At 68.4% G+C, this 115,343-nt stretch carries 101 protein-coding genes (2 of these 101 running past the window's edge); 39 read left to right on the top strand and 62 right to left on the bottom strand.

Annotated elements, in window-relative coordinates; translation table 11 throughout:
* Positions 1 to 636, top strand: the 3' portion of a protein-coding gene (locus C882_RS08570) for a BMP family ABC transporter substrate-binding protein (protein ID WP_009540184.1). 483 nt of this gene lie to the left of the window's left edge; 636 of the gene's 1,119 nt are visible here — the last part of the coding sequence; its start codon lies beyond the left edge, outside the window; it ends in the stop codon at positions 634 to 636.
* Positions 637 to 715: 79 nt separating this feature from the next.
* Here C882_RS08570 and C882_RS08575 read toward each other — a convergent pair whose 3' ends face one another.
* From C882_RS08575 to C882_RS08655, 17 genes are all read right to left on the bottom strand, one after another.
* Entirely contained in the window at positions 716 to 1,198 is a 483-nt protein-coding gene (locus C882_RS08575) for a GNAT family N-acetyltransferase (RefSeq protein WP_009540185.1), read from the bottom strand.
* Positions 1,198 to 2,232: a substrate-binding domain-containing protein gene (locus C882_RS08580; protein ID WP_009540186.1), complete on the bottom strand. Its 1,035-nt coding sequence runs from the start codon at positions 2,230 to 2,232 to the stop codon at positions 1,198 to 1,200. The genes C882_RS08575 and C882_RS08580 overlap by 1 nt, the downstream gene beginning before the upstream one ends.
* Before the next feature lie 41 nt (positions 2,233 to 2,273).
* On the bottom strand, positions 2,274 to 3,818 hold the full coding sequence (locus C882_RS08585) for an inorganic phosphate transporter (RefSeq protein ID WP_009540187.1): 1,545 nt from the start codon (positions 3,816 to 3,818) through the stop codon (positions 2,274 to 2,276).
* Between the two features lie 157 nt (positions 3,819 to 3,975).
* On the bottom strand, positions 3,976 to 5,043 hold the full coding sequence (gene hypE / locus C882_RS08590) for a hydrogenase expression/formation protein HypE (protein ID WP_009540188.1): 1,068 nt from the start codon (positions 5,041 to 5,043) through the stop codon (positions 3,976 to 3,978).
* A gap of 33 nt (positions 5,044 to 5,076) precedes the next feature.
* Entirely contained in the window at positions 5,077 to 6,192 is a 1,116-nt protein-coding gene (hypD, locus tag C882_RS08595; RefSeq protein WP_009540189.1) for a hydrogenase formation protein HypD, read from the bottom strand.
* Entirely contained in the window at positions 6,189 to 6,437 is a 249-nt protein-coding gene (locus tag C882_RS08600) for a HypC/HybG/HupF family hydrogenase formation chaperone (RefSeq protein WP_009540190.1), read from the bottom strand. Before C882_RS08600 ends, hypD begins: the two co-directional genes overlap by 4 nt.
* Before the next feature lie 18 nt (positions 6,438 to 6,455).
* Positions 6,456 to 7,571, bottom strand: a complete 1,116-nt coding sequence (locus tag C882_RS08605) for a Kae1-like domain-containing protein (RefSeq protein ID WP_009540191.1) — start codon at positions 7,569 to 7,571, stop codon at positions 6,456 to 6,458.
* The gene (gene hypB / locus C882_RS08610; protein ID WP_009540192.1) at positions 7,568 to 8,440 is read right to left on the bottom strand and encodes a hydrogenase nickel incorporation protein HypB; all 873 of its coding nucleotides are present in this window, start codon (positions 8,438 to 8,440) and stop codon (positions 7,568 to 7,570) included. The genes C882_RS08605 and hypB overlap by 4 nt, the downstream gene beginning before the upstream one ends.
* A complete protein-coding gene (gene hypA / locus C882_RS08615; protein WP_009540193.1) occupies positions 8,440 to 8,781 on the bottom strand; it encodes a hydrogenase maturation nickel metallochaperone HypA in 342 nt (113 codons plus the stop codon). Before hypA ends, hypB begins: the two co-directional genes overlap by 1 nt.
* Positions 8,774 to 9,850, bottom strand: coding sequence for a nickel-dependent hydrogenase large subunit (locus C882_RS08620; protein WP_009540194.1), 1,077 nt, complete (start codon positions 9,848 to 9,850; stop codon positions 8,774 to 8,776). The genes hypA and C882_RS08620 overlap by 8 nt, the downstream gene beginning before the upstream one ends.
* Complete coding sequence (gene hybE / locus C882_RS08625) at positions 9,847 to 10,425, bottom strand: [NiFe]-hydrogenase assembly chaperone HybE (RefSeq protein ID WP_009540195.1); 579 nt, start codon at positions 10,423 to 10,425, stop codon at positions 9,847 to 9,849. Before hybE ends, C882_RS08620 begins: the two co-directional genes overlap by 4 nt.
* Complete coding sequence (locus tag C882_RS08630) at positions 10,422 to 11,234, bottom strand: hydrogenase expression/formation protein (RefSeq protein WP_009540196.1); 813 nt, start codon at positions 11,232 to 11,234, stop codon at positions 10,422 to 10,424. The genes hybE and C882_RS08630 overlap by 4 nt, the downstream gene beginning before the upstream one ends.
* 112 nt (positions 11,235 to 11,346) lie before the next feature.
* Entirely contained in the window at positions 11,347 to 11,661 is a 315-nt protein-coding gene (locus C882_RS08635; RefSeq protein ID WP_009540197.1) for a HypC/HybG/HupF family hydrogenase formation chaperone, read from the bottom strand.
* A 24-nt stretch (positions 11,662 to 11,685) separates the two neighbouring features.
* Complete coding sequence (locus C882_RS08640; protein ID WP_009540198.1) at positions 11,686 to 12,300, bottom strand: HyaD/HybD family hydrogenase maturation endopeptidase; 615 nt, start codon at positions 12,298 to 12,300, stop codon at positions 11,686 to 11,688.
* Entirely contained in the window at positions 12,297 to 13,022 is a 726-nt protein-coding gene (cybH, locus tag C882_RS08645; protein WP_009540199.1) for a Ni/Fe-hydrogenase, b-type cytochrome subunit, read from the bottom strand. Before cybH ends, C882_RS08640 begins: the two co-directional genes overlap by 4 nt.
* A gap of 28 nt (positions 13,023 to 13,050) precedes the next feature.
* Positions 13,051 to 14,847, bottom strand: a complete 1,797-nt coding sequence (locus tag C882_RS08650; RefSeq protein WP_009540200.1) for a nickel-dependent hydrogenase large subunit — start codon at positions 14,845 to 14,847, stop codon at positions 13,051 to 13,053.
* A gap of 27 nt (positions 14,848 to 14,874) precedes the next feature.
* Positions 14,875 to 15,987, bottom strand: a complete 1,113-nt coding sequence (locus C882_RS08655; protein ID WP_009540201.1) for a hydrogenase small subunit — start codon at positions 15,985 to 15,987, stop codon at positions 14,875 to 14,877.
* Positions 15,988 to 16,409: 422 nt separating this feature from the next.
* Here C882_RS08655 and C882_RS08660 point away from each other — a divergent pair, with 422 nt between their 5' ends.
* The 4 genes from C882_RS08660 to C882_RS08675 all read left to right on the top strand — a co-directional run bounded on the left by C882_RS08660 (position 16,410) and on the right by C882_RS08675 (position 21,055).
* Positions 16,410 to 16,718: a DUF485 domain-containing protein gene (locus C882_RS08660; protein ID WP_043644456.1), complete on the top strand. Its 309-nt coding sequence runs from the start codon at positions 16,410 to 16,412 to the stop codon at positions 16,716 to 16,718.
* Positions 16,719 to 18,395 carry a cation acetate symporter gene (locus C882_RS08665; RefSeq protein ID WP_009540203.1) on the top strand — a complete coding sequence of 559 codons (1,677 nt, stop codon included), beginning with the start codon at positions 16,719 to 16,721 and terminating at the stop codon, positions 18,393 to 18,395.
* Between the two features lie 189 nt (positions 18,396 to 18,584).
* Positions 18,585 to 20,417: a putative nucleotidyltransferase substrate binding domain-containing protein gene (locus C882_RS08670; RefSeq protein ID WP_009540204.1), complete on the top strand. Its 1,833-nt coding sequence runs from the start codon at positions 18,585 to 18,587 to the stop codon at positions 20,415 to 20,417.
* Entirely contained in the window at positions 20,414 to 21,055 is a 642-nt protein-coding gene (locus tag C882_RS08675) for a 3'-5' exonuclease (RefSeq protein ID WP_009540205.1), read from the top strand. The genes C882_RS08670 and C882_RS08675 overlap by 4 nt, the downstream gene beginning before the upstream one ends.
* Before the next feature lie 21 nt (positions 21,056 to 21,076).
* Here C882_RS08675 and C882_RS23090 read toward each other — a convergent pair whose 3' ends face one another.
* A complete protein-coding gene (locus C882_RS23090) occupies positions 21,077 to 21,619 on the bottom strand; it encodes a TIGR02444 family protein (RefSeq protein ID WP_009540206.1) in 543 nt (180 codons plus the stop codon).
* Positions 21,620 to 21,992: 373 nt separating this feature from the next.
* Between C882_RS23090 and C882_RS08685 the strand changes: the two genes are divergently transcribed.
* From C882_RS08685 to C882_RS08715, 7 genes are all read left to right on the top strand, one after another.
* The gene (locus C882_RS08685; RefSeq protein ID WP_009540207.1) at positions 21,993 to 23,348 is read left to right on the top strand and encodes an OmpP1/FadL family transporter; all 1,356 of its coding nucleotides are present in this window, start codon (positions 21,993 to 21,995) and stop codon (positions 23,346 to 23,348) included.
* Positions 23,349 to 23,484: 136 nt separating this feature from the next.
* Positions 23,485 to 25,221, top strand: a complete 1,737-nt coding sequence (locus tag C882_RS08690) for a long-chain-fatty-acid--CoA ligase (RefSeq protein WP_009540208.1) — start codon at positions 23,485 to 23,487, stop codon at positions 25,219 to 25,221.
* Between the two features lie 173 nt (positions 25,222 to 25,394).
* Entirely contained in the window at positions 25,395 to 25,862 is a 468-nt protein-coding gene (locus tag C882_RS08695) for a MerR family transcriptional regulator (protein WP_009540209.1), read from the top strand.
* Positions 25,863 to 25,935: 73 nt separating this feature from the next.
* Positions 25,936 to 27,075 (top strand): thiolase family protein, encoded by a 1,140-nt coding sequence (locus C882_RS08700; RefSeq protein ID WP_009540210.1) that lies wholly within the window; start codon positions 25,936 to 25,938, stop codon positions 27,073 to 27,075.
* Between the two features lie 2 nt (positions 27,076 to 27,077).
* A complete protein-coding gene (locus tag C882_RS08705; protein WP_043644457.1) occupies positions 27,078 to 29,432 on the top strand; it encodes a 3-hydroxyacyl-CoA dehydrogenase/enoyl-CoA hydratase family protein in 2,355 nt (784 codons plus the stop codon).
* Positions 29,433 to 29,470: 38 nt separating this feature from the next.
* Positions 29,471 to 31,258, top strand: coding sequence for an acyl-CoA dehydrogenase C-terminal domain-containing protein (locus C882_RS08710; RefSeq protein WP_009540212.1), 1,788 nt, complete (start codon positions 29,471 to 29,473; stop codon positions 31,256 to 31,258).
* 95 nt (positions 31,259 to 31,353) lie between these two features.
* Positions 31,354 to 31,887, top strand: coding sequence for a thioesterase family protein (locus tag C882_RS08715; protein WP_009540213.1), 534 nt, complete (start codon positions 31,354 to 31,356; stop codon positions 31,885 to 31,887).
* A 70-nt stretch (positions 31,888 to 31,957) separates the two neighbouring features.
* Here C882_RS08715 and clpB read toward each other — a convergent pair whose 3' ends face one another.
* Complete coding sequence (clpB, locus tag C882_RS08720) at positions 31,958 to 34,564, bottom strand: ATP-dependent chaperone ClpB (protein ID WP_009540214.1); 2,607 nt, start codon at positions 34,562 to 34,564, stop codon at positions 31,958 to 31,960.
* A 230-nt stretch (positions 34,565 to 34,794) separates the two neighbouring features.
* On the opposite strand from clpB, the gene C882_RS08725 reads away from it, so the two are divergent.
* Positions 34,795 to 35,610, top strand: a complete 816-nt coding sequence (locus C882_RS08725; protein ID WP_009540215.1) for an MOSC domain-containing protein — start codon at positions 34,795 to 34,797, stop codon at positions 35,608 to 35,610.
* A 15-nt stretch (positions 35,611 to 35,625) separates the two neighbouring features.
* Here the strand turns inward: C882_RS08725 and C882_RS08730 are convergent, their stop codons facing one another.
* Positions 35,626 to 36,342 carry a response regulator transcription factor gene (locus C882_RS08730; protein ID WP_009540216.1) on the bottom strand — a complete coding sequence of 239 codons (717 nt, stop codon included), beginning with the start codon at positions 36,340 to 36,342 and terminating at the stop codon, positions 35,626 to 35,628.
* A gap of 165 nt (positions 36,343 to 36,507) precedes the next feature.
* Between C882_RS08730 and C882_RS08735 the strand changes: the two genes are divergently transcribed.
* Positions 36,508 to 37,158, top strand: coding sequence for a DUF2155 domain-containing protein (locus C882_RS08735; protein ID WP_043644460.1), 651 nt, complete (start codon positions 36,508 to 36,510; stop codon positions 37,156 to 37,158).
* A gap of 4 nt (positions 37,159 to 37,162) precedes the next feature.
* On the opposite strand, the gene C882_RS08740 is transcribed toward C882_RS08735, so the two are convergent.
* Positions 37,163 to 38,071, bottom strand: coding sequence for an alpha/beta hydrolase (locus C882_RS08740; RefSeq protein ID WP_009540218.1), 909 nt, complete (start codon positions 38,069 to 38,071; stop codon positions 37,163 to 37,165).
* A gap of 112 nt (positions 38,072 to 38,183) precedes the next feature.
* On the opposite strand from C882_RS08740, the gene C882_RS08745 reads away from it, so the two are divergent.
* From C882_RS08745 to C882_RS08770, 6 genes are read left to right on the top strand one after another with little or no spacing between them, the layout of a single operon-like run.
* Positions 38,184 to 39,311 carry a 4Fe-4S dicluster domain-containing protein gene (locus C882_RS08745; protein ID WP_009540219.1) on the top strand — a complete coding sequence of 376 codons (1,128 nt, stop codon included), beginning with the start codon at positions 38,184 to 38,186 and terminating at the stop codon, positions 39,309 to 39,311.
* A 33-nt stretch (positions 39,312 to 39,344) separates the two neighbouring features.
* On the top strand, positions 39,345 to 39,845 hold the full coding sequence (locus C882_RS08750; protein WP_009540220.1) for a cyclic nucleotide-binding domain-containing protein: 501 nt from the start codon (positions 39,345 to 39,347) through the stop codon (positions 39,843 to 39,845).
* Entirely contained in the window at positions 39,842 to 40,744 is a 903-nt protein-coding gene (locus tag C882_RS08755; protein WP_009540221.1) for an FAD/NAD(P)-binding protein, read from the top strand. Before C882_RS08750 ends, C882_RS08755 begins: the two co-directional genes overlap by 4 nt.
* Before the next feature lie 3 nt (positions 40,745 to 40,747).
* Positions 40,748 to 41,533 (top strand): NADH-quinone oxidoreductase subunit B family protein, encoded by a 786-nt coding sequence (locus tag C882_RS08760; RefSeq protein ID WP_009540222.1) that lies wholly within the window; start codon positions 40,748 to 40,750, stop codon positions 41,531 to 41,533.
* Positions 41,523 to 42,812, top strand: coding sequence for a Ni/Fe hydrogenase subunit alpha (locus C882_RS08765; RefSeq protein WP_009540223.1), 1,290 nt, complete (start codon positions 41,523 to 41,525; stop codon positions 42,810 to 42,812). Before C882_RS08760 ends, C882_RS08765 begins: the two co-directional genes overlap by 11 nt.
* The gene (locus tag C882_RS08770) at positions 42,805 to 43,296 is read left to right on the top strand and encodes a hydrogenase maturation protease (RefSeq protein ID WP_009540224.1); all 492 of its coding nucleotides are present in this window, start codon (positions 42,805 to 42,807) and stop codon (positions 43,294 to 43,296) included. Before C882_RS08765 ends, C882_RS08770 begins: the two co-directional genes overlap by 8 nt.
* 243 nt (positions 43,297 to 43,539) lie before the next feature.
* Here C882_RS08770 and C882_RS08775 read toward each other — a convergent pair whose 3' ends face one another.
* The 4 genes from C882_RS08775 to C882_RS23095 form a co-directional block, all read right to left on the bottom strand.
* Positions 43,540 to 43,986 carry a hemerythrin domain-containing protein gene (locus tag C882_RS08775; protein ID WP_009540225.1) on the bottom strand — a complete coding sequence of 149 codons (447 nt, stop codon included), beginning with the start codon at positions 43,984 to 43,986 and terminating at the stop codon, positions 43,540 to 43,542.
* Between the two features lie 117 nt (positions 43,987 to 44,103).
* The gene (locus tag C882_RS08780) at positions 44,104 to 45,429 is read right to left on the bottom strand and encodes an HlyD family type I secretion periplasmic adaptor subunit (RefSeq protein ID WP_009540226.1); all 1,326 of its coding nucleotides are present in this window, start codon (positions 45,427 to 45,429) and stop codon (positions 44,104 to 44,106) included.
* A gap of 1 nt (position 45,430) precedes the next feature.
* A complete protein-coding gene (locus C882_RS08785) occupies positions 45,431 to 47,131 on the bottom strand; it encodes a type I secretion system permease/ATPase (RefSeq protein WP_043644463.1) in 1,701 nt (566 codons plus the stop codon).
* A 95-nt stretch (positions 47,132 to 47,226) separates the two neighbouring features.
* Positions 47,227 to 50,412, bottom strand: coding sequence for a cellulose binding domain-containing protein (locus tag C882_RS23095; protein WP_009540228.1), 3,186 nt, complete (start codon positions 50,410 to 50,412; stop codon positions 47,227 to 47,229).
* Between the two features lie 610 nt (positions 50,413 to 51,022).
* On the opposite strand from C882_RS23095, the gene C882_RS08800 reads away from it, so the two are divergent.
* The 10 genes from C882_RS08800 to C882_RS08845 all read left to right on the top strand — a co-directional run bounded on the left by C882_RS08800 (position 51,023) and on the right by C882_RS08845 (position 65,787).
* On the top strand, positions 51,023 to 52,963 hold the full coding sequence (locus C882_RS08800; protein WP_009540229.1) for a glycosyltransferase: 1,941 nt from the start codon (positions 51,023 to 51,025) through the stop codon (positions 52,961 to 52,963).
* An 85-nt stretch (positions 52,964 to 53,048) separates the two neighbouring features.
* Complete coding sequence (locus tag C882_RS08805) at positions 53,049 to 54,956, top strand: HlyD family efflux transporter periplasmic adaptor subunit (protein ID WP_009540230.1); 1,908 nt, start codon at positions 53,049 to 53,051, stop codon at positions 54,954 to 54,956.
* A gap of 123 nt (positions 54,957 to 55,079) precedes the next feature.
* Entirely contained in the window at positions 55,080 to 56,441 is a 1,362-nt protein-coding gene (locus C882_RS08810) for a UDP-glucose dehydrogenase family protein (protein ID WP_009540231.1), read from the top strand.
* Between the two features lie 20 nt (positions 56,442 to 56,461).
* Positions 56,462 to 57,424: a polysaccharide lyase gene (locus C882_RS08815; protein WP_152415263.1), complete on the top strand. Its 963-nt coding sequence runs from the start codon at positions 56,462 to 56,464 to the stop codon at positions 57,422 to 57,424.
* A gap of 38 nt (positions 57,425 to 57,462) precedes the next feature.
* Positions 57,463 to 58,704 (top strand): alginate lyase family protein, encoded by a 1,242-nt coding sequence (locus C882_RS08820; RefSeq protein ID WP_009540233.1) that lies wholly within the window; start codon positions 57,463 to 57,465, stop codon positions 58,702 to 58,704.
* Positions 58,705 to 58,775: 71 nt separating this feature from the next.
* Positions 58,776 to 61,538 (top strand): tetratricopeptide repeat protein, encoded by a 2,763-nt coding sequence (locus tag C882_RS08825; RefSeq protein WP_009540234.1) that lies wholly within the window; start codon positions 58,776 to 58,778, stop codon positions 61,536 to 61,538.
* Positions 61,539 to 61,613: 75 nt separating this feature from the next.
* Positions 61,614 to 62,183 carry a gamma-glutamylcyclotransferase gene (locus C882_RS08830; protein WP_043644615.1) on the top strand — a complete coding sequence of 190 codons (570 nt, stop codon included), beginning with the start codon at positions 61,614 to 61,616 and terminating at the stop codon, positions 62,181 to 62,183.
* A 96-nt stretch (positions 62,184 to 62,279) separates the two neighbouring features.
* On the top strand, positions 62,280 to 63,209 hold the full coding sequence (locus C882_RS08835; RefSeq protein WP_009540236.1) for an LOG family protein: 930 nt from the start codon (positions 62,280 to 62,282) through the stop codon (positions 63,207 to 63,209).
* 210 nt (positions 63,210 to 63,419) lie between these two features.
* Entirely contained in the window at positions 63,420 to 64,901 is a 1,482-nt protein-coding gene (locus C882_RS08840) for a SulP family inorganic anion transporter (protein WP_009540237.1), read from the top strand.
* Positions 64,902 to 64,920: 19 nt separating this feature from the next.
* A complete protein-coding gene (locus C882_RS08845; protein WP_009540238.1) occupies positions 64,921 to 65,787 on the top strand; it encodes a universal stress protein in 867 nt (288 codons plus the stop codon).
* An 8-nt stretch (positions 65,788 to 65,795) separates the two neighbouring features.
* Here C882_RS08845 and C882_RS08850 read toward each other — a convergent pair whose 3' ends face one another.
* On the bottom strand, positions 65,796 to 66,830 hold the full coding sequence (locus tag C882_RS08850) for a metal-dependent hydrolase (RefSeq protein ID WP_009540239.1): 1,035 nt from the start codon (positions 66,828 to 66,830) through the stop codon (positions 65,796 to 65,798).
* A 294-nt stretch (positions 66,831 to 67,124) separates the two neighbouring features.
* On the opposite strand from C882_RS08850, the gene C882_RS08855 reads away from it, so the two are divergent.
* On the top strand, positions 67,125 to 67,613 hold the full coding sequence (locus C882_RS08855) for an Hsp20 family protein (RefSeq protein ID WP_009540241.1): 489 nt from the start codon (positions 67,125 to 67,127) through the stop codon (positions 67,611 to 67,613).
* Between the two features lie 211 nt (positions 67,614 to 67,824).
* Here the strand turns inward: C882_RS08855 and C882_RS08860 are convergent, their stop codons facing one another.
* From C882_RS08860 to C882_RS08880, 5 genes are all read right to left on the bottom strand, one after another.
* Positions 67,825 to 68,031: a heavy-metal-associated domain-containing protein gene (locus tag C882_RS08860; protein ID WP_043644618.1), complete on the bottom strand. Its 207-nt coding sequence runs from the start codon at positions 68,029 to 68,031 to the stop codon at positions 67,825 to 67,827.
* Between the two features lie 64 nt (positions 68,032 to 68,095).
* A complete protein-coding gene (locus C882_RS08865) occupies positions 68,096 to 69,559 on the bottom strand; it encodes a divergent polysaccharide deacetylase family protein (protein WP_083875748.1) in 1,464 nt (487 codons plus the stop codon).
* Positions 69,560 to 69,702: 143 nt separating this feature from the next.
* The gene (gene cueR / locus C882_RS08870; RefSeq protein WP_009540244.1) at positions 69,703 to 70,149 is read right to left on the bottom strand and encodes a Cu(I)-responsive transcriptional regulator; all 447 of its coding nucleotides are present in this window, start codon (positions 70,147 to 70,149) and stop codon (positions 69,703 to 69,705) included.
* Between the two features lie 19 nt (positions 70,150 to 70,168).
* Entirely contained in the window at positions 70,169 to 72,595 is a 2,427-nt protein-coding gene (locus C882_RS08875; protein WP_009540245.1) for a heavy metal translocating P-type ATPase, read from the bottom strand.
* 111 nt (positions 72,596 to 72,706) lie between these two features.
* The gene (locus C882_RS08880; protein ID WP_009540246.1) at positions 72,707 to 73,273 is read right to left on the bottom strand and encodes a hypothetical protein; all 567 of its coding nucleotides are present in this window, start codon (positions 73,271 to 73,273) and stop codon (positions 72,707 to 72,709) included.
* Between the two features lie 223 nt (positions 73,274 to 73,496).
* Between C882_RS08880 and C882_RS08885 the strand changes: the two genes are divergently transcribed.
* The 5 genes from C882_RS08885 (at position 73,497) to lexA (ending at position 77,368) form a co-directional block, all read left to right on the top strand.
* Positions 73,497 to 74,093, top strand: coding sequence for an anthranilate synthase component II (locus C882_RS08885; protein ID WP_009540247.1), 597 nt, complete (start codon positions 73,497 to 73,499; stop codon positions 74,091 to 74,093).
* Positions 74,093 to 75,151, top strand: coding sequence for an anthranilate phosphoribosyltransferase (gene trpD, locus C882_RS08890; protein ID WP_009540248.1), 1,059 nt, complete (start codon positions 74,093 to 74,095; stop codon positions 75,149 to 75,151). Before C882_RS08885 ends, trpD begins: the two co-directional genes overlap by 1 nt.
* Complete coding sequence (gene trpC / locus C882_RS08895) at positions 75,144 to 75,947, top strand: indole-3-glycerol phosphate synthase TrpC (protein WP_009540249.1); 804 nt, start codon at positions 75,144 to 75,146, stop codon at positions 75,945 to 75,947. Before trpD ends, trpC begins: the two co-directional genes overlap by 8 nt.
* Positions 75,948 to 75,966: 19 nt before the next feature.
* Positions 75,967 to 76,443 carry a cyclic pyranopterin monophosphate synthase MoaC gene (moaC, locus tag C882_RS08900; RefSeq protein WP_009540250.1) on the top strand — a complete coding sequence of 159 codons (477 nt, stop codon included), beginning with the start codon at positions 75,967 to 75,969 and terminating at the stop codon, positions 76,441 to 76,443.
* 163 nt (positions 76,444 to 76,606) lie between these two features.
* Positions 76,607 to 77,368: a transcriptional repressor LexA gene (lexA, locus tag C882_RS08905; RefSeq protein ID WP_009540251.1), complete on the top strand. Its 762-nt coding sequence runs from the start codon at positions 76,607 to 76,609 to the stop codon at positions 77,366 to 77,368.
* 790 nt (positions 77,369 to 78,158) lie between these two features.
* On the opposite strand, the gene C882_RS08910 is transcribed toward lexA, so the two are convergent.
* Positions 78,159 to 80,375: a ComEC/Rec2 family competence protein gene (locus C882_RS08910; protein ID WP_009540252.1), complete on the bottom strand. Its 2,217-nt coding sequence runs from the start codon at positions 80,373 to 80,375 to the stop codon at positions 78,159 to 78,161.
* A gap of 128 nt (positions 80,376 to 80,503) precedes the next feature.
* On the opposite strand from C882_RS08910, the gene gltX reads away from it, so the two are divergent.
* Both gltX and gltA read left to right on the top strand, forming a co-directional pair.
* Positions 80,504 to 81,922: a glutamate--tRNA ligase gene (gene gltX / locus C882_RS08915; RefSeq protein WP_009540254.1), complete on the top strand. Its 1,419-nt coding sequence runs from the start codon at positions 80,504 to 80,506 to the stop codon at positions 81,920 to 81,922.
* A gap of 76 nt (positions 81,923 to 81,998) precedes the next feature.
* Positions 81,999 to 83,309: a citrate synthase gene (gltA, locus tag C882_RS08920; protein WP_009540255.1), complete on the top strand. Its 1,311-nt coding sequence runs from the start codon at positions 81,999 to 82,001 to the stop codon at positions 83,307 to 83,309.
* A 114-nt stretch (positions 83,310 to 83,423) separates the two neighbouring features.
* Here gltA and C882_RS08925 read toward each other — a convergent pair whose 3' ends face one another.
* The 24 genes from C882_RS08925 to C882_RS23100 form a co-directional block, all read right to left on the bottom strand.
* Entirely contained in the window at positions 83,424 to 83,840 is a 417-nt protein-coding gene (locus tag C882_RS08925; protein WP_009540256.1) for a rhodanese-like domain-containing protein, read from the bottom strand.
* Between the two features lie 60 nt (positions 83,841 to 83,900).
* Positions 83,901 to 85,079: a lipid-A-disaccharide synthase gene (gene lpxB, locus C882_RS08930; RefSeq protein ID WP_009540257.1), complete on the bottom strand. Its 1,179-nt coding sequence runs from the start codon at positions 85,077 to 85,079 to the stop codon at positions 83,901 to 83,903.
* Entirely contained in the window at positions 85,076 to 85,906 is an 831-nt protein-coding gene (locus tag C882_RS08935; RefSeq protein WP_009540258.1) for an LpxI family protein, read from the bottom strand. Before C882_RS08935 ends, lpxB begins: the two co-directional genes overlap by 4 nt.
* A complete protein-coding gene (gene lpxA, locus C882_RS08940) occupies positions 85,896 to 86,714 on the bottom strand; it encodes an acyl-ACP--UDP-N-acetylglucosamine O-acyltransferase (protein ID WP_009540259.1) in 819 nt (272 codons plus the stop codon). Before lpxA ends, C882_RS08935 begins: the two co-directional genes overlap by 11 nt.
* Positions 86,714 to 87,196 (bottom strand): 3-hydroxyacyl-ACP dehydratase FabZ, encoded by a 483-nt coding sequence (fabZ, locus tag C882_RS08945; RefSeq protein WP_009540260.1) that lies wholly within the window; start codon positions 87,194 to 87,196, stop codon positions 86,714 to 86,716. The genes lpxA and fabZ overlap by 1 nt, the downstream gene beginning before the upstream one ends.
* 2 nt (positions 87,197 to 87,198) lie before the next feature.
* Positions 87,199 to 88,221, bottom strand: a complete 1,023-nt coding sequence (lpxD, locus tag C882_RS08950; RefSeq protein ID WP_009540261.1) for a UDP-3-O-(3-hydroxymyristoyl)glucosamine N-acyltransferase — start codon at positions 88,219 to 88,221, stop codon at positions 87,199 to 87,201.
* Between the two features lie 3 nt (positions 88,222 to 88,224).
* Positions 88,225 to 88,893 carry an OmpH family outer membrane protein gene (locus C882_RS08955; RefSeq protein ID WP_009540262.1) on the bottom strand — a complete coding sequence of 223 codons (669 nt, stop codon included), beginning with the start codon at positions 88,891 to 88,893 and terminating at the stop codon, positions 88,225 to 88,227.
* Positions 88,893 to 91,202: an outer membrane protein assembly factor BamA gene (gene bamA / locus C882_RS08960; protein ID WP_236262585.1), complete on the bottom strand. Its 2,310-nt coding sequence runs from the start codon at positions 91,200 to 91,202 to the stop codon at positions 88,893 to 88,895. Before bamA ends, C882_RS08955 begins: the two co-directional genes overlap by 1 nt.
* A 68-nt stretch (positions 91,203 to 91,270) precedes the next feature.
* Positions 91,271 to 92,389 (bottom strand): RIP metalloprotease RseP, encoded by a 1,119-nt coding sequence (gene rseP / locus C882_RS08965; protein ID WP_009540264.1) that lies wholly within the window; start codon positions 92,387 to 92,389, stop codon positions 91,271 to 91,273.
* Between the two features lie 58 nt (positions 92,390 to 92,447).
* The gene (locus tag C882_RS08970) at positions 92,448 to 93,698 is read right to left on the bottom strand and encodes a 1-deoxy-D-xylulose-5-phosphate reductoisomerase (protein ID WP_009540265.1); all 1,251 of its coding nucleotides are present in this window, start codon (positions 93,696 to 93,698) and stop codon (positions 92,448 to 92,450) included.
* Positions 93,692 to 94,468, bottom strand: a complete 777-nt coding sequence (locus tag C882_RS08975; RefSeq protein WP_009540266.1) for a phosphatidate cytidylyltransferase — start codon at positions 94,466 to 94,468, stop codon at positions 93,692 to 93,694. Before C882_RS08975 ends, C882_RS08970 begins: the two co-directional genes overlap by 7 nt.
* Positions 94,469 to 94,475: 7 nt before the next feature.
* Positions 94,476 to 95,216, bottom strand: coding sequence for an isoprenyl transferase (locus C882_RS08980; RefSeq protein WP_043644468.1), 741 nt, complete (start codon positions 95,214 to 95,216; stop codon positions 94,476 to 94,478).
* Positions 95,216 to 95,737, bottom strand: a complete 522-nt coding sequence (frr, locus tag C882_RS08985; protein WP_052000110.1) for a ribosome recycling factor — start codon at positions 95,735 to 95,737, stop codon at positions 95,216 to 95,218. Before frr ends, C882_RS08980 begins: the two co-directional genes overlap by 1 nt.
* Positions 95,738 to 95,794: 57 nt before the next feature.
* Complete coding sequence (gene pyrH / locus C882_RS08990; protein ID WP_009540269.1) at positions 95,795 to 96,535, bottom strand: UMP kinase; 741 nt, start codon at positions 96,533 to 96,535, stop codon at positions 95,795 to 95,797.
* 182 nt (positions 96,536 to 96,717) lie between these two features.
* On the bottom strand, positions 96,718 to 97,644 hold the full coding sequence (gene tsf / locus C882_RS08995; protein WP_009540270.1) for a translation elongation factor Ts: 927 nt from the start codon (positions 97,642 to 97,644) through the stop codon (positions 96,718 to 96,720).
* A 102-nt stretch (positions 97,645 to 97,746) separates the two neighbouring features.
* Positions 97,747 to 98,604: a 30S ribosomal protein S2 gene (gene rpsB, locus C882_RS09000; RefSeq protein ID WP_009540271.1), complete on the bottom strand. Its 858-nt coding sequence runs from the start codon at positions 98,602 to 98,604 to the stop codon at positions 97,747 to 97,749.
* A 220-nt stretch (positions 98,605 to 98,824) separates the two neighbouring features.
* Entirely contained in the window at positions 98,825 to 99,895 is a 1,071-nt protein-coding gene (gene ada / locus C882_RS09005) for a bifunctional DNA-binding transcriptional regulator/O6-methylguanine-DNA methyltransferase Ada (protein ID WP_043644473.1), read from the bottom strand.
* A complete protein-coding gene (locus tag C882_RS09010) occupies positions 99,892 to 100,839 on the bottom strand; it encodes a DMT family transporter (RefSeq protein WP_236262587.1) in 948 nt (315 codons plus the stop codon). Before C882_RS09010 ends, ada begins: the two co-directional genes overlap by 4 nt.
* 81 nt (positions 100,840 to 100,920) lie before the next feature.
* Positions 100,921 to 104,403: a DNA polymerase III subunit alpha gene (gene dnaE, locus C882_RS09015; protein WP_009540274.1), complete on the bottom strand. Its 3,483-nt coding sequence runs from the start codon at positions 104,401 to 104,403 to the stop codon at positions 100,921 to 100,923.
* 53 nt (positions 104,404 to 104,456) lie between these two features.
* Positions 104,457 to 104,735 carry a helix-turn-helix transcriptional regulator gene (locus C882_RS09020; RefSeq protein ID WP_009540275.1) on the bottom strand — a complete coding sequence of 93 codons (279 nt, stop codon included), beginning with the start codon at positions 104,733 to 104,735 and terminating at the stop codon, positions 104,457 to 104,459.
* Between the two features lie 67 nt (positions 104,736 to 104,802).
* Positions 104,803 to 105,495, bottom strand: a complete 693-nt coding sequence (locus C882_RS09025) for an ABC transporter ATP-binding protein (protein ID WP_009540276.1) — start codon at positions 105,493 to 105,495, stop codon at positions 104,803 to 104,805.
* Complete coding sequence (locus tag C882_RS09030; RefSeq protein WP_009540277.1) at positions 105,488 to 106,729, bottom strand: lipoprotein-releasing ABC transporter permease subunit; 1,242 nt, start codon at positions 106,727 to 106,729, stop codon at positions 105,488 to 105,490. Before C882_RS09030 ends, C882_RS09025 begins: the two co-directional genes overlap by 8 nt.
* A gap of 218 nt (positions 106,730 to 106,947) precedes the next feature.
* Complete coding sequence (gene proS / locus C882_RS09035; RefSeq protein ID WP_043644477.1) at positions 106,948 to 108,258, bottom strand: proline--tRNA ligase; 1,311 nt, start codon at positions 108,256 to 108,258, stop codon at positions 106,948 to 106,950.
* A gap of 137 nt (positions 108,259 to 108,395) precedes the next feature.
* Entirely contained in the window at positions 108,396 to 108,896 is a 501-nt protein-coding gene (locus C882_RS23100; RefSeq protein ID WP_009540279.1) for a hypothetical protein, read from the bottom strand.
* Positions 108,897 to 109,017: 121 nt separating this feature from the next.
* On the opposite strand from C882_RS23100, the gene C882_RS09045 reads away from it, so the two are divergent.
* The gene (locus C882_RS09045) at positions 109,018 to 110,307 is read left to right on the top strand and encodes an NCS2 family permease (protein WP_009540280.1); all 1,290 of its coding nucleotides are present in this window, start codon (positions 109,018 to 109,020) and stop codon (positions 110,305 to 110,307) included.
* Positions 110,308 to 110,495: 188 nt separating this feature from the next.
* On the opposite strand, the gene C882_RS09050 is transcribed toward C882_RS09045, so the two are convergent.
* From C882_RS09050 to C882_RS09075, 6 genes are all read right to left on the bottom strand, one after another.
* On the bottom strand, positions 110,496 to 111,056 hold the full coding sequence (locus tag C882_RS09050; protein WP_009540281.1) for a DNA-3-methyladenine glycosylase I: 561 nt from the start codon (positions 111,054 to 111,056) through the stop codon (positions 110,496 to 110,498).
* A gap of 73 nt (positions 111,057 to 111,129) precedes the next feature.
* Entirely contained in the window at positions 111,130 to 111,624 is a 495-nt protein-coding gene (locus tag C882_RS23105; protein WP_009540282.1) for an SRPBCC family protein, read from the bottom strand.
* 119 nt (positions 111,625 to 111,743) lie between these two features.
* Positions 111,744 to 112,148 (bottom strand): methylmalonyl-CoA epimerase, encoded by a 405-nt coding sequence (gene mce, locus C882_RS09060; RefSeq protein WP_009540283.1) that lies wholly within the window; start codon positions 112,146 to 112,148, stop codon positions 111,744 to 111,746.
* 44 nt (positions 112,149 to 112,192) lie between these two features.
* On the bottom strand, positions 112,193 to 113,869 hold the full coding sequence (locus C882_RS09065) for a ribonuclease J (RefSeq protein ID WP_009540284.1): 1,677 nt from the start codon (positions 113,867 to 113,869) through the stop codon (positions 112,193 to 112,195).
* 9 nt (positions 113,870 to 113,878) lie between these two features.
* Positions 113,879 to 114,646: a type III pantothenate kinase gene (locus C882_RS09070; protein WP_009540285.1), complete on the bottom strand. Its 768-nt coding sequence runs from the start codon at positions 114,644 to 114,646 to the stop codon at positions 113,879 to 113,881.
* Between the two features lies 1 nt (position 114,647).
* Positions 114,648 to 115,343, bottom strand: partial view of a biotin--[acetyl-CoA-carboxylase] ligase gene (locus C882_RS09075; RefSeq protein ID WP_009540286.1) — the 3' portion only. The gene runs 117 nt beyond the window's last position; only the last 696 of its 813 coding nucleotides appear in the window; its start codon lies off the right edge, out of view — the gene reads right to left on this strand; the stop codon is at positions 114,648 to 114,650.

A 115,343-nucleotide genomic window follows, 5' to 3' on the forward strand; every position in this document is an offset into this window, starting at 1 on the left:
GAATCCGACACCATCGGCTACATCGCGCCGTTCCCCATCCCGGAAGTGGTGCGCGGCATCAACGCCTTCACCAAGGGCCTGCACTCGGTCAACCCGGACGCGAGCGTTAAGATCATCTACGTCAACTCGTGGTATGATCCGGGCAAGGAGCGCGAGGCCGCCGAGACGCTGGTCGCGCAGGGCGCCGACATCCTGGTGCAGCACACCGACTCCGCCGCGCCCATGCAGCTTGCCGAGGAAAAGGGCCTGATCGCCTTCGGCCAGGCGTCCGACATGTCCCAGTTCGGCCCCAACGCCCAGGCGACCGCCATCGTCGACGACTGGTCGGACTACTACATCGACCGCGTCCAGGCCGTCATGGACGGCACCTGGGAAAGCCAGGACACCTGGGGCGGCCTGAACAGCGGCATGGTGCAGCTGTCGGACTTCGGCCCCAAGGTGCCCGAGGACGTCGCCAAGGAAGCCACCCAGATCGTCAAGGACATCGAGTCCGGCGACCTGGTCATTTTCGAGGGCCCCATCAAGGACAACGCCGGCGAAGTGCGCATCGCCGAGGGCGAGGCTGCGTCCGAAGAGGACCTGCTGTCCATGGACTGGTACATCGAAGGCATTGACGCGCAGCTTCCCAAGAACTGAGCGCCGGCCCGATGGCCTGGAAAGCGGAAAGGGGCGCCACAGGGCGCCCCTTTTTCTTGTGTTCGGATCGGCGGCACCCTCACCGCTCCCGGACCACGCGCCTGAGCACGATGTCACCGTCGACCCGCCGGCCGTCGGGCTCGAAACCGTGGCGGGCATAGAGCGCGCGAGCCTCGGCGTTCTCCGGCCGGACACCGATGTAGACCGCCGGGCGCAGCGGATAGGCCCGCGCCAGTTCCGCCACGGCGGCTTCCAGCGCCTCGCCGCCCAGTCCCTTGCCCTGATGGTCTCGGTCGATGAGCAGGCGGTAGATCCACGGCGCCCTGTCGTCGCGGTCCAGCGCGTACATCAACAGGCCCACCACGACCGGCGGCTCGCGGTTCGCAAGGCAGACGGCGCGCAGGTGGACTTCGGGCATGGCGGCCGCCTCGTCGAGCGTCGCCGCCACATCGGGCACGAACCGTGCCTGATGCGGCGCCACCCGCACCGCCAGCAGCGCCGCCCGGCCCACGTCCTCCACCGCACGGAGGCAGACCGGCCCAGGCGTCCCGGCGCCGGGCATCAGCCTTCCGGCAGGTTCAGGGCGCGGGCCTGCATGTCCTCCAGTTCGGTGGGCGCGAGGGGAATCAGGCCCTCCTCCACCAGATACCCCTCGGGGCCAATAGCCGCAGTGGAGACGAAGGACTGGACGTAGTCCTTGAGACCCGAGACGCGGCCGAGGTGGTCGTCCTTCAGATAGAAATACAGCGCCCGGATCAACGGGTAGTCGCCGGTGCGGATGGTCTCGCCCGACGGCAGAGCCCCGTCCATGCTGGCGTACTGCAGCCGCCCGCCCGCGTGCAGGGCCGACTGCAGCCCCAGCACGCCGGCCGACTCGCGGTCGTTGGCGACGCGCTTGATCAGCTCGGCGTCGTCTTCCTTGACGTTGATGTAGGCGCCATCCTCGCGCAGTTGCCCGCAGACGCGCCGTTGATCCGCCTCGGGCAGGCCGGAGACGTAGCTGTCGGCACGGCAGGCGGGTTCCAGGGCCAGTTGCATGAGGCTGTCGCGCGTGCCGGACGTGGGCGGCGGACCGTAGACGCGGATGGGGGTCGACGGCAGGTCCTTGTCCACGTGGGCCCAGAGGGTGTTGGGGTTGGGCATCATGCGCCCGTCCACCGGCACCTCTGCGGCCAGTGCCTGCCAGAGGTCGCGGCGCGACAGCTCCAGCTTCGGCGCATCGGTCGGCTGCACCACCACCAGACCGCCATAGCCGATCTTGAACTCGGTGATCTGGTCCACCGAGTTGTCGTGGCAGGCTGCGATCTCGCTGTCGAGGATGCGGCGGGAGGCAAGCGTGATGTCGGGCGTGTTCATGCCGATGCCGGCGCAGAAGCGCGCCATGCCGCCGCCGGTGCCCGACGACTCGACCACCGGCGTGCGGTGCGGTGTGGCCCGGCCGAAGCGCTCCGCCACGCGCGTGGCGAAGCCGTAGAGCGTCGACGAGCCCGTCACCCGCACCGTGTCCCGCGCCGGCTGCTGCGCCAGCCCGTTTGACGGCACGGCCGTCCAGGCGCCAGCCAGCACGGCCGCCGCCATCATCACCTTCCCGATCATGTCCCGCTTTTCCCGTATCTCGTGACGCGCGCGGCGCCCCTTTAAAGGAACGCCGACCAGGTCCCGAAGATAGCGGCTGACAGAAGGGCTGCAAGGGGAACCGTCACAAGCCAGGCCGCGACGATGGTTAGCAGGTGGCGGCGGCGGACCAGACGGCGCCTGCGGGCCTTCTCGGCCTTGCGGCGGCGTTTTTCCAGGACCTGGGGTTCCACGCCGGTTTCGGCAGCCGCGGATTCGCCGCCCTCGGCCGCCGTCGGCAGGCCGCCGGCGGTGAGCGCGGCGTCGGGGTCCAGCTCGTGCCAGTGCCAGGTGTAGCGGTTGGCGCGGAACTCGCGGTAGAAGCCGACGCCGAAGATGCCGCCGACCGCGATGTGGGTGGAACTGACCGGCAGCCCGAATTCCGACGCCACGATGACGGTGACGGCGGCCGCCAGCGCGACGCAGAAGGCGCGCGCCGGGTCCAGGCGCGTGATCTTCTCGCCGACGGTGCGGATGAGCTTGGGCCCGAACAGCAGCAGGCCCGTCACGATGCCCAGCGCACCGACCAGCAGCACCCAGCCGGGCACCGCCACCTTGGCATCCAGCGCCACGCCCTGAACGGCGGCCACCACGGCGGCCAGGGGACCGACGGCATTGGCGACGTCGTTGGCGCCGTGGGCGAAGGACAGCAGCGCGGCCGAGAAGATCAGCGGCCAGCGGAACAGCTCGCCCACCGATTTGCGGCGGTTCTCAAGCCCCACCGAGCGCCGGTGGACCATCGGCCGGGTCAGCGCCCACGCCCCCAGCGCGGCGACCAGCGCGATCAGCCACGACACGCCGGCGGGCGGCACCCACACCTTCTTGAGGCCCTTCATCACCAGGTAGAGCGAGAAGGCAAAGGTCATGAGCCCGACCAGCGCCGGCACCCAGCGCCGCGCGGCGGCGATCTTGTCCTCGACCTCCAGCACGCGGCTCGTCACGAAGGCCAGCACAAGCGCCGCGATACCGCCGCCCAAAGCGGGAGAGATCACCCAGCTTGCCGCGATGGCCCCCATGGTCGCCCAGTCCACGGCGCCGAAGCCGGCCGCCGCAACGCCCGCGCCCAGGACGCCGCCGACGATGGAATGGGTGGTGGAGACCGGTGCACCGATGATGGTCGCCAGGTTGATCCAAAGCGCGCCCGCCAGCAGGGCCGACATCATGGCGCGGACGAAGACGTCGGTGCTGGGCAGTTGCGTCGGATCGACGATGCCCTTGGAAACGGTGGAGACCACCTCGCCGCCCGCGATGATGGCGCCGGCTGCCTCGAAGATGGCGGCGACCACCAGCGCGCCCACCATGGTCAGCGCCTTGGAGCCGACGGCGGGGCCGACGTTGTTGGCGACGTCGTTGGCGCCGATGTTCAGGGCCATGTAACCGCCGATGACACCGGCGGCGATGACGAAGGAGGCGTATTGCCCCTCGGCCACGGTGACGGTGAAGGCGAAGACCGCCACGAGGAACAGAAGCGCCAGGCCGACGGCGCCGGAGGTGCGGCCGGTGGCCGCCGTCGCCGATTCGAGCCGGCTGATCTTCTTCAGGTCCTTGTCGAGGGTGCTCTTTGCCACGGGAACCGCCTGTCGCCAATGATCGCGCGTGCATGTACGGAAGGCTCCGCGATCAACGACCGACGGAGCCTTCCATTACAATAAAGTTGCGCTTTTATGACAGGCGACCGGCGTCGGGGCAAGGCCCGGTTTTCCATACATGCACCGCGCATAAGCATCAGCAGATACGCGGCAATTGCTCCCCGTTCAGCCACTCCACCACACGGTCACCGCCGAAGCTGGTGCGCAGGCGGACCAGGTTGCGGCCCTGCCCCTCCTCTACGTGGCCGATGATGGCGGACTCCGCTCCCAACGGGTGCGACCGCATGACCTCCAGCAGCCGCTCGGCACGGCCGGCGGGGCAGAAGGCCAGCAGCTTGCCCTCGTTGGCGACGCCCAGCGGGTCGATGCCCAGAAGCTCGCAGGCGCCGCGCACGGCGGGCTTGATGGGCAGGGCGTCCTCGTCCAGCGCCATGCCGACGTCCGACTGGTTGGCCAGTTCGTTCAGCGTCGCCGCCACGCCGCCACGCGTCGGGTCGCGCAGGCAGTGGACTTCCGGCACGGCGGCGACCATGTGCGCCACCAGGTCGTGCAGCGGCGCGCTGTCGCTTTCCAGCGTGGTCTCGAACTCCAGGTTTTCCCGCTTGGACAGGATGGCGATGCCGTGGTCGCCGATGGAGCCGGAGACCAGGATGGCGTCGCCCGGCCGGATGTTGTCGCCGGAGATGTGCAGCCCCTCAGGCAGAACGCCGACGCCCGTGGTGACGATGAACACCCCGTCGCCCTTGCCGCGCTCCACCACCTTGGTGTCGCCGGTGACGATGGGTACGCCGGTGGCGCGCGAGGCGCCGGCCATGAACTCGATGATTCGCTTCAGGTCGGCCAGCGGGAAGCCTTCCTCGATGATGAACCCCGCCGACATGTAAAGCGGCTTGGCGCCGCTCATCGCCACGTCGTTGATGGTGCCGTGGACGGCCAGCGACCCGATGTCGCCGCCGGGGAAGAACAGCGGCGAGATCACATAGCCGTCGGTGGACATCACCAGCCGCCCCGGCGGCGGGGCCATGACCGCCATATCGTTGCCCTGGGCCAGGTATTCGTTTTCGAAGGCCGCGGCGAACATCTCCGAAACCAGTTGCGCCATGGCCCGGCCGCCGGCGCCGTGGGTCATGTCCACGCGGCCGTTCGCCACGTCCAGGGCGTGGGGGAAGAGGCGCCGGTTGCGGGGCTTTTCCATGCCGCTCATGCGGGATGCATCCTTTTCGTCTTGGTCCGCGGACTATTCGGCGGCCGCCGTCCGGCGGTGCCGCCCGTAGAGCCAGTGGGCCGCACACGCCCCCTCGCCCGACACCATGCACGAGCCGATGGGCGCGTCCGGCGTACAGGCGGTCCCGAACAGCTTGCACTCCTCCGGCCGCTTGAGGCCCCGCACGATGTCGGCGCACTCGCAGGACTTGGGGTCCGGCACGGCGCGATACGGCAGCGCGAAGCGACGCTCGGCATCGAAATCGGCATAGGCGTCGGCGATGCGCAGGGCGCTGTCGGGCAGCCGGCCCAGGCCGCGCCACTCGAAGCCCTCGCGCACGGTCATCGTCTCGGCAATGACGGCGCGCGCCTTGGCGTTGCCATCGTCCGGCAGGGCGCGGCCATAGGCGTTTTCCACCCGCGGCGCGGCCTCGTTCACCTGCCGGACCAGCCGGTGCACGGATTGCAGCAGATCCAGCGGCTCGAACCCCGACACCACGATGGCCTGTCCGCGGTCCGCGAATTCCTGGTAGGGCCCGGTGCCGATGACGGTGGAGACGTGCCCCGGCGCGATGATGCCCTGAAGGGGCAGCCCCTCGCCGTCCAGCACCGCACGCATGGCCGGCGGGGTCATCACGTGATTGCAGAAGACGCTGAAATTATTAAGATTTTCGGCTTTCGCCATCTTCAGGGCCATGGCGGAAGGCGGCGTGGTGGTCTCGAACCCGATGCCGAAGAAAACCACCTGGCGGTCCGGCGTCTCGCGGGCGATCTTCAGGGCATCCAGCGTCGACCACACCATGCGCACGTCCGCCCCCGCCGCCTTGGCCTTGAGCAGGCTGTCGCGGTGGGAGCCGGGGACGCGCACCATGTCACCGTAGGTGCAGAGGATCACGCCATGGTCGCGGGCCAGCTCCAACGCGCTGTCGATGCGCCCGACGGGCAGCACGCACACCGGGCAGCCGGGACCGTGCACCAGGCGGATGGCCTCGGGCAGCATCTGCTCAAGGCCGTATCGGGCAATGGTGTGGGTGTGGCCGCCGCAGAACTCCATGAAGGTATAGGCGCACCCGTCCTGGCACTCGGCGGCGATGGCGGCACAGACCTTGCGGGCGAGGGCGCCGTCGCGGAACTCGCTGGCGTATTTCATGCTCCCGCCTCCCCGGCCTCAAGCTCCGCCAGGTCGCCCATTTCCTTGAGCAGGGCAAGCGTGCGGGCCGCTTCCTCGGGATCAATGCGGCTGAGGGCATAGCCGACGTGCAGCAGCACGTAGTCGCCTTCCGCCACGCCGTCCACGAGCGCCAGGCTGACCACCTTCTCCACCCCTTCGATGTTGACGCGGCCCATGTCGTCGGGCAGCAGCTCGACCACCTTCGCCGGGATCGCCAGGCACATGGCCCTAACCTCCTGTTCCTACCGTTGGGCCGCCACCCAGGCCTGGCCCAGGCTGACTGCCGGATCGCCGGGGCCGAGGCGGCCGGAGCGCAGGACCGTCAGTCCCTTCCCCTCAAGCCGCGCCTGAAGATCGGCCGACAGCACATTGTTGTAAAAGCACCCGCCGCAGAAACCGATGGTCGACGCCGGCGCCGGCGCCCGTTCCATCGCCCTGCCGACCCATTCCGCCAGCGCCGCCGCCAGCGTGCCGTGGAACAGGTTCGCACCGCGCGCCGCATCGGCGCAATCGGCAAGGGCGGACAGCAACGGCCGCAGGTCGAGAACGCCGTCGGCGCCGATGTGCCAGCCGTCCGCCAGAACCTCCGGCGCCGTCGCCAGCTTCTCCAGCGCCATCGGCGCCTGGCCCTCGAACTCCGCCACCGGATGCACGTTCAGCAGCCCGCAGGCGGCATCGAACAGGCGCCCGCCAGAGGATGTCTCCGGGCAGTTGACGCCGCGATCCATCATCCGTGCCAGGCGGGCCGCTGCCGGTTGTCCGGGCCAGCGCGCCGCCGTCTCTCCGCCGCGTCCGAGCGCATGCAGCGCGGCCGCTCCCATGCGCCAGGGTTCCCGCGCCGCCACGTCTCCGCCGGGCTGGAGCAGCGGCGCAAGATGGCCCAGGCGCTGGAACCGGGCACCATCCACATACAGACACTCCCCACCCCAGGCCTGGTTTCCCGGCCCCAGGCCGAAACCGTCGAGCGCCAGGCCGAGAAGAGGCCCATCGTGGCCGTGTTCCAGCGCCACGGCCGCGACGTGGGCATGATGGTGCTGCACGGGCACCGCCTCCGCTCCCACTTCATCGGCCAGCACGGCGGCGAAACGGGTCGACGGGAAGTCCGGGTGCAGGTCGTGGGCGACAGCGACGGGCCGGACACCGGCAAGGTCGATCAGCCGCCGCGCCGTCTCCTCCATGGCCGCCACGGCCGCCGGCGTGTCGGTGTGGCCGACATCGCGGGAGACCAGGGCGCGGCGCCCGTCGACGAGCGTCACCGTGTTCTTGAGAAAGGCCCCCATGCCGATCACGGGCGGCACGGCCCGCGGCAGCGGGATTTCCGCCGCCACCAGGTCGCGAGCTTCGGCCACGGCAGTCATCGGGCCGCCCGCGCCGCAAGCAGGGCGTCGCGCCGGTCGTCGATCCAGCCGAGCCACTTGTGCATTCCCTGCCCCGTCGTCGCGGACAGCTGAAGGACCGGCAGGTCCGGCTTGACGCGGTGCGCCAGCTCCAGGCAGCGGTCCACGTCGAAGCGGACATGGGGCAGCAGGTCGATCTTGTTCAGGATCATCAGGTCGGCGGCGGCGAACATATCGGGGTACTTCAACGGTTTGTCCTCGCCCTCCGTCACCGAGAGGATCACCACCTTCGCGGCCTCCCCCAGGTCGAAGCCGGCGGGGCAGACCAGGTTCCCGACGTTCTCGATGAACAGGACGGAGCCCTCGCCCGGTTGCAGGCGGTCGGTGGCGTCGGCGACCATGGCGGCGTCCAGGTGGCAGCCCTTGCCGGTATTGACCTGGATGGCGGGCGCGCCGGTCTCGCGGATGCGGTCGGCGTCGAAGCTGGTCTGCTGGTCGCCCTCGACCACCGCCACGGGGACGCGGCCCGACAGCATGTTGATCGTCTCGCACAACAGCGTCGTCTTGCCCGAACCGGGGCTGGAGACCAGGTTCAACGCGATGATACCCTCGGCGGCGAAGCGGGCGCGGTTGACGGCGGCCAGCCGGTCGTTGTGGCCGAGCACGTCCTGCTCGATCTTGACGATACGCGCCTGATCCAGTCCGGGCACCGACACGCCGGCCACGCCCGCGCCATAGTGAATGTGGCCGTCATCGTGGCTGTGAGGGATGCCGCGTGCATGCATGTCCGCATGGGCCGCGTCGTGGTCGTGGTGATCGTGGTGATGATGGGCGGGGGTGCTGTCCCGCCCCTCGACGGACGCCTGTCCGCAGCCGCAAACGGTGCACATCACTCCACCTCCAATTCCCGCACCCGCAGGTCATCACCTGCGGTCACCGTCAACTTGTAGCCGCCGCACCGAGGGCATGGATCGCCGCGCCGGGATATGGTGACGGCGTCCGAGCACTCCAGGCACCACGCCTGCCCCGGGCTCTCGATGATCTCCAGCCGCGCGTCGGCGGCGATGGTGCCGGGCTTCTGAGCCTCGAATGCAAAACGCATGGCTTCCGGGTCCGCGTGGGACAGGGCGCCGACCTCCAGGAACACCGCCTTCACCGTGCGGAAGTCCTGGGACGTCGCCTGCTCCTCCAGGATGCGCATGACGCCGGCCACCAGCGACATTTCATGCATGGTGCGCCTCCCGCGTCGACACGCAGCAGGCCACGCACGGGTCAAGCGCCGCGACGATCCATCCCGCCGCCTGCTCCGCCTCGGCCGCCGACCGCCCCCGCAGGCCGTCCAGCGCCACCCCCAGGGCGCCGCGCGGATGAAAGTTCCATTCCGTCGGCGCCAGGATGCGGTAGCGTGCGATGCGGCCGTCAGCAATGTCTACAAGGTGCACGAGACGCCCCCGCGCCGCTTCCACGGCACCCAGTCCGCGGCCGCTGCCCAGACCGGCCGAGACGCCATCCCCGAAGGCGTCACTATACGCCGCTTCGTGCGCCAGTTCGACGATTTCCCGCGCCAGGGCGCGCGCTTCCGACAGCCGCGCCGCGAAGCGTCCCGCGACGTCCGCCGCACCCGATACGCGGACGGCGGGGCCGGTTTCGAACACCGTCCCGTCCGGCCCTTCCGGGGCCTTGAGGAACGCAGCATCGTCCATGCGCGCGGCCAGCCACGCCGGGTCCAGGTCCGCCGGGAAAGGCGCCACGGCGGGCGCGGCAAGGCCGGGCACGCGGGCCGCCGTCGCTTCGGCCAGCGGCAGAGCCGCCGTCACCGCGGCGTCAAGGCCCTCGGCGGCACGGGCGAGCGCGCCCGCATCGGGCGCCGCGCCGCCGCCGATCCGCTCGCGTCCACCGGCCGGATAGAGCGCCGCCTGCACGGCCGCCGCCGCCGTCCGCACGACACGGGCGTGCGCCATGTCGGGAGCGGCCCCGGCCAGCTTCGGCCAGTCCACAAGCATGCGCGTCGCATGCTCGGCCACGGTTTCGGCCAGCACCGCCATGTGCCGCGCCGCAGCCTCGCGCGGCGGCACCGTGATCGACAGAGCCGCCTCCACCGCCCGCAATCCGGCCATCTGCTGGGCCGAGCCGCACAGTGCAAACAACAGCGGCACCAGGCGCAAGGCCTCCTCGGGCGCCTTGCCCTCCAGCACGCGCGAGGCCGTCACGGCACGGCTGGAGGCCACCTCGGCCGCCGCCACGGCACCACTTGGGTCCAGCGCCAGAACGATGTCGATGCGGTCCCCGCCGGGGATCATCGGCCGCCGCCCCATCCGCGTGGTGCACGCCCCATGCCGAGCGCCGCCCGCCGACTCAACCCGTCCGCGCCGCCGGCGGACGACGGTGCCGGCCCATCGCCGCGCCGCCGGGCGGTGGGCGCAGGCGGCGGAACCTCTTCCTCCGGCGGCTTCAGCAGGTCTTCCAGCGCCAGTTGCGCCGTCAGGCGCGCCGCTGGCTGGTCGGCGAACTCCTTCACGGGCGAGAACAGGGAACACATGAGGTAGGGCCCGAAGCCCTCAACCGATCCGGCCGTGAACTCCACCACGCCGCAGGGCAGCGCGTGAGACTCCTTTTCGCCCCCGCGCAGCCCCGCCCAGGCGGGATCGTCGGCCGTCGGCGGCACCATCATCACGTTCATGCACCAGGGCGTGACCAGAACGCCCAACAGCGCCGGCCCGCGCTCCAGCCCCCAGGGGCGGAAGCCGATGGCCTCCACGGCCAGGGCATCGTTGCGCAGGGGCATGTCCGCCATGGAACCCCGGTCAATGGCGGCAAAGGCGGTCTCCAGCGCCGTGGCGCGGGCAGCAGTCAACTCGGGCGTCGGCTCGGTCACGCGTAGTAGGCTCCCAGGATTTCCGACAGGCGTTCAGCGGTGTCGGTCAGGTCCTCCTGCGCGGCGAGCGCGGCGGCGGGAACGTCGCCCACCTGAAGGACATGCAGGATCATCTTGTCGTCGGCGTTGAAGTACATGAGACGCCAGACGTTGCGGATGCCCGTCGACACGACGCGGCAATTGCCGTAGCCGCGCGAGAGAATATCCACCGGCCCGTCGCCGTCCAGCGCCGTTTCCAGCACCATGAGGTCGATGGGCGTCATGGGCAGCAGCGTCAGATTGACCTCGTGCGGCTGATGCGCTGTGGGATCGTCGGCGCGCAGGGCGGCGTGGTCGCGCAATTCGCCCAGCACGGGGCGCACATTCATGGCGCCGCGCGGGATGCGGTCCTCGGCCGGCACCTTGATGGCGGACGGCAGGCCGCGCACGGCCGCGCGCACCACAGACGGAATGTCCGCCACCTCCAGCCAGCGGGTGCCGGTGGCGGGGTCGGCGACGCGCCAGATACCGGCCATGACGCTTTCCTGTACGCGGGCTTCGCCGGGCAGCTTGACCAGCACCTCGCCCTCGCCCAGCACTTCCTCCACAAGCCGGTGCTCGTCGGCGGACAGGCCTTCCAGGCTGACGCGCACCGGGGTGTCCCGGCCGATGCGGTGCGACGCCACCGCCGCCGTCAGGGCATCGAACACGGCGCGCGCGCCGGTCATGGCGGCGATGTCCTCGTCGGTGAAGGAACGGCGCCGGTGCGCCTCCGTCGCGTCGGAGGATCGCAGCGACAGCAGCGCGTCGCCCATGGACGGTCCGATCATGAATGGCGTCTCCTTTGGCCCCCCAGGCGGCGCGGGTCACGCTGGCACGGCCGGGGTTTCAATGATGTTAAGGCGATAAGGGGGCGGCGGTCGACAGAACAACCGCATCCGGTCAGCTTTGCCGGTCCTTCAGGAAATCCGGCAGTTCGGGCTCGCGGTCCACCAGGTCGGCGAACAGGTGGTCGACGGGGTGCCCCTGCTGCACCAGCGTCACGGCCTCCAGCGCATCGGCCACCTGGGCGGCTTCCTCCGCCGTCAGAACCGAATGGGCCGCACCCAGGAACCCCAACACCCAGCCCCCCGCGGGCTGTTCACCGACAAGCCGCAGGTCGAGGGTTTCCGTTACCGATCCGTCGCGGCTGACGCATTCGGCCCAGGCGCCGTCGGCGCTGACGGAGACGATTTTCATGGGCGTTCCCATGCACATGGCGCAGGTCCTTGAGTAACGATGTCAGCCCTTGGCGCCGACCGAGGCGCCGCCGGCCTCGTAGCTTTCGATGTCGAAGCCGTTGCCGACCAGGCCCGTTGCCACATCCAGCGGCACGGCCCGCCTCTCGGCGGCGCGGCCCCAGCGGGCGAGTTCCTTGAGCCCGAGGTCGATGGCCGGGGCCATGCGGTCGCGGATGAGCGGGCGCAGCGACCCGCCCCAGTCCTCCAGCTCCACCGCCTGCACGCCGATGAGCACGATGTCCTCCGGCCCGCCGCCCATCAGGCTGGCGGCGGCCAGAACGTCCTGAAAGCCGGTCTGGTGCAGGCTCATCTTGCGGCAGCCCATGAAGGCCGGCACCTCCTCGCCCCGCACCACCCGCAGCGTGCCCGGCTCGTCGCCCCAGTCGATGGCGTCGAAGACCAGCAGGTTGCGGGCGCGGCGGACGTAGGGCTCCAGGTACAGGCCCTGGGTGCCGCCGTCCATGAGCAGAACCTCGGGCGGCAGGGTGTGCGTGCGGTGGATTTCCTCCACCACGCGCACGCCGAAGCCCTCGTCCGCCCACAGCAGGTTGCCGATGCCCAGAACCAGCGTGTCGAAGCAGTCCTCGTCCACCAGGATGTCGCCGAGCCCGCTCACGGCCGGTCGTCCTTGTAGCTGCGCAGGCCGTTGACGATGGTGGAAATCATGGTCTGGCGCGACATGATGTCCTCGCGGATGGCGGCGTAGACGTGGATCATCACGAAGATGATGAGCACCCACATGCCGATGTGGTGCCAGGTGTGCACCTGCATGCTGTCGCCGAACAGCACGATCACCCAGCCGAACAGGGCGTAGTGGAGGCTGTCCTGCCCCGCCCCTTCCGCATAGAGCGCGAAGCCGGTCAGGATCATCAGGATGGTGCCGGTGACGAACACGCCGAACATGGCGAGGTGCGCCAGCGGATTGTGGCCGACGTACTTCTTGGGGTCGCGTTCAAGGAACAGGTACCACTTGGCCTCGAACACGATCTCCTTCCACCAGTCCTTGTCCCAGACCGGCAGGACGAAGATCTGGCGGGCGTGCTTGTTGCCAACGAAGGCCCAGTAGATGCGCCCCAGGAACCCGATGGCGAGCACGTACCCGGCGCTGAAGTGGATGTAGCGCATCCAGCCCATCAGGTAGTTCTCGCTCGCCTCCCCCGCCGTGGACGGCAGGGGCTCGGCGATGAAGTAGCCCGTGACCGCCAGGACGGTCATGGCGAGCGCGTTGACCCAGTGCCACAGGCGCACCGGCGCCTCGTAGACGTAGATGCTCTGCTGCTTGGCGGCCAGGGCGTCGACTTCCTTCAACGCCTCCTGGCTGGTGTATTGGCTGCTCATGGCGCGTCCCTCCCGGACCGGCGGCGCGTCAGCGCACGGTGACCTTGGTTTCCTGCCCGTCCGGGCTCATGACGTGGGTGGAGCACGCCAGGCACGGGTCGAAGCTGTGGATGGTCCGCAGGATCTCCAGCGGCAGGTGCGGGTCGTGCATCTTGGTGTCGAGCAGCGATGCCTCGTAGGCCCCGATGTTGCCCTGCGGGTCGCGCGGGCTGCCGTTCCAGGTGGTGGGCACCACGGCCTGATAGTTGGCGATCTTGCCGTTCTGGATGTGAATCCAGTGGCCGAGCGCACCGCGCGGCGCTTCGGTGAAGCCCACGCCCTTGACGTCGGCGTCCCAGGTCTCGGGCTTCCACTTCTGCGTGTTGGCCGTTGACGTGTCGCCGGCCTTGATGGTGGCCAGAAGCTTCTGGTGGTAGGCCTTCAGCTTGTGCGCCGCCCACTGGCACTCCAGCCCGCGCGCCGCCGTGCGGCCAAGGGTGGAGAAGATGGCTTCCAGCGGCACGTCCAGGTCGGTCAGCAGCTTGTCCACCGGCTCCTTGAACTCGGGATTGCCCTGCGCATAGCCGATGATGTAGCGCGCCAGCGGGCCCACCTCCATGGCGTGGCCCTTCCAGCGGGGCGCTTTCAGGAAGCTGTACTTGGCGGACTCGTCGAAGTTCTCGATCTTCTCGCGCGTGCCCTTGAAACCCGGTCCCGGGTCGTAGTTAACCTCGGTCACGCCGTCCCAGGGGTGCAGGCCCTTGCCCTCGTCCTCGTAGGAATACCAGGAGTGGCTGACGAACTCCTGGATTTCCGAAGGGTCGCGCAGGTCGACCTCGTGAATCTTGGACAGATCGCCCCCGACGATTGCCCCGCGCGGCAGCTCCAGGCTGTCCGCCGAGTAGTCGTTGGCGCGGGCCGGCATGTCGCCGTAGGACAGCACGTTCAACGAGGCCAGGCCGCCGCCGATCGCCCCCCAGTCCTTGTAGAAGGACGCGATGGCCTTGAGGTCGGGCAGGTAGACCTGTTCGGTGAACTGGATGCAGCGCTCGACGATGTCGCTGACGATGTTCAGGCGGTCCATGGTGATGCCGCCGGTGCCCGCGCCCGTGCCGTTCAGGTTGATGGGGGCCGGAACACCGCCCACCAGCCAGTTGGGGTGCGGGTTCTTGCCGCCGAAGATGGCGTGGATCTTCACGATCTCCTTCTGGAAATCGAGCGCCTCGATGTAGTGCGCCACGGCCATCAGGTTGGCTTCCGGCGGCAGCTTGTAGGCCGGATGGCCCCAGTAGCCGTTCTTGAACGGCCCGAGCTGCCCGCTGTCGACGAACTTCTTCAGGCGACTTTGCAGGTCGCGGAAATAGCCGGGGCTCGACAGAGGCCAGTCCGACAGGCTTTGCGCCAGTTCGCTGGTGGCCTTGGGATCGGCGGACAGGGCCGAGACCACGTCCACCCAATCCAGCGCGTGCAGGTGGTAGAAGTGCACCAGGTGGTCGTGCACGTACAGCGCCAGCTGCATCATGTTGCGGATGGTGTTGGCGTTCTCGGGCACCTCGATGCCCAGCGCGTCCTCAACCGCACGCACGCTGGTCAGGGCGTGAGTGCCGGTGCACACCCCGCAGATGCGCTGGACGAAAGCCCAGGCATCGCGCGGATCGCGGCCCTGGAGGATCAGCTCGATCCCGCGCCACATGGTGCCCGTGGACACGGCGTTGCGGATCACGTTGTCGTCGTCGACGTTCACTTCCAGGCGCAGGTGGCCCTCGATGCGGGTCACCGGGTCCACCACCACGCGGCGGCCGGAGGCGTCCAGGTTGGCGGCGTTGGGCGTCACCATGGTCGTCATCTGTCTCTACTCCTCGGCGCCTGGACGTCAGGCCTGGTCGCTGCCGTCGTGCGGGCGGCGGGTGTGGCTGTCGGGCTTCTGGATCACGCGCTTGACGGCGCTGGCGGCGGCATGGGCGGCGATGCCGACACCCACGGCGCCGGCCGCGGCCATGCCGATCTCGTCGGCATTGGCCTCGACGCCGAAGCCGTCGATGTCCTCGAGCCGCGAGTAGAAGCTGCCGCGATCCCAGAAGTCCTCTTCCGAGCAGCCCAGGCATCCGTGGCCGGAGCGGATCGGCCAGGATACGCCGTCGTTCCACTGTACCGACGAGCAGGCGTTGTAGGTGGTCGGGCCCTTGCAGCCCATCTTGTAGAGGCAGTAGCCCTTGCGGGCGTTGTCGTCGTCCCAGCTTTCCACGAACTGGCCGGCGTCGAAGTGCGGCCGGCGGTAGCACTTGTCGTGGATGCGCTGGCTGTAGAACATCTTCGGCCGGCCCTGGCGGTCGAGCGCCGGCATCTGGTCGAAGGTCAGCATGTAGGTCAGCACGCCCGTCATCACCTCGGCGATGGGCGGGCAGCCCGGCACCTTGATGACCGGCTTGTCGGTGACGACCTTGTGGATGGGGGTGGCCTGCGTCGGGTTCGGCTTCGCCGCCTGGACGCAGCCCCAGGAGGCGCAGGAGCCCCAGGCGATGACGGCGCTGGCGCCAGACGCCATGCGCTTGAGCTTGTTGACGAAGGGCTCGCCGCCGGGAATGCAGAACATGCCGTCCTCGGCCAGCGGCGGGTTGCCCTCGACGGCCAGGATGTAGTTGCCCCGGTGGGCCTCCAGCGTCTCTTCCAGGATGGCTTCCGCCTGGTGGCCGGCGGCCGCCATGATGGTGTCGTCGTAGTCCAGCGAGATCATGGACAGCAGCACGTCGGACACCAGCGGATGGGCCGAGCGAATGAAGCTTTCCGTGCAGCAGGTGCACTCCAGCCCGTGCAGCCAGATGACCGGAATGCGCGGCTTGGTCTCCATGGCGTGCGCCATCTGCGATGCCGCCGCCGGCCCCAGGCCCAGGCTGGCCGCCGTGAGGCTGCAGAACTTCAGAAAGCTGCGACGCGAGACGCCGCGGCGTCGGATGACGTCGTAGAACGTCTCCAGCCCCTGGGACATGTTTCCCCCTCCAACCTTGAATGATAAGCCGCATTGCGTTTTGTCAATTCCGGAACGGCTTTAGGGGTTCTTAGCATTTTCCCTGGTTGTACGCAAAAATTTTGTGGATTTCGCAGCGGCCAACTCGGGCTTTTACCCGTTGAGCCAAGGTGGTAGCTACCCGGACGGGTTGGCCGGAAAACCTGCTTTGAAGTTCTGGGAAATTCAGAGGCTTGTCGTTTCGCAGCGCAAAAACAGGGCGCTTCAGACGTGATTTTTTGGCTGAACCCCTTGAATTTTCCTGGCACGGCTGCGGCTTGATCAGTATCTTGCGCCGCAACAAAAACCTGTGGGCCATGACGCTTAGGCATGGGGAGGATGCTCCGTCATGCGCGCGGCGCATGGGAACCGCGTTGTCTTCACCAAGACAAGGGGGCCTCCATATGAGCGCTAGCATCCATGAAAAGGTAAGGCGGAACCCGAAGTTCCAGGAACTGTGCCGCAAGCGCAGCACGTTTGCCTGGACTCTCGCGGCCGTCATGCTTGCCATCTATTACGGTTTCATCCTCGTGATCGCGTTCGCGCCGGCCTCTCTGGGCGCGCCGCTGTGGGAGGGGGCCAAGACCACCGTCGGCTTTCCCATCGGGATCGCCATCATCGTCTCCGCCTTCCTGCTGACCGGCATCTACGTCAAGCGCGCCAATGGCGAGTTTGACGAGTTGACCCGCCAGATCATCGAGGAGTCGAAGTAAATGAAGCCGATCACCACCCGCGTTCTCGCGGCGGCGGCCGGCGCGTCGTCCCTCTGCCTGCCCGCGCTCGCCCATGCCGCCGGCGCGCTGGAAGGCGAGGTCGTCCAGCGCGACACCAACGTCACCGCCATCATCATGTTCTTTATCTTCGTCGTGGCGACCATGGGCATCACCTACTGGGCGGCCCGCCAGACGAAGAGCGCCAAGGACTTCTACGCCGCCGGCGGCGGCATCACCGGCTTCCAGAACGGCATGGCGATCGCCGGCGACTACATGTCCGCCGCCTCGTTCCTGGGCATTTCGGCGCTGGTCTTCGCGTCGGGCTTCGACGGCCTGATCTACTCCATCGGCTTCCTGGTCGGCTGGCCGGTCATCCTGTTCCTGGTCGCCGAGCGGCTGCGCAACCTGGGCAAGTTCACCTTCGCCGACGTCGCCAGTTTCCGCCTGGAGCAGAAGCCGATCCGCATCCTGGCCGCCTGCGGCACACTGACCGTCGTCGCGCTGTACCTGATCGCGCAGATGGTTGGCGCCGGCAAGCTGATCCAGATCCTGTTCGGCCTGGACTACATCATCGCCGTGTTCATCGTCGGCGCGCTGATGATCACCTACGTCATGTTCGGCGGGATGCTGGCCACCACCTGGGTGCAGATCATCAAGGCCATCCTGCTGCTGTCGGGCGCGACCTTCATGGCCGTCATGGTCATGTGGAACTACGGCTTCAGCTTCGAGAACCTGTTCACCGCCGCCACCGAGGTCCATGACAAGGGCATGGCCATCATGGCGCCGGGCGGGCTGGTCTCCAACCCCGTCGACGCCATCTCGCTGGGCCTGGCGCTCATGTTCGGCACCGCCGGCCTGCCGCACATCCTGATGCGCTTCTTCACGGTCGGCGATGCCAAGGAAGCCCGCAAGTCTGTCTTCTACGCCACAGGCTTCATCGGCTACTTCTACATCCTGACCTTCGTCATCGGTTTCGGCGCCATCGTCCTGGTGCTGGGCAAGCCCGAGTTCATGACCGGTGAAGGCGGCCTGATCGGCGGCGACAACATGGCGGCCATCCACCTGGCCGAAGCTGTCGGCGGCGACTTCTTCCTGGGCTTCATCTCGGCCGTGGCCTTCGCCACCATCCTGGCCGTGGTCGCGGGCCTGACGCTGGCCGGTGCCTCGGCGGTGTCGCACGACCTGTACGCCAGCGTGTTCCGCAAGGGCCGCTGCACCGAGCAGCAGGAAATCCGCGTCTCCAAGATCACCACCGTGTGCCTTGGCGTCGTCGCGATCATCCTGGGCATCGCGTTCGAGAAGCAGAACATCGCCTTCATGGTCGGCCTCGCCTTCGCCATCGCGGCGTCGGTGAACTTCCCGATCCTGTTCCTGTCCATGTTCTGGAAGGGCCTGACCACCAAGGGCGCCCTGTACGGCGGCTTCATCGGCCTGATCGTGGCCGTGACGCTGGTGGTGCTGGGCCCGACGGTGTGGGTCGCCATCTTCGGGTTCGAAGAGGCCATCTATCCCTCCAAGTACCCCGCTTTGTGGTCGATCTCGGCCGCCTTCCTCGCGACATTCCTCATCTCCAAGATGGACCAGTCCGAGGGCGGCAAGAACGAGGCGATCCTGTTCGAGGACCAGTACGTCCGGTCGCAGACGGGCATCGGTGCCGAGGGCGCGTCGTCCCACTGACGGGACGATCCGGCCGGGGAGCGGCGAGTCACCCTCCCTCCCCGGCGTGGACGATGCGCTTGCCCTCTCCGCCCCGGACGGCCCTATGCCATCCGGGGCATTTTTCTGCCGCGGGTTTCATGGTGCAATCTCAGCGGCACGCCCACAGACGCGACGCCGCCGGCCAGTGACAAGGGACACGCTCCGCCCATGCCCAAGATGTTCGACTCCTCCGTGCCGCCCTTCGACCGCCTGCGCCCGCGCGAGCGCGAGGCGGTGGTCGACGCCCTGGATATCGCCTACTTCCGCAGCGGCGACGTCATTATTGCCGCCGACCAGAAGCCGGACCACCTTTACGTCATCATCAAGGGCCACGCGGTCGAGCGCGACCCCGACGAGGAGATCGTCAACACCTTTTCGGCCAAGGACGCCTTCGACACCATGGCGCTCATCAAGGACGAGGCGCCCGCCAACAGGTTCGAGGCGGCCGAGGAAGTCATCGCCTACATGCTGCCGCGCAAGGTCTTCCTGACGCTGGTGGCCGACAACGCGGACTTCGAGCGCTTCTATTTCCAGTCGCTGACCGAGCGGCTGGAGGCCCAGGCGCAACTGGCCTCGAACCGCGGCATGGCGTCGTTCATGATCGCGCGGGTCGACGAGGCGTACCTGCATCCGCCCATCACCGCGCCGGCCGAACTGACCCTGCGCGAGGCCGCCCGCCTGATGAAGCAGAAGCGCGCCACCAGCCTGCTGGTCACCGGCTTCGACGGGCGGCTCGGCGTGCTGTCGGGCACCGACATCCGCGAGGCGGTGCTTATCGACGAGCAGCCGCTGGACATGCGTATCGGCGACGCGGCCACCTTCGACATCCACACGATCGATGCCGAGGATTTTCTGTTCAACGCCCAGATCCTCATGACCAGGCACGGCGTCAAGCGCCTGCCGGTGATGAAGGACGGCCGCGTTCACGGCGTGCTTGAACTGATCGATCTGTTGTCGTTCATGTCCAGCCACAGCCATCTGGTGACCACCCAGGTCGACCGCGCCCAGACGATCGAGGACCTGCGCCGCGCCGCCGACGGCATGGTGCCGCTGGTCACCGCCCTGCATGGGTCGGGCGTGAAGATCCGCCACGTCACCGAACTGGTAACGGCGCTCAACCGGAAGATTTTCGCCAAGCTGTTCGAGTTCCTGGCCCCGCCGGAGATCCGCGACCACGCCTGCCTGATCGTCATGGGGTCGGAGGGGCGCGGCGAGCAGATCCTGCGCACCGACCAGGACAACGCCCTGATCCTGCGCGACGGCCACGGCATCCGCCCGGAACTGATCGCCGGTTTCTGCGGCAACTTCAACCGCGCACTGCTGGCCTTCGACTACCCGCCGTGCAAGGGCAACATGATGGTGACCAACCCCGAGTGGGTGCGCACCGTCAGCGAATACGGGGACGCCCTGCACCGCTGGATCAATGTGCCGAGCGAATTCGGCCACCTGAACCTGGCCGCCTTCACCGACAGCGCCTACGTGGCGGGCGACCCGGCCCTGCTGGCACAAATCCGCGACAGCCTGTTCCGACGGCTGACGGACAACCAGGCGTTCTTCAGCTTTTTCGCACGGCCGGTGACCATGTTCGACACGCCCATCGGCCTGTTCCACCAGTTGCGAACCGACCGCCATGCCCAGGCCGGCGAGTTGGACATCAAGAAGGGCGGCATCTTCCCCATTGTCCACGGCATCCGCGCCATGGCGCTGGAAAAGCACGTGCAGGACACCAACACCTTCCAGCGGATCGAGGAACTGGCGCGGATCGGCGAGCTTGAGCGCGAATTCGCGCAGAACCTCTCGGACGCCTTCGCCTTCCTGCTGGACCTGCGCCTGAAGGGCCGGCTGGAGCGTCAGGCCACGGGGTCGGAGGACGGCGACAACTTCATCCAGACCCGCACCCTGCATAAACTCCAGCGCGACGTGTTGAAGGACAGCCTGCTGATCGTCAAGGAGTTCAAGGCAAAGGTCTCTCACCGCTACAAGCTGGCGGCCTTCTCATGAACGTCATCCTGCACGGCATGAAGCGCGCTCTCGGCCGCCGGCGGCTGAAGGACCCGGAGTACACCTTCCTGTTCGAGCCCGACGGCAGCGACGAGGCGGTGTGCTTCGACTGCGAGACCTCGGGCCTGGAGCCGGCGACGGCGGAACTGCTGTCCATCGGCGCGGTGAAGATCAAGGGCAACCGCATCCTCACCAGCGAACGGCTGGAGCTGACCATCAGGCCCGAGCGCGCGGTGCCCGCCGACGCCATCAAGGTCAATCACCTGCGCGAGATGGACGTCGCCGGCGGCCTGCCGGTGCACGAGGCGCTGGATACCTTCCTGCGCTTCGTCGGCGGTCGCCCGCTGGTCGGCTACTACCTGGAATTCGACGTCGCCATGGTCAACAAATACCTCCGGCCGTGGCTGGGCGTCGGCCTGCCCAACCGGCAGACGGACGTTTCGGCCATGTACTACGACCGCACGATCAAACGGGCGGGCGCGCACGATTACACCGGCACCGTGGACCTGCGCTTCGCCAGCATCATGGAGGACCTGGGCCTGCCCGAGCGCGGGGCGCACGACGCCTTCAACGACGCCCTCATGACCGCCCTGATCTATGTGAAGCTGATGGAGGATGCGCGCCCGCGCGTGGACTGACCGGCACGCGCCCTGCGCGCTTCAACGCTCCGCCAGGGCCGCGCGCACCAGGGCCTCCAGGGCTTCTTCCTCGCCGGCCATGGGCGTGCCCGGCAGCGTCGACAGATAGGCCCGCAGCGCCGTCTCGGCGGCCAGGCGTCGGGTTTCCACCGGTGCGGCGGCTTCGGACGCGGTGTCATCCACCAGCCCGGCCAGGGCCATCTGCTCGGCCTGCTCGCACGCCAGTTCCGTCTCCTTCAGGCGCGAATAGAGGCCGCCCATCCCCTTCACCGCCTTGCGCGCCCGCCTTACGGGGCCGACGACGGCCGCCTGCCAGTCGCGCGACACGGCCGCCGCCCGGGACAACAGCGCGTCCGACACGTCGTGCCCCGATGCCGTCCGCCACAGCAGGAACAGCAGCAGGTTGACGTCGGCGCCTCGGCGGTTCTGCAGGGCCAGCGCCGCCTCGGCCACGCCCGCCCGGCCATAGACCGACAGCGAGAAGCGCCAGAACGGATGGGCCGCCGCCTCCTCGGGCGCGAGGACCGGCGGGGCGGGCGGCTGGGGCGAGACGTCGTCGGTCATGGGTCCTCCGTGTGGTGGCGCGCCTGATGCAAACGCGCCGCGCGCCGATTCGCAACCCCTCAACACGCCTGCCGCCGCACCGCCCACCGCGCTCTGTCGACCGTCGGCGAGAACGGGGGCCGTCGCGCACCTCCTGATTTCCCTTGCGTCTTTTACATGACGCAAACGTCATGTCGCACCGCAGCTTAATGTTCTGTTGGTAGCCCTTTCGAGATGCATCATTATCAACGGTGAAAAGGCCTCACTGGCGGGTGACGTATACGTCATGCAAAATCCCTTGACGTAACTCACGTCCCGTATACTGTAGAGGTCAATGAAGACGCCGCACCCGAAGGCGGCGCGCAGAGACAACGATCGCAGGGAGGATCACGGAATGCGTAAGTTCGTGGGAGGCGCGCGTCTCGCCCCCGTCGTCGGCCTGGCCGCCGTCACGGCCGTCGGCCTGGCCGCCGAGGCCCAGGCCTCGGGCTTCCAGCTCAAGGAGCAGAGCGCCGAGGGACTGGGCAACGCCTTTGCTGGCTCCACCGCCAAGGCGCAGGACCTGTCGACCATCTTCTTCAATCCCGCCGGCATGACGGCGCTGTCCGGCCACCAGGGCCAGGCGGTGATGAGCTACATCATCCCCCGCGCGGAGTTCCAGGCCGACAGCGCCACCTTCGCCGGCACTGGCACCGGACTGGACGGCACCGCCCTGCCCGGGGCGCGGTCGCAGGATGACGCCATCGACGATGCGATGATCCCGGCCGCCTACGCCATGTACGACGTCAGCGACGACTGGAAGATCGGTCTGGCCGTCAACGTGCCCTTCGGCCTCGTCACCGACTACTCGGACAACTGGGTCGGACGGTACCACGCGCTGAAGTCCGACCTGCGGACCATCGCGATCCAGCCCACCGTGGCCTACAAGGTCAACGACTGGCTGTCGGTCGGCGGCGGACCCGTGGTCCAGCACGCCGAGGCGGAACTGACCAAGGCCGTCGACTTCGGAACGATCGGCGCCGGTCTCGGCATCCCCGGCCTGACGCCGGGCCTCAACGACGGCAAGACCAAGGTCACCGGTGAGGACTTCGCCGTCGGCTACACCCTGGGCATCATGCTCCAGCCGCTGGAAACCACCCGCGTCGGCCTCAGCTACCGCTCGGGCATTACGCACGAGCTGGACGGCGACGTGGAGTTCACCAACGTGCCCGGCGCCCTGGCGGGGGCCTTCCCCAACAGCGGCGGGCGGGCCGAACTGAACCTGCCGGCCACGGCCTCGCTGGGCCTCTACCACGAGGTCAACGACCAGCTTGCGCTGATGGGCGAGGTCGCCTGGACCGAGTGGTCGGTGTTCGAGGAACTCAGCGTGTTCCGCCAGGGTGCGACGACGCCGCTCAGCCGCACGGTGGAGAACTGGGACGACACCTGGTTCTTCTCGGCCGGTGCCACCTACGAGCCGACCGACAAGCTGAAGCTGCAGCTGGGTGTCGCCTATGACCAGAGCCCGGTGCCGGACGCGACCCGCACCCCGCGCGTGCCCGATGCCGACCGCACGTGGGTTGCCCTGGGCGCCGGCTACGAGTTCATGCCGGGATGGGAAGCGAACCTGGCCTACACCCACATCTGGGTGGACGAGGCGCGCATCGACCTCGACAACGAGGGCACGAACCCGCCCTACGAGCACAACGTGTCGGGCAAGTATGAAAGCGCCATCGACATCATCAGCGCTCAGGTGAGGGTGAAGTTCTAGGGCGCACGCCCCACTTCAGTCTGACCACCGTGTTTCCAGGCCTCCGGGCGTCAACCGCCCGGCCTCCCCTCCCCCCAGGCTCGGGTGGAGCGCCCGGAGGTCCTGGGATGCCAACCGGTAGCCCACAGGTGACCCGATGAGCGACACCATCACCCGCGACAACCAGGCCACGCCGCAGCCCTCCGGCGGCGGCGCCGACATCGCCCCCGGACGCGAGCACGAGCGCGGCGCCCCCATCGTTCCCAAGCCGGTGCACGCCCTTCTGGAAGAAACGGCCGCCCGCGTGCCGGATGCGCCGTACCTGGATTTTCTGGGCAAGAAGTACACCTACGGCGAGACCTGGGCGCTGGTGGAGCGCGCCGCCAAGGGCTTCCAGCAGCTGGGCGTCGGTCCCGGCGTGCGCGTCGGCCTGTGCCTGCCCAATACGCCGTACTACACCATCTGCTATTTCGCCATCCTGCGGGCCGGCGGGACGGTGGTGAACTACAACCCGCTCTATGTGGAACGGGAACTGGCCTACCAGATCAATGACAGCGGCACCAAGCTGATGGTGACGCTGGACCTCAAGCAGATCTACCCGAAGGTCGCGGCGTGCCTGGAGCACACCTGCCTCGAGCGCATCGTCACCTGCTCCATGACCGGCGCCCTGCCGGGCGTGAAGAGCATCCTGTTCGCCGTGCTCAAGCGCAGCGAATGCGCGGAAATCCCCGACGACCTGCGGCACGTGCCCTTCGAGAAGGTGATCGCCGCCACGGGCGCCCCGAAGAAGCCCTCCATCTCGCCCAAGACCGACATCGCCGTGCTGCAGTACACCGGCGGCACGACGGGCGTGCCCAAGGGCGCCATGCTCACGCACGCCAACATCACGGCCAACTGCGAGCAGCTGCGCCGGGTCATCCCCGACGTGCGCGACGGCGAGGAGAGGATGCTGGCGGTGCTTCCCTTCTTCCACGTCTTCGCCATGACGGTGGCCCAGAACCTGGCCACCCAGATCGGTGCCGAGATCATCATGCTGCCGCGCTTCGACCTGGCGCAGGTGATGAAGTGCATCGACAAGAAGCGCCCGACCATGTTCCCCGGCGTGCCGACCATCTACACCGCCATCAACAACAGCGGCGACATCAGGAAGCACGACCTGTCTTCCTTGAAAATCTGCATCAGCGGTGGTGCGCCGCTGCCGGTGGAGGTCAAGAACCGCTTCGAGGACCTGACCGGCTGCGCGCTGGTGGAAGGCTACGGCCTGTCCGAGGCCTCTCCGGTGGTCACCTGCAATCCCATCGGCGGGCTGGTCAAGGCGGGCTCCATCGGCGTTCCGCTGGACGGCACCGAGGTTCAGATCCGCGACCTGGACGGCCGCCGCGAGGAGGTCGCCCAGGGCAAGAAGGGCGAGTTGTGCGTGCGCGGCCCGCAGGTCATGAAGGGCTACTACAACCGCCCCGAGGACACGGAAAAGACCATCATCGACGGCCTGCTGCACACCGGTGACGTGGGCTACGTGGACAGCGACGGCTACATCTTCCTGGTGGATCGCATCAAGGACGTGATCCTTGCCGGCGGCTACAACGTCTACCCGCGCGCCATCGAGGAGGCCCTGTACCTGCATCCCGCCATCGCGGAATGCATCTGCATCGGCATCCCCGACGACTACCGCGGCCAGGCGCCCAAGTGCTTCGTGACCCTGCGGGACGATGCCGGCGACGACGTTTCGCCCGAAGGCCTGCGCGACTTCCTGACCGACAAGGTCAGCCGCATCGAAATGCCCAAGGAAATCGAGATCCGCGACGAGCTTCCCAAGACCATGGTCGGCAAGCTCTCGCGCAAGGAACTGGTGGCCGAGGAAGAAGCCAAGCGCGGCGACACCTCCGGCACCTGACGCGGGGCGCGCGGCGTTGGGCCCCTCGCCTGCCGCGCGCACCCGCCCCGCTCCCCTTTTTTTGTGCGACGTAGCGTAATCAAGGACTCCCCATGACCCATCAGATGACGTATACGTCAACAGAGAGACGCGGAAGTCACTTCGCGTCCCCAACGACAAGGGGAGTTTCCACCATGCCCGATCAGCAGCGGTTCTACACGGTCACGGAACTGGCGGAAGAGCTGGAGGTCACGCCGCGCGCCATCCGCTTCTACGAGGCGAAGGGCCTGCTGACGCCCGAGCGCGCCGGCGCCACCCGCGTCTACACGCACCGCGACCGTGCGCGCCTATTGCTGATCCTGCGCGGCAAGCGGCTGGGCTTCAGCCTGGCCGAGATCAAGGAGTTCCTGGACCTCTATGTGGTCGACACCAGCCAGACCGAACAGCTTCGCCTGCTGCGCAAGAAGGTGCACGAGCGCCTGGAAGCGCTGGAGGTGCAGCGCCGCGACCTGGAGGCCAGCGTGGAGGAACTGAAGGACATCGAGCGGGTCGTGGTCGACACCCTGAAGAACAAGGGCATCGACCCCGACGCGATCTTCGACGAGGTGCCCACAAAGGGGCGCCGCCCGCGCCGCGCCAAGGCGGCGGCCAACGAGGACTGACGGCGGCGGACGCCGGCTGATCGCAGCCCGCGCCGCTTCCCCTGCAAAGACGGACGAGGACGGAGTGACGCAGATGAAAAACGTGGTGATCGCGGGCTACGCCCGGTCTCCCTTCCACCTGGCGAACAAGGGTGCGCTGACCAAGGTCCGCCCCGACGACATGGCCGCCCAGGTGGTCCGCGCCCTGGTGGAGCGCACCGGGGTCAACACCGATGACGTGGAAGACCTGATCGTCGGCTGCGCCTTCCCGGAAGGCGAGCAGGGCCTGAACGTCGCCCGCCTGATCGGCTTTTCCGCTGGGCTGGGGCTGAACGTCGCCGGCGTCACCGTCAACCGTTTCTGCGGCTCCTCCATGCAGGCCATCCACCAGGCCGCCGGCGCCATCCAGATGAACGCGGGCGACGCCTTCATCTGCGCCGGCGTGGAAAGCATGACCCGCGTGCCCATCATGGGCTTCAACCCCATGCCGAACCCGGGCCTCTACAAGCAGATGCCCCAGGCCTACATGAGCATGGGCGAAACCGCCGAGAACGTCGCCAAGGTCTACCAGATCCCGCGCGCCGAGCAGGAAGCCATCGCGGTGGAGAGCCACAAGCGCGCCGCGAGCGCCCAGGCCGAGGGCCGCTTCGCCGACGAGATGGTGGCGATCTCCACCCCCGGCGGCGGCTCGGTGGACAAGGACGGCTGCATCCGCGCCGACACCACGCCCGAGAGCCTGGGCGGCCTGAAGCCCGCCTTCGACGCCGAGGGCTCGGTGACCGCCGGCACCTCCAGCCCGCTCACCGATGGCGCGGCGGCGACGCTGGTGTGCAGCGAGGACTACGCCAAAGCCAACGGCCTGCCCATCCTGGCGCGCATCCGCTCCGTCGCCGTCGGCGGTTGCAAGCCCGAGGTCATGGGCCTCGGCCCCATCGTCGCCACCAAGAAGGCGCTGGCCCGCGCCGGCCTGTCGGCGTCGGACATCGACATCGTGGAGCTGAACGAGGCCTTCGCCAGCCAGGCCATCGCCTGCCTGCGCGACCTGGACCTGGACTTCGGCAAGACCAACCTGGACGGCGGCGCCATCGCGCTGGGCCACCCGCTGGGCGCCACGGGTGCCCGCATCACCGGCAAGGCCGCCGCGCTGCTGAAGCGCGAGGGCAAGCAATTCGCGCTCGCCACGCAGTGCATCGGCGGCGGCCAGGGCATCGCCACCATCCTGGAGGCCGTGTGACCATGACGTCCAAGACCGAGACCCCCATCAAGAAGGTCGCGGTGATCGGCGCCGGTGTCATGGGTGCCGGCATCGCCGCCCATGTCGCCAACGCCGGCATCCCCGTGGTCCTTCTCGACATCGTCCCCGAAGGTGCGGCCAACCGCAACGCCATCGCCGAGGACGCGGTGCAGAAGATGCTGAAGGCCGACCCCGCGCCCTTCATGCACAAGCGCAACGCCAAGCTCATCCAGACCGGCAATATCGAGGACCACCTGGACCTGCTGGCCGACTGCGACTGGATCGTCGAGGCCGTCATCGAGCGCCTGGACATCAAGCAGAGCCTGTATGCCAAGATCGACGGCGTCCGCAAGGCCGGCAGCGTGGTGTCGTCCAACACCTCCACCATTCCGCTGGCGACGCTGACGGAGGGACTGCCGGACGGCTTCAAGGCCGACTTCTGCATCACCCACTTCTTCAACCCGCCGCGCTACATGCGCCTGCTGGAACTGGTGACCGCGCCCGAAACGCGCACCGACGCCGCGACCGCCATCACCGAGTTCTGCGACCACAAGCTCGGCAAGTCGGTTGTGGTGTGCAAGGACCGGCCGGGCTTCATCGCCAACCGGCTGGGCATCCTGTGGCTGCTGGCCGGCGTGACGGAAGCCCGCCGCCTGGGCCTGACGGTGGAAGAGGCCGACGCCATCATCGGGCGCCCCTTCGGCATTCCCAAGACCGGCGTCTTCGGGCTGATCGACCTGGTGGGCCTGGACCTGATGCCGCACGTGCTGAAAAGCATGGTCGGCGCCCTGCCCGAGACCGACGCCTTCTTCCAGCTCGACCGTGACCTGTCGCTGGTGGAAAAGATGATTGCCGAGGGCTACACCGGCCGCAAGGGCAAGGGCGGGTTCTACCGCATCAACCGCGCCGGCGGGGCTAAGGTGAAGGAGGCCATCGACCTCCAGACCGGCGAATACCGCCCGACCGTCAAGCCGGCGCTGGAAAGCATCGACGCCGGCAAGTCCGGCGGCGCCGCCGCGCTGCTCACGCACTCCGACAAGGGCGGCCGCTATGCCCGCGCCGTCATGGCCCGCACGCTGGCCTACGCCGCCGCGCTGGTGCCGGAAGCAGCCGATGAGGTCTACGCCGTCGATGAGGCCATGCGGCTTGGCTACAACTGGAAGCAGGGCCCGTTCGAGCTGATCGACAAGATCGGCGCCGACACGCTCATCCAGGTGCTCAAGTCCGAGGGCATGGCGGTCCCCACCCTGCTGGAGACCGCGGCCGGCAAGACCTTCTACAAGATCGAAGGCGGCACCCGCCTTCAACTCGGCACCGACGGCCAGTACCGCGAGATGGTCCGCCCCGACGGCGTGGTCATGCTGGCCGACATCAAGCTGACGGCCAAGCCGCTGGTCAAGACGTCCTCCGCCGCGCTGTGGGACATCGGGGACGGCGTCGCCTGCCTGGAATTCACGGGCAAGATGAACAGCCTGGACCCGGATGTACTGAAGTGCATCCACAAGTCCATCCCTGTGGTTGAGCAGGGCTTCAAGGCGCTGGTCATCTACAACGAGGGCAGCAATTTCTCCGTCGGCGCCAACCTGGGCCTGGCGCTGTTCGCCGCCAACATGGCCGCGTGGAGCCAGATCGAGGAACTGGTGGAGAAGGGCCAGCAGGTCTACAAGGCGCTGAAGTACGCGCCCTTCCCCGTGGTCGCCGCGCCGTCCGGCATGGCGCTCGGCGGCGGCTGCGAGATCGTGCTGCATTCCGATGCCGTCCAGGCCCATGCCGAGACCTACATCGGCCTGGTGGAAGTGGGCGTCGGCCTGATCCCCGGCTGGGGCGGCTGCAAGGAAATGCTCGCCCGCTGGACCGAGGCGGGGGCGGCAAACAAGGCGCCCAAGGGCCCCATGCCGCCGGTCGCCAAGGCGTTCGAGACCATTTCCGTCGCCACCGTCGCCAAGTCGGCCGCCGAAGCGCAGAGCAACCTGTTCCTGCGCCCGACCGACGGCGTGACCATGAACCGCTACCGCCTGCTGGCCGACGCCAAGGCTCGCGCGCTGGCGCTGGCCGAGGGCTACACCCCGCCGGAGGAACCCGTCTTCCGCCTGCCGGGCGAGACCGGCCGGGTGGCGCTGGAAATGGCGGTGAAGGGCTTCCGCAAGCTGGGCAAGGCGACGCCGCACGACGAGGTGGTCTCCGCCGCGCTGGCGTCTGTGCTGACGGGTGGCGAGACCGCCGACATGACTGTCGAGCTGAGCGAGGACGACGTCCTGGAGCTGGAGCGCGAGGCGTTCAACACGCTGCTGCGCCACCCGGACACGCTGGCGCGGGTCGAGCACATGCTCGAAACCGGCAAGCCGCTGCGGAATTAAGGCGCCTCGCGTCAGCACGAGATTAGAGGAAACGAGCAATGGCTGTTTACCAGGCTCCCCTGCGCGACATGCGCTTCACCTACCGCGAGCTTCTGGGCTCGGACAAGGTGACGGAACTGCCCGGCTGCGAGGAAGCGACCCCCGACCTCGTGGACGCGGTGCTGGAGGAAGCGGGCAAGGTCTGCGAAAGCGTCCTGTTCCCGCTCAACCGCAGCGGCGACGAGGAAGGCTGCACCTTCGAGAACGGCGTGGTCCGCACCCCCAAGGGCTTCAAGGAGGCGTACGAGACCTTCCGCGAGGGCGGCTGGGTCGGCATGGCCTGCGATCCCGACTACGGCGGCCAGGGCCTGCCCAACTGCGTCAACACGCTGGTGGAGGAGATGATCTGCTCCGCCAACATGAGCTTCGGCATGTACCCCGGCCTGTCGCATGGCGCCTACAAGGCGATCAAGCGCTTCGGGACGGACGAGCAGAAGCAGACCTACCTGCCCAAGCTGACGGACGGCATCTGGTCGGGCACCATGTGCCTGACCGAGCCCCACTGCGGCACCGACCTCGGCCTCATCCGCACCAAGGCGGAACCGGGCGCGGCCGAGGGCGAGTGGAAGATCACCGGCACCAAGATTTTCATTTCCGCCGGCGAGCATGACCTGACGGAAAACATCATCCATCTGGTGCTGGCCCGCCTGCCCGACGCGCCGCCGGGCATCAAGGGCATCTCGCTGTTCGTTGTGCCCAAGTTCATGCCCAAGGAAGACGGATCGGTCGGTGCGCGCAACGGTGTCGCCTGCGGCTCCATTGAGCACAAGATGGGCATCAAGGCGTCCGCCACCTGCGTCATGAACTTCGACGAGGCCACCGGCTGGCTGGTGGGCGAGCCCCACAAGGGGATGCGCGCCATGTTCACCATGATGAACGCCGCCCGCCTCGGCGTCGGCGTCCAGGGCCTCGGCATCATGGAAGCGTCCTACCAGGGCGCGGTGGACTACGCCCGCGAGCGCACCCAGGGCCGCGCCCTGACGGGCGCCAAGGCGCCAGAGCAGAAGGCCGACCCCATCATCGTCCACCCCGACGTCCGCCGCATGCTGCTGACCATGAAGGCGTACACGGAAGGCGGCCGGATGCTGGCAGCCTGGATCAGCCAGGAGCTGGACTACGCCGAGAAGTGCCAGGACCCCAAGCGCCGGCAGGAGGCGGAGGATTTCGTCGCCCTGATGACGCCCATCGTCAAAGGCGTGCTGACGGACCTGGGCAGCGAGGTCGCGAACCTGGGCGTGCAGGTCTACGGCGGCCACGGCTACATCCGCGAATGGGGCATGGAGCAGTACGTCCGCGACGCCCGCATCGCCCAGATCTACGAAGGCACCAACGGCATCCAGGCCCTGGACCTGGTCGGCCGCAAGCTGGGCGCCCACACGGGCCGCTACCTGCGCCGGTTCTTCCATCCGCTGTCGGAATACATCGACCGCATCATGGATGACGACGAACTGGAGGACTTCGCCCTGCCGCTGGCGAAACAGTTCGTCCGTCTTCAGCAGGCCACCGGGTACATCGCCCAGAAGGGGCTGAGCAACCCCAACGAGGCGGGTGCTGCCGCCACCGACTACATGCGCCTGTTCGGGCTGGTCGCCATGGGCTACCTGTGGGTGCGCGCCGTCGAAGTGGCGAAGCAGAACCTGGATGGCGACGAGGCCGACTTCTACAAGGCCAAGATCACCACCGCGAAGTTCTACTTCGAGCGCCTGCTGCCCCAGACCGGCGCCCTGTTCGCCGCCATCATGTCGGGCTCCAGGACCATGATGGAGATGGACGAAGCGGCGTTCTGAGACCGGGCGGCGGCCCCTGACCGCGCCGCCGCCCTCCCCGACCCCGATCCGCCGGCCGCGGCCGGTTTCCGATGCATGGAGGCTCCCGTAAACCCATGAACCTGTGGCTTCGCCTGCTCCGGGTCATTGTCGGGGCCCTGCTCGGCCGGCGGATCGGGCTGTTCAAGGCCTCGGCCCTGACCTTCCGGGTCTGGCCGACGGACCTGGACCTCAACATCCACATGAACAACGCCCGCTACCTGTCGGTCATGGACCTGGGGCGGACTGATCTCATCATCCGCACCGGCCTGCACAAGTTGATGCTTCGCCACAAGTGGCAGGCCGTGATTGGCGGCGCGACGGTGCGCTACCGCCGGCCGCTCAAGCCCTTTCAGCGCTTCGATCTGTCCACCCGCCTGCTGTACTGGGACGACCGCTGGATCTACCTGGAGCAGACCATCACCACCGCCGACGGGGCGGTAGCCTGCTCGGCCATGGTGAAGGCCGTCTTCACCGCCGGCGGCAAGCGCGTGAGCCCGGCCGAGACGGTGGCCGCGGCGGGGCACGACGCTCCATCGCCCGAGGTGCCGGGCTGGGTCAATGCCTGGCAGGCCATGGAGCAGACGGCGGACACCGCCCGGGCGGTTTGACCGTGCGTGAAGAAAAGGGGGAGCGGCCGCCGTGCCGCTCCCCCTTCCACTTGACCGGACCGGGCCTGGATCAGGCCGCTTCCGCCTCCACGGCCTCGCCGTTGATGACCAGATTGCCGCCCTCGGCCGTGACGGTGACCGTCTCGCCGTCCTCGATGCGGCCTTCCAGCATCATCATTGCCAGCGGGTTTTCCAGGCTCTTCTGGATCACGCGCTTGAGCGGACGGGCGCCGTAGACCGGATCGTAGCCGTGATCGGCCAGCCACTGGCGGCCGCCCTCGTCCAGGCTGAGGGTGACCTTGCGATCCTCCAGGCGCTTCGCCAGACGGCGGATCTGGATGTCGACGATGCCGGCCATGTTCTCGCGGAACAGGCGGTGGAACAGCAGCACCTCGTCCAGGCGGTTGAGGAACTCGGGCCGGAAGGCCTCGCGCACCACCTCCATCACCATGGGCCGGACAACGCTGGAATCCTCGCCCTCCGGCTGGTTGGCGAGCACGTCGCTGCCCAGGTTCGAGGTCATGACGATCAGCGTGTTGCGGAAGTCCACGGTGCGGCCCTGGCCGTCGGTCAGGCGGCCGTCGTCCAGCACCTGCAGCAGCACGTTGAAGACGTCGGGGTGCGCCTTCTCCACCTCGTCGAACAGCACCACCTGATAGGGCCGGCGGCGCACGGCCTCGGTCAGCGAGCCGCCTTCCTCGTACCCCACATAGCCCGGCGGGGCACCGATCAGGCGGGCGACGGCGTGCTTTTCCATGAACTCCGACATGTCGATGCGGACCATGGCCGTCTCGTCGTCGAACAGGAACTCCGCCAGCGCCTTGGTCAGCTCCGTCTTGCCCACGCCCGTCGGGCCGAGGAAGAGGAAGCTGCCCATGGGCCGGTTGGGGTCGCTGATGCCGGCGCGCGAGCGGCGGATGGCGTTGGACACCGCCACCACGGCCTCGCGCTGGCCGACCACGCGGCGCTGGAGGTTGTCCTCCATGCGCAGCAGCTTCTCGCGCTCGCCGGTCAGCATCTTGTCCACCGGAATGCCGGTCCAGCGGCTGACGACGGAGGCGATGTGCTCGGGCGTCACGGTCTCGTTGACCATGGAATTGCCCGACGTGCCTTCGCCGTCGCCTTCGCGGTGCTCGGCTTCCTTCAGCTTGGCCTCAAGCTGCGGAATGGTGGCGTACTGAAGCTCGCCGGCCTTTTCGTACTGGCTGTCGCGCAGCGCCCGCTCCAGTTCCGACCGGGCCTGATCCAGCTGTTCCTTGAGCTTGGAGGCCGACGCGACCTTGTCCTTCTCCGCCTGCCAACGGGCGGTCAGGGCGGCGCTTTCGCCCTCAAGCTCGGCAAGCTCCTTCTCCAGCTTTTCCAGCCGGTCGCGCGAGGCTTGGTCGGTCTCCTTCTTCAGGGCCTCCCGCTCGATCTTGAGCTGGATGACGCGGCGGTCCAGTTCGTCCAATTCCTCGGGCTTGCTGTCCACTTCCATGCGCAGGCGGCTGGACGCCTCGTCCATGAGGTCGATGGCCTTGTCGGGCAGGAAGCGGTCGGTGATGTACCGGTTGGACAGCGTCGCGGCCGAAACCAACGAGGCATCGGCAATGCGCACGCCGTGGTGAAGTTCGTACTTCTCCTTGATGCCGCGCAGGATGGACACCGTGTCCTCCACCGTCGGCTCTTGCACGAAGACCGGCTGGAAGCGACGGGCGAGCGCGGCGTCCTTCTCCACGTGCTTGCGGTATTCGTCCAGCGTGGTCGCGCCGACGCAGTGCAGTTCCCCGCGCGCGAGCGCCGGCTTGATCATGTTCGACGCATCCATGGCACCTTCCGCCTTGCCGGCGCCGACCAGCGTGTGCATCTCGTCGATGAACAGCACGATGCGGCCCTCGGCGGCGGTGATTTCCTCCAGCACCGCCTTCAGGCGCTCCTCGAACTCGCCGCGGAACTTGGCCCCGGCCACCATGGCGCCCAGGTCGAGCGCCAGAAGCCGCTTGTTCTGGAGGCTTTCCGGCACGTCGCCGTTGACCATGCGCAGGGCCAGGCCCTCGACGATGGCGGTCTTGCCGACGCCGGGCTCGCCGATCAGCACGGGGTTGTTCTTGGTGCGGCGGCTGAGGACCTGGATGGTGCGGCGGATTTCCTCGTCGCGGCCGACCACCGGGTCGAGCTTGCCCTCGCGGGCTGCTTCCGTCAGGTCGCGGGCGTACTTCTTCAGGGCGTCGTACTGGTCTTCGGCGCTGGCGGACTGGGCGGTGCGGCCCTGGCGCATCTCCTTGATGGCGCCGTTCAGCTTATCGGCCGTCAGCCCCGCGTCCTTGAGCACGCGGCCGGCCTGGGTGCCCGAGGTGGCGAGCGCCAGCAGCATGTATTCGGCGGTGACGTAGCTGTCGCCGGCCTTCTCGGCCGCCTGCGTCGCCTGGTCGAGCACACGCCCCAGTTCCTGCGCCACGTACATCTGGGCGCCTTCAACCTTGGGCATCTTGTCGACGGCGGCGGTGACGGCCTCCAGCGCCTTCACCGGATCGGCCCCGGCGGATCGCAACAGGTTGGCGGCCAGCCCCTCCTTGTCGTCAAGCAGCGCCTTCAGAAGGTGCTCCGGCGTGACCTGCTGGTGGTTCTGGCGCAGCGCGATGGTCTGCGCCGCCTGGATGAAGCCTTTTGAGCGGTCGGTGAACTTCTCGAAATCCATAGTCTTCTCTCTCCCGTCTCAGCGACGAGGTTGCAGGCCCCGGTAATCGGCGACCGACAACCCCTCACGGTTGAAAGGGACATAGGGACGGCGCGCATCCGCCGCAAGAGACGGCAGCAGCCGCCCGTCGACAAGCGTTGGCCTTAACGCCGCAGGCCCACGATGAGGTTTTCCGCATTGTCGGACACGCGCCCATTGACAAGCCGGGCCAGTTGTTCAATGGAGTTTCCATGACATTGCATATCGCCGCCCTCTGCCGCTTCCCCGTCAAGGCCCTGAGCCCCCAGCCGCTGGAACACGCTGTTCTGGAAACCGGCGGGGGCATGCAGGGCGATCACGTCTTCGCCCTGGCCCACGGGGCAGCCTCGCGCGCGGCGGGGGGCGGCGATGCGGTGATCGGGCGCCTGCCGCGCACCAGCCTCATCACCCTGTCGGACTGCCCGAAGCTCGCGACCCTGCGCACCCGCTTCATCGACCAGCTGAACGTCATGACCGTGGAACGCGGCGGCCGGCAAGTGGCGCGCGGCGACCTGACCCAGCCCGTCGGCCGGGCCATGCTGGAGGATTTTTTCGGCGCCTTCCTCAAGGAGACGGCCCGCGGCGGCCCGCGCATCGTCATCGCCAAGCCGGGCGAGACCTTCGCCAACCACGAGACGCCGGGCGTGGTGCTGATCAACCGGGCGAGCGTCGCCGACATCGAACGGGTGGCAGGCAAGCCGGTCGACCCGACGCGCTTCCGCGCCAACGTGCTGATCGACGGCCCGCAGCCTTGGCAGGAGCTGGACTGGGTGGGCCACACCATCCGCATCACCGCCGCGGGTGGGCAACCGTCCAGCATCTCGGGCGGACCGCGGCCGGTGACGCTGCGGGTGCGCGAGGCCATGCCCGTTCACCCCGCCGCCGAGGTCAACCCTGAGACCGGCGAGGTCGACCTGAACCTGGACAAGGCCATGAAGCAGGGCCTGGGCCACGATCATTTCGGCGTGCTCTGCGAGGTGGTGGACGGCGGCACCGTCACCACCGGCGACACGGTGATGGTGGAATAAAGGAAAGGGGCCGGCCTACTGCCAGCCCATGATCTCGCGGATGCGCAGGGCGGCCTGGGTGCGGCTGTCCACGTTCAACGCCCGCAGCACGCCCGAAACGTGCGCCTTGACGGTGGACAGGTTCAGGCCCAGCCGCTCGCAGATCTCGGCGTTGGACAGGCCCTCGCCCAGAAGCTCCATCACCTGGCGCTGACGCCGCGTCAGCGACGCGACCACCGGATGCTGGGCAACCGGATCGGGGCGGACGGCGCCGCGCCCCACTGAGTCAGCAGAAAATCCCGGCGCCGCGGCAGGCCCGCCGACACCGGCAGACGCATCAGCCGGCGCCATGCCCAATTCGGGAGGCACATAAGTACCGCCCGCCAGCACGATCCGCAGCACACCGCCCAGGACCGCATGCTCGGTGGATTTGGGAATGAAGGCCCGCACACCCTGCGCAAGCGTCGCCCGCATGGCGGCGGGGTCCTCGGTCATGGAAAACACCGCCACCGGGCACGGCGCCAGACGCCGCACGAGGTCGCCCACCTGATCCTGGCCGGTGTAGCCCGGCATCCGCAAATCCATGACCAGAAGGTCCGCCGCCGGCGTGCCCTCGGGCGTGTCGGCCACGGCGGCTTCCAACTCGGGGAACGAGCGGGCCTCGATGATCTCGGCGGTCGGTTCGATGTCGCTGACCACGGCGCGCAGGGCGGCGCGGATGATACTGTGGTCGTCAGCGAGGATGATGCGCATGGTCTTTGGTCTCGGCCCAACGGACAAGTTTGCGCGCATTCTTAACGGTTGCGCCCTCGCGGTCAAAGGATATACCGCACGGCGGAGGCGAAAATGTTGCGGCGCGTAGTCATTCCGCGACCGTCGGCGGCGCCCGGGCGTTGACCGGAAAACGGAGGATTTTTCATGCGCCCCATCCCTCGAGTTTCGATCACGAGGGTCGCCGCCGCGCTGGCCACGGTCGTGGCGGCAAGTGCCCTTTCGCCCGGTACGACCGCCGCGCAGTCGGCGGTGACGCCCGATGAGTTCGTGCCCCAGCAGGTGGCCGTTCTGGGCGCGCTGGACAAGATCACCGCGCGCGAACGGGAACTGATCATTCCCGTCGGGACCAGCGACCAGTTTCAGGGGCTGGCGGTCATGGTCCGCACCTGCCAGCGCACCACCGTCTCCACCACGCCGCAGAGCGCCGCATTCCTGGAGATCAGCGATGAAAGCGTGATCAAGCGCGGCCGCCGTCCGACCGACGGCGCGTCGGCCTCCGGCGATGTGCCGGCGCCAGAGCAGGTGTCGACAGACGACAGCCCTGATGCGCCGCCTCACCTGTTCACCGGCTGGATGTTCTCGGCCTCTCCCTCGGTTTCGGCGATGGAGCACCCGGTCTACGACATCGTGCTGAAGGGCTGCCGCGCCAGCGCGCCGCAAGTGGCGGTCGCACCCCTGCCCACGCGCAAGCACGGCGTCCGGTCGGCGGCGGTTCCCCTGCCGGGGCTCAAGCCTGCCACGCCCGCCGACCCGACGATGACGCAGACGGCGCAGCGCCCGGAAGAGACCGGATAGGCCGTCAGCGGCCGCCCCCGCCCGTCATCCGCATGGTCGCCTCGAACAACGCGCTTGCGGGGTCGGCCAGGTCGAGGACCACGTCGAAGTGGTGGCGGTCGGGCGCCGGCACCTCGTGCACCAGGTTGCCCGCCGCCCGCCAGGCCGCCGCAAACTCGGCCGTCTGGCGCTTGAACTCGCCCTGCTCGTGCGCGCCGACGGTCAGCACCAGGGGCGTGCCCACGCCCTGCGGCACCTTGTAGAGCGGACTGTTGCGGCGGGCGGTCTCGGCGTCGAGGCTCATCCAGCTGTTGATCTCCGACAGGCGGATGGGCTCCAGGTCGAAAAGCCCGCTGGCTGCCATGCCGCCGGCGACGACGTCCTCGGGCACACCGAGTTCGGCGTGCCAGCCGGGCGCCAGGAGCATCCCCGCCAGATGACCGCCCGCCGACGACCCGCCGACGACGATACGCCGGCGGTCGATGCCGAACCGGTCCGCCTTGTGCCACAGCCAAGCCACCGCCGCCCGGCACTGACGCACGATCTCGTCGAGCGTTACCGCCGGTGCCAGCCCATAGTTCAGCGCCGCCACCGCGCAGCCCGCCTGCACGAAGGCCGGCGCCATGAAGCCCGAGTCCTCCCGCCCCAGCAGGCGCCAGTAGCCGCCGTGGATATAGACGAACAGCGGCGCTCCCTCCCCCGCCGGGTAGAGGTCGAGCGTCTCCGCCTCGCTGTCGCCGTAGGACAGCCCCTCGTGCACGGCAAGGCTCGCACGGGCGGCTGCCGTCATTTCGGCGTAGCGCCTGGTGTAGATGGTGAAATCCGGAACCTGGTCGCGCGCCCGGTATTCCCTATCCAGGGCCGCCTGATCAAGACCGCGGTACACGGCGGAACCGGCGCGGTCGGGGGTGTCGACGGTACGGGGCCCGGTCATGGCGATCCCACCGGGCCTGCGATCACCGCATGTCGGTTATCCCGAGCCATCGTTCACTTCCCTCTAATATTCGGTTAGACTTGATCGGCTTGCTCCATCGGGGGAACGCGCCATGGACGATGTATCCGGTCTCCTGCGCCCCGCCGACCAGTCGGCGCTCATCGATGCGCTGACGGCCCGAGGCTACACGGTCCTGGCCCCTGTGCGCCAGGGCGACGCCCTGACGGTCGCGCCGGTCACCGCCCTCGATCAGGTGGCGCGCGGGTGGACCGCCGACCAGACGGCCGGCACCTATCGCCTGCGCCGCCGCGACGACGCACGCCGCTTCGCCACCACCCCCGCCGCCTTGCCGTGGAAGCGGGTCCTGCATCCGCCGGAAGCCCACCTTTGGACGGCGCGCGACACCGGCAACGGCTTCGAGATGATCTCCAAGCCCGAGCCGCCGCCGAAGCAGGCGCTTTTGGGCCTGCTGCCCTGCGACCTGGCGGCCATCGCGCGGCAGGACAAGGTGTTCGACAACGGCACCTTCGCCGACCCCGTCTACACCGGCCGGCGCGAGAATGCCCTGCTGATCGCCGCAACCTGCGCGCAGGCCGGGGACACATGCTTCTGCGCGGCCATGGAAACCGGCCCCGACGTCCGCAGCCCGTGCGACATCGCGCTGACCGAGCTGGACGACGACGCAGGCTGGCTGGTGGAGGCGCGCTCCGGCAAGGGTGCAGAAATCCTCTCCGGCCTGCCGCTTGCGCCCGTGCCGGACACGGCGTTCACGCAGCGCGACGCGATCGCCGAGGCCACGGCGGCGGCGCAGATCCGCACCCTGCCGGCGGACACACCGGGCCTGCTGCACCGCCACCTGGATCACCCGCACTGGCAGGCGGTGGCCGATCGCTGCCTGTCCTGCGGCAACTGCACGAACCAGTGCCCCACGTGCTTCTGCTCCAACACCGAGGACGTGACCAGCCTGGACGGCACCATCGCCGAGCGCCGGCGGGTATGGGACAGCTGCTTCTCGCTGGATTTCACCTACGCCACCGGCCGTCCGCTTCGCCAAAGCACGGAAAGCCGCTACCGCCAATGGATCACGCACAAGCTGTCCACCTGGCATGACCAGTTCGGCGAAAGCGGATGCATCGGCTGCGGGCGCTGCATCACCTGGTGCCCCGTCGGCATCGACATCACCGAGGAAGCCGCGGCCCTCGCGGCACTGGAAGATGCGGCGGAGGCGGCCCACGCCTGACCGAGCCGCGCCCCGACCGGAGGAGGACGGGCCATGACCGACACCGTCAAGGAACCCATCGAGCGGCTCCTGCACAACCACCCCTTCTTCGCCGGCATGGAGGAACCCATGCTGGAGAAGCTGGCCGCCTGCGCCACGACGCGCACCTACAAGGCCGGCCACCGCGTGCTGAAGGAAGGAGCCTGCGCCGACCATTTCACCGTCCTGTTGTCGGGCTGCGTGGCCGTGGAGGTCGCGACACCCGAGCAGGGCGTGACGCCGCTGCAGACCCTGCACGCCGGCGACATCCTCGGCTGGTCCTGGCTGGTGGCGCCCTACCGCTGGACGTTCTCGGCCACCGCGCGCGAGGACACCCGGGCGGTCATCTTCGACGCGCCCTGCCTGCGCCGCGCGCTGGAGGCCGACCACGAACTGGCCTACCACCTGATGCCGCGTTTCATCGGCGTCATGTCGGAACGCCTGCACAGCGCCCGGCTTCAGATGCTCGACCTTTACGGGCCGCCGGCCGGAGCCAGGGAAAGGGGGCTGGCATGAGCACGCTCGCCACGCCGCTGAAGGGCCATGCACCACCGCCGGAGGCTCCGCACCCGGCCGCGGCGCCCGATCCGGCGACCGACCCCATGGTGCCGCGGCCCTTCCGCATCGTGCGCGTGAAGAAGGAGTTGTCTGACACCTTCACCTTCGACCTGGTGGCGCAGGACGGCGCGCCGCTCGGCTTCCGCCCCGGGCAATTCAACATGCTCTACGTCTTCGGCGTTGGGGAAGTGCCCATCTCCATCAGCGGCGACCCCGCCGTGCCCGAGGTTCTGGTGCACACGACCCGCGCCGTCGGCACCGTCACCCGCGCCATGTGGGCGATGAAGGCCGGCGCGACCATTGGCATCCGCGGCCCGTTCGGCTCTGCCTGGCCGGTGGAGACGGCGCGCGGCGGCGACGTGGTGGTGGTGGCCGGCGGCATCGGGCTTGCGCCTCTGCGGCCGCTGATCCACACGCTGCTGAACCAGCGTGAGAGCTTCAACCGCGTCATGATCCTCTACGGCGCCCGCACGCCCGAGGATATCCTCTACAAGACCGAGGTGCGCGCCTGGCGCGGGCGGTTCGACGTCAGCGCGCAAGTCACCGTCGACCGCGCCACCGGCGGCTGGTCCGGCCCGGTGGGCGTGGTGACGCGGCTCATCAATGCCGGCGGGTTCGACGCGCCGTCCACCACCGCCTTCGTCTGCGGGCCCGAAGTGATGATGCGCGCGGCCTGCGACGCGCTGACCCGCAAGGGCGTCGCGCGCGGCAAGGTGTGGCTGTCCATGGAGCGCAACATGAAGTGCGCACTGGGCTTCTGCGGCCATTGCCAGTGGGGCGGCGCCTTCGTCTGCAAGGACGGCCCGGTCTTCAACTACGCCGCCGTCGCCGACCGGCTGCCCGTCGCGGAGTATTGAGCCATGGCCACAAGCACCCGCAAACGCCCCAAGCTCGCCGTCTGGAAGTTCTCCAGCTGCGACGGCTGTCAGCTCCAGCTTCTGGACCTTGAGGACCACTTGCTGGATATCGCCGACGCGGTGGACATCGCCTATTTCCTGGAGGCCACCCGCGCCACCGCGCGCGGCCCCTACGACCTGTCGCTGGTGGAAGGCTCCATCACCAACCGCCATGACGCGGAGCGCATCCAGAAGGTGCGCCGCCAGAGCAAGGTTCTGGTCTCCATCGGGGCCTGCGCCAACTCCGGCGGCATCCAGGCCCTGAAGAACTTCGCCGACCACAAGGACTTCATCCGCGCCGTCTACGCCCGGCCGGACTACATCGACACGCTGGCGACGTCGACGGGCATCGCCGACCACGTGCCGGTGGACTTCGAGCTGCGCGGATGTCCGGTGGATCGTCACCAGCTGCTGGAGGTGGTCTCCGCCTTCCTGGCCGGCCGCAAGCCCAACATCCCGCGCACCGCCGTCTGCACCGAGTGCAAGCGACGCGGCATCGCTTGCGTCACCGTTGCGAGCGGCACGCCCTGCCTCGGCCCCGTGACACAGGCCGGCTGCGGCGCGCTGTGCCCCGGCTGCGGGCGCGGCTGCTATGGCTGCTTCGGGCCGAAGGAGACGCCAAACATGGCGAACCTGATGGCAGAGTTCGCCTCGCTGGGCCGGTCTGAAACGGGCATCCGCGACGGCTTGCGGCTGTTCAACGCCAATGCGGCGCCCTTCCGCGAGGAGTCCCTGCGCCATGACGACTAAGCGCATCAAGGTCGAGGCCCTGGCCCGCGTGGAAGGGGAAGGCGCGCTCGACGTCAAGGTCCGCAACGGCACCGTGACGGACCTGAAGTTCCGCATCTACGAACCGCCGCGCTTTTTCGAGGCCCTGTTGCGCGGGCGCCAGTACAGCGACGCCCCCGACATCACCGCCCGCATCTGCGGCATCTGCCCCGTCGCCTATCTGCTGGGCGCGTCGCAGGCCATGGAGGACGCGCTGGGGGTGGAGGTGGGGCCGGAGATCACCGCGCTCCGCCGGCTCATCTACACCGGCGAATGGATCGAAAGCCACGTCCTGCACGTCGCCATGCTGCACGCGCCGGACTTCCTGGGCCTGGACGACAGCCTGCAAATGGCGCGCACGCATCCCGACGTGGTCACCACCGCCCTGCGGCTGAAGAAGCTGGGCAATCGGCTTCTGGAGGTCATCGGCGGACGGGCGGTGCATCCGGTGAACCTGAAGGTGGGCGGGTTCTACTCGGTCCCCCCGCGCCAGGCGCTGACAGACCTGCTGCCGGAAATCGAGTGGGGGATCGAGGCAGCACGCATGCTCGCCCGCACCGTCGCCACCTTCGATTTTCCGGACCTTGAGCGCGACTATCTGTTCGTCGCGCTCCGCCACGCCGACGAATACGCTATCGCGCGCGGCGACCTGCGGACCAGCGAGGGCGCGGACGTGCCGTTGGCGGCTTTCGAGCAGCACTTCGGCGAGCACCACGTCAAGCACTCCAACGCCCTGCACGGGCTGACCAGCGACGGCCGGCCGTATCACGTCGGCCCGCTGGCGCGCTATGCCGTGAACTACGATACCCTGCGGCCCGAGGTGCAGGACGAGGCCCGCGCGGCGGGGCTGGGACCGGTGGAGCGCAATCCCTTCAAGTCCATCATCGTCCGCAGCCTGGAAGTCTTGCAGGCCCTGCTGGACGCCCGCGACCTGATTACGGCCTATGTGCCGCCGGAAGACGCCTCCGCCCCCGTCACGGTCCGCGCCGGGGAAGGCGTGGGATGCACGGAGGCCCCGCGCGGCATCTGCTGGCACCGCTACCGCCTCAACGACGACGGCACCATCGCCGAGGCCCGTATCGTGCCGCCGACGTCGCAGAACCAGCCAACCATAGAGGAGGACCTGCGCGAGGTCGTCACCCGCGGCCTCAATCTGCCCGACGACGCGCTGCAGTGGCGCTGCGAGCAGGCCATCCGCAATTACGACCCGTGCATCTCCTGCGCGACGCATTTCCTGCGGCTGAAGGTGGACCGTGGTTGAGGGGGCCGGCAGCAAGGCCGGGCTACCGCCGCTCATCATCGGAGTCGGACAGCCCTGGCGGGGCGACGATGCGGCGGGGCTGGATGCGCTTGCGCTGCTGGACGGCGGCGGCCCGTGGGACTGCCGCCCCCACCACGGCGAGGGCCTGGGCCTGATCGCCCTGTGGGAGGACCGGCCGCTGGTGTTGGTCATCGACGCCGCCCTGTCCGGCGCCGCGCCAGGCGCGCTGCACCGGCTGGAGGTGGCCGATGGCGCGGCGCTGGACGGCGCCGGCTTCCGCTGTTCCTCTCATGCCTTCGGCGTGCGGGAGGCCATCGAGACCGGCCGAGCGCTGGGCAAGCTGCCCGACCGGCTGATCATCCATGCCGTGGAGGGCGCACGGTGGGGCCTGGGCGAACCCTTGAGCGATGCCGTCGCCGCCGCCCTCCCCGCCCTGGCGGACGCGGTGCGGCGGGACCTGTACCGGCTGGCGGATGCGTTTTGAGGCGTCGGCCGTGCGGCGGTTGAGGGGGTGCGTGGGCCCCTGCTTCCGCCGGAGTTACGGATATTTTTCAAGTGTCTGTTTTAGAAAAAGAAACTAGCCGTCATTCCTGCGAAAGCAGGAATCCACATCCGCTGCCAACGACGCCGGGTTGAACGCCCCCGCCCATTGCGTTGACCTCCAGGCACAAAAAGAAGGGCCGCTCGAAGGCGGCCCTCCCTGAGCACATTGCGCCCCATCCAGCGATCAATGCTGCTGCTTGAACTGCTGGTAGCGGTCCCCCATGGCCTTGGCGTCCTCGTCGCTCATGGTCTTGCGGGCCTGGGGAAACATCTCGTCTTCCTCGTCGGAGATATGGTGTTCCAGCGCGCTCTTCAGCTTCTGGACCTTCTCCACGAACGCGTCGGAAGTCTTGTCCATCTTCTCCATCTCGGAGAGCATGGACTTGGCCTCGCCGTGCTCGTTCAGGGCGTCCTTGACCTCTTCCTTGGCCTCCTGGTCATGCTTGGCCTCGCGGAAGTTGGGGTAGAACACCTCTTCCTCGAACTTCGTGTGAAGCTCCAGGTCGTGCTTGACCTCGTTGAACAGCTTCTCGCGCGTCTTCTCGGCCCCTTCGGTGGTGTCGAGAATCTGCGTCAGCGCGTGCTTCACCTTCTCGTGGTCCTGGTGGAGCATGTCGTAAATGGCAGGCATTCGTTGGGCTCCGTATCCGTGTGTGAATGAGAACGGAGAACGGCCCGGCACCCGCCCGGTTGCCCGTTTCAGCGGGCGGGCGCAAGGACCCTCGCGCCCGCCACCGACGGTAGGCAGCTACTCCTCGATCAACGCCTTGTCCAGGGCCGAGCGCAGCGGCTTCATCAAGTAGTCCAGCAGGGTGCGCTCGCCGGTCAGGATCATCACCTCGGCCGGCATGCCGGGCTTGAGCACATGATCCGTGGCACCTTCCACGCGGCCGGACGGCACGCTGACGGTCACGTTGTAGAAAGCCATGCCGGTGCGCTCGTCCTGCTGGCTGTCGCCCGGAACCACGTCGACCGCACCGGTCAGCAGCGGCAGGTTGCGGTCGTGCAGGCCGGGAAAACGGATTTCCGTTTCCTGCCCCACATGCACGCGCTCGATGTCCGTCGGCGGGACGCGGGCGGCAATCTGGAGGGTCTGGTCGTCCGGCACGATCTCCATGAGCGTCTGCCCCGGCTTGACCACGCCGCCGACCGTCTGCGCCGCCAGCCCCTGCACCACGCCGGCCCGCGGCGCCCGCACCTCGGTCCGGGCGAGCACGTCTTCCGCCGCCTGCAACTGGGCGGCGGCGTCGGCTACCTCCAGCCGGGCGTCGCGCAGGGCAGCGGCGGCTTCCTCGCGCGCCGCACGGTGGACCTGCGCGAGCTTGAGTTCCGCCTCCGTCGCCGAGGACTCGGCACGGGCGCGGTCAGCCTCCGCCTGGGCCTCCTGCCCTTCCAGGTGCGCCAGGCCACGTTCCAGCGACCGCACGCGGGTGGCCGTCACCAGACCCTTGGCGTGCAGGTCGCGAATGCCGGCAAGCTCCTCTTCCAGAAGGCGCTTTTCCTTGGCGCGCGCCACGGCGGTCGCCTCCAGCGCTGCGATCTCCTCGCGCACTTGGGCGAGACGTCCGGCGGTCATCTCCGTCTCGCCCGCCAGCGCCTCGCGGGCCTCGGCAAAGGCACGGCGCTCGGCCTCCAGCACGCCCGAAAGCACCGGGTCGGCCTCGGCCAGGGCGGTCAGGTCGGGCGGGAAGGCAACCGCCGCCGCCGCTTCTCGCTGGGCCTCAAGCCGGGCGACGCGGGCGCGCGCGGCGTTGTGGCGGTCGGTCAGGCGGCGGACCGAGGCCGACGCCTGCACCGGGTCGATCCGCGCGAGCACCTGTCCCTCGGCCACCCGGTCGCCCTCGGCCACCAGCACGGCGGACACCACGCCCCCTTCCATGTGCTGGACGGCCTTGCGACCGCCCTCCACGGCGATGACGCCCGGCGCCGCCACGGCCCCGGCCAGCGGTGCGGTGGCGGCCCAGCCGCCGAAGCCCACGAAGGACAAGCCGACGATCACCAGTCCGGCGATCACCGGACCGCGAATGGAGGCGGCGGGGTCGTGCATCTCTGGCATCTCGGGATGATCGGTCATGTCAGGCACTCCGGGGGAACTGAGCGACGCCGGCGGGCTTGCGGGCGCGGCCCGTCAAGCGGCCGAGTACCTCGTCGCGGGCACCGACCACCTCCAGCAGCCCCTCGCGCAGGACGGCGATGCGGTCGCAGGCCGACAGCAGCGCGGCGCGATGGGCGACGATGATGACGGTCCGGCCCTCTGCCCGGAGAATCTCAAGCGCGCCGATCAGCGACGATTCCCCCTCGGCGTCCAGCCCGGCGTTGGGCTCGTCCAATACGATCAGGGCGGGCTCGCCGAACAGGGCGCGCGCGAGCCCGATGCGCTGGCGCTGACCGCCGGAAAGGGCCCGGCCGCTTTCACCCACCGGCGTGTCGTAGCCGGCGGGCAGGCGCTGGATCATGTCGTGCGCGCCGGCCTTCTTGGCGGCGGCGATCACGGCGTCGCGGTCCACCGCGCCCATGCGGGCGATGTTCTGCGCCACCGTACCCTCGAACAGCGCGACCTCCTGCGGCAGGTATCCGATGTGACGGCCGAGGTCGTCGCGCGGCCAGGCGGCGACGTCGAAGCCATCCAGCCGCACGGTGCCCGCCGCCGCCGGCCACAGGCCCAGCAGCACGCGCACCAGACTGGTCTTGCCCGCGCCCGAGCCGCCGACGACGCCCAGGATCTCCCCCGGCGCCACGCTGAAGGCGATGCGCCGCAGGGTCGGACGGTCGGCACCGGGCGCGGCGACCGTCAGGTTGGAAACCTCCAGCCGGCCCTCCGGCGCCGGCGGCACCAGGCGGTCGTCCTCGCCGGCGCCGACGCCGCCCAGCACGTCCTTCAGGCGGCCGAGCGCGGCACGGCCGCCGGCCAGCGTGCGCCAGTGCGCCACCACGCCCTCTACCGGAGCCAGGGCGCGGCCCATGAGAACGGAGGCGGCGATCATCATGCCCGCCGAGATCTGACCGTTGATGACCAGAACGGCGCCGGTTCCCAGCAGCACCACCTGCGTCGCGAACCGCGCCGATTTGGACGCCGCCAGGATCAAGCCGGACCGGCCCGAGGCCGCCGCCTGCCCTGCCAGCGCCCGCCGGCCAGAAGCCTGCCACCGCTCCCGCAGCGCCGCCCCCATGCCCAGCGCCTGCACGGCCTCGGCATTGCGGCGGGCCTCGCCGGCGATCTTCCAGGCCTCTGCCGACGCCTCCGCCGCCTGGGTGGAGGCGGTGCGCGACAGCCGCGCGTTCAGCAGCGCCAGCGCCACGATCACCACCGCACCGCCGGTGGCGACCAGGCCGATCCACGGGTGCATGAGGAATGCAAGCGCCAGAAAGACCGGCACCCACGGGGCGTCGAATACGGCGATCATCCCCGGCCCCGTCACGGCCTCGCGGAAGGACGCCAGGTCGCGCAGGGGCTCGGCGCCCTGCCCGCCGCGCCAGGCGGCATCGAACAGGGGCCGGCGCAGGGCCAGTTCCAGCCGCGTGCCCAAGCGCACCAGAATACGTGAGCGCACCGCGTCCAGCGCAGCCAGCACCGCCAGCGCGCCTATGGCGATCAGCGTGATCGCGGCCAGGGTGGGCAGCGACCGGCTCGCCAGCACCCGGTCGTAGACCTGCAGCATGTAGAGGCTGGGCACCAGCAGGAGCACGTTGGCGAAGATGCTGAAGCCAGCCGCCGCGACGAATCCGCCGCGCAACGAGGCCAGAGCGTTGCCGAGAAGGGTGTTTTTGGTCGTCATCACGTGGCGGTCACCCGATCGGATCGGTTGGAAGGACGGCCTCCCCGCCTGCCGGCGGTCCACAGCGGGGAGGCCTGTCAGCGGACGGCGGGCTGCTAGAGGAGGAAGTCCCCGCCGTCCAGCGGGGCGTTGCGGACCTCGATCGCCATGTCGACGACGCCGTCGCCGTCCACGTCGGCCTGCACAAGGTCGCCCTCGCGGCGCAACTCGCCGGCGATGCCGCTGAAGCCGCCGTCGCCGATCCAGGTAAAGGCCTGGTCGCCCTCGGTCAGCGCATCGGCGTCGACGGTCGACAGATCAATGCGGTCGCCGTCACTCTTGCGGAAATCGACGATCACGTCGGGCGCGTCGGCGCGGCTGTCGAGCAGGCTGCCGAAGTGGAAGACGTCCGCCCCGGCACCGCCCTCCATGGCATCACGGCCGAGACCTCCCGACAGCACGTTGTCGGCCGCATTGCCGACAAGCACGTTGGCCTGCATGTTGCCGGTCAGCGACAGCGAGCCCGAGCCGACGGCGCGCAGCACCTCCACCCCCGCTTCCAAACTGCGGGAAACGGTCGTGTCGATGATATCGCGGCCCTGGCCGGCCCACTCGATCACCCGGTCGGCGCTGCTGTCGATGCGGTAGATGTCGTCGCCCAGGCCGCCGGCGAAGGTGTCCGCGCCGCCGCGCCCGTCGATGACGTCGTCGCCGCTTGTGCCGTTCAGCGTCTCGTCGGCCGAGGTGCCCTTCATGGTCGGGTCCGGCAGGCCGATGCCCGCCAGCCCCAGGTCCGCATGGCCGTCAACCGAGACCACCTTGGGCAGCGGCCGGGCGTCGTCGTAGACCTTGTACTTGACGCTCCAGCTTTCGCCCGGCCCCAGGTTGATTGGGCCGCTGTCGTCATGGATGGTGTAGCGGTCGTTGCCGTGGTCAGTCAGCACGGCGCTGTAGATGGTGTCGATCACCGCCGGCAGGTCGAAGGTGACCGAGGCGTCGTCCACCGGCACGTCGGACGTGTTGGTGATGGTCAGTTCGGTCACGTAACCGGTCGACCACGAACTGGTGATCTCGCTGGTGACGTCGGTCAGCGTGTTGGGGTCCAAGCCCCCGGTCTCGTCCGCGACGGCCGGCGTGCCGGCGTCGGGCAGCGCGACGCCGGCCTCCACGGCGATGCCGTTCACCGTCAGGGCCTCGGGCTCGTGGCTGACGTCGTCATAGGCCTTGAAGCAAAAGCGCATGGTCGCGCCCGGCTCCAAAGGCTCGGCCAGTTCGCCGGCGATGGTGTAGGTGTCGCCCGACCGGGCCACCAGCCGCGCGCCGTAGAGCGTGTCGATGGCGACCGGCAGCCGGAAGCTCACCTGCGGGTCGGCCAGCGGCTCGTCGCCGTGATTGGTGATCTCCACCGCCATGACGTAGCCCGCAGACCAGCGGCTTTCCGTCAGGGTGGTGGCGGTCAGCTGCGGCTGGGTCGCGGGCGTGCTGCCGGGGAAGTAGACGTCTTCCTGCGGGACGATTTCGTCCGGCGTCGGCCGCGCGGTGGGCGCGCCCGGCGTTGCCTGGAGGGTCTTCAGGTCGAGCATGGTGCCGTCGGCGAAGACGGCTTTTTCGACGTCCACCAGGATGTCGTCACTGGCATAGCCGTCGATCAGCACCCGGCCCTGGTCGTCGTAGGACACCACGTATTCCGAGAAGGCCCGCTCGTATCGCGCGGTGTCGACGCCGTCGCCGCCCAGCAGCAGGTCGTCGTTGCGCCCGCCCTCCAGGATATCGTCGCCGGCCCCGCCGCGCAGGGTGTCGTGGCCGTGGCGGCCGTTGAGGTAGACGCCCGTGTCGACGCCCTGGATGTCGTCGTCCCGGCGCGAACCGATGACATAGTCGAACAGCACCTGGTTCGCGGTCTTGTCGGTGGGCGCACCGAACGTCTCGCCCTCGTTCCACCAGACGGTGGTGGAGATGTCGTCGGCCGCGGCTTCGCGCAGGGACTTCTCCACATGCACCACGTTGCCGGTGTCGCGGCCGCCATGGAAATTGACGTCGCGGTCGGTGTAGTCGACGTGGATCCTGTTGTTCACCGACGAGGCCCAGCTGGCGAACACCACGCCGTGGCGCATGTCACCATCCTGCAGCTTGGTGAAGACGCCGTCATAGCTCTCGCGCAGTTCGTAGGCGTAGCCGTTGCCGTTGTCGCCCTTGTTGAAGGCGCCGCGGGCGGTCAGGCGGTCGGCCACCATGTCCATGCTGCGGGTGAACTCGAAGGCGACCGAGGGGCCGTCGTAGACCCCGATGTCGCTCACCCGGGCGCCCACGGTCCCCTCCAGTTCGATGGCGCGGTAGCGGTCGAGGTGAGTGTGGACGTTCTCGAACAGGGTGTAGTCGGGCGTGCCTAACTGGAAGCGGACGTCAAACCCCTGCAGCGTCACGCCGGACAGCGTGTCCACGCGCTCCACCTTGCCCAGCGCCGCCTCCATGTCGAAGTGCACGCCGCGGTCCAGCGTCACGGTGCCGCCGTCGATGGCGACCACCTTGGCCATGCTGGTGCGCAACGGCACGTCGTTCATGCGCCAGTCCCAGTCCTCGATCTGATTGAGGAACTCGGTGTCGTTATCCTGCCACAGCCGCACCGTGTCGCCGACCCACAGGCCGTGGTCCTCGGTCAGGGTGATGGAGTTCTGGCCCTTGGCGACATCGGCGTGCAGGCCGCCCGCATGGACGGTCTTGGTGCCGGCGACGTGAATACCCGGCCCGTCGTCCAGGGCCGCGTCGGTAAAGACGATGGTGGTCTTGCCGCTGCCCGCGCCTTCAAGCGTCACGTCGCTGCGGGTGATGGTCAACTGGGCGTCCAGGGTGAAGGTGCCTGCCTCAAGCCGGACCACGCCGCCCTCCGGGGCCTTGTCGAGCAGCGCCTGGATCTCGGCCGCCGAGGCCCCCGCGGCCACCACCGCGACACCGTCGACGAAAGCGTCCGGCGTCTCGTCGGGGCGCGGCGCCACCTCCGCCAGTTCGCCGTTGACGGTGAAGTTGGTCGGCTCGATGCCGTCGCGCGTCGTCAGTACCTTCATCTTGAACGTGATGGTCTCGCCAGCGCGCAGGTCGTTCTTTTCATCGTCGTCCATGACGACCCAGGCATCGCCGCTGTGATCGGTGACGACCCCGTTCCACACCGTGTCCACCTCGGCGGGCAGCGTGAAGCCGACCTTGTAGTCGTGGATGGTGGTGTCGCCCGTGTTGGCGACCGATACCTCGATGACGTAGCCGCCATTCCACTCGCTGGTGATGATGTAATCGATCAGTGCGGTCATGATGCGCCCTTCTTTCCCCTGCGTTCGGACAGCACCTTCGACCTACCACCTATATCTTAAGGAAGGATTTAATAGGACCTACGTCATAGGCCTCAGGACCCGAAGGGTTGAGTTTTTTGCATACCTGGGATGTTTCGCAAAGTCCCGAATAAGTCCCTGGTCCGGCTGTCACAGTTCTGGTCCGGTCGATATACGGCCGGAAGCGCCGAGACCCGCCCCCCTTCCCCTTTCACCGAAATAACTTTGAGTAGCGGATACGTCATTCAGCCGCACGCCGCGGTGTTGTGCAGCGCACATATCCAGTCGATCCGCCCATTTATTGTCACAGGCGGAGACGAAACCCTCCATTCGATCCCCGCATTGGGCCCGGTAACGAAGCGGGCGCAATGGCGCATGCGGCAGAAAGCCGCCTCGAGCGCCGCTCGCGCATAACGTCAACCGCACGAGGAAACGCCGCCGCCGCCGTCGCCTCCGCCTTGTCCCGGATCAGCCGGACACGCAGGGGCGACCGCACCGGTACGGCCAACCTTGTGCGACGAGGGATCAGAACCGCATGTCGGACCGACCGAGCCCAGACGCCCCGGTTACCCGGGCATCCTGGACGACGGAGTTGACGACCTTCCTGCTGATGACGGCCCTGGTGATCCTGCTGGTCACCAACCTGCCGCCGGAAGTGTTCTCGCCCGCGAGCCAGAGCTTCATCCTTGCCATCGGCGTGATCGGCGCATGGCGCTATTCGTGGTGGTTCGTCCAGGCCATCCGGTCGGTCTGGTTCAACCGCCGCGTCTTTCCCCGGCTGCGCGCCCAGGCCGACGCCGTCGGCGCGGTGGAAAAGCCGGATGCCATCTATGTGCTGTGCACCTCGTTCCGCATCGAGCCCGAGGTGAGCTTCGCGGTCTATGACGCCCTTGTGCGCGAAGCCAGGGACTACGGCGTACCCACCGTCATCTTTGCCGCGATCTCGGACCGCAGCGACATCGACGTGCTCGACCACGTCATGGAGGAGCACGGCTATCCCGCCAACATTGAAATGTCGTACATGTTCCAGAAGGGCGACGGCAAACGCTCGGCCATGGCGGAGGTCCTGCGCGCCATTTCGCGCCGTATGCCCAGCCACCGCAGCCTAGCGGTGCTGATGGACGGCGACGTGCGCATCGAGGAAGGCACCTTCGCGCGCACCATGCCCTTCTTCCTCAACGACGACGGCCTGGGTGCGCTGACCACCAACAACAGCGCCATCGTCGACGGCGACGACCTGACCAAGGAATGGTACGACCTGCGCTATGCGCAGCGGCACCTGGTCATGTCTTCCATGTCGCTGTCGGAACGCCTGCTGGTTCTGACCGGCCGCTACAGCCTGTTCCGCGCCGAGCTGGCCGCCGATCCGGGCTTCATCGACCTGGTTGCCAACGACCACATCGAGCACTGGCGCTTCGGCAAGTTCAAGTTCCTGTCGGGCGACGACAAGTCCACCTGGTACTGGCTGCTGAAAAACGGCTGGCGGATGCTCTATGTGCCCGACGTCTACGTCTCGGGCTTCGAGGAACTGCCCGAGCGCGACCGGTTCTTCAAGTCGACGGTCGACCTTATGCGCCGCTGGTACGGCAACATGCTGCGCACCAGCGGGCGGGCCATCGCGCTGGGTCCGCGCCCCATGGGCCTGTTCACCTGGTGGAGCCTGATCGACCAGCGGCTGTCCATGTGGACCACCATGATCGGCCCCACCGTCGCCATCATGCTGACCCTGTTCGTGCGCCCGTCGTTCATCTTCGCCTATCTGCTGTGGATCCTGTTCACCCGCAGCGTGGCGACGTCGATCCTGGCCATGCAGCGCGGCCGGATGAGCCTGCTCTGGGTGCCGCTGCTCTACTACAACCAGATCATCGGCGCGGCCCTGAAGACCTACGTCAGCTTCCGCTTCAACCGCCAGAAATGGTCGCGCCAGGGCATTTCCGCCGGCGAGCCGAACGACCTGCGGAAGGCTCGCCGCCAGCGCCGCATGGGCCATGTGATGCATGGCGTCTATCTGGGCAGCCTGCTCATGGTCCTGGCGGTCGCCACCGGCGTGCTGCTGCCGCCCGACCGGGTGTCGCTGTCCACCATGGACGAGTCCTTCGCCAATCTTCGCGCGACGCCTGCCGAGGGCGCCGCCGACGAGCCGCGGGGCGACAGCTACTGGATCGCCCGCGCCATGGCCGACGCTCCCCAGGGCGGCGAGGTCCGGCTGCCGGCCGGCCGCCTGATCCTGGACCGCGACCTGCCCGAGCACCTGGGCGCGTTGGGGACCCTGCGGGCGGCGCGGCTGGAGGGTTCGGACGAGCGCGGCGGTACGACGCTGCTGGTCTCGGCCGGCCTCGCCCCGGCCGTCACCGGCTCCGACGGAGCACGTCTCGCGCCGGGCGGGCGGCTCGACTGCACCAGTGAGGCCCCCTGCACCTTGCGGCTCGACCATCCGGTGCGGCTGACCGACCTGACCGTCGCACTGCGCCCCGAAACGGCGCGCACGGCGGCCGCCGACGCCAAGCCCGGAGGCGATGCGCCGCGGCTTTAGGCGCCGCACCGCGCCACGATCCGGTTTCCAATGATCGCCCCGCGCTTCGGGGCTTGCGACCAACCACGCGAGGAGACGCGAACACATGCCTGATCCCCGCCTGATCTCTTTGACCGGTCCGGCCCCCGCTGCCGCGCCGGCCGACCGCCCCGGCGGCGGCGATGGCGACCCCTATCTGGGCCGACGAGCCGGCAGCGGCGCCCGTGCGGGCGGTACTGGCGGTGCTGGCGGTGCGGAGCGCCCCGGCGACGCCGGCCTGCACTCCCACGACGACGCGGCGCGCAGCCACCGGGCCGACGATGCCGACGCCGCCCGCATCGGTCACGAGCGCCGGGACGAGCGCCATTTCATCCGCGTGCCCGTGCCCTTCAGCGTGGAGTTCGCGAAGGACAACCGCGTGCTGCGCGGCGGCGACCTCTCGCTGGGCGGCTTTTCGGTGCACGGCGAGAATGCGCCGGAGGCCGGCACTGTGGCCGAGGTGTCGCTGCTGATCGCGGCGGGCCCGGCGCAGCTCATCGTCCCGGCGACGGCGCGCGCCATCCGCACGCGGTCGCGCAACGGCGGCGAGGAAACCGCCTTCGAGATCACCGACATCGACCAGCGCCACCGCGAGGTCCTGCGCCGTGTCATCCGCACCTACCTGAGCGGCCGTTACGCGGCGCTGGAGGATATGGTCGACGACGAGGACCCGCAGACCCCGCGCAAGCGGTCCGCAGCGGCGGCCGCCCAGGCGGCCGAGAAGCACGACAGGCGCCCCAAGCCCTGGGGCCGCTATCTGGCTCTGGGCGCGGCGGCGGCGGCTCTGCTGGCCGTGGTCGGCGCCACCGCCTACCGCAACTTCATGCTGATCGAGCCCGACTTCGCCGCCGTCACGGCGCCGCGGGTGGACATCCGCGCGCCGGGCTCGGGCGTCCTGGCCGAGCACAATCTGGAGGCCGGGGACCGCGTGAACCGCGACGAATTGTTGGTGCGCGTGGTCAACAGCGACCTGCGCACCGACCTCATGCTCGCCCGCGCCGCCTACCGCTACAACGAGCGGCTGATCGAGAACGTGCAGGAGCGGCTGAACCAGCCGCAGGTGGAGCAGGTCTCCATGGCCGAAACCGCCGCGCCGCCGGAGGACGGCCCTGTGAAGTACAGCCTGGTGGATGCCGAAATCGCCCGCGCCCGCATCGACGAGTTTCAGACCGCGCGCGACTTCGAGGTATCGAAGATCGCCGCCCTGGAAGCCCGCATGGCGGCCAACGACGTCTACAGCCCGTGCAACTGCCTGGTGGCCTGGGCCCGCAGCGCGGCCGGCGGCAGCTACATCGACCAGTCGGAACGCATCATCACGCTGATCGAGACCGGCGACGACGACCTGCTGGTCGAGGCGCTGGTTCACATGAGCCAGATCGACCGCATCGAACCGCACCAGCGCGCCTTCGTCGCCCTGCCCAACGCCAGCGAGCCCATCGAGGCGCGCGTGCACGCCGTCTCGCTGGACGTGGAGCGGCAGCCGCGCGCCGGTTTCCCCAAGTGGGTGCGCCAGCAGCAGAACGTCGCCAGCGTCCTGCTGGTGCCCGAGCAGCCCCTGCCCGCCAGCGCCGTCGGCGTGCCGGTGGACGTCCGCTTCTCGGAAGCCCCGGTGCTGGACGAGGCCGCCGAGTGGGTGTGGCAGGGCGGCCGTGCCGCGATCCAGACCGCCGGCCGCGCCGCCGGCGCCGCGTGGCGCGAGATCAGTGGCGCCGTCGACGAGGCGGCCGAGGAGACCGGCATTCCAATCGACCGCACCGACCCGCCGGCGGAACCGCGCGAGGAGGCCCCGACGGGCGGAACCGGTCAGCCGGCAGCGCCCGAGGGCGCGGGACACGAAACCGGCGGCACCGACGCCGGCGGCACGGGAGCCGGCGGGCAGGTGCCGGAACAGACGGCCGCCGTGCCGGAAGGCACCGCCGAGGCGGACGGCGTCACCGTCCCCAAACCCAAGCCGGAAGGCGAGGGCAGCAAGTAAATTCGCTACTCCCTGCGGCGTAACCGGGAAACCTTTTCCAGGAAGGGCCGTAGTAGTGGCGAGATAAAATACAGCTGGCATCAGGCCGGCGACTACGGGATCAATGTAAAAGAGGCGTTACCCATGAATATCACCGTCATCGGCACCGGTTATGTCGGCCTCGTGTCCGGCGCTTGTCTTTCCGAACTCGGTGCGCATGTGACCTGCGTCGACCTTGACGAGGGCAAGGTGGAGCGCCTGAAACAGGGCATCATGCCCATCTACGAACCGGGCCTGGAAGACATCGTGGTCACCAACCATGAGGCCGGCAAGCTGGACTTCACCACCGACACCGGCGCGGCCGTCGCCAAGAGCGACGCGGTCTTCATCGCCGTCGGCACCCCGCAGGCCGACGGCCAGGCGGAAGCGGACATGAGCTATGTCTACGGCGCCGCCAAGGGCATCGCGCCGCACCTGAAGGGCTATACGGTGATCATCGACAAGTCGACCGTGCCCGTCGGGACCGCCCGCCGCGTAGCCGAGATCATCCGCGCCGAAAATCCCAACGCCGACTTCGACGTGGCGTCCAATCCCGAGTTCCTGCGCGAGGGGTCGGCCGTGGGCGACTTCATGCGCCCCGACCGCGTGGTGCTGGGCGCCGACACCGAGCGCGCCATGACCGTCCTGCGCCGCATCTACCGTCCGCTTGCCCTGACCGGCGTGCCGGTGGAGGAGTGCAACCCGGAAACGGCGGAGATGGCCAAGTACGCCTCCAACAGCTTCCTGGCCGCCAAGATCACCTTCATCAACCAGGTCGCCGACCTGTGCGAGAAGTCCGGCGCCGACGTCGAGGACGTGGCCCGCTCCATGGGTCTGGACAAGCGCATCGGTCCCATGTTCCTGAAGGCCGGCCCCGGCTACGGCGGCAGCTGCTTCCCCAAGGACACCAACGCCTTTGCCGTCATCGGCCGGCGCAACGGCAGCCCGCAGCATCTGGTGGAGGCCGTCATCACCGCCAACGAGGACCGCAAGCGCCGCATGTGCGAGCGCATCGTGGAAGCCTGCGGCGGATCGGTCGAGGGCAAGACCATCGCCGTACTGGGCCTGACCTTCAAGCCCGACACCGACGACGTGCGCGACAGCCCGGCCCTGACCATCGTCAGCAAGCTGCACGAGATGGGCGCCCGGGTTAAGGCGCACGACCCCATGGGCGCCGAACACGCCCAGGCCATCTTCGGCAAGCAGGCCGCCGAGATCTGCGACGAGCCCTACGCCTGCGCCACCGGCGCCGACGCGGTCGCCGTGGTCACCGACTGGGCGCACTTCAAGACGCTCGACCTCAAGCGCCTGGCCGCCACCGTGCGCGGCAAAGTGGTGGTCGACATGCGCAACATCTGGGACGCCGACGAGGCCATCGCCAACGGCTTCGACTACCACTGCATCGGCCGCGCGCCGCGCTTCGCCGCGCGGGAACAGGCCGCGCCCCTGCGCCGCGCGGCGGAGTGACACAGCAAGGGATGCCCATCATGCGACATGCCGTTCCGACCCCTCGGCGGAACGCGGCCTCGCGGGTGGCGGGGGCTTTCGCCCTCGCCGCCCTGGTGGTTTCCACCACCACCGCCCTGCCCGCCCCTGCGGGCGCCGCCAAGGACCTGAAGGCGACCGACCCCGACGCCATCACCAAGACGCCGGCCGTCGTCGCCTGTTCCGTCCGTTACCCGCTGGTCGCCGACCTGACGCCGGCCATGGCCGCGCGCAACGGCAAGAAGGCCATTCGCGAAGGCTTTGACAGCCGCAAGCAGTGGGGCACCAAGAAGAACGTGCGTGTCCTGCGCCCGCGCGACAGCGGCATCGGCGAGCCCGCCCTGCGGGTGACCTACCCGAAGGGCACCTCCAGCCCCAGCGACAACGGCAAGGGCGGCGCCGGCTTCTACAGCGCCATGGAAATCCCGCCCGGCACGGATCGTGCCTGCCTGCGCTACAAGGTGCGCTTCCCGGAAGGCTTCGAATTCGTCAAGGGCGGCAAGCTGCCCGGCCTTTACGGCGGCAAGGCGCCGTCGGGCGGCGACGATGTGTCGGGCGAGAACGGCTTTTCCATGCGCCTGATGTGGCGCGAGGACGGCCAGGGCGAGGTGTACGAGTACGTCGCCAACAAGGGCGAGGACACCGATTACGGCCTGTCCGTCGGCCGCGGCCTGTGGACCTTCCCGACCGGCCGCTGGGTGACGGTGGAGCAGGAGGTGATCCTCAACGACCCCGACCGCGCCGACGGCATCGTCCGCATCTGGATCGACGGCAAGCCGATCCTGGAGCAGGACGACATCGCCTACCGCACCGAGGAGGGCGATGCCATCAGCGGCCTGATGTTCTCCACGTTCTTCGGCGGCAGCGGCAAGGAGTGGCGCACGCCGCGCGAACAGCATGTGGATTTCGGCGACTTCCGCCTCTACGCCCCGACCGACGCGGACGCCGCAGACAGCCGGGGGTGACGCCCCCGCCCCTTTTGCGTACCGGGAGCCCGTATCGAATGCCCACCATCCCGACCACCCTGCGCCGCCTGACCGCCGGAGCGCTCGGCCTCTGCGCCGCCGTGGCCGTGCCGCTGACAGCCGGGCCGGCGGACGCGCTGACGCTCGAGGAACGCCGGGCGCTGGACCTGTCGGAGTACAAGGTGACCGATCCCGGCGCCTCCTACTTCGACGTGGCCGAGCGCCGCGCCCTGCTGGACCGCACGCGCAATCCCATGCTCCTGCAGATTGCCCAGGACCTGAAGACCGGGCCCAGCTGCGCCCAGCTTCTGGCGCTGCCGCCGCTGGACCACCGCATCCGCATCCCCGGCTTCTATCCGCAGCCGGACGCCTGGCGCGTCGCGGCGCAGCCGTTGTTCCAGTTCGAGGACAGCGTCACCGAGCTCGCCGGCTCCTACGTCGCCAGCGGCGATCCCTATTATGCCGAATGCCTCGTGACGTTCCTGGACAAGTGGGCGCAGGCCGATGCGCTGATGGATTTCCACTACACGATTGCCGAGCCGCAGGCCTGGTACTCCACGGAATCCATGATCTTTGCCGCCGCGCTGGCCTATTCCGTCGTGCGCAACGAGGTCGAGGGCATGCACGACGCAACCGAGCGCGTCGACGCCTGGATGCGGCGCCTGGCGAAAAAGCACTCCGCCATTCCCGGCGAGCACCCCAGTTGCTGCAACAACCATTTCTACCGCCGCGCCCTTTACGCCGCCATGGTCGGCGTGATGAGCGAGGATGACGAGCTGTTCCGGTTCGGCGTCAGCGCCATCTATTCGGCCCTGCACGACATGACCGACGAGGGGGCCATGCCGCTGGAAATGCAGCGCGGCCGCCGCGCCATGCACTACCAGAACTATGCGCTGCTCTACCTCATCCCGATCATGCAGATCGTGGAGCGCCAGGGCTACGACGTCTTCGAGATGACGGTAAACGGCAACTCCATCCACGATGCCGTGCGGTTCGCCATCAACGTCATCGAGGACCCCAACCGGCTGGGCGATCTGGCGCCGACAGACCAGTACAAGGGATTCCTGCTGGACGACCAGTATTTCGCCTGGATGGAGATTTACCTGTCCCGCTTCGACAACGCCAAGCTGTCGGAATTCATCCGCTACCAGCGCCCGGTCTACAACCGCAGCGCCGGCGGGTACGTCACGCTCTACTTCATGGACCCTGACGCGCAGATACAGACGGTCGCCCGCGACAAGCGCAAGACGCTGGTGACCGAAGGCGAGGAAGCCTGGTGACGGCAGCACAGATCCGACAGCGCCGCCCCCGGCCATCCCGCCGAGACCGATCGATCACAGGAGACCGCTCCATGACCCGCACCGACCGCCGTTCCGCCGCCCGCCGCCGTCTGTTCGCCTCCGCCGCCGCCGTGGCCCTGCTGGCGGGCTGCGCCGGCGCCGGAACGGGCGTCGATGCCCCGCGTGCGCCGCAGGAGGCCCGACAGCTCGATCCCGCCTACGAGGACTGGTTCGACGGCGGCCGGGTCATCGAGATGGATTCCATCGCCTGGGACCGCGTGAAGAACGCCCGCCGCGCCCGCGAGTCCGGGGACACGCAGCGCGCGCTGTCCATACTGACCGGCATGGCCGACGACGAGTACCCCATCGCCTATTACGAATTGGGGAAGATGTACGAACGCGGCGAGGGCGTCCCGCAGGACGTCGCGCGGGCCGCCGACCTGTACGGCGCGGCCCTGCGCCGCCCGTCGCCCATCCAGGGACAGGCGTCGTTCAAGCTTGGGCGCATGTTCCGCGACGGCGAGGGCATGCCCGAGAACGCCCCCCTCGCCTACCGCCTTCTGCGCCAGGCCGTGGCAGAGGGCGCCGGACCGGACGCGCGCGCCGAACTGGCCGCCATGCTTGCCGCCGGCGAAGGCGTGGAACCCAATCCGAAGGAAGCCGCCGACCTGTACCGCGCGGCCGCCACCGCCGGCAACGCCGATGCCCTGCGCGCCCTGGCCGCCGCCCACGGTCCCGGCGGCTGGCTGGGCGAAGACCCGCAGCGCAGCGGCGACTACGCCCGCCACTACGCCCAGGCGCTGGAGAAGCAGGCGCGCCAGGGCGACACCGATGCCATGGTCAAGCTCGCGCGGCTCTACAGCGAGGACGGCCTGCTGCCCGCCGATCCCCAGCGCAGCCGCCGCTGGCTGTCGGCCGCCGCCGAGGCCGGCGACGCCGATGCCCTGGGCGAGGCCGGCGAGGCCCTGATTGCACGGGGCGAGCGGCAGCGCGGGCTCGACCTGCTTCAGCGCGCGGCCGAAGCCGGCGACGTCGAGAGCATGACCCACCTGGGCAAGGCCTACCTGGGCGGCGATGGCGGCCCCGCCCGGCCGCAGCAGGCGGAGCGCTGGCTGACCCGGGCGGCCGAACAGGGCGACGCCAATGCCGCGGTGGCGCTCGGCCGGGCCTATGTCGAAGGCCGCGCCCTTCCCCGCGACACGGCCCGCGGCGTGGCGCTGCTCGAACAGGGCGCGACCCAGGGCGACGCCCTGGCGCTTGCCGCCCTCGGCGACATCTACCTCGACGGCGAGGGCGTGCCGGCCAATCCGACGAAGGCCGTCAGCTACCTGCAGCGCGGCCACGAAGCCGGCAGCGACTATGCCACCGCACAATTGGGCGAGGCCCTTCTTCACGGCAAGGGCACCGCCGCCGACCCGCAGCGCGCCGAAAGCCTGCTGACCCAGGCCGCCCGCGCCGGACAGGGAAGTGCCGCCCTGGAACTGGGCACGGCCTACCTTGAGGGCGAGGCCCTGCCCCGCCAGCCGCGCCGCGCTGCGGAACTGCTGCGCCAGGCGGCCCAGGCGGGCAACGTCACCGCCAAGACCAAGCTCGGCGCCGCCTATCTGGACGGCACCGTCCCGGGAGGATCGCCGTCGCGCGGGGTGGCGCTGCTTGAGGACGCCGCCACCGCCGGTGACGACTACGCCATGGTCGTGCTCGGCCGCGCCTACCGCAAGGGCACCGGCGTGGAGACCGATCTGGCCCAGGCGGAATACTGGCTGAACAAGGCGAAGGCCGCGGGTCATCCGTCGGCGCAGGATGCGCTGGCCCGCACCTACTTCGCCCGCGCCGAGGGCGGCAGCATCGGGGAAATCCGCAAGGCTGCCGAGATGGGGCACGCGGGCTCCATGGCCGATCTGGGCCGCGCCTATCTGGCGGGCCAGGGCGTCGAGCGATCGCCGCAGCAGGCCGAGCGGTGGCTCAAGAAGGCCTCCGCCGAGGGCCACGCCGGCGCCGCCGCGACGCTCGGCCGGATGTACCTGGAGGGTGACGGGGTGACTCGCGACCCGCAACAGGGCGTCGACTTCCTGAAGACCGCCGTCGCCCGCGGCCATGCCGGCGCGCGCGGTGACCTGGGCGAGGTCCTGCTGACCGGAAACGGGGTTCCGGCCGAGCCCGAGCGCGGCGCGGCACTGCTGCAGCAGGCCGCCGACGCCGGCAGCACGGCCGCCCGGCTGATCCTCGGCGAGGCCTACCTGACCGGCAAGGGGCCCCTGCCCCAGGACCGCGAAAAGGCCCGCGCCATCCTCACCGCCGCCGCCGAGGCCGGCGAGCCCTACGCGGCGCAGCTTCTGGGCGAAAGCTACCTGGAGGGCCGCGGCCTGGAACAGGACCCCGAACAGGCGCGCAAGTGGCTCGCGCGCGCCGCGGAGGCGGGGCAGGCCTCGGCCATGAACGAGTTGGGGCGGGCGCTGCTGCGCGGCGAGAACGGCATTCCCCAGGACACCGCCCGCGGCGCCGAGCTTCTGCGCGCCGCCGCCGAGCAGGGCCACGCCGGTGCGCAGACGACACTGGGACGCGAATACCTGCGCGGGCGGTATGTGGAGGAAAACCGCCCGAAGGCCGTGGAGTACTTCTTCAGCGCCGCCAGGCAGGGGCACCCCTCGGCCCGCCTCGCGCTCGCCAAGGCGTATCTCCAGGCCAACGGCCTGCCGCGCGCCAACCAGGAGCAGGCCCTGCTGTGGCTCAATCAGGTGATGGAGAGCGACAGCCGCATCGCCCTGCAGACCCTGCGCGACCTGTTGGCCGACACCCAGACCGCCGAAGCGGCGGCCGCGGCCGAGGGCGGGTGACGCGGCGGGGCGCATCGTCCTCTCGTCATGCCGGCGGGCTTCGGCCATACTGCCGGCATGACGACATCGCCCCTCATGACCGACTTCAACGACGACGACTTCTGGGTGTTCGGCTACGGCTCCCTGATGTGGAACCCGGGCTTCACGGCCCTGCACTGGGAGCCCGCCGTGCTGGAAGGCCATCAGCGCCGGTTCTGCATCTATTCCACCCACTACCGCGGCACGCCTGACCATCCCGGCCTCGTGCTGGGCCTGGCACCGGGCGGCGCCTGTCCCGGCGTCGCCTTCCACGTGGCGCGCGACAACGCCCCGGCGGTGCGCGACTATCTGCGCGAGCGGGAACTGGTCGGCTACGCCTACACCGAAGCCCTGCTGCCCGTCGCCTTGCGCGACAGCGGGCGGACGGTCACCTGCTACACCTTCGTCGCCGACCCCTCTCACCGCCAGTACGCCGGCGACCTGGGCGTCGGGCCCTCGGCCGAGATCATCATGGAGGCCATGGGCAAGGGCGGCCTGAACCGCGACTACCTCATCAACACGGTGCGAGAGCTGGAGGACCACGGTGTCTTCGAGGCGCCTCTGCACGACCTGCTGGAAGAGGTGGAGCGCCGCACCGGCACGGTCATGGCCGGCGACGGCATCTGAAACCGCCAGGTTTCCGTTAAGGCTCTAGGCGACGGGGCGGCCGCCGCTGTAGAGTGCCGCCCCCGCCCCTTCGGTGCTCCCCCACGAGGTTTTTTCATGTCGCGCAACGGCCGCAGCCGCTTTCCCACCGCCGCCGAGGACAAGCGCTCCCACGACGAGAGCGTGGCGCGCGACCAGTCGCCGCAGACCCAGTCGCCCAGCTACCGCCTGGCCTTCACCGACCTGGATTTTCTGACCACGCGCGACGCCCGCCCCATCCGCCTGCAACTGGAGCTGATGAAGCCCGAAATCCTGTTGCAGGAGGAAAACATCGTATCGACCATCGTGGTCTTCGGCTCGGCCCGCGTGCCCCATCCCGAGGCGGCCGCCGCGCGGCTGGACGCCGCCGAAAAGGCCGCCGCCACCGCACCGGACGACCCGGTGGCCCAGCGCGGACTGACGGTGGCGCGCAACGTGGCGGAGCTGAGCCGAAGCTATGACGTTGCGCGGGAGTTCGGGCGCCTGGTTTCGGAGCACAGCCAGCAGCCGGAGGCGCGGCGCTACGTGGTGGTGACCGGCGGCGGGCCGGGCATCATGGAAGCGGCGAACCGCGGCGCCCACGACGTGGACGCGGAAAGCATCGGCCTTTCCATCGTCCTGCCGCACGAACAGGCGCCCAACCGCTACATCACGCCCAAGCTGTCGTTCAACTTCCACTACTTCGCCGTGCGCAAGATGCACTTTTTGATCCGGGCGGAGGCGCTGGCCTGCTTCCCCGGCGGCTTCGGCACGCTGGACGAGCTGTTCGAGGCGCTGACGCTGATCCAGACCGGCAAGATCGAGCCCATGCCGGTGATCCTGTTCAACGAGGCATGGTGGCGCAAGCTGGTGAACTTCGACCATCTGGTGGAGAGCGGCACGATCTCGCCGGAGGACCTGAAGATCATGAAGTTCGTGGAGACGGCGGAGGAAGGCTGGCGGTTCATCCTGGACTTCTACAAGGACCGCCCGCCCCACAACGCCTGGGCGGAGGACATGGGGCCCTAGGAGCCCTTCGCGGGCGAGCTTTTTCACCGCCGCCGGGTTGCGCGCGGGGGGCGGAGCGCGTATACACGCCGCTTCTGAATTACGACAAGAACAACCCGGCCCGTGCAGGCCGGCGGGAACGTCCGACCCGCTCATTCCGCAGGCTCGGACGGAGTCGTGCAAGGCCCCGATGGCCGCGCGCCTCCCAGACACGAAAGACGACTCGCACCGATGACCACCCTCTCGCGCCTTCAGGCGGAGTGGTTCTCGAACGTTCGCGGCGATGTGCTTGCCGGAATGGTCGTGGCCCTCGCGCTCATCCCCGAAGCCATCGCCTTTTCCATCATCGCCGGCGTCGACCCCAAGGTCGGCCTCTATGCGTCGTTCTGCATCGCCGTCGTCATCGCCTTCGTCGGCGGCCGTCCGGGCATGATCTCGGCGGCGACGGGGGCCATGGCGCTGGTGATGGTCGACCTGGTGGCCGATCACGGCCTGCAATACCTGCTGGCCGCCACCGTGCTGACGGGCCTCATCCAGATCGGGTTCGGCATCCTGAAGGTCGGGCAGTACATGAAGTTCGTCAGCCGATCGGTCATGACGGGCTTCGTCAACGCGTTGGCGATCCTCATCTTCATGGCCCAGATCCCCGAGCTGACGGGCGTGACGTGGGAGACCTACGCCATGGTCGCCGCCGGATTGGCGATCATCTACCTGCTGCCGCGCGTGACCAAGGCCGTGCCCTCGCCGCTGGTGAGCATCGTCGTGCTGACGGCGTTCGCCATCTTCATGGGCATGGACGTGCGCACGGTTGGCGACATGGGTGAGCTACCCGCCACGCTGCCCATGTTCCTGCTGCCCGACATTCCGCTGACGCTGGAAACGCTGCAGATCATCCTGCCCGTGTCGCTGACGCTGGCGGTCGTGGGCCTGCTGGAAAGCCTGATGACGGCGCAGATCGTCGACGAGCTGACCGACACGGGCAGCGCCAAGAACCGCGAGTGTGTGGGTCAGGGCACGTCCAACATTGTCGCGGGCTTCTTCGGAGGCATGGCGGGCTGCGCCATGATCGGCCAGTCGGTCATCAACGTGAAGTCCGGCGGCCGCGGGCGGCTGTCGACGCTGTGCGCCGGCGTGTTCCTGCTGTTCCTCATCCTGGTGCTGGGCGACCTAGTCAGCCAGATTCCCATGCCCGCCCTGGTGGCGGTGATGATCATGGTGTCCATCGGCACCTTCAGTTGGGCGAGCCTGCGCAACCTGAAGACCCACCCGAAAAGCTCCAGCATCGTCATGCTGTCGACGGTGGCCGTGGTGGTCATCACCCACGACCTGGCGCAGGGGGTGCTGGTGGGCGTGCTGCTGTCGGCCCTGTTCTTCGCACGCAAGGTCGCCCAGGTGGCCGCCATAACGTCCGAGAAGACGGGACCGGACACCCGCACCTATCGCGTTGTCGGGCAGATATTCTTCGCCTCCTCTGATACCTTCATGAAGGCGTTTGATTTCAAGGAGGTGCTGGAGCGTGTGGAGATCGATCTCACCCGCGCCCACTTCTGGGACCTGACCGCCGTGGGCGCGCTGGACACGGTGGTACTCAAGTTCCGCCGCGAGGGCACCGAGGTGGAGTTGATCGGCCTGAACGAGGCGAGCGCGACCATCGTCGACAAGCTCGCCATCCACGACAAGCCCGGGGCCATGGACAGCCTCATGGGTCACTAACGGGGGGATGCATCAAGCCATGGCCGACAAGAAGATTCTCGCCTGCACCGACGGCTCGGCCCCTTATGCGGCCAGCGTCTACGACCATGCCGCCTGGGCCGCCAAGCGCATCGACGCCAGCGTGGAAATCCTGCACGTGCTGGACCACCACAGCGACCGCAAGAGCGGGGCCGTGGACCTGTCGGGCTCCATCGGCATGGATGCCCGCGACGAGTTGCTGGAGCAACTGGCGGAGCTGGACAACGTCAAGGCCAAGGTGGCGCAGAAACGCGCCCGCCTGATCCTGGAAGATGCGGAAAAACGCCTGACCGCCGCCGGGGTGTCCGAGGTGAGCCTGACCCAGCGCCACGGCACGGTGGTGGAGACGGTCGACGAGTTCGAGGACGCCGCCAACCTGATCGTCATCGGCAAGCGCGGCGAAACCCACGACGTGGCGTCGGAGCACCTGGGCGCGAACCTGGAGCGGGTTGTGCGCGCCAGCCGCCGCCCTGTGCTGGTGGCCTCGCGCGCCTTCAAGCCCATCGAAAAGGTTCTGATTGCGTTCGACGGCAGCCCCAGCGCTCGCCGGGCCGTGGAGGCCATCGGAAAGTCGCCCCTGCTCAAGGGCCTGGCCTGCCACGTCCTGTCGGTGGGCTACGACGGGTCGGAGCGCCGCGAGCAGATGACCTGGGCCACGGACACGCTCAAGACCAACGGCATCGAGGCCGAGGCCGTGGTGCGCCAGGGCGACGCCGACGATGTCATCACCGCCTATGTGCGGGACGAGGGCATCAACCTGATGGTCATGGGCGCCTACGGGCACTCGCGCATCCGGTCGTTCATCGTGGGGTCGACGACGACGACCATGATCCGGACCTGCAAGATTCCGCTGCTGATGGTGCGGTAACCCGCCCCCTACGACGACGGCCCGACCACCGCGCGCCAGAACAGCGTCAGGCGGTCGCGGTCGGCGTTGGGGCGGTTGCGGAAGGTTTCCGGCCCCGCCACCAGCCGGCCGGAGCCGTCCACCACGGCACGGATGCCCCAGAAGCCCAGTTCCGACCCGCCGAACAGGCCGTAGCGGTAGTCCAGGGCCTCCACCACCGTTTCGCCGTTGCCGTTGGCGTGGCTGCGCCAGATGACCTTGTCCATGGCGAACCAGCGGAAAATCTCCGCCTCCCGCGTCGTCGCCACCGTGCGCGGGCGGTCGCCGCGGTCGAAGGCGCTCCACCGAATGGGCCCGGGGTTCAGCACCGAGTAGAAGCCGACGCGCACGTCCTCCGGCGTTTCCGCCACAACGCGGCGGAGATACGGCTGAAACAGCGTCGGGTAGGCCGTTACGTCGGCACGCGGGTCGGAAAGCTGTGCCGCTGCCACGTCCTCCACCCGATCATTCAGGCTCCAGGCGAACAGCGTGTAGGCGCCGATGAAGAACAGCGCCGCCGCCGCCGAGGTCGTCGCCAGCCCCACGCGCCGCGTGGCGAACGCTCCGATCGCCAGCGCCACCACCAGCGCCAGGCTGTAGAGCGGGTCGATGATCGGCATGGCGTCGATGGCGAAACGGTGACGCGACAGCGGTGCGAGAAGCTGGGTGCCGTAGCTGGTAAAGACGTCGATGATCGGATGGGTCGCCAAGACCAGCACGGTCAGCCACGTCCAGGCGCGGATGCGGTCGAGGTCCATGCGCCGGTCGGGCGGTCTTCGGACCTGCCAGGCCTTCAGCGCCCAGTAGGTCAGCAGCCCCACCACCGGCGCGAAGACGATGGAGTGGGTCACGCCGCGATGATGGACCCAGTTGGCGAAGGGACCAGCGATCCACCCCGCCGCGACGTCCAGGTCCGGCACCAGCCCGACGGCCGCGCCGACGAGAATCGCCTTGCGCCCCAGGCGGCGGCGGAAACCGGCCTGGGCGACGACGGCGCCGAACAGCATCTGCGTGACGGTATCCATGGCTCACAGATGGGAATGCCGAGGGGGGTCTTCCAGTGGGGCGGGAAAAATCACAAAAAGAACCCTTCTTTCAATATGTTGACAGTCGGCCCTCAGCCCGTGGGCGACGCGCTTATGACGGTACCGATTGGGATTTTCGACCCTCTTGACGGGAATATGCCCGCGCGCCATATCCGCCTCGCTCCCCCTCCGGTCGCCGACAGTCGGGGCCGCAGGCGGGACGCACATCGACGTCAACCGGCGCGGTCTTACGACGCGCTCTGAACGCTGTGTCGCTCCAAGGAGGATATGGTTATGCGTTCCTATGATCTTTCCCCGCTGCATCGTTTCACCGTCGGCTTCGACAACGTCAGCCGCCTGCTCGACGCCGCCACCCGGCTGGACGATGCAGCGCTGTCCTACCCGCCCTACAACATCGAGAAGCTGGGCGCCGACGACTACCGCGTCACCATGGCGGTGGCGGGCTTCGCCGAGTCCGACCTGGACGTGACGGTGGAGGACAGCACCCTCATCGTCCGCGGCCGCATGGACCGCGATGAGACCGGCGACGACGCCGAACCGCGCACCTTCCTGCACCGCGGCATCGCCACCCGCGCCTTCGAGCGCCGCTTCGAGCTGGCCGACCACATCAAGGTGGAAGGCGCCCGCCTGGTCAACGGCCTGCTGCACGTCGAACTGAAGCGCGAGGTGCCGGAGGAAAAGAAGCCCCGCCGCATCGCCATCGGCCAGGGCCACGCCCGCGCCATCGAGCATCAGGCCGAAGACGCGAGCGAGGCCGCGTAGGGGCATGAAAAGGGCGCGGGAGCATTGTCTCCCGCGCCTGCTTCTGTAGGCCCTGCGCGCTCGGGGCTGCCGCCGCCTGAGCCCTGCTCAGAGGACACAGCCCTCCAAACCGCCCAGTTTTCTGCAAGTTATGAAAAACTGGAGAGCGCGAGAGGCTGCGCCTCTCGATCAGGGGCTCCGGGGGCAGACGCCCCTCGGACGCTGCATCGCGTTAGGCGGCCACCCCGCCATAGGTGAACCCGGCGTCGTCCACGGCCTTTTCCACCGCCGCGTCGTCGGGACCGTTCTCCACGGTCACATGGCCGGTGGAGACGTCGACCGACACCACCGCGTCCTCCTTCAGGCCCTTGATGGCCTGCTCCACCGACCGGGCGCAGCCGCCGCAGGTCATGCCGGCGACCGAGTACGTCTTGCTCATGATCCATCCCTTCTGCATGTCAATGGGGCGAGCGTAAACCTTCCCACCACCGGAAGGTCAAGCGTCAGCCCTGGCCCATGCGCTTTCGCACGATGGCCGACAGCGGCACGAGCACCAGCCCCTTGTCCTCCAGCGTCGGGAGCCATTGTTTCAACGCGCTGAAGGTGCCGTCGTGCGGGTGTCCGATGGCGATGGCGTACCCCGTCCGGCGCGCGACGCGCTCGGTCTCGGCCAGTTGCTTGAGCACGTAGGCGACGTCGTCCTTGTTGTCGATGAAGACATGCCGCTCGGCATGGGGCACGCCCGCCTCCGCCGCCAGCTTCGCCCCCACCGATCCCGGCGACGTCTTGCTGTCCAGGAACAGCAGCCCGTTGGCCCGCATCTCGTCCATAACCACGGCCATGCCGGCCGCGTCGGCGGTGAACTTGCTGCCCATGTGGTTGTTGACGCCGACATAGCCTTCGAACTTGCCAAGGCCGGCCCGCACCTGGGCGCGGACCTGATCGGCCGTCATGTTGGTGCGCAGCACGCCGGGGCCGCCGTCGATGTCGGGATTCAGCGGTTCCATGGGCATGTGGATGATCAATTCGTGACCGGCGGCGCGGGCCGCACGGGCCTGGTCCGCCACGCCGTCGGCATAGGTCATCCACGCCGTCGTCAGCGGGCCGTCCAGCGTGACGATCTTGGCCGAGCGGCGTTTGTCCACGCCCAGGTCGTCGATCACCACGGCGATCATGGGGCGGCCGTTGAGCGCGGGGACCGGAACGGCATTGCGCAGCCAGGGCCCGTCACCGCTGAACCGCCGGGGCGACGGCGCCAGCACCTGCTTCGGCGGCGTCGGAAGCGCGGCAAGCTGGTGCTCCTCGGGCACCGGCGGCTTGACCCGGGGCGCCGGTACGCGGCTGGGCGCTGTTTCCGCACGGGCGGGCGGGTACGATGGCGGAACCTCCTCGTACTCCCTGGCGGCGTGGGCGTAGTCCAGGGCTTCCGTCGAGGCCGGCGCTTCGGGCGGAGACACCGACGCGGGCCCCTGGGTCGCGGGTGGCTCGGCGGTCGCGGGCTGCGGAGCCGGCGGCGCCTTGCGGGGCTCAGGCGCCGGTACGGGGTCCGCCTTGGGCGCAGGCGGAGCGGCAGCCGTCTCCACGGGCGGCGGCGCGGGATCGTCGCGCAGCGCCTTGTCGACCGTCACCCCGATGGCGGCACCCACCACCACCAGCGCCGCGGCGACCGAGCCCATCACCAGGGTGCGTAACGACAGCCCCGGCAGCCCACGGCCGCCCGCCGCGCCCTTCGTCCCGCCGCCCTTGCGGCCGCCCGGCGCGGTACGGCGGCGCGAGGCCGCGGACGTGCTTTTGGACGCGGCCGGCCGGCGGCTCTTGGCGGGGCTCTTGGCCGATCCCTTGCCGGCGGCCGACGCCTTGGCCCCGCTGGTCTTCGCCTTGGGCTTGGGCTTGGCCTTCGCCTTGGCCCCTGCCGACACTGCGGACGAGGGGCGCCGGCGGGCGCGGGGCTTGGAAGTGTCGGCCACGGTCGGTCCTGGGTCCTGGGGAAGCGGAAACGACGGAGACGGCCGGCCTGACCCGCCGCGCCGCCTCTCTTGAGCATCACCTTAGCATCATCGCCGAGCGGCTTGAAAGGGCGCGCGAATGTCCGCCCGCCTCTTTCGCGCGATCAGGCGGAGCGGCGCGTTTCCTCAGCCTCGTCCTCCTGCTCTGCGGCATGACAGCCGCGGGTGTCCGCCAGGCTGTCGAGAATGGGGCAGTCGGGCCGGTCGTCGCCGTGGCAGCGGTCCATGAGGTGCAGCAGCGTGTCGCGGATGCTCGTCAGTTCGGCGATCTTGGCGTCGATCTCGTCGACCCGCCGCGCCGCCACCGCCTTGACGTCGGCGGAGGCGCGGGAGCGGTCCTCCCACAGTGCCAGCAGGTCGGCGACCTCCTTCACCGAGAACCCCAGCCGCCGCGAATGGTGGATGAAGCGCAGGCGCTCCACGTCCTTGTCTGAATAGACCCGGTAGCCGGACGCGGTGCGGTCGGCCTCGGGGATCAGGTCGATGCTTTCATAGTACCGGATCGTTTTCGCGGGGACGCCGGAGCGCCGCGCCGCCTGGGAGATGTTCATGCGTTTCCTCCGATTGTTGTTATTTGTGGCGCCGCAACAGCAGCGAGTTGGACACGACGCTGACGCTGGAGAACGCCATGGCCGCGCCCGCGATCACCGGCGAGAGCATGCCGGCCGCCGCCAGCGGCAGGGCCACCACGTTGTAGGCGAAGGCCCAGAACAGATTCTGGCGGATTTTGCTGTAGCCGCGGCGTGACAACCCCAGGGCTTCCGGCAACAACCCCGGATCACCGCGCATGAGCGTGATGCCGGCCGTGTGCATGGCGACGTCCGTTCCCGTGCCCATGGCGATGCCGACATCCGCCGCCGCCAGCGCCGGCGCGTCGTTCACACCGTCGCCCACCATGGCGACCACATGGCCCTCCCCTTTCAGGCGCGCGACCTCGGCGGCCTTGTCCTCGGGCAGGACCTCGGCCACCACGTGCTCGATCCCCAGGCTCTGGCCGACAGCCCGGGCGGCGCGGGCGTTGTCGCCGGTGAGCATGACGGGGGTCACGCCGGCGGCCTTCAGCGCCTCCACCGCGCCCCTGGCGGACTGCTTCACGGTGTCGGCGGCGGCCAGGAAACCGAGCAGGCGCGGCGCGCCGTCCACCGTTTCCGCCAGCCACATGATGGTGCGGCCCTCTTCCTCCAGCCCATGGGCGCGGTCGGCCAGTGCCGAGGTGTCCACACCCGTCTCCTGCATCAGGCGGGGGGAGCCGAGCAGGATTGCCCGCCCCTCCACCACCGCGGAAATTCCACGGCCCGCGAGGCCGGTGAAGTCGGAGACGGCGGGCGGCGTGATGCCGTCGGCCTTCGCGGCCTCCAGCACCGCGCACGCCAACGGATGCTCGCTGCCCGCCTGGGCACCGGCGGCGAGGCGCAGGACGTCCGCCTCCGTCGCACCGTCGGCGGCGGCCACGTCGGTGAGCGAGGGGCGGCCCTCCGTCAGCGTGCCGGTCTTGTCGAAGATGACGGCGGTCACGTCGTGCGCCCGCTCCAGCGCCTCGGCGTCCTTGATGAGCACACCCTTGCGCGCTGCCATGCCCGTGGCGACCATAATGGCCGTCGGCGTCGCCAAGCCCAGCGCGCAGGGGCAGGCGATCACCAGCACCGAGACGGCGGCGACGAAGGCCGCTTCCGGCGCGCCGCCGATCAACCACCAGCCCAGGAACGTAACGACGGCGATCGCCACCACCACGGGCACGAAGATGGCCGAGATGCGGTCCACCAGCTTCTGCACCGGCGCCTTGGACGCCTGGGCGTTTTCCACCAGCCGGATGATGCGCGCCAGCGTGCTTTCCGTGCCGACCGCCGTGGCGGTGACGCGGATCATGCCCTCGCCATTGATGGCGCCGCCGGTGACGGCATCGCCGGGTTCCTTGCTCACGGGCATGGACTCGCCGGTGATCAGGCTTTCGTCCACGCTGGTGCGGCCCGACAGGATTTCCCCGTCCACCGGCAGGCGCTCGCCGGGGCGGACCACCACGACATCACCATGGGCCACGGCGTCGGCGGGAATTTCCACCACCTCGCCGCCGCGCTCCACCCGCGCCGCTTCCGGCCGCAGCTTCATCAGCGCACGGATGGCGGACGCCGCACCGCGCTTGGCGCGGGCCTCCAGCACCTTGCCCAGAAGCACAAGCGTGATGACCACCGCAGAGGCCTCGAAGTACAGGCCGGCATGGGCATCGCCCGCCAGCACCCGCCAAGTGGACAGGCCCCAGGCGGCGGACGTGCCCATGGCGACCAGCACGTCCATGTTGCCGGCCCCGCCCTTCAGGCTGGTCCAGGCGCCGGTATAGAAGCGCCAGCCGATGAGGAACTGCACCGGCGTCGCCAGCGCGAACTGCCACCAGCCGGGCAGCATGGAGCCGCCAGCCAGCTCCGCCACCATGCCGCCCACCAGCGGCAGGGTCAGCAGGATGGAGGCGCCGAGCACAAGCATTTCCCGCCGGTTCTCGGCCTCGCGCTTGGCCTCGGCCTCTTCGGCGGCGGCGCGGCTGTCGGTACGCGGGACGGCGTGAAAGCCGGCCCTGGCGACGGCCGCCATGACGTCCGCCTGGGTCGCCACGCCCTCCAGGACGGTGACGCGGGCGCTTTCGGTGGCGAGGCTGACGGTCGCCTCATCCACCCCCGGCACCTTGTTCAGCACCTTTTCCAGGCGCGTGGAGCAGGCCGCACACGTCATGCCCTCGACGCCCACCTCGATGGTCGTGGTGGGCACGGAGAAGCCGGCCTTCGCCACGGCCTCGGCAATATCCTGCACGGCGGCGCGGGCGGGGTCGAAACGGACGTCTGCACGCTCGCCAGCCAGGCTGACGTTGGCCTGCGTCACGCCGTCGACCTTGCCCAGCACCTTCTCCAGGCGCGTGGAGCAGGCCGCGCAGGTCATGCCGCGCACCGGCAGGGCGACGGAGCGGCCCTCGGCGGCGGCGGCGCTGTCGGCGGGAGACTGAATGTTCATGCCGCAAATCTTTCCCAAAGCTGGAATGTTAGACCCAATGTGAGGGTTCCAGCAACGGGAAGGTCAAGGGGGTGAAGCGCGGCGCCCCTGCCCGCCGCGCAAGGGGTGGTCTCAGCGCTCCGCGACCTGCGGCTGCTGCGGCCGCTCGCCGGTCGGCACCATGATGTGGGCGTAGGGCGTGCCCTTCCACATGACGTAGGGCTCGCCGGTTGTGTGGTCGGTGGGCAGCGCCTCCAGCATGGCGGTATCCGGCACCAGCATCATCAGGTGCGGCCCCTCGATCACCCAGTCGTTGCCGGCGGCGGGCTCCTCGGCGCGGGGATCGGTGTTGCTCGCCCCCTCGCCGTCGCCGGCCAGCATGTAGGCGATACCCATTTCCTCGGCCTGGAAGTCGGTCTTGTTGACGTAGGCGTCGACCCAGCCCATCCAGGCGTCGTCAAGGCACATGGGCGCCGATATGCCGCCGCCCTCGGGGAAGCAGGTGTAGGCGCCCGAGCCCTCTTGCAGCACCGTGCCGTCGGGCGTCATCACCGAGGCATTCTCGGCGATCATGGGCGTGGCGGCGCTGAGCGCGTTATCGATCTTCGCCTGCTTGTCCATGCCCTCCTCGGCCAGCGCGGCCGGAGCGGCGGCGAGCAGAAGTCCAAGGGAGGCTGCGGAAATCTTGATTGGCATCATCGTCTGGCTCCGTTTCCTGTGGGGAAGGCTCCGGCGAGACGCGACATGATCGCCCTCCAGTCTGCGCGTCCGGGGCCGCGAGGTCGCGGACAACGAGGACTTATCGGGCCGCACTTCCGGACCCGGCCTCCGCCATCCGGGCCAATTCCTTGACGCTCGCGCGCGGGCTTGCCATCTTCGGCCGATCCTCTCTTGTTCCAGGCCAGACGGTAGGCGAACGCGCATGTACCTGTTGATCGACAACTACGACAGCTTCACCTATAACCTCTGGCACTACCTGGGCGAACTGGGCGCGACCGTGGAAGTCCGCCGCAATGACGCGCTGACCGCCGCCGAGGCCCTGGCCATGAAGCCCGAGGGCATCATCCTTTCCCCCGGCCCCTGCGACCCCGACCGCGCCGGCATCTGCCTGGATCTGGTCGCCGCCGCCGCCGAGGCGCGCGTGCCGGTGCTGGGGGTGTGCCTGGGCCACCAGACCATCGGCCAGGCCTTTGGCGGCACGGTCCTGCGGGCGCCGCAGCCCATGCACGGCAAGGTGTCCGAGGTTTCCCACACCGGCCAGGGCGTCTTCGCCGACCTGCCGAGCCCCTTCCGCGCCACGCGCTATCACTCGCTGGTGGTGCGGCGCGACGACATGCCGGCCTGCCTGACGGTCACCGCCTGGACCGACGACGGCCTCGTCATGGGGCTGCAGCACACCGAGCTTCCCATTCACGGCGTCCAGTTCCACCCCGAGAGCATCGAGAGCGAGCACGGCCACCAGATCCTCGGCAACTTCCTGGATGCCACCCGCGCCCCTGGCGGACGGAGGGCCGCGTGATGGGGGGGACGACCGACGTGATGAAGGAAGTCATCGCCACCGTCGCCACCGGCGCCACTCTGAACGAGGCCGACGCCGAACGCGCCTTCGAGGTCATCATGTCCGGCGAGGCCACGCCCTCGCAGATCGGCGCCTTCCTCATGGCCCTGCGCGTGCGCGGCGAGACGGTGGAGGAAATCACCGGAGCCGCCCGCACCATGCGCGCCAAGGCCGCCCGCATCGACGCACCGGCCGACGCGGTGGACACCTGCGGCACGGGCGGCGATGCCTCGGGCACCTATAATATCTCTACCTGCGCGGCGATCGTGGTCGCGGCCTGCGGGGTGCCTGTCGCCAAGCACGGCAACCGCGCCGCCAGTTCAAAGAGCGGATCGGCCGATGTTCTGGCGGCGCTGGGGGTGAACCTCGACGCCCCGCACGAGGTGGTGGAGCAGGCCATCCGCGAGGCCGGCATCGGCTTCATGATGGCGCCCCGCCACCACTCGGCCATGCGCCACGTCATGCCGACCCGGACAGAGCTCGGCACGCGGACGCTGTTCAACCTGCTGGGCCCGCTGTCCAACCCCGCCAACGCACGGTTCCAAGTGCTGGGGGTCTTCGCCCACAACTGGATCGAGCCCATCGCCCAGGTGCTCGGCCGCCTGGGCACCGAGCGCGCCTGGGTCGTCCACGGCTCCGACGGACTGGACGAGATCACCACCACCGGCGCGACCTATGTGGCCGAGTTGCGGGATGGCAAGGTGTCCACCTTCGAGGTGACGCCCGAGGAGGCCGGCCTCGCCCGCGCCTCCATGAACGACCTCAAGGGCGGCGACGCCGAGGTCAACGCCGCCGCCATCCGCGACGTGCTGGCAGGCCGGAAGTCCGCATACCGTGACATCGTGCTGATGAATGCCGGCGCTGCCCTTGTGGTCGCCGGCAAGGCCGCCACCTTGAGGGCCGGCATGGAGGCCGCCGCGCAGGCCGTCGACAGCGGCAAGGCGCTGGAGACGCTCAACCACATGATCCGCATCACGAACGGCGAACCCTCGCCCCAGCCGGAGACCGCCGGTGTCTGACGTTCTTCAGAAGATCCTCGCCACCAAGCGCGACGAGGTCGCCGCCCGCAAGGCCGCGCGCCCGCTGGCCGAGGTGGACGCCGCCGCCCGCGCCGCGGCCCCGCCGCGCGGGTTCGCGCGGGCGCTGGACCGCACGGTGGCGACCGGCGGCCTCGCCCTGATCTGCGAGATCAAGAAGGCCTCGCCGTCGGCCGGCCTGATCCGCCCGGACTTCGACCCCGCGACGCTGGCCCAGGCCTACGAGGCCGGCGGCGCGACTTGTCTTTCCGTGCTGACCGACGAGCAGTACTTCCAGGGCCGCGATGGCTTCGTTGCCGAGGCGCGCGACGCCTGCGCCCTGCCGGTGCTGCGCAAGGACTTCATGGTCGACACGTACCAGGTGGCCGAGGCGCGCGCCATCGACGCGGACTGCATCCTCATCATCATGGCCGCGCTGGAAGATGCTCAAGCCGCCGAGCTTGAGGCCGCCGCCGCCGACTACGGCCTGGACGTGCTGATCGAGGTACATGACGAAGAGGAACTGGAACGCGCGCTGAAGGTGCTGCGCTCCCCGCTTCTGGGCGTCAACAACCGCAACCTCAAGACGCTCGAAATCGACCTGAACGTCACCGAGCGCCTGTCGCACATGGTCCCCGAGGGCCGCGTGCTGGTGGCCGAAAGCGGCCTGAAGACCAACCAGGACCTCGCGCGCATGACACAGGCTGGCGCGCGCCGCTTCCTCATCGGCGAAAGCCTGATGAAGCAGCCCGACGTTGCCGCCGCCACCCGCGCCCTGCTCGCCCCCGTCACCGCCTGACCACAGGACACCGCACCCCATGGCCGACTTCACCCACTTCGACGAGGCGGGCAACGCCGTCATGGTCGACGTCTCCGACAAGCAGGAGACGGAGCGCGTCGCCACCGCCAAGGGCCGCGTGCTGATGAAGGCGGAAACCGGCCGCCTGATCGCCGAGCGCGGCTTCAAGAAGGGCGACGTGCTCACCGTCGCGCAACTGGCCGGCATCATGGGCGCCAAGAAGACGCCCGACCTGATCCCGCTGTGCCATCCGTTGGCGCTGACCAAGGTGACCGTGGACCTGGAACTGGCCGGCGAAACGGCGGTGGAGATCACGGCGACCTGCAAGCTCAAGGGCCGCACCGGCGTTGAGATGGAGGCGCTGACCGCCGTCTCCGTCGCCGCCCTGACCGTCTACGATATGTGCAAGGCGGTGGACAAGGAAATGCGGATCACCGACATCCGACTCGTCTCCAAGACCGGAGGAAAGTCGGGCACGTTCACTGCCGCCGACTGACGACAGCGACTCCAGGCCGGCCGCCGAGTCGGCGGGTTTCCCAGGTTTTCGCTTGACGGGGGCGGCGAACCAAACTAGAACAACACGAAACCGTTTCGCCTTTGTTCCATTTCCGTCGAGCCATTTTCCCGGCGCTCCCAGGCCGCAACGCAGGAGTATCCCCATGCTGACCAAGAAGCAGTACGAACTCTTGATGTTCATCGAGAAACGACTGCGGTCCACGGGGATCTCGCCCAGCTTCGACGAGATGAAGGATGCGCTGGACCTCAAGTCCAAGTCAGGCATCCACCGCCTGATCACAGGCCTGGAGGAACGCGGCTTCATCCGCCGCCTGCCCCACCGCGCCCGCGCCCTGGAAATCCTGCGCCTGCCCGAGAATTCCGGCATGGGCGAGCCCGTACAGGCGGCCGCGCCCGCCCCGGCCATCGCCAGCGCCGCCCCGCCGGACGCAAGCGCCGACCGCGCCGGCCTGCGCCCGAACGTCATTCGCGGCCAGTTCTCCGGGGCGCTGCCCGGCGTACCCACCGCCCGCGGCGCCGCCGAAGCGGTCGACCTGCCGCTCTACGGCAAGATCGCAGCCGGCACACCCATCGAGGCGTTGCGAGACAGCTCCACCACCGTCCCCGTGCCGTCGACCCTTCTGGGCACGGGTGACCACTATGCGCTGACGGTGGAGGGCGACTCCATGATCGACGCCGGCATTCTGGACGGCGACACGGTCGTCATCCGCCGCTGCGAAACCGCCGACAACGGCTCCATCGTCGTCGCCCTGGTGGACGCCCAGGAAGCCACCCTCAAGCGCCTGCGCCGCAAGGGCACCTCCATTGCCCTGGAACCCGCCAACGCCAAGTACGAAACCAAGGTCTTCGGCCCCGACCGCGTGACCATCCAGGGCCGCCTGGTGGGGCTGCTGCGGGAGTATTGAGGTTTGGTGCTTGGCCGCCGGCGTGCCGGATAGCCATCAAGGCACGAAGAACACGAAGCCGGTGTGCTGACGGTGCCGGTGAGGCTTCAGCGGCGACCGCTCCAATGCGAGGGAGGCCCGGCCTCCCTCGCGCTCCCACGTTTAGTGGAGCCGGGGCCAGATCTGCCGACAGTTTGGTTGTCGAATGCCGACATGAGCCGCGCGGTCCGAGAACGGGAGGATTGTTAGCAACCGCATGCGGATTCCTGCTTTCGAACGTGGCAGAAATCGGTGGACGTGCCCCGGAGGGAGCGCGACAGGATGGTTGGCAGCATATACGGATTCCTGCTTTCGCAGGAATGACGGGTATTTTCCGTATCATAACAACAGTTTAATAAACCCGTCGTCCCTGCGAAAGCAGGGACCCACGCACTCCGCCAGTCGCCCATGCGACACCTTCGCCGGCAACCAGCCGATTTCTCCACAGCCTAGAAAGCGGAATCCCACATGCGGCGCCAGACATCCTGCCGCACCTGCGACGGAGCGTCAGGCGATTTCTGTGCAGCCCCGAACGCACGGGCCCATGCGCGGCATGGACCATTCTTCCCGCTCCAACTCTAAGAAAACTGGAGGGTTCGGGAGGCTGCCCCGCCCGAGCGGGTGCGGGCGGCAGCCCGCTCGCCGGCAGGTGAACACCACCCTTCGGCAACCGCCCCGACTTCAGGCGGTGCTCTGTCGCGTCAAGAAATCCGAGCGGCTACGGCAGCTCGCACCGCGCAAGCCGCTCGACGTCACGCGCACCCTACGCCCCTTAGCTTCTCTCCTCCCAGTACCGCGTGAACGGGCTCCACGGCCGGTTGCCCATCGTCTCCGCCACCGTGTCCACGCGCACCGCCGTTCCGTCCAGCCAGACCGCGTGGGCGCCTTTCTTCCACAGGTCCCAGTAGTCCACCACGGCCAGGGTGTGATCGCAGGGGCGGCGGACTGGGACGGTGGCGACGATGACGTCGGCGGCGTAGCAGTCCTCGGGCACGGCGGCCGGATGCTGGACCAGGGCCGTCTTCAAGCCCCGCGCCTCGTAGACGCAGCCGACGCTGTCGCAGGCGAGCCTGGCCGGGCTGTCCAGCGTCAGCGGCCAGGCGCCCGTGCTGCCGCCAGCGTGGGGCCATGAGACGGCCTCTTCGGCCCCGTGCCGTTCCCGCCAGAGATCGCGGGCGAATCCGTCGCTGCGGCCGGGAGAGAGGATCAGGCCGCCCGTGGGGCCGCGCACGGCGATGAGCGTCGCTTCGTCATTGATCAGGATGTCCGGGCCCGCGCTCCACCACGCGCTTGACGCCCCGACCACCGCCACGGCCAGCCCAAGCAGCCGCCACGGCCGACGCCACAGGCACAGCCACAGCCCGCCCAACGCCACCGCCGCCAGTCCGCCGATCGGCATGGGCGGCACATAAAGGACGCTGCCGGGCCAGGAGGCAACGGTTTCGGCCACGATCGTCACGCCGTCGAGTCCCCATCCCATCAGGGTGAAGGGCAGCCAGTCGAGCCCGAGCGGCATGAGCAGCAGACCGGCGATGGCCATGGGCATGACGATCAGGCTCACCAGCGGCATCACCGCCAGATTGGCGAAAAGGGAATACAGGGGCACCGCGTTGAAGTGATAGGCGGCAAACGGCGCCGTCGCTAGCGATGCGATCACGGTCGAGGCCGTGATACCCAGCATGTAGAGCGCCGGCGCGCGGGTCCACCGGCCCCGCCCCCTGCCCCGCCAGGCCGACAGCTTCGGCGCCACCAGCTCGTAGCCGGCGACCAGTGCGGTGACGGCGGCGAACGACATCTGGAAGCTCGGGCCGACCAGGCTCTCGGGTTGCGTCAGAAGGACGAAAAGCGCCGCCCATCCCAGCGTCCGCAGGGAAATGGCGGTACGGTCGACGATCACGGCCAGCAGCACGATGGCCGCCATCACGAAAGCCCGCTGGCTGGGGATGGCCGCGCCCGACAGCAGAAGGTAGAACGCCGCCGCCAGCAGCGCGATGGCGGCCGTCCACTTCTTCACGTCATGGCGCAGGGCGATGGCGGGCACGGCGGCCAGCACCCCGCGCACGCCGACGAAGATCAACCCCGCCACCAGCGTCATGTGCAGGCCGGAGATGGACAACAGGTGCGCCAGCCCGGAGTCGCGGAAGGCCTCCAGCGTGGGCTCGGGAATCCCCGCGCGGGCGCCGGTCAGCAGGGCTGCGGCGATCTGCCCTTCCGCGCCCGGGATGACTTCGCGCACCCGGGCGGTAACGGCGCTGCGCATGTGCTCCACGGCGTCTGCGACGGCACCGCGCGGCGGCTGGGACAGGATATCGGGCGTGCTGACGGCATAGCCGACGGCGCCCAGGCGGTCGAACCACGCCATGCGTGGAAAATTGAAGGCGCCCGGCGCGCTGGGGGCCGGCGGCGGCATGAGCACGGCGTCCAGGCGCACCGTCTGCCCCGCCTCGGGCCGCGCTCCACCGGTGCGCACCGTCACCCGCAGGCTGTGCGGAAGACGGGCCGGCGACAGGCGCTCCACCGACACCGGCGCGAGCGTCACGCGAAGGGCGCCGGCCTTGTCCTCCACGCCCTCCACGACGCCGACCACCGTCACCGGCCCCAGGTCCTGTGCGAGCACCGGGGCGGCGACCATCTCGGTCCGGACCTGCGCCGCCGCAAGGCCCAAAGCCGCGGCAAGAAGCCCCAGCAGAAGCACCACCGCTCCGGGCACCCTCCGCCATGCCGCCGCCACCAAAGCGAGCAGGACTCCGGCGGTCAGGAGCCCCACCCAAAGGGGTGGTTCGACGGGAAGAAGGAAATAGAGGCCGATGCCGGCGCCCAGGCAGACGGGCAGCCACAGGATCCAGCGGTCGCGATCCGCCGAAAGATTGTTGCGGGGCGAGTGCAGGAAATCGCGCCAAGTTCTTGCAATGGCGCGGCCTTTCAGTCTATGTCCCGTGTCCTCCCCGGCGCCTTCCGGCCGCAGGGCGAACGCTTCGATGGCGTTCAAGGCATTCCCCATGCTGCAAGCGCGCACGGAATATGCTAGATAGACGCGCGCTCTGCAAATCGGCTGGGCTCCCCCCGACGGGGCGGGGGCTCGCGCCACCCTGAAAGATTGGCTGACAAGCGGATACTATGACGGTCGTTACGCGATTCGCTCCGTCCCCGACGGGCTACCTTCATATCGGCGGCGCGCGCACCGCGCTGTTCAACTGGCTGTACGCCCGCCACATGGGCGGCAAGTTCCTGTTGCGGATCGAGGATACAGATCGCGCCCGCTCTACCCAAGACGCCGTCGACAAGATTTTCGCCGGCCTGGAATGGTTGGGCCTGGACTGGGACGAGGACCCGGTCCACCAGTTCGCCCGGGCCGAGCGCCATGCCGAGGTCGCCCGCCAGCTTCTGGCCGAGGGCAAGGCGTACTATTGCTACGCCACCCAGGAAGAACTGGACGAGATGCGCGCCGCCCAGCGCGCCGCCGGCCAGACGGTGCGCTACGACGGCCGCTGGCGCGACCGCGACCCGTCCGAGGCGCCCGAGGGCGTGCCGCCCGTCATCCGCCTGAAGATGCCGCAGGACGGCGAGACCCGCATCGACGATCAGGTGCAGGGCGACGTGACCGTCTCCAACGGCCAGTTGGACGACATGGTCCTGCTGCGCGGCGACGGCACGCCGACCTACATGCTGTCGGTGGTGGTGGACGACCACGACATGGGCATCACCCACGTGATCCGCGGCGACGATCACCTGACCAACAGCTTCCGCCAGGTGCAGCTCTACAAGGCCATGGGCTGGGAGCCGCCGGTTTTCGCGCACATTCCGCTGATCCACGGCCAGGACGGTGCCAAGCTCTCCAAGCGCCACGGCGCGCTGGGCGTGGAGACCTATCGCGACATGGGCATCCTGCCCGAGGCCATGCGCAACTATCTGCTGCGTCTGGGCTGGGGACACGGTGACGACGAGATCATCCCGACCGACCAGGCCATCGACTGGTTCGATATCGTGGACGTCGGCCGCTCGCCCTCTCGCATGGACATGGACAAGCTGTTCAACCTGAACGGCCACTACCTGCGCGAAGCCGACGACGAGCGCCTGGTGACGCTGGTGGCCGACGTCATCGTGGACAAGCACGGACTGACCGTCGACCAGCACGGGTCGGAGCTGCTGTTCCAGGCCATGAAGGACCTGAAGCCGCGCGCCAAGTCGCTGGTGGACATGGCCGACGGCGCCGTCTTCCTGGTGCGCCCGCGCCCCCTTCCCATCGACGCCAAGGCCGAGAAGATCCTCGCCAACGGCGGCCGCGACCTGCTCGCCGATCTGCTGCCGGCCATGGACGGCCTGGAGTGGACGGCGGCCGCGCTGGAGCAGTGGGCCCGCGATACCGCGGACGCCCGCGAGCTGAAGCTTGGCAAGGTCGCCCAGCCCATAAGGGCCGCGCTCAGCGGCTCCACCGTCTCGCCGCCGATCTTCGAGGTCATGGAGATCCTGGGGCGCGACGAATCCCTGGCCCGCATCCGCGATGCCGTGGAAAACACACAGAGCAACCAAGAATAAGGCCGTCACGAAGCGGTGACAGCCACGACACAAGAATGAGAGTCACAGGGAAACCGATTTTCGAACGGAGAAAAACATGACTGATGCCGGCAAGAAGAATTCGGTCACGGTAACCGATAACAAGAACGGGAAGACTTACGACTTCCCGATCATGGAAGGGTCCACCGGTCCGGATGTCGTCGACATCCGCAAGTTCTATGCCGACACCGGCATGTTCACTTACGACCCGGGCTTCACCTCCACGGGGTCGTGCGAGTCCAAGATCACCTACATCGACGGTGACAAGGGCGTCCTGCTGCACCGCGGCTATCCCATCGAGGACCTGGCCGAGAACTGCGACTTCATGGAAGTCGCCTACCTGCTGCTGAAGGGCGAGCTGCCCAATGCCCAGCAGAAGGAGAAGTTCGAGTACGACATCACGCACCACACCATGGTGCATGAGCAGCTGACCAAGTTCTATTCCGGCTTCCGCCGCGACGCCCACCCGATGGCCGTCATGTGCGGCGTCGTCGGCGCGCTGTCGGCCTTCTACCACGACTCGACCGACATCAACGACCCGCGCCACCGCATGGTCGCCAGCTACCGCCTGATCGCCAAGATGCCGACGATCGCGGCCTGGGCCTACAAGTACTCGGTCGGCCAGCCGTTCATCTACCCGCGCAACGACCTGCGTTACGCCGAGGACTTCCTGCACCTGATGTTCGCCACCCCGTGCGAGAAGTACGAGGTGAACCCGGTGCTGTCGCGCGCCATGGACCGCATCCTGATCCTGCATGCCGACCACGAGCAGAACGCGTCGACCTCGACCGTGCGCCTGGCGGGCTCCTCGGGCGCCAACCCGTTCGCCTGCATCGCCGCCGGCATCGCCTCGCTGTGGGGTCCGGCCCACGGCGGTGCCAACGAAGCCGTGCTGAAGATGCTGACGGAAATCGGCGACAAGAAGAACATCCCCGAGTACGTCAAGCGCGCCAAGGACAAGGACGACCCGTTCCGCCTGATGGGCTTTGGTCACCGCGTCTACAAGAACTACGACCCGCGCGCCAAGATCATGGCGAAGACCTGCCACGAGGTCCTGGCCGAGCTGGGCATGGGCAACGAGCCCCTGCTCGAGGTCGCCATGGAGCTGGAGAAGATCGCGCTCGAGGACGAGTACTTCGTCGAGAAGAAGCTCTACCCGAACGTCGACTTCTACTCGGGCATCATCTTCCGCGCCATGGGCATCCCGGTCAGCATGTTCACCTGCCTGTTCGCCCTGGCCCGCACCACGGGCTGGATCGCGCAGTGGAACGAGATGATCGAGGACCCGGCCCAGAAGATCGGCCGTCCGCGTCAGCTCTACACCGGCCACACCACCCGCGAGTTCGTGCCCATGCACAAGCGCGGCTGAGGCCGGCCTCTCGGCCCAGGCCGAAGCTGAACACGAAAGCGGCGCGGGAGAACCTTCTCCCGCGCCGTTTTTCGTTATCCGCTATCTGTCGTCCGTCTTTGGGCCGGCGCCGCATCAGCCCTGGCGCCATGGCAGGCCGACCGTCTTCCAGCCGCCGACGCCGCGCCTGCGGTCGGGGCCCAGCTGCCCCTCGAAGCCGTCCTGAATGTTGAAGCAGTGGTAGCCATGCCCGGCCAGCAATTCGCCCGCACGGGCGGATCGCACGCCGCTGCGGCACAGCATGTAAAGGGCCTGCCCGGGCCGCACGCCGGCAGCGCGCACCTCCGCCAGGAAATCCGGATTGAGCCGGCCGTCGGGATAGGTCTGCCACTCCACCAGCACGGGCTCGCGTTCCAGCCGCGTGAGGTCCGGGAGCCCCACATACGTCCACTCCGCCTGCGTGCGGACGTCGATCAGCACGGCGTCGGAATCGGCGGACAGCGCGTCCCATGCCTGCTGCGGCGTGACGTCGCCGTGATACTCACCCTGCATGACACCTCACAACACACACTGAGAATGTGTTGTTCAGACTGAATTAACAGAGCATCTACGTCAATAGGTGCGTGACGCGCTCATCGCCTGCAGCACCACCGCCGCCGCCTTCGCCGACGGACTGCCCGCTCCGCCCTTGAATTGCTCAAGCGCCTCGGCGAACCCTTCACGCTGGCAGGCGCGCACGCTGGTGTCGTCCAGAAGCCGCGCCGTCTCGCTCGCCAATCGCTCGGCCGTGCACGCCTCCTGCAGGATTTCAGGAACCACCGGGCGGTCGAGCGTCAGGTTGACCAGATTGACGTAGCGGACAGTGGTCAAGCGGCGGAACAGCCACGCCGACAATGGCGAGACGCGGTAGGCCACCAGATGAGGCACGCCGGCCATGGCCAGCTCCAGCGCCACGGTGCCCGATGCCGCCATGGCCCCGTCACAGGCGGCGAAGGCGTCGTAGCGGGCTCGCTGTCCGCGCACCACCGTCACCGGCACGGGCCAATCCGCGACCGCCGCCTCCACGTCCGCTGCCACGGTGGCGACCGTCGGGATGGCGACCCGCAGGCCCGGCCGGTCCGCCGCCAGCCTCTCGACGGCGCCCCGGAACTCGGGCAGCAGCCGGCTCACCTCCACCCGCCGACTGCCGGGCAGGACGCAGAGCAGCGGCGCACCGGCCGGAATGCCGTGCGCGGCGCGGAATGCATCGCCATCGCCGGCGTCGGCACCGCTCTCGATGATGGAATGCCCGACGTGGGTGCAGTCCAGGCCGTGGCGCTCGAAGTACGGCGGCTCGTTGGGCAGCAGGCACATCAGGTGGTCGACGCGCTCGGCGACCGACTTGGCCCGCTTTTCCTTCCATGCCCAGACCATGGGCGCGACGTAATGCACCTGCGCCACCGGAAGCCCGCGCTTTCGGATCGCCTTGTGCAGGCGACCGGTGAACCCCCAGCTGTCGACCGTCACCACCACGTCGGGCTTCAGGCGCGCGATCTCGTCCGCCGTGTCGCGGACGATCCCGAGAATTCGGCGCGCCTTGGGCAGCACCTCCAGGAAGCCCATGACGGCCAGTTCCGACAGGTCCACCAGGCTGTCGAGCCCCTGCTCCGCCATGCTCTCCCCGCCGATACCGACGAAGCGCACCTGGCCTTCGGTGGCCTCGCGCAGGGCCGCCATCAGGCGCCCGCCCAGCAGGTCGCCGGACGGCTCGCCGGTGACGATGAAGACCAGCGGCGGGCGCGCTTCGGTCATGCCGCAACCTCGGGGTCGATGGCGAGAAGGAAGAGGCCGGCGGCATCGGCGGCGGCGATAGTGGCCTCCCGGTCCACCAGAAGGCTGCGGCCGGCATGGACGGCCACGCCGCGCAGGCCTGCGGCGGCTGCATTGCTGATGGTGTCGGGGCCGACGGTGGGCAGGTCGACGCGCGTTTCCTGCCCCGGCTTGCACAGCTTGACCAGCACCCCGCCGGGGCCGGGCCGCGCAAGCGCCCGACAGCGGGCGAGCAGGCGGTCCGTGCCTTCCACCGCCTCCACGCCCAGCACGATTCCCTGCTGGACGACCGCCCCCTGCCCCACGTCCAGCGCCCCGAGCGCACGGACGACCTCCACCGCGCGGGCAATGTCGGCGCGCGCGCTTTCATCGGGCGTGTGGCGGCCCAGGATGCCCGTCTCGGGGCTGAGGTCGGGCAGGACGTCGTGGACGCCGACGATGCAGAATCCCTCCGCCTCCAGCTCTCGGGTCACGGCCGACAACAGGCTGTCGTCGCCCAGCGCCTTGAAGCCGAGACGGGCGAAGAACCGCGCGGTGCGCCAGTCGGGACGCAACCCTGCGATCGTGGGCCGGTCGACGCCGCCGGCCATGACCAGGTCGGAGACGCCGGCCTCGTGCAGCAGGCGGATGCCGGTGCCGGCCTCACCCATGCGAATCCAGGCCTGGTCCACGTCGGACCCCAGCGCCGCGGCGTCACAATGGTCCTTGAGGGCAAGAACGAAGACGGGCCGGCCGGCGTCCCGGCAGGCCCGCACAAGCCGCGCCGGCAGCGTTCCGCCGCCGGCGATGATGCCCAGCTTACGCGGCATCTCCTCCGCCCGCCGATGGCGCGGGCTGGCAGATGGCGCGGCTGCTTTCGGCTTCCATGAAGGCCACCACGTCGCGCACGGCTTCACTGTCGGGATACTGCTCGGCGACGCCGCGCAGGCGGTCGGCCATGACCTTGCCTTCGTCGTGACTGAACAGTTGCTTGTAGGCGTTGCGCAGGGCGTGAATGTCCTCTCGCGAGAACCCCCGGCGCTTCATCCCGACCAGGTTCAGCCCGTGCAGATGCGCGCGGTTGCCGAAGACCGTCCCGAAGGGAATGACGTCGTTCTCAACGCCAGAGGCACCGCCGATCATGGCGTGCTTGCCGATACGCACGAACTGGTGGATCGCCGAGCCGCCGCCGATCACCGCCGCCTCGCCGATCACCACATGGCCACCCAGCAGCACGTTGTTCATAACGATGCTGCCGTCGCCGATGAAGCAGTCATGCGCGACGTGTGCGCCGATGGCCAGCAGCACGCTGTCGCCGATCTTCGTCAGCATGCCGCCGCCCTCGGTGCCCGGGTTGGCGGTGACGTGTTCACGAATGGTGACGTTGGCGCCGATCTCCAGTCGGCTTTCCTCGCCCTTGTACTTGAGGTCCTGCGGACGGACGCCGATGGAGGCGAAGGGATAGATGGTCGTGCCGGGGCCGACGCTGGTGCGGCCTTCCAGCACCACGTGCGACTTCAACTCGACGTTGTCGGCGGCCTCCACCTGGGGGCCGACGACGCAGTAGGGACCGACCGTGACCGACTCCGCCAGCTTCGCGGCGGGGTCGACGATGGCGGTGGGGTGAATGAAAGGCATCAGTCGTCCATGATCATGGCGGCATAGGTGGCTTCGGCGACGACCTTGCCGTCGACCTTGCCCTCGGCGCGGAACTTCCAGACGTTGCGGCGACTGTGTTCCTTGCTCACGTGCAGTTCCAGACGGTCGCCGGGCACCACGGGGCGGCGGAACCGCGCGCCCTCCACCGACATGAAGTACACCAGCTTCCCCTCGCTTTCCGGGCCCAGCGTCTCCACCACCAGCACGGCCGCGGACTGCGCCATGCATTCGATGATGAGCACCCCCGGCATCACGGGGCGGCGCGGGAAGTGCCCCTGGAAGAAGGGCTCGTTCATGGTGACGTTCTTGATGCCGACGCAGCTTTCGTTCTTCTTGACGTCGATCACCTTGTCGATCAGCAGGAACGGATACCGATGCGGAATCATCTCCATGATCCGCTCGATGCCGATGGTGGTGGCGGTTTCGGTCACGCCTTCCTTGTTCTCCGACGTCGCGTCCATTTTTATTTGCCTTTCCTTGCGGCCAACTGCTTCACCGCGGCGACTTCGCGCCAGAACTCCTTGATGGGCTTCGCAGGATATCCCATGACGACGCCGCCGGGCTCGACCTCGCGCATCACACCCGCCTGCGCGGCGATCTGGGCACCGCTGCCGACCGAGACGTGGCCGGAGACGCCGACCTGGCCGCCCAGAACCACGAAGTCGCCCAACTTGCTGCTGCCGGCGACGCCGCTCTGCGCCACCAGGACGCACCCGCGACCAAGCTGCACGTTGTGCCCGATCTGCACCAGATTATCAATCCTGCACCCGGAGCCGATGACCGTATCCGGCCCCGCGCCCCGGTCAATGGTCGTGTTGGCGCCGATTTCCACGTCATCGCCGATGATCACCCGGCCCAGCTGCGGGACCTTCAGGTGGCCCTTGGCGCCCATGGCGAAGCCGAACCCGTCCTGGCCGATGCGACAGCCGGGATAGATGAGAACGCCCGACCCGGTGATCGTGTGGCTGATCGACGCATTGGCGCCCACCACGCAGTGCGCCCCGATCACCACGCCGTCGCCGATCACCGCATTGGGACCGATGTGGGTCGCGGCGCCGATTTCGGCGCGCGCCCCGATCACCGCTCCGGCATCCACCCGCACACCCTCGCCCATGACGGCGGAGGAGTCGACCACGGCCGCCGGATGAACGCCCGGCTCGACCGCCGGCGTCGGGTGAAACGCGGCGGCGACGCGGGCATAGGCCCGATAGGGCTCTGGCGTCAGAAGCAGCGCCATGCCGGCAGGCGCCCGGCCGGCCAGGTCGGGATGAACGATGCAGGCCCCGGCGCGACTTTCCGTAAAGGCGCCGATGTACTTCTTGTTGTCGAGAAAGCTGACGGTGTGCGGCCCGGCGACGTGCAGCGGCGCCACGTCTTCGAACGCAGCCGACGGATCGGCATCGGCCGCCACCTCCGCCTGCGCGACTTCGGCGAGGGTGCTCAGGCTGAAGGGACCGGCCAGGGGAAAGAAGCGCGGATCGGCCAAGGGTCAGTCTCCCGTCATCGAGTCCGGCACCAGGGGCTCTTTCGCGGCGCTGTCGGCCATGGTCTCCGGGTCCGGAAAGTCCACGGTGGGCATGCGCGCATCCAGCCGCTGCAGGATTTCGTCCGTCAGGTCCATGGCGTTGTCGAACAGGAACACCTGCGAGCGGTACAGGATGACGTTGACACCCTTTTCGGCCGCGATCTGGTCGGCGACGCGGATGGTTCCCTGCTGTACGGCGCTCATCGCCTGACCGAACGCCCGTTCCAGGTTGCGGCGGCGCATTTGGACGTTGCGCTGGCTTTCCGCCACCCGCTTCTGGAAGGCGCTGCGCTTTTCGGCAAAGTCCTGCTGGTCGGCCGTGGCGCGCAGCCGCGCAAGTTCCTGGTCGGCGGCGCGCAACTCCTGCTCCACCTGGGCGGCATCGGCCTGATAGGCGGTCACATACTCTTCGCGCTTCTTCCGCACGCCCTGGGCGGCATCCGCTTCGCGCAGGACCCGCTGCAGGTCGATGACACCGACCACCGGCTTCGGCACGGCGGCTTCGGCGCCCGCGGTCTCGGCCTGTGCCCGAGCCCCACCCGGCGCGACCGTACCAAGCACGGCACAACCGACGGCCAGCGCCGTCAGCACCGCCCGAACCCGACGCCGAACACCGAACACCGCCACCCGCATCAGAACCGAGTCCCGAAGTTCAGGCGGAACAGCTCGGTCTCGTCGAAGTCCTCCTTCAGCACAGGCTGAGCGAGGTCGATGTTGATGGGGCCCACAGGCGACTTCCAGATGAAGCCGATGCCCACGGAGGCGCGGATGGAGCTGGAGTGATCGAACTGCCCGGTGGAACTGCTGACCTCGGGCTCGCCGATCACGCCGAAGTCGGTGAAGACCTTGCCGGTCACGCCCAGTTCCTCGGGCAGGCCGAGCGGCATGCGCATCTCGATGGAGCCGTTGGCGATCCAGTCGCCGCCCAGGGCGTCGGCCTCGCCGTCCCGGGTTCGCGCGTCGGCGCCACCGTAGGCGAAGCCGCGCAGGTTCTCACCGCCGAGATTGTAGCGGTAGGCGATGGACAGCGGATCGTCCGCATAATTGTAGATGTAGCCGGCGTTGCCGCTGAACCGCAGCGTCCACTCGTCGGCCAGCGGCACGTAATAGGCGCCGGAGACGTCATTGCGCACGAACTGCTCCGAGCCCCCAAGGCCGGCGACGGCGTTGGACAGCGACAGCACGTAGCCCTCGGTCGGCTCCACCACGGAGTCGCGCTTGTCATAGGACAGGGAATGGCTGACCTGCGACAGGGTCGTCGTGCCCTCCTGCTCCTTGATGAAGGTCGAGGCATTGTCGTCGACGTTGGAAATCTCGTTCTTCTGGAACGTGTAACGCAGGCTGTGTCCCAGGGCTTCGTTGTAGCTCCACCCAACCCGCAACGCACCGCCGGACGTGGTGCTGTCGTAGGAGGCGCTGTCCTGGAAGTCGTTGGTGGTGTGGTAAATATCGAAGCCGGCCCGCAGCGGCCGGTTGAGGAAGTAGGGCTCTGTGAACGACAGGTCCACTTCCGTCTGCTTTTGCGCCAGGCGCAGGTCCAGCGACAGGGCCTGGCCGCGGCCCAGCAGGTTGCGCTCGGACACGCCGGCCTCGAACAGCGCACCGACGCTGGACGACCAACCGACACCGAACGACAGCTCGCCGGTGGACTTTTCCTCCACGTCGACGATCACGTCCGTCTGGTCCGGCGCGTCCTCGGCCGGGCGGGTGTCGACTTCGACGGTCTCGAAGAAGCCGAGATTGCGGATGCGCTCGCGCGAGCGCCGCAGCTTCGCGGTGTTGAAGGCGTCGCCCTCGGCCAGACGGAACTCGCGGCGAATGACCTTGTCCAGGGTGCGCACGTTGCCCTGGATCTCGATGCGGCGAACGAAGACGCGCGGGCCTTCCTGCACGTCGAAGGTGACGTCGATGGTGTCGGCCTCGGGATCGCGGGTCACGCGCGGCCGCACGTCGACGAAGGCATACCCCAACTCGCCGACCCGGTCGGTGATGTTCTGGATCGTCTGCTCGACCTCGTCGGCGTTGTACCACTCGCCGGTCTCGGGCACGACCTCGGCCTGCAGCGCCGCGGGGTCGAGGTCGGGCAGCGTGGTCTGAACGTCGATCTCGCCGAATTTATAACGGTCGCCTTCGTCCACCGTGAAGGTGACGAAAAAGGCCTCGCGGTCGGGCGTCAGTTCGGCAACGGCGGAACTGACGCGGAAGTCGGCGTAGCCTTCGCTCAGGTAGTAGCGGCGCAGCAACTCCCGGTCGAACGTCAGCCGATCCGGATCATAGGTGTCGGCGCTGGACAGCAGCCGGTACCAGCGTTCTTCCTTTGTGGCGATCTCACCGCGGAGCGTGCTGTCGCTGAATTCCTCGTTGCCGACGAAGGTGATGCGGCGCACATAGGTCGGCGGGCCTTCGTTGACTTCGAACACCAGGTCGACCCGGTTTTGGTCCAGCTCGATGATCTTGGGCTCCACCGTCGCCGCATAGCGGCCGCTGCGCCGGTAGAGGTCGAGGATGCGCTGGACGTCGTCCTGGACCTTGGCACGGGTGTAGACCACGCGCGATCGGAGCTGGGTCTCGGCCGACAGTTGCTCGTCGTCGATCCGCTGGTTGCCCTCGAAGGCGATGCGATTGATGATGGGGTTCTCCACCACCCGCACCACCAGGGCTTGGCCAGCGCGCCGCATGGCGACATCGGCGAACAGGCCCGTGGCGAAAAGGTTTTTCAGCGACTGGTCCAGCGCGGCCGGATCGAAGGGGTCGCCCGGCGCCACCGTTAGGTAGGATTCGACGGTCGACGCCTCGATGCGCTGATTGCCCTCGACGACGATCTGGCGGATGACGCCGGAGGCTTGGCCGATCTCCTGCCCCTGGGCGAGGACGGCCCCCGGCACCACGGCCAGACCGGCAAGGGCGGCGGCCATGGCCGCCGAGCGCACGAGCGAACGCAAGGTATCCCCCGGAGTTACGTTTTGACGCGTATTCGATTGCCGGAGAATGCCGCCTTCGGCTTGGGAACTCAACCCTCTATGAGCCGAACGATGTCATTCCATGTAACGAAGACCATCAACGTAAGGACCAGGACCAGCCCGATGCGGAAGCCGTACTCCTGGACCTGCTCGCTCAGCGGCTGCCCGCGAAGGGCCTCAATGCCGTAGAACAACAGGTGGCCGCCATCCAGCATGGGCACCGGAAACAGGTTGAACAGGCCCAGCGCCACCGACAGCAGGGCCACGAACATGATGGCGTTGACCAGACCCGACTGGGCTGCCTGACCGGAGAATTGCGCGATACGCACCGGACCGCCCAAATCCTCGGTACCGCGGTCGCCGGAGATCATCTGACCGATGGCCGTCAGCGAACTGGTGACCACCGTGCCCGTATGGACCACCGCCTGTCCCACGGCTTCCACCGGCCCCATGCGCACCAGCTCCATGGCTTCGCGGCTGACGGAAACGCCAAGCACGGGCGTGCGCTGGGTGTTGCCGAAGCCGTCGGTCATCTCGGTCATGCGCGGCGTGATCTCATAGGTCTGCTGCTCGCCGTCGCGCAGGACGGTGACCTCCATGGCGCGCCCCTCGGGATTGAGCGGCACCATGCGCTGGATGTCCTCGAAACGGTCGACCGCCCCGCCGTTGATGGCGACAACGCGGTCGCCCGGCATGAGGCCCGCCTCGGCGGCCGGACTGCCCTCCTGCACGCCGCCCAAAACCGGTGGCGTGGTGGGCTGGCCGACGCTCATGAACACGCCGGCAAACACCAGGATCGCAAAGATGAAGTTGAAGGCCGGACCCGCGAGCACGATGGAAAACCGCTGCCCGACGCGCTTGTGCTGGAAGCTGACGCGCCGTTCCTCCTCGGACAACTCGCGGCTCTTGTCGGCGCCGCCGCTGGCCTCGTTGGCATCGCCGAAAAACTTCACGTAGCCGCCCAGCGGCAGCAGGCTGACGCGCCAGCGGGTGCCGCGGCGGTCGTACCAGCCGAACAGCTCCTTGCCGAAGCCGATGGAAAATACGTCCACTTTCACGCCGTTGATGCGCGCAATGATGAAATGGCCGAATTCGTGGACGAAGACGACGATGGTCAGGATGACGAGGAAGGGAAGAACCGTCGTCCAGAGTACGGAAAGGATGTCCATGCGGTCAGGAGCCTTCGAAACATGCGTTGCCGGCCCCGACGAGGCCGTCGGGCCGCGATCACTCGGCGGCGGCGCGCGCCCTTGGCGTCACCGTCGCCGCCAGGCGCCGGGCCTCGGCGTCGGCGGCGGCCACATCCTCCAGCGTGGCAAGCGGCATGGACCCGACCCGCTCCAGCACCGTCTCGACGCTGCGGGCGATATCCAAAAAGCCGATCTCGCCGGCCAGGAACCGGGCGACAGCCACTTCATTGGCCGCATTCAAGAGAGTAGGAACCGCGCCCCCCGATTGCAAGGCGGCGCGCGCCAGTCGCAGGGCCGGAAAGCGCTCGGTGTCGGGAGCCTGGAATGTCAGTTGCGCCACCGCCGCCAGGTCCAGGCGCGGGCTCGGCGCGGCCATGCGGGCCGGCCATGCCAGGGCAAAGGCGATGGGCGTCCGCATGTCGGGCGTGCCAAGCTGGGCCAGCATGGAGGCGTCCACATACTCCACCATGCTGTGGATGACCGACTGCGGGTGCACCAGGATCTCGATGCGGTCTTCCGGCACCGGGAACAGGTGGGCGGCCTCGATGAGTTCCAGCCCCTTGTTCATCATGGTGGCGCTGTCGACGGAAATCTTCGCGCCCATGGACCAGTTGGGGTGCGCCACCGCCTGAGCAGGCGTGACCGCCTCCATGGCCTCGCGCTCCCATTCGCGGAACGGCCCGCCCGAGGCCGTGAGCACAATGCGGGAAACGCGCTGAGCCTGCTCGAAGTCGAACACCTGGAAGATGGCGGAATGCTCGCTGTCCACGGGCAGCAGCGTCGCGCCGTACTTCTCGACCTCGGCCATGACCAGGGCGCCGGCGCACACCAGCGTCTCCTTGTTGGCCAGGCCGACGACGCACCCGCGGCGGATGGCCGCGAGGGTGGGCTCCAGGCCGGCCGCGCCGACAATGGCCGACATCACCCAGTCGGCGTCGCGCGCCGCAGCCTCGGTGACCGCCGCACAGCCGGCCGCGGCCTCGATGCCCGATCCGGCCAGGCGCTCCTTCAGGGCGGCGTACTTGTCCTCGTCGGCGACCACGGCCACCTCTGGCCGCAGGCGCAGGGCCTGTTCGGCCAGGACGTCGACGTTGCCGTTGGCGGTCAGCGCCACGACGTCGTAGGCGTCGCGGTTGCGGTCTATGAGGTCGATGGTGTTGCAGCCAATGGAGCCCGTGGAGCCCAGCACCGTAACCCGGCGCGGCGCATCGGCCGACGGGCCCTCGGTGGCGCCGGCCTTGGCCGTTGCCGGCTTGGCGGAGTGGGCGGTCGTGCTGCTGGTCACCATGCCGTGATCCCCCCTTGGGCCAGGTACGTCGCAAGCGCCACCGCGGGGGCCGTCAGCACCAGGCCGTCGACGCGATCCAGCACGCCGCCATGGCCCGGAATGATGTGGCCGCTGTCCTTCACGCCGAAGCGCCGCTTCACGTAACTCTCTGTCAGGTCGCTCATCTGCTCAACGATCGCAAGACCGCCGCTGAAGAGTATAAGTGCCAAGGCGGCCGTCGGGTTCACCAGAAAAGCGACAGCCGCCCCCGCCACCATCGCGGAAAAGGCGCCGCCCAGCAATCCGGCCCAGGTCTTGTTGGGACTGATACGGGGCGACAGCTTGGGGCCGCCGATGTTCTTCCCGAACACATAGCCGCCCGTGTCGGTGACCCAAACGATGACGAAAATCCAGATGAGCGTTGCGAGCCCGCCATGCTCGCGCAACCACACCAGCGTCATGGCCGGCAACGCCACGTAGAGCACGCCCAGCGCCGACCATCCCGCCCCGGCACGGCTGCGCGCCAGCAGCCAGACCACCGGAACGGCCCCGGCGATGAGCGCCAAGGCGGCTTCGGGCGCGGGAACGGCCAACACGGCGGCGGCGACGGATACGGCGCCGGACGCCCAGCCGGGCGCGCGGTACCCCGCCTGCACGATCGCCTGCCACTCATGCGCCATGATGACGGCGACGGCGGCAATCGCGATGTCGAACACCGGACTCCCCGCCCAGGCGCACGCCAGCGCCACCGGCACCATGATCAGGGCGGACAGGACTCGGGTCTTCAGCACGCGGGCGTCAGCCTTTCACACCACCGTAGCGACGATCTCGCAGAGAGAACGCCCGTACGGCGGCTTCCAGTTCCGGGCGCCCGAAGTCGGGCCACAGGGTGTCGACGAATACCATTTCGGCGTAGGCGATCTGCCACAGCAGGAAATTGCTGACGCGCTGCTCCCCACTCGTGCGGATCAGAAGGTCGGGGTCGGGGATGTCGGCCGTGAACAGGCGCGAGGCGAACAGGGCTTCGTCGATCTGCGCGGCGTCGACACGCCCGGCGGCCGCGTCGGCGGCAAGCGACCGGGCCGCGGCGACGATCTCCTGCCGACCACCATAGGAGAGCGCGATGGTCAGGGTCAGGCCGGTGTTGCCGGCGGTTTTTTCCTCGGCCGCCGTGATCATGCGTGCCAGTTCGCCCCCGAAGCGCTCACGCTCGCCGATGACGCGCAGGCGCACGCCGTTTTCATGAAGGTTGTTCAGCTCGTTGCCCAGATACAGGCGCAGGAGCCCCTTCAGTTCGGTGACCTCGTCTTCCGGCCGGCGCCAGTTTTCCGAGGAGAATCCGAACAGGGTCAGGTAGCCAATACCCATTTCGCCGGCGGCGCGCAGAGTTGCGCGCACGGCCTCGGCCCCCTTGCGGTGGCCGGCCGTGCGCGGCAGGCCGCGCGCCTTCGCCCACCGGCCGTTGCCGTCCATGATGATGGCGACGTGGGCCGGCGGCGGGGGTTTCTCGCCCCCGCGCTTGAGAGGCTCCGCGCCCATCAAACCTGCATGATCTCCTGTTCCTTGTGCTTCAGCGTCTCGTCGATCGTGCTGATCGTCTCGTCGGTCAGCTGTTGCACTTCCTTCTCGTGGGCGCGCTGTTCGTCCTGCGAGATGGTGCCGTCCTTCTCCATCTTCTTGAGCTGGTCCATGCCGTCGCGGCGCACGTTGCGGACCGCCACGCGGGCGTTCTCGCCGTACTTGGCTGCGACCTTGGTCAGTTCGGCGCGGCGCTCCTCGGTGAGCGGCGGGATGGGCACGCGGATCGTCTGACCCTCGGCGGCCGGATTGAGGCCCAGGCCGGCGTTGCGGATGGCCTTCTCGACGGCCTTGATCATGCTGCGGTCCCACACCGAGACCACAAGCATGCGCGGCTCCGGCACGCTGACGTTGGCCACCTGGTTGAGCGGCATGGTGGAGCCGTAGGCTTCGACGACGACCGGGTCCAGCAGGCTGGTATGCGCGCGGCCCGTACGCAGGCCGGCGAATTCCTTCTTCAGCACCTCCACCGCCTGATCCATGCGGTGTTTGAGGTCTTTTTTCAGCGACTTGAAATCGGCTACGTCACCGGACACGGCTCACTCCTCCTCGGCAATGATCGTATAGCGGCCTTCGCCGGCCATGACCTTGGCGAAGGCGTTCTCGCCATGCATGTCGAAAACAACGATGGGCAGCCGGTTCTCACGCGCCAGCGCAATGGCCGAGGCATCCATGACGCGCAGGTTGCGGGCCAGGACGTCGGTGTAGGTCAGGCGCGGATAGAACTCGGCCTGCGGGTCCTTCTTGGGATCGGCGGAATAGACACCGTCCACGTTGGTGGCCTTCAGCAGGGCGCCGCAGTTCATCTCCACCGCACGCAGGGCGGCGGCGGTGTCGGTGGTGAAGAACGGGTTGCCCGTGCCGGCGGCAAAGATCACCACGCGGTCCTTCTCCATGTGGCGGATGGCGCGGCGCCGGATGTAGGGCTCGCACACCGCCTCCATGGGAATGGCCGACTGCACGCGGGTCTGCACGCCGGCCTTCTCCAGCGCGCTCTGCACCGCCATGGCGTTCATGACGGTCGCCAGCATGCCCATGTAGTCGGCGCTGGTGCGGTCCATGCCCTCAGCGGCGCCGGACACGCCCCGGAACAGGTTTCCGCCGCCAATGACCAGGCACACCTGCACGCCCATCTCCCGCACCGACCGGACCTCGCGGGCGATGGCCGCGACCGTCGCGCTGTCCAGCCCGAACTCGCGCGGGCCCATAAGCCCTTCACCCGAGATTTTCAGCAGAACACGGCGAAACTGCGGCGCGGCGGAAGCGTCGGCGGCGGGCATGGGCGGGGCCTCTCAACTGGTCAGGTCATCCAGGGGCGGCGGGCGGTCGCGTCCCACCGGGCGAACGATCCGGCGGTGCGCGACGTGCGCAAGAACGCGGATGCGCGCATGAAAAAGGGGCGGCACCGGCCCGGATGATATACACCATCCAAGCCGCTGTCGCCCCTTAAAACTCCGGCCGATCAGGCGCCGCGAGCGGCGGCCACCTCGGCGGCGAAGTCCTCTTCCTTCTTCTCGACGCCCTCGCCCAGCGCGATGCGCTGGAAGCCGGCGAGGGTCACCGGGGCGCCAACCTCCTTGGCGGCGTCCTCAAGGACCTTCTTGACCTTGCGGTCCGGGTCCATGACGAAGGCCTGCTCCAGCACCACGACTTCCTCGTAGAACTTGCGCAGACGGCCCTCGACCATCTTGGCGATGATTTCTTCCGGCTTGCCCGAAGCGCGGGCCTGCTCGGACAGAACCTCGCGCTCGCGGTCGACGGCGGAGGTGTCGACGGTGTCCACGGTCAGGAACTGCGGGTTGGCGGCCGCCACGTGCATGGCGATCTGCTTGCCCAGCTCTTCCAGCTTGGCGACGTCGCCCTCGGACTCCAGGCCGACCAGCACGCCGATCTTGCCGAGGCCCGGCTTGACGGCGTTGTGGACGTAGGCGGCGACGACGCCCTTGGAGACCGACACGCCGCCGGCGCGTCGCAGGTTCATGTTCTCGCCGATGGTGCCGATCAGGTCGGTCAGCGCGTCCTGCACCGGCTTGCCGGCGGACGGCAGCTGAGCGGCCTTGGTGGCTTCCAGATCGCCGTCGACGGAGAACGCCACGTCGGCGACCTCGGCGACGAAGTCCTGGAAGGTCTCGTTGCGCGCCACGAAGTCGGTCTCGGAGTTCAGCTCGACGACGGCGCCCTTGGTGCCCTCGGCCTTGACCGCAACCAGGCCCTCGGCGGCGACGCGGCCGGCCTTCTTGGCGGCAGCGGCGAGACCCTTCTTGCGCAGCCAGTCGACGGCGCCCTCCAGGTCACCGTTGGTCTCGGCCAGCGCCTTCTTGCAGTCCATCATGCCGGCGCCGGTCTTCTCGCGCAGCTCCTTGACGAGGGAGGCGGTAATCTCGGCCATCGTTCAACCTCTTGGTTAGGCGTTCAATCGGAAACGATTGGTGTTTCTTGAAAAAATGGCGGCGACCGAAGCCGCCGCCACTTCGAAGCGGTAAGACGGCGATCAGCCGGCGTTCTGGCCGGCGCCCAGCTCGCCTTCCTGGGCCTGGGTCGCGGCCTCGTCGGCGGCGGCCTTCTCCTCGGCGGACTGGCCTTCGACCTCGTCGCCGGCCAGCGCGGGCTCGGCCGGGGCCTCTTCCTGCTCGCCGATATCGACGCCGGCGGCGGCCATCTCGGCGCTGATGCCGTCGAGGACGGCGCCGGAAATCAGGTCGCAGTACATCTTGATGGCTCGGATGGCGTCGTCGTTACCCGGGATCGGGTAGGCGATGCCGTTCGGGTCGCTGTTGGAGTCCAGCACGGCGACGACCGGGATGCCCAGCTTGTTGGCCTCGGCAATCGCCAGCGACTCCTTGACGGTGTCGATGACGAAGATCAGGTCGGGCTGGCCGCCCATCTCCTTGATGCCGCCCAGGGCGCGGGTCAGCTTCTCGCGCTCGCGCTCCAGGCTCAGCGTCTCGCGCTTGGTGAGCGCGCTCGGCACGCCGACCTCGAACATCTCGTCCAGCTCGCGCAGGCGCTTGATGGAGTTGGACACCGTGCGCCAGTTGGTCAGCATGCCGCCGAGCCAACGGTGGTTCACGTAGTACTGACCGCAGCGGCTGGCCGATTCGGCGACGATCTCGGCAGCCTGGCGCTTGGTGCCGACGAACAGGACGCGGCCGCCGTTGGCGGTGACGTCGCGCACGGCTTCCATGGCGCGGTACAGCATGGGAACGGTCTGCTGCAGGTCGATGATGTGCACGCCGTCGCGAACACCGTACAGGAACGGCGCCATGCGCGGGTTCCAGCGACGGGTGTTGTGCCCGAAGTGGCAGCCGGACTCGATCATCTGACGCAGGGTAAAGGTCGGAAGGGCCATAATGTCCTCTTTTTCCGGTTAGGCCTCCGCGGGGCAAGTCATCGGACGATCCTGCGAAGACCGTACCGACACCGGATGGCCCTGTTGCCGTTGTCGGGCAAAGGGCCGCGCACCCGCGTGCGTGGTTTGAAGGCCCGCTATTTACAGCGGCGCCCGGCCTTTGGCAACCCCTTTGCACGATGTCCGGCACGGGTTTCACGCACTCGTCAAGAGCCCACCTTCATACATCGCCCTCGCCGTCCGTTTCCGCCGCCAGCAGCGCCCGCTTGCGCGCAGTCCCCCAGCGGTAGCCGGAAAGGCCGCCATCGCCCCGCACGACGCGGTGGCAGGGCACGACCACGGCCAGCCGGTTGGCGGCGACGGCGCCCGCGACCGCCCGGGCCGCCCCCGGCTGCCCGAGGCGACGCGCCAATTCAGCGTAGGAGACCGTCTCGCCCGGCGGAATGCGCTTCAACTCGGTCCACACCTGTTCCTGGAAGGCAGTGCCGCGGATGTCGAGCGGCAGGTCCAGAGCGGTGCGCGGTGCCTCCACATGCGCAGCCACGGCCCGTACGACGGCGGCAAGGCCCGCCGAGTCCTCCTCAAGCGCCGCCTTTGGAAAGTGTGCGCGAAGCTGCGCGGCCACCTCGGCGTCTTCGGCGCCCAGTTCGACGGCGCACAGCCCGCGCGCCGTCGTCGCCACCAGCAGACAGCCGAAGGCGCAGGGTGCCGTGGCGTAACGGATCGTCTCGCCCTGCCCGCCCCTTGCATAGGCCGACGGGGTCATCCCCAGGCGCTCACCGGCGGCCTCGTAGGCACGGCTGGGAGCGCCGTAGCCGGCATCGTAGAGCGCCTCGGTGACGGTGGCGCCGCGCTTCAGCCCCCGGGCGAGCCGACGGGCCTTCAGCGCCTTGGCGTAGCCCTTGGGCGTGACGCCGAGACGATCCTGGAACAGGCGCCGCAGCCTGGCGGGCGTCAGGCCGACGCGGCCCGCGAGTTCGCCGAGCGCCGGCTCCTCCTCCGCCGCATCCAAGATGCGGCACGCGGCATCCAGCGCCGCGGCGTCCGGGTCGGCGGCGGCTGGTGCGCCGGGCCGGCAGCGCTTGCAGGGACGGAATCCGGCTGCCTCAGCGTCCGCGGGCGTGTCGAAGAAGGCCACGTTCTCGCGTCGGGGCGCCTTTGAGCGGCAGGAGGGGCGGCAGTAGATGCCGGTAGTCCGGACGGCGTAGACGAAGCGGCCGTCAGCCTCCGCGTCATTGCCCAGGACGGCGCGCCAGCGGGGGTCCCGGAGACCTGTGTCGATGACCGTCATGTCAGGCTTCCTTCTCCCCGCACAGCCGCCTTCAGCCGCCCGGCCGGCCGTCCGTCCACGGCGGCGAGGCCTATTCCTATGATCGCCATACCGGCAACCTCCCGCAAGCCTATCGCCTCGCCCAGGATGCCGATCCCCAGGAGGATGGCACTGACGGGAATAAGGAACGTCACCAGCAGCAGGTTGGTCGCTCCGGCCACGGCCAGGATGCGGAAGTACAGGAGATAGGCGAGCGCCGTCGACAGCACGACCAGCCCCGCGACGGCGGCCACCACCTCCGGTCCCGGCGCGGGCAGAGTCCACGGCCGATCGACGCCCAGCGCAAGGGGCAGCAGGAACAGGGTCGAGGCCGTCACCTGCCCCGCCGCAGTCTGCAACGGCGTCACCCCGAGGCGCTGGAACCGGCGTCCGAAGACCCCGGCACACGCATAGGAGATCGCCCCGCCGAGGCACGCGAGATAGGGCAAGAGGCCGCCCTCGCCCCAACCACCGCCGCCCATCAGCACCACGACGCCGAGGAACCCGAACCCGACGCCCGCCACCCGGCCGGGCGTCATGCGCTCGTCGGCCAGCACAAGACCGGCGACGATCACCGTGAACAGCGGCGTAGTGGCGTTCAGAATGGCGGCAAGGCTGGACGACAGGTGCGCCTGCCCCCAGACGATGAGACTGAACGGCACCGCGTTGTTGAGCAGCCCCATGACGAGGAATGCCCGCCAAACCTCCGGTCGCGCCGGCATCGTGCCGCCGGTCATCGCCACGACGGCCCACAGCACCAAGGCGCACCCGCCGACGCGCAGCAGCACCAGTGTCAGCGGCGGGATTGCGCCGACGGCGACCTCGACGAAGAAGAACGAGCCTCCCCACAGCACCGAAAGGGCGAGCAGCATAGCCCAGGCACCAGGGCTCATGCGGGGCGTGATGGTGAGTGGCGTCGTTGTCATCGGGTCCTCCCGTTCGTGGTTTTCGAACGGGAGGATGCGGCGGCGCCCGGCCCCGCCGCATCCCGTTTCGGCGCAGGTAATTCAGATTTCCACCACGTCCATCACACCCGGCGTGTTGCGCAGCGCACTGAGCGTGGCAGCGGAAAGCTGGAACTGGCGGTCGGCGTACTTCAGTTCGACGTTGTACTCGTCCAGGTGCGCGACCACGACAATGGTGCCGTTGCCCGGCTTGTCCTTGTCGATCACCGCCCGCAGGCGCTCCAGCGGCTCCGGGTTGTCGATGTGGATTTCCAGCTTCTTCGTGGAGCGGGCGGCGACCTCCTCCAGGTTCTCCACCGCCTTGGCGCCAAGCCGCACCTGCTCGCCGTCAAGGCGGGCATCCACCGTGATGACCACCGGCTTGCCGCTGTCCAGCACCTCGCGCGAGGCCGCCAGGATTTCCGAGAAGAACATCACCTCATACGTGCCGCCGGCGTCGGACAGGGTGACGAAGGCATAGCGGCTGCCGTTCTTGCCCACGCGCTCCTTCCGGCCGCCGACGGAGCCGGCCATCTTCACGGGGTTGGCGCCGCCGTTCTTGAGGTGCTCCACCAGTTCCGAGCTTTTCACGACCGACAGGCGCTTGAGCGTGCGGTCGAAGGTATCCAGCGGATGCGCAGAGAGATAGAAGCCAATGGCCGCCAACTCGCAATCCAGCTTCTCCACAGGCGTCCAGTCGGGCACCTTGGGCAGGGTGAGCGGCGGCGTCGCCTCCTGGGTGCCGCCGAACAGGCTCACCTGGTTGGAAGAGCGTTCCTCCGCCGCGGCTTGCGCGTGGCGCATGATGGTCTCGATGGCGGCGAAGGTCTGGGCGCGGTTCTTGTTCAGGCAGTCGAAAGCGCCGGCGCGCACCAGGTTCTCCAGCAGGCGCTTGTTGACGGCCTTGGTGTCAAGACGCTGCGCGAAGTCCTTGATATCCTTGAAGGGTCCGTTCTTTCGGCGTTCGTTCACCAGGCTTTCCATGGCGTGCTGGCCGACGTTCTTGATGGCCGACAGCGCATACCGCACCGCGCCCTTCTCCACCGAGAACAGCACTTCCGACCTGTTGATGTCGGGCGGCAGCAGGTCGATCTTCAGGCGGCCCAACTCCGCCTTGAAGGCCTCCAGCTTTTCGGTGTTGTGCATGTCGTAGGTCATGGTCGCGGCCATGAACTCGACGGGATAGTTGGCCTTTAGATAGGCCGTCTGGTAGGCGACCAGCGCGTAGGCGGCGGCGTGCGACTTGTTGAAGCCGTAGCCGGCGAACTTGGCGATGGTGTCGAAAATCTCCGACGCCTTCTCGCGCGCAATCCCGTTCTGCTCCGCGCCGTCGCAGAACATGGTGCGCTGCTTGTCCATCTCCGCCTGGATCTTCTTGCCCATGGCGCGGCGGAGAAGGTCGGCGCCGCCGAGCGAGTAGCCGGCCAGGATCTGGGCGGCCTGCATCACCTGCTCCTGGTAGATCATGATCCCGTAGGTCTCTGACAGGATCTGCTCCAGGTCGGGGTGCATGTAGATCACCTCCTCCTCGCCCTGCTTGCGGCGGATGTAGGAGGGGATGTTGTCCATGGGGCCCGGACGGTACAGCGCCACGACGGCGATGATGTCCTCCAGGCAGTCGGGCTTCAGCTTGGTCAGCACGTCGCGCATGCCCGTGCTTTCCAGCTGGAACACGCCGGCCGTCTCGCCGCGCGCCAGAAGGCGATAGGATTTCTCGTCGTCCAGCGGCAGGGCGCTCATGTCGATGTCGACGCCGTGCTGCTCCTTGATGTGCTTCACGGCCGTGTTGATGACGGTGAGCGTCTTCAGGCCCAGGAAGTCGAACTTCACCAGACCCGCCTGCTCCACCCACTTCATGTTGAACTGGGTGACCGGCATGTCGGAGTTCGGGTCGCGGTAGAGCGGCACCAGCTCGTCCAGCGGGCGGTCGCCGATCACCACGCCGGCCGCGTGGGTGGAGGCGTGGCTGAACAGGCCCTCCAGCTTCAGCGCGATGGACAGCATGTGGGCGACCTGCGGGTCGCTGTCGCGCAACTCGGCCAGCTGCGGTTCCTGCTCCAGGGCCTCGGGCAGGGTGCAGGGGTTGGCCGGGTTGTTGGGGATCATCTTGCAGATCTTGTCCACGTAGCCCAGCGGCATCTCCAGCACGCGGCCGACCGAGCGCACCACCGCGCGCGCCTGGAGCTTACCGAAGGTGATGATCTGCGCGACCTTGTCGCGGCCGTACTTTTCCTGGACGTAGCGGATGACCTCTTCGCGGCGGTCCTGGCAGAAGTCCACGTCGAAGTCGGGCATGGACACACGTTCGGGGTTCAGGAACCGCTCGAACAGAAGGGCGAAGCGCAGCGGGTCCAGGTCGGTGATGGTCAGAGCCCAGGCCACCAGCGAGCCCGCGCCCGAGCCACGGCCCGGCCCGACGGGAATGTCGTGGTCCTTGCCCCACTGGATGAAGTCCGCAACGATCATGAAGTAGCCTGGGAAGCCCATCTTGTTGATGATGCCCAGTTCGTACTCCAGCCGATCCCAGTAAGGCTTTGCGGCGGCTTCCTTTTCCTCGTCCGACATGCCGTCGGTGTAGACGTGGACCTCCAGCCGGTCGCGCAAGCCCTGGGCCGCCACGTCGCGCAGGGCCTCTTCCTCCGACCCTCCGCCGGCCTGGGGGGCGCGCGGCAGGATGGGATCGCGCTTCTCCACCATCACCGCGCAACGCTTGGCGATGACCAGAGTGTTATCAATGGCTTCCGGCAGATCCTTGAACAGCTCCCGCATCTCCTCGGGGCTCTTGAAGTAGTGCTCCGGCGTCAGGCGGCGGCGGTCGGTGTGGGACAGGAAGCTTTTTTCCGCCATGCAAATGAGGGCGTCGTGCGCCTCGTACATGTCGCGGTCGGGGAAGAAGCATTCGTTGGTGGCGACCAGCGGCAGGTCCAGCTTGTAGGCGAGGTCGATGAAGCCCGGCTCCGACTGGTCCTCGCGCGGCATCCCATGGCGCTGGATTTCCACGTAGAGGCGGCCGGAATAGATGTCGGCCAGCGCCTTGAGGCAGTCCTCGGCCGCGTCCATCTGGCCGTCCAGGATCAGCCGCCCGACCGGCCCCAGCGGCCCGCCGGTGAGGCAGATCAGGCCCTCTCCGTGCTCTTTGAGGGCCGCCATGTCCACCTGCGGCGTCTCGTGACCGTCGGTCTCCAGGTAGGACATGGAGACGACCTTGAGCAGGTTCTCGTACCCCGCCGCATTCTGGGCGATGAGCACCAGCTGATCGGGCTCGGGCGTCCGGGCCTCGCGGGCGCCGAAGCCGGACGGTTTCTCGGCCTTGCGGCGCAGGCTGATCTGGCACCCGATGATGGGCTGGATGCCCTCGCCGGTGCAGCCGACGGAGAATTCCAGGCCGCCAAAGACGTTGCGCGTGTCGGTGATGGCGACCGCCGGCATGCCCATCTTCTTGCACAGCTTGGGCAGCGTCTTCACCGCGATGGCGCCCTCGGACATGGAATATGCCGTGTGGACGCGCAGATGGACGAAGGAGGAGGCGGCGGCGGTGTCGGTCATGGGCGGCGGGCTTTTCCGATGGCGCGGGGCCGAGTGTTCTACAGGATCACGGCTCAGCCGAACAAGTCATCCAATCCTATTCCCAGCGCTTCGGCGATGCGGCGGGCGGTCTCGAGCGACGGCGACTTGGTTCCCTTCTCCACCGCGTGGATCATGGACGGCGCGACGCCGGCCCTTTCCGCCAGTGCACGCTGAGTAAGGCCCTGTTCCTCCCGCCAGACGGTGACGGGGCTTTCACCCGCCAGGATGCGCTTGAGGCCGGCATGGGAAATAGTCGGCTCGTCTCGGTGCTGGGCGATAAGAGCCCGGTCCTCGGCGTCTTGCACATCCATTATCCGCCCCCTCCGGCTGTTCCCCTGAGCCTATTGTGGAGGAGGTTAACGACCGGTCAAGAGCCCCCTACTCCGCCGGCACGCTTTCCCTCAGGCGGCCTTCGCTGAGGCTCACGGTGCGGTCCATGCGGGCGGCCAGGTCGGGATTATGGGTTGCGATCAGGGCCGCCAGACCCTCTTCCCGCACCAGCCGCAGGAAGGCCGCGAAGACGTGGTCGCTGGTGTGGGGGTCCAGGTTGCCCGTCGGCTCGTCGGCCAGCAGCAGGCGCGGACTGTTGGCGAGCGCACGGCAGATGGCGACGCGCTGCTGCTCGCCGCCCGACAGCTCGGCCGGGCGGTGCTTGATGCGGTCTGCCAGGCCCATCCCCTCCAGCAGACGCGTCGCCCGCTTGGCGGCCTCGCCTTTGCCGGTGCCGGCGATCATCTGCGGCAGCACCACGTTCTCCAGCGCCGAAAACTCGGGCAGCAGGTGGTGGTACTGGTAGACGAAGCCCAGGTGCAGGCGGCGCAGCGCCGTGCGCTTGTCGTCGGACAGCGTGCCCGCCGACGTGCCGGCGATCAGCACCTCGCCGCTCGTCGGCTTCTCCAGCAGGCCGGAAATCTGCAACAGCGTCGACTTGCCGGTGCCCGATGGACCGACCAGTGCGACGATCTCGCCCGGCCGGATCGCCAGATCGACGCCACGCAGGACCTCCAGCTCCACGCGCCCCTGGCGGAAGGACCGCTTGACGTTCGAAAGCTTCAGCGCCGCGTCATTCATAGCGCAAGGCCTCCACCGGATCGAGGCGGGCGGCGCGCCAGGAGGGATAGATGGTCGCCCCGAAACTCAGGCCCAGGGCCATGAGCACCACCGTGCCCACTTCGCGCCAGTCGATTTCCGCCGGCATGGTCGCCAGGAAATAGATTTCCGGCGAGAACAGCTCGGTCCCGGTCAGCGCCTGGAGCCCCTGGCGGATGCTCTCGATGTTGGCCGCGAACGCCACACCCAGGCCAAGGCCGGCGATGGTGCCGATCACGCCCACCGAGGCGCCTGCGATGAAGAAGATGCGCATGACCGAGCCCCGGGTCGCCCCCATGGTGCGCAGGATGGCGATGTCGCGGCCCTTGTCCTTCACCAGCATGATGAGGCCCGAGATGATGTTGAACGCCGCCACCAGGATGATGAGCGTCAGGATCAGGAACATGACGTTGCGTTCCACCTGAAGTGCGTTGAAGAAGCTGGCGTTGGTGTTCTGCCAGCCGCGCAGCTGGTATCCCTGGCCCAGCGCGCCGGCGACGCGGGCCATGGTCTCCTCGATCTCGTCGGGGCTTTCGGTCACCACTTCCAGGTGGGTGACCGCGTTCTGGCGCTGGAAATAGGTTTGCGCGGCCTCCAGCGGCATGAAGATGAAGCTGGAGTCGTACTCGTACATGCCCACCTTGAAGATCGCCCCGACCTCGTAGGCGCGCACGCGGGGCACGGTGCCGAAGGCGGTGACGTTGCCCTTGGGGCTGATGAGCGACAGCTTGTCGCCCAGCCACAGGCCGTATTTCTCGGCCATGCGCTCGCCGATGAGGATCTGCTCCGGCCCCAGCCCCTCCAGCGATCCGGCGATGATGGCCTGGGCGATGATGGGGCGGTTCATCAGGTCTTCCGGCTGGGCGCCGCGCACGATGGCGCCGCCCGACTGGTTGTTGCCCGAGGCCATGACCTGGCCTTCAACCATGGGCGTCACGGCGGTAACGCCGGGAACGTCGCGCACGAGATCGGCCGCGTTCTCGTAGTCGCGGAAGACGCTGGTGCTCATGACGGTCATGTGGCCGTTCAGGCCGAGAATGTTGGTCAGCAACTCCTGCCGGAAGCCGTTCATCACCGCCATGACGATGATGAGCGTCGCCACGCCCAGTGCGATGCCGAGCAGCGAGAAACCGGCGATGACGGAGACGAACCCCTCCTTCCGCCGCGCCCTCAGGTAGCGCAGCGCCATCATCCGTTCAAAGGCCGAGAAGATCATGCCTGTCCTTCAGGTTGCGCCGGGAGCGGCTGGAAGGTCTTGTTGAACCACCAAGGCACCAAGACACCAAGGGAGCGGTGTGAACGTGCATCAGCGGCTTAAGAATTGAACTTAGCGATTTTTTTCAAGAAGATGACGCCGGCCGATGATCCACAGCATCACCGACCGGCACACCCTCTTGGTGTCTTTGTGTCTTGGTGGTTCCCCACCTTTCGACGTCAGCCCGCGAAGCGCGCCACCACGGACTCGAGCGACACTTCCTCGCGATCGCCGGTCTTGCGGTTCTTCACCTCGGCGACGCCGTTCTTCAGGCCCTTCGGCCCGATGACCACCTGCCAGGGCACGCCCACCAGGTCCATGTCGGCGAACTTGGCACCGGCGCGCTCGTCGCGGTCGTCATACAGGGTCTCAACGCCCGCCGCGTTCAGCTTGGCGTAGAGATCGTCGCAGGCCGCCGTCACCTCGGTGTCGGAGACCTTCAGGTTCACGAGGCCGACCGTGTAGGGCGCCACTTCCTCCGGCCAGATGATGCCGTTGTCGTCGTGGCTGGCCTCGATGATCGCACCCACCAGGCGGGAGACGCCGATGCCGTAGCTGCCCATGTGGACCGGCGCCTCGTCGCCCTCCGGCCCCATGACCACCGCGCCCATGGCGCCGCTGTACTTGGTGCCGAAGTAGAAGATGTGGCCCACCTCGATGCCGCGCGCGGTGACGATGCCCTCGCCGACCGCCGGGTGCTGGGAAGGATCGTACTTTTCGTCCGTCGCGGCGAACAGGCTGGTCCAGTCGTCGACGATGGGCTGCAGGTCGCTGCCGTAGTCCACATCGCGCGGGATCGGCTTTTCCAGAAGCTTCTCGTCCACGAACACCTCGGACTCGCCCGTCTCGGCCAGCACGATGAACTCGTGGGACAGATCGCCGCCGATGGGGCCCGTGTCCGCCTGCATGGGGATCGCCTTCAGGCCCATGCGCTCGAAGGTGCGCAGGTAGGCGACGAACATGCGATTGTAGGACTTGCGCGCCTCCTCCTGGTTCAGATCGAAGGAGTAGTTGTCTTTCATCAGGAACTCGCGGCCGCGCATGACACCGAAACGGGGGCGCACCTCGTCGCGGAACTTCCACTGGATCTGGTAGAGGTTCAGCGGCAGGTCCTTGTAGCTGCGCACGTTGTGGCGGAAGATGTCGGTCACCACTTCCTCGTGCGTCGGGCCAAACAGCATGTCGCGGTCATGCCGGTCGGTGATGCGCAGCATTTCCTTGCCGTAGTCGTCATAGCGGCCGGACTCGCGCCACAGGTCGGCGGACTGGATGGACGGCATGAGGATTTCCTGCGCGCCGGCGCGGTCCTGCTCCTCGCGCACGATCTGCTCCACCTTGCGCAGCACGCGGTAGCCCAGCGGCAGCCAGTTGTAGATGCCGGCGGCGTGCTGGCGGATCAGGCCGGCGCGCAGCATCAGGCGGTGGGAGACGATCTGCGCCTCGGAGGGCGTCTCCTTCAGCGTCGGCAGGAAATAGCGGGACAGACGCATGCGATCCTCGAAATATGCGGGATTGGCGGACGCCTTGGAAGCGGGCGCCCGAAAGGTTGGCGGCACTCTAACGCCTGGACGATGGGGCGGCAACAGGCACCATCATCACCGGAAATCCGGCGAAAGAACGGCGAGCCTCAGCGGTCGCGATCGGGCTTGCGCTCCTCCACCGCGTTCTGGAGCACGCCGAGGCGCCGGCAGGCCTCGCGCAGGTCGGCCTGGGCCTCGGCGTCGATGGCCTCGCCGTTCCAGAAGGCCAGGCCGTCGCGAATGGTGACCACGCCCAGCAGCGTTTCCGCCTTCACCGTGCCCGCCGCCGCGCGGTCGCGCCACGCACCGGCGAGGTCGACGGTGATGGGGATGGTGATCTCCTCCGGCAGCTCTATGCCGTAGCCCCCGCCGACGTCGGCGGGCGCCACCGGATTGCCGCGCACGTCCACCCCCGGCTGGTACTGCACCCCCGGCGCTTGACGATAGGCTGCACGATGGTCGAGTTTCCGGCATGTGCGGGCGTCCACCGTGACGCGCGTCGTACCGTCGGGCAGCAGCACCACGTCGGCCTCGGCCAGGGCACCTGAAACGGGCGCGACGGCCAGGGCCAGCGAAGCAAGCAGAAGGCGCATCGTCGGGCGCGGCATGATCGTTTCCCTTGCGTCATGGTTCGGCGGGCCTGCGGCCCCTCCACTGTGAACCGCCCGCGCTTAACAGAGGGTTTCACGGCCCTCGCAAGAGAGACCACCCAAGCGGAGCCCCTCTCCCATGCTCGACCGCCTGTTCGGCTTGACGGACCACGGCACCACCGTCAAGCGCGAGGTGATGGCCGGCGCCACCACCTTCCTGACCATGGCCTACATCGTCTTCGTCAATCCCAGCATTCTGGCCGATGCCGGCATCGATCGTGACGCTGCCTTCGTCGCCACTTGCCTGGCCGCCGCCTTCGGGTCGGCCGTCATGGGGTTGTGGGCCAACTATCCCATCGCGCTGGCGCCGGGCATGGGGGTCAACGCCTTCTTCGCGTACTCGATTGTACTCGGCATGGGCTACTCGTGGCAGATCGCGCTGGGGGCGGTGTTCTGGTCGGGCGTCGTGTTCGTGATCCTCAGCCTGGCAAAGGTGCGCGAAGCCATCATCAATGCCATTCCCCAGAGTCTGAAGATGGCGATCGCTGCCGGCATTGGGTTTTTCCTGGGCTCCATCGGCCTGACCAACGCCGGCATCATCGTCGCCAACGAGGCCACCTTCGTCGGGCCGGGCGACCTGACCAGCGCGCCGGTCCTGCTGGCGGTGTTTTCCTTCGTGGTCATGGTGGCCCTGGACCATCGGAAGGTGCCCGGCGCCATCATCATCGGCATCCTGCTGACCACCGCCATCGCGGTCCTGCTGGGCTTCCAGGACATGGGCGGCGTCGCCTCCCTGCCGCCGTCGGTGGAGCCGACGTTCCTGCAGATGGACATCATGGGCGCGCTGGAGATCGGCCTGGTGACGGTCATCCTGTCGCTGCTGTTCATCGACATGTTCGACACAGCGGGCACGCTGATCGCCACCAGCCACGCCGCCGGCCTGCTGGATGAGCAGGGGCGCCTGCCCCGCATGTCGCGCGCCCTGCTGGCCGACAGTTCCGCCACCGTGGTCGGCGCGGGGCTGGGGACGTCGACCACCACCAGCTACATCGAGAGCCTGTCGGGCATCCGCGCCGGCGGACGCACCGGCCTGACGGCCGTGGTTGTGGCCGGTCTCTTCCTGCTCGCCCTGTTCCTGGCGCCGCTGGCCGGCACCGTCCCCGCCTACGCGACCGCCGCGGCCCTGGTCTACGTGGCCTGCCTGATGGCGGGCAGCTTGCGGGAGGTCGACTGGCACGACGTGACGGAATTTGCCCCGGCCGTGGTGACCGCCTTGTCCATGCCGCTGACCTTCAGCATTTCCGAGGGCATCGGCTTCGGCTTCATCGTCTTCGTGCTGATCAAGGTGCTGGCCGGCCGGTGGGGCGACCTCAACCCTATCGGGGTCATCGTGGCCCTGCTCTTCGCAATGAAATTCGCCTACCTCTAAAGGCGTACGCATGTTTCTGATAAAAAGTGAGTGACACACGTCCGAAAATTACATAGCCTGCCCTCACTTAATCCAAGGGCTGCATGACCGGCTCAGGTTTAGGGAGGACAGAGCGCGCCGCCAGAGCGTGCCCAAGAGGCGAAAACGCCGAAAGGCCGGAACGGGATGTTCCGGCCTTTTTCAATGCCTCAAGGGGTCGGCTCGGCTTCCACCGCCGCCCGCATCCAGGGCGGGTCGAGGTGGCGGATGCGGCCCATTGCGGGGCAGTCCTCCCGGTGCGCACCGGGGAGGTAGCCGATGCTCATGAGGAACTCCCCCACCACCTCGCCCCCCATGAACTTGAAGGTTTTGCGGAAGCGCTTGACCCACTGATCCTTGGGCAGCGGATGCTGTGCGGCGATCCAGGCGGCGAAACTTCCGTGCTCCCGTTGCAGGACCAGCAGCCGGCGCGCGTTCTCGATGGTGGCGTCGACCTTCAGGCGGTTGCGAATGATCCCCGGATCGGCCAGCAGCCGGGTGCGGTCGACGTCGTCGAAGGCGGCCACCTTCACCGGGTCGAAGTCGGCGAAGGCGGCGTTCAGCGTCGGCCGCTTCTTCAGGATCAGTTTCCACGACAGGCCGGCCTGGAACACCTCCAGACACAGCCGCTCGAACAGCACCACGTCGTCGGCGACCGGCACGCCATATTCATCGTCGTGATAGGGCGCGTGGACGGGGTCGTCCGGCGCGACGTCGCAATACCAGTTCATGCGGACGCTCCTCTCTTCGATTCGGCCGGGAAAGGCTACCACAGGAAGAACGTTCGGGGAACTTTCGCTGCCACTACTCCACGCGCGTGTAGGTCTCACCGATGCGGTCGGCGATGGAGGCATAGAAGCCGCCGAGGATTTCATCCGCCTTGTCCTCGGGAACCCCGGCCGCGTCGTAGGTTCCCTGCCAGCTCAGCGCGGCGCGGCCCTCGCCGGCATCGGTGACCCGCACTTGCCCGACGTAGTTCTTCACCGGCAGCGGGCCCTCCTGAATGGTGTAGTTGAACGCGCGATCCTCGGGCGCGTAGTAGGCCAGCAGCAGGTGAATGTCGCCGCCGCCGTCGGCCAGCGTATTCACCTTGGTGGCACCGACGCCCTCGCCCTCACGCACGCTGGAGGCGATGGGCGGCATGATGGCCTCCGACGGCTGGTGGAAGTCCACCAGGTCCCACAGCTTGTCCGGCGTGGTCTCGTACACGGCCGTCATCCCAGCATCGGCCGAGGCGGCGGCGGGCGCCAGGATCAGGGCAGCAACGGCGGCGGCGGCGGCAAGGGCAAGGCGCGGCATGGGACGTCTCCGTTTCGAGCAATGTTTTCACTACGCTCGAACCGTACCCGCCGATCCCTCAAAAGCAGAATGCCCGGCGCGATGGCCGGGCATTCCAAACATGACAGGCGGCGGACGCCTTACGCCTGCTCCAGCTCCACAAGGGTGCCGTTGAAGTCCTTGGGGTGAAGGAACAGCACCGGCTTGTCATGCGCGCCAATCTTGGGCTCGCCGTCGCCCAGGACACGCATGCCCTCCGTCTTCAGCTTGTCGCGTGCGGCGACGATGTCGTCGACCTCGTAGCACACGTGGTGGATGCCGCCGCTCGCGTTCTTGTCCAGGAAACCCTGGATCGGCGACTTTTCCCCAAGCGGGTGCAGCAGCTCGATCTTCGTGTTGGGCAACTCCACGAAAACCACCGTCACGCCATGAGCCGGCTGCGGCACCGGGTCGGATACCTTGGCGCCCAGCACGTCGCGGTAGGTTGCGGTGGCCGCCTCCAGGTCCGGCACCGCGATGGCGACGTGGTTCAAGCGTCCGATCATGTCTGTCTACTCCCCTCGTTTCCAGCCTCGATAGGGCCCCGGCCTCACAGCCGGACCAGATGAACGTCCGTCAGCGGCTTGCGGCGCTGGTCGGCGTGGAAGGTGCGGCGCAGCGCCAGGCGCGCGGCCTCCGCCACCGTATCGTCGTTGCGCAGGTCGTTGGGCGACAGGCGGCCGAGCGCGCCACGCACGACTTCCACCAGCACGGATTCGTCCTCCTCCTCGTCGGGTTCGAACAGGCCATGCGTAGTGACCAGCGGGTCGGCCAGCAGGCGGCCGCGATCGTCCATCACCAGGGTGATGACCGCCGCCCCATTCTGCACCATGCGCTTGCGGTCGCGCAGGATCTCGGAATCGATGGGCACGATCCGGTCGCCGTCCAGCACCAGCCGGCCCGTCGAAACGTGGCCGATCACCTCGGGCTCGCCGGGGGCCAGGTTCACGATGCCGCCGTTCTCGTTGATGATGGCGGTCTCGGCCCCGCATTCCAGCGCCAGCTTCTCGTGCTCGTGCAGGTGCCGCCGTTCGCCATGGACGGGCACAGCGATGCGCGGGCGGATGTAGCTGTACATCTCGCGCATCTCGTCCTGCGCGGGGTGGCCCGAGACGTGGATGAACTTGTCGCGGTCGGTGATGATCTCGCAACCCAGGCGCACAAGCTGGTTCTGAAGCCGGAAGATGGCCTTCTCGTTGCCGGGAATGACGCGGCTGGAGAACAGCACCACGTCGCCCTTGCCGAACTTAACGCTGGGATGGCTGTTGTAGGCGATGCGGTTGAGCGCCGCCCGCGGCTCGCCCTGGCTGCCGGTGCAGATGTAGAGCACGCGGTTGTCGGGCAGGTTGGCGGCCTCGTCGGCTTCCAGGAACGACTCACGCTCGTCCAGGTAGCCCACCTTGCGCGCGACCTCCGTCACCCGCCACAAAGAGCGCCCGACCAGACAGACCTCGCGCCCGGCGTCGCGCGCCGCCTCCACGATGGTCTTCACCCGCGCCAGGTTGGAGGCGAAACACGCCACGGCCACCTTGCCGTTGCGGTAGCTGGCGATGAGGTCCGACAGGCTGTCGCGCACCGCCCCTTCCGAGCCGGCGCGGCCCTTGTTGATGACGTTGGTCGAATCGCAGACCATCGCCAGCACGCCCTCGTCGCCGATCTCCTTCAGACGCTTGATGTTGGCGTCCTCGCCCACGACGGGCTCGGGGTCGAGCTTCCAGTCGCCGGTGTGGAACACCGTACCGTAGGGGGTGCGGATCGCCAGGCCGTTGGGCTCGGGGATGGAGTGGGTGAGCGAGACGAACTCGATGTCGAACGGCCCGATGTCCACCCGGCCGCCCAGCGGCACCACGTTCACCGGCACCTCGCCCAGCAGTTCCTCCTCCTTGAGTTTGGTTTCAAGGAAGGCAGCGGCGAAGGGGGTGGCGTAGACCGGGCACTTAAGCCACGGCCACAGATAGCCGACCGCGCCCAGATGGTCCTCGTGGGCGTGGGTGAGCACGATGCCCAGAAGGTCCTCGGCGCGGTCCTCGATGAACGACGGGTCCGGCATGACCACGTCAACACCGGGCACGCTGTCGTCCCCGAAGCTCACCCCCATGTCCACGATGATCCACTTGCCGTCGCAGCCATAGAGGTTCAGGTTCATCCCGATCTCGCCGGAGCCGCCGAGCGGCAGGAACCAAAGCTCGTTGCGTGGCGTGAAGCCATTTCCTGATGTGTCGCTCACACTGATCCCTTAGACGTTTCTGCGGTGGATTTCGAGCAGGCCCCGAAGCGTCAGGTCCTGGTCAAGGTGGTGTATCACGTCCGTCGCCTCTGCGAACAGCGGCGCGAGCCCGCCCGTGGCGACGGTGGTGGCGGGCGCGCCCAGTTCATCGGAAATGCGTCGGCACAGGCTTTCGATCAACCCCACGTAGCCCCAATAGACACCGGACTTCATGGCCGAGACCGTGCCCTTGCCGATGACCTCGGTCGGACGCCCGATCGCGATGCGCGGCAGCTTGGCCGCTGCCATATGCAACGCTTCGAGAGAAAGATTGATGCCGGGCGCGATGGCGCCGCCCAGGTAATCGCCGTTTGCCGCGATGGCGTCGAAGGTGGTCGCGGTGCCGAAATCGATGACGATCAACGGCCCGTCATAGCGCGCATGGGCCGCGACGGCGTTCACCAGACGGTCGGCGCCCACTTCCTCGGGATGGTCGAGGCGGATTTCCAGGCCCAGTTCCACGTTGGGCTCGCCGACGACCAGCGGCTCGCATTTGAAGTAGCGGCGGCACAGGGTCTTCAACGTGAACACGTTGGCCGGAACCACGGTGGCGACGATGGCCGCGTCGATGTCATCCGGCTTGAGGTCGGCCGTGCCCAGCAGCAGCGTCAGCCACACGCCGAACTCATCGGCCGTCCGTTCCGTGGTGGTCGACGAGCGCCATTCGCCGCGGACCTCGTCGCCGTCGAAAACGGCGAAGACGATGTTTGTGTTGCCGGAATCGATCGTCAGCAGCATGTCATGCGCCTCCGCCCGGGGTGCCGCCACCGGACCCGAAAAAGACATCGCCCGCGAGCACGCGGCAGGTCCCGCCGTCGGGCGTCCGCAGGATCAACGCGCCGGCCTCGTCCAGCGCTTCGAAGGTGCCGGAAATTTCGTTCCCATCGGCAAGCCGGGCCGTCACAGGGCCGCCGACACCGTGCGCAGCCTGAAGCCATGCCGCACGTACGGGGGAAAAGCCCTCGCTCCGCCAGCGCGACAGCCACGCGGCAAAGGTCTCGGCATAAACCGTCAGGAGGGCCCCGGGCGTCACCGTCGCCCCGTGTGCGGCAAGGGCGGTGACAGGGTAGAGCGGCTCCAGGTCCGGGACCGCAGCCAAATTGACGCCGGTGCCGACGATGACCGCCCCCTGCCCGGCCGGCGCCCCGGCCGGAAACACGGTCTCCAGCAGCATCCCCGCCAGCTTGCGTCCGCGCAGGAGCAGGTCGTTGGGCCACTTGAGCCGGAAATCGTAGCCCGGCGCCAGCGCCGTCAGCGCCTCGTGCAGGGCAACACCGGCGACGAAGGACAGTTCGCCGGCACTGCCCCGCGCACCGCCGACCTCCACCAGGATGGACGCCGACAGGTTGCCGCGCGGGCTTGCCCAGGCGCGGCCGCGCCTGCCCCGACCGGCCGTCTGGGTGGCGGCGGTGACCGTAAGCCCCTCAAGCCCGGC

The sequence above is a fragment of the Caenispirillum salinarum AK4 genome (assembly GCF_000315795.1).
GTDB lineage: Bacteria > Pseudomonadota > Alphaproteobacteria > Rhodospirillales > Rhodospirillaceae > Caenispirillum > Caenispirillum salinarum.

Coding starts and splice junctions, on each gene's coding strand:
- C882_RS08575 (WP_009540185.1), bottom strand. CDS start 1,198: ATGCCCGGCGCCGGGACGCCTGGGCCGGTCTGCCTCCGTGCGGTGGAG.
- C882_RS08580 (WP_009540186.1), bottom strand. CDS start 2,232: ATGATCGGGAAGGTGATGATGGCGGCGGCCGTGCTGGCTGGCGCCTGG.
- hypE (WP_009540188.1), bottom strand. CDS start 5,043: ATGAGCGGCATGGAAAAGCCCCGCAACCGGCGCCTCTTCCCCCACGCC.
- hypD (WP_009540189.1), bottom strand. CDS start 6,192: ATGAAATACGCCAGCGAGTTCCGCGACGGCGCCCTCGCCCGCAAGGTC.
- C882_RS08600 (WP_009540190.1), bottom strand. CDS start 6,437: ATGTGCCTGGCGATCCCGGCGAAGGTGGTCGAGCTGCTGCCCGACGAC.
- C882_RS08605 (WP_009540191.1), bottom strand. CDS start 7,571: ATGACTGCCGTGGCCGAAGCTCGCGACCTGGTGGCGGCGGAAATCCCG.
- hypB (WP_009540192.1), bottom strand. CDS start 8,440: ATGTGCACCGTTTGCGGCTGCGGACAGGCGTCCGTCGAGGGGCGGGAC.
- hypA (WP_009540193.1), bottom strand. CDS start 8,781: ATGCATGAAATGTCGCTGGTGGCCGGCGTCATGCGCATCCTGGAGGAG.
- C882_RS08620 (WP_009540194.1), bottom strand. CDS start 9,850: ATGATCCCCGGCGGGGACCGCATCGACATCGTTCTGGCGCTGGACCCA.
- C882_RS08630 (WP_009540196.1), bottom strand. CDS start 11,234: ATGATCGGACCGTCCATGGGCGACGCGCTGCTGTCGCTGCGATCCTCC.
- C882_RS08635 (WP_009540197.1), bottom strand. CDS start 11,661: ATGTGCATGGGAACGCCCATGAAAATCGTCTCCGTCAGCGCCGACGGC.
- cybH (WP_009540199.1), bottom strand. CDS start 13,022: ATGAGCAGCCAATACACCAGCCAGGAGGCGTTGAAGGAAGTCGACGCC.
- C882_RS08650 (WP_009540200.1), bottom strand. CDS start 14,847: ATGACGACCATGGTGACGCCCAACGCCGCCAACCTGGACGCCTCCGGC.
- C882_RS08655 (WP_009540201.1), bottom strand. CDS start 15,987: ATGTCCCAGGGGCTGGAGACGTTCTACGACGTCATCCGACGCCGCGGC.
- C882_RS08660 (WP_043644456.1), top strand. CDS start 16,410: ATGAGCGCTAGCATCCATGAAAAGGTAAGGCGGAACCCGAAGTTCCAG.
- C882_RS08665 (WP_009540203.1), top strand. CDS start 16,719: ATGAAGCCGATCACCACCCGCGTTCTCGCGGCGGCGGCCGGCGCGTCG.
- C882_RS08670 (WP_009540204.1), top strand. CDS start 18,585: ATGCCCAAGATGTTCGACTCCTCCGTGCCGCCCTTCGACCGCCTGCGC.
- C882_RS08675 (WP_009540205.1), top strand. CDS start 20,414: ATGAACGTCATCCTGCACGGCATGAAGCGCGCTCTCGGCCGCCGGCGG.
- C882_RS23090 (WP_009540206.1), bottom strand. CDS start 21,619: ATGACCGACGACGTCTCGCCCCAGCCGCCCGCCCCGCCGGTCCTCGCG.
- C882_RS08685 (WP_009540207.1), top strand. CDS start 21,993: ATGCGTAAGTTCGTGGGAGGCGCGCGTCTCGCCCCCGTCGTCGGCCTG.
- C882_RS08690 (WP_009540208.1), top strand. CDS start 23,485: ATGAGCGACACCATCACCCGCGACAACCAGGCCACGCCGCAGCCCTCC.
- C882_RS08695 (WP_009540209.1), top strand. CDS start 25,395: ATGCCCGATCAGCAGCGGTTCTACACGGTCACGGAACTGGCGGAAGAG.
- C882_RS08700 (WP_009540210.1), top strand. CDS start 25,936: ATGAAAAACGTGGTGATCGCGGGCTACGCCCGGTCTCCCTTCCACCTG.
- C882_RS08705 (WP_043644457.1), top strand. CDS start 27,078: ATGACGTCCAAGACCGAGACCCCCATCAAGAAGGTCGCGGTGATCGGC.
- C882_RS08710 (WP_009540212.1), top strand. CDS start 29,471: ATGGCTGTTTACCAGGCTCCCCTGCGCGACATGCGCTTCACCTACCGC.
- C882_RS08715 (WP_009540213.1), top strand. CDS start 31,354: ATGAACCTGTGGCTTCGCCTGCTCCGGGTCATTGTCGGGGCCCTGCTC.
- clpB (WP_009540214.1), bottom strand. CDS start 34,564: ATGGATTTCGAGAAGTTCACCGACCGCTCAAAAGGCTTCATCCAGGCG.
- C882_RS08725 (WP_009540215.1), top strand. CDS start 34,795: ATGACATTGCATATCGCCGCCCTCTGCCGCTTCCCCGTCAAGGCCCTG.
- C882_RS08730 (WP_009540216.1), bottom strand. CDS start 36,342: ATGCGCATCATCCTCGCTGACGACCACAGTATCATCCGCGCCGCCCTG.
- C882_RS08735 (WP_043644460.1), top strand. CDS start 36,508: ATGCGCCCCATCCCTCGAGTTTCGATCACGAGGGTCGCCGCCGCGCTG.
- C882_RS08740 (WP_009540218.1), bottom strand. CDS start 38,071: ATGACCGGGCCCCGTACCGTCGACACCCCCGACCGCGCCGGTTCCGCC.
- C882_RS08745 (WP_009540219.1), top strand. CDS start 38,184: ATGGACGATGTATCCGGTCTCCTGCGCCCCGCCGACCAGTCGGCGCTC.
- C882_RS08750 (WP_009540220.1), top strand. CDS start 39,345: ATGACCGACACCGTCAAGGAACCCATCGAGCGGCTCCTGCACAACCAC.
- C882_RS08755 (WP_009540221.1), top strand. CDS start 39,842: ATGAGCACGCTCGCCACGCCGCTGAAGGGCCATGCACCACCGCCGGAG.
- C882_RS08760 (WP_009540222.1), top strand. CDS start 40,748: ATGGCCACAAGCACCCGCAAACGCCCCAAGCTCGCCGTCTGGAAGTTC.
- C882_RS08765 (WP_009540223.1), top strand. CDS start 41,523: ATGACGACTAAGCGCATCAAGGTCGAGGCCCTGGCCCGCGTGGAAGGG.
- C882_RS08775 (WP_009540225.1), bottom strand. CDS start 43,986: ATGCCTGCCATTTACGACATGCTCCACCAGGACCACGAGAAGGTGAAG.
- C882_RS08780 (WP_009540226.1), bottom strand. CDS start 45,429: ATGACCGATCATCCCGAGATGCCAGAGATGCACGACCCCGCCGCCTCC.
- C882_RS08785 (WP_043644463.1), bottom strand. CDS start 47,131: ATGACGACCAAAAACACCCTTCTCGGCAACGCTCTGGCCTCGTTGCGC.
- C882_RS23095 (WP_009540228.1), bottom strand. CDS start 50,412: ATGACCGCACTGATCGATTACATCATCACCAGCGAGTGGAATGGCGGC.
- C882_RS08805 (WP_009540230.1), top strand. CDS start 53,049: ATGCCTGATCCCCGCCTGATCTCTTTGACCGGTCCGGCCCCCGCTGCC.
- C882_RS08810 (WP_009540231.1), top strand. CDS start 55,080: ATGAATATCACCGTCATCGGCACCGGTTATGTCGGCCTCGTGTCCGGC.
- C882_RS08815 (WP_152415263.1), top strand. CDS start 56,462: ATGCGACATGCCGTTCCGACCCCTCGGCGGAACGCGGCCTCGCGGGTG.
- C882_RS08820 (WP_009540233.1), top strand. CDS start 57,463: ATGCCCACCATCCCGACCACCCTGCGCCGCCTGACCGCCGGAGCGCTC.
- C882_RS08825 (WP_009540234.1), top strand. CDS start 58,776: ATGACCCGCACCGACCGCCGTTCCGCCGCCCGCCGCCGTCTGTTCGCC.
- C882_RS08830 (WP_043644615.1), top strand. CDS start 61,614: ATGACCGACTTCAACGACGACGACTTCTGGGTGTTCGGCTACGGCTCC.
- C882_RS08835 (WP_009540236.1), top strand. CDS start 62,280: ATGTCGCGCAACGGCCGCAGCCGCTTTCCCACCGCCGCCGAGGACAAG.
- C882_RS08840 (WP_009540237.1), top strand. CDS start 63,420: ATGACCACCCTCTCGCGCCTTCAGGCGGAGTGGTTCTCGAACGTTCGC.
- C882_RS08845 (WP_009540238.1), top strand. CDS start 64,921: ATGGCCGACAAGAAGATTCTCGCCTGCACCGACGGCTCGGCCCCTTAT.
- C882_RS08850 (WP_009540239.1), bottom strand. CDS start 66,830: ATGGATACCGTCACGCAGATGCTGTTCGGCGCCGTCGTCGCCCAGGCC.
- C882_RS08855 (WP_009540241.1), top strand. CDS start 67,125: ATGCGTTCCTATGATCTTTCCCCGCTGCATCGTTTCACCGTCGGCTTC.
- C882_RS08860 (WP_043644618.1), bottom strand. CDS start 68,031: ATGAGCAAGACGTACTCGGTCGCCGGCATGACCTGCGGCGGCTGCGCC.
- cueR (WP_009540244.1), bottom strand. CDS start 70,149: ATGAACATCTCCCAGGCGGCGCGGCGCTCCGGCGTCCCCGCGAAAACG.
- C882_RS08875 (WP_009540245.1), bottom strand. CDS start 72,595: ATGAACATTCAGTCTCCCGCCGACAGCGCCGCCGCCGCCGAGGGCCGC.
- C882_RS08880 (WP_009540246.1), bottom strand. CDS start 73,273: ATGATGCCAATCAAGATTTCCGCAGCCTCCCTTGGACTTCTGCTCGCC.
- C882_RS08885 (WP_009540247.1), top strand. CDS start 73,497: ATGTACCTGTTGATCGACAACTACGACAGCTTCACCTATAACCTCTGG.
- trpD (WP_009540248.1), top strand. CDS start 74,093: ATGGGGGGGACGACCGACGTGATGAAGGAAGTCATCGCCACCGTCGCC.
- moaC (WP_009540250.1), top strand. CDS start 75,967: ATGGCCGACTTCACCCACTTCGACGAGGCGGGCAACGCCGTCATGGTC.
- lexA (WP_009540251.1), top strand. CDS start 76,607: ATGCTGACCAAGAAGCAGTACGAACTCTTGATGTTCATCGAGAAACGA.
- gltX (WP_009540254.1), top strand. CDS start 80,504: ATGACGGTCGTTACGCGATTCGCTCCGTCCCCGACGGGCTACCTTCAT.
- gltA (WP_009540255.1), top strand. CDS start 81,999: ATGACTGATGCCGGCAAGAAGAATTCGGTCACGGTAACCGATAACAAG.
- C882_RS08925 (WP_009540256.1), bottom strand. CDS start 83,840: ATGCAGGGTGAGTATCACGGCGACGTCACGCCGCAGCAGGCATGGGAC.
- lpxB (WP_009540257.1), bottom strand. CDS start 85,079: ATGACCGAAGCGCGCCCGCCGCTGGTCTTCATCGTCACCGGCGAGCCG.
- C882_RS08935 (WP_009540258.1), bottom strand. CDS start 85,906: ATGCCGCGTAAGCTGGGCATCATCGCCGGCGGCGGAACGCTGCCGGCG.
- lpxA (WP_009540259.1), bottom strand. CDS start 86,714: ATGCCTTTCATTCACCCCACCGCCATCGTCGACCCCGCCGCGAAGCTG.
- fabZ (WP_009540260.1), bottom strand. CDS start 87,196: ATGGACGCGACGTCGGAGAACAAGGAAGGCGTGACCGAAACCGCCACC.
- C882_RS08955 (WP_009540262.1), bottom strand. CDS start 88,893: ATGCGGGTGGCGGTGTTCGGTGTTCGGCGTCGGGTTCGGGCGGTGCTG.
- rseP (WP_009540264.1), bottom strand. CDS start 92,389: ATGGACATCCTTTCCGTACTCTGGACGACGGTTCTTCCCTTCCTCGTC.
- C882_RS08970 (WP_009540265.1), bottom strand. CDS start 93,698: ATGGTGACCAGCAGCACGACCGCCCACTCCGCCAAGCCGGCAACGGCC.
- C882_RS08980 (WP_043644468.1), bottom strand. CDS start 95,216: ATGGGCGCGGAGCCTCTCAAGCGCGGGGGCGAGAAACCCCCGCCGCCG.
- frr (WP_052000110.1), bottom strand. CDS start 95,737: ATGGATCAGGCGGTGGAGGTGCTGAAGAAGGAATTCGCCGGCCTGCGT.
- pyrH (WP_009540269.1), bottom strand. CDS start 96,535: ATGCCCGCCGCCGACGCTTCCGCCGCGCCGCAGTTTCGCCGTGTTCTG.
- tsf (WP_009540270.1), bottom strand. CDS start 97,644: ATGGCCGAGATTACCGCCTCCCTCGTCAAGGAGCTGCGCGAGAAGACC.
- rpsB (WP_009540271.1), bottom strand. CDS start 98,604: ATGGCCCTTCCGACCTTTACCCTGCGTCAGATGATCGAGTCCGGCTGC.
- ada (WP_043644473.1), bottom strand. CDS start 99,895: ATGACGGTCATCGACACAGGTCTCCGGGACCCCCGCTGGCGCGCCGTC.
- C882_RS09010 (WP_236262587.1), bottom strand. CDS start 100,839: ATGACAACGACGCCACTCACCATCACGCCCCGCATGAGCCCTGGTGCC.
- dnaE (WP_009540274.1), bottom strand. CDS start 104,403: ATGACCGACACCGCCGCCGCCTCCTCCTTCGTCCATCTGCGCGTCCAC.
- C882_RS09020 (WP_009540275.1), bottom strand. CDS start 104,735: ATGGATGTGCAAGACGCCGAGGACCGGGCTCTTATCGCCCAGCACCGA.
- C882_RS09025 (WP_009540276.1), bottom strand. CDS start 105,495: ATGAATGACGCGGCGCTGAAGCTTTCGAACGTCAAGCGGTCCTTCCGC.
- C882_RS09030 (WP_009540277.1), bottom strand. CDS start 106,729: ATGATCTTCTCGGCCTTTGAACGGATGATGGCGCTGCGCTACCTGAGG.
- proS (WP_043644477.1), bottom strand. CDS start 108,258: ATGCGTCTGTCCCGCTATTTCCTGCCGACGCTGAAGGAGACGCCCTCC.
- C882_RS23100 (WP_009540279.1), bottom strand. CDS start 108,896: ATGCCGCGCCCGACGATGCGCCTTCTGCTTGCTTCGCTGGCCCTGGCC.
- C882_RS09045 (WP_009540280.1), top strand. CDS start 109,018: ATGCTCGACCGCCTGTTCGGCTTGACGGACCACGGCACCACCGTCAAG.
- C882_RS09050 (WP_009540281.1), bottom strand. CDS start 111,056: ATGAACTGGTATTGCGACGTCGCGCCGGACGACCCCGTCCACGCGCCC.
- C882_RS23105 (WP_009540282.1), bottom strand. CDS start 111,624: ATGCCGCGCCTTGCCCTTGCCGCCGCCGCCGCCGTTGCTGCCCTGATC.
- mce (WP_009540283.1), bottom strand. CDS start 112,148: ATGATCGGACGCTTGAACCACGTCGCCATCGCGGTGCCGGACCTGGAG.
- C882_RS09070 (WP_009540285.1), bottom strand. CDS start 114,646: ATGCTGCTGACGATCGATTCCGGCAACACAAACATCGTCTTCGCCGTT.